At 40.9% G+C, this 115343-nt stretch carries 99 protein-coding genes, 1 tRNA gene and 9 pseudogenes (2 of these 109 running past the window's edge); 58 read left to right on the top strand and 51 right to left on the bottom strand.

Going from position 1 to position 115343, the window contains the following annotated elements; all coding sequences use genetic code 11:
* Nucleotides 1-854 carry the 5' portion of a methionine--tRNA ligase gene (gene metG, locus AC6IZ0_RS12665; protein ID WP_497723208.1) on the bottom strand. Its footprint begins 748 nt before the window's first position, so 854 of the gene's 1602 nt are visible here — the first part of the coding sequence; the start codon lies at nt 852-854; its stop codon lies off the left edge, out of view.
* 458 nt (nt 855-1312) lie between these two features.
* On the opposite strand from metG, the pseudogene AC6IZ0_RS12660 reads away from it, so the two are divergent.
* Both AC6IZ0_RS12660 and AC6IZ0_RS12655 read left to right on the top strand, forming a co-directional pair.
* Nucleotides 1313-1717, top strand: a pseudogene (locus tag AC6IZ0_RS12660) (1-acyl-sn-glycerol-3-phosphate acyltransferase); the annotation flags it as partial.
* A gap of 558 nt (nt 1718-2275) precedes the next feature.
* The gene (locus tag AC6IZ0_RS12655; RefSeq protein ID WP_497723207.1) at nt 2276-3109 is read left to right on the top strand and encodes an alpha/beta fold hydrolase; all 834 of its coding nucleotides are present in this window, start codon (nt 2276-2278) and stop codon (nt 3107-3109) included.
* Nucleotides 3110-3147: 38 nt separating this feature from the next.
* Here the strand turns inward: AC6IZ0_RS12655 and brxL are convergent.
* From brxL to AC6IZ0_RS12620, 7 genes and pseudogenes are all read right to left on the bottom strand, one after another.
* Nucleotides 3148-5165, bottom strand: a pseudogene (gene brxL / locus AC6IZ0_RS12650) (protease Lon-related BREX system protein BrxL).
* Between the two features lie 191 nt (nt 5166-5356).
* Nucleotides 5357-5758: a four helix bundle protein gene (locus AC6IZ0_RS12645; RefSeq protein ID WP_497723204.1), complete on the bottom strand. Its 402-nt coding sequence runs from the start codon at nt 5756-5758 to the stop codon at nt 5357-5359.
* Between the two features lie 110 nt (nt 5759-5868).
* Nucleotides 5869-8457, bottom strand: a complete 2589-nt coding sequence (pglZ, locus tag AC6IZ0_RS12640) for a BREX-1 system phosphatase PglZ type A (RefSeq protein ID WP_497723202.1) — start codon at nt 8455-8457, stop codon at nt 5869-5871.
* Nucleotides 8458-8515: 58 nt separating this feature from the next.
* The gene (locus AC6IZ0_RS12635) at nt 8516-10420 is read right to left on the bottom strand and encodes an AAA family ATPase (RefSeq protein WP_497723201.1); all 1905 of its coding nucleotides are present in this window, start codon (nt 10418-10420) and stop codon (nt 8516-8518) included.
* Nucleotides 10421-10459: 39 nt separating this feature from the next.
* Nucleotides 10460-14095, bottom strand: coding sequence for a BREX-1 system adenine-specific DNA-methyltransferase PglX (pglX, locus tag AC6IZ0_RS12630; RefSeq protein ID WP_497723200.1), 3636 nt, complete (start codon nt 14093-14095; stop codon nt 10460-10462).
* A 233-nt stretch (nt 14096-14328) separates the two neighbouring features.
* Nucleotides 14329-17877, bottom strand: coding sequence for a BREX system P-loop protein BrxC (brxC, locus tag AC6IZ0_RS12625; protein ID WP_497723199.1), 3549 nt, complete (start codon nt 17875-17877; stop codon nt 14329-14331).
* Nucleotides 17867-18463: a DUF1788 domain-containing protein gene (locus tag AC6IZ0_RS12620; RefSeq protein WP_497723198.1), complete on the bottom strand. Its 597-nt coding sequence runs from the start codon at nt 18461-18463 to the stop codon at nt 17867-17869. Before AC6IZ0_RS12620 ends, brxC begins: the two co-directional genes overlap by 11 nt.
* A gap of 291 nt (nt 18464-18754) precedes the next feature.
* On the opposite strand from AC6IZ0_RS12620, the gene AC6IZ0_RS12615 reads away from it, so the two are divergent.
* From AC6IZ0_RS12615 to AC6IZ0_RS12590, 6 genes are all read left to right on the top strand, one after another.
* The gene (locus AC6IZ0_RS12615) at nt 18755-20230 is read left to right on the top strand and encodes a leucyl aminopeptidase (protein WP_497723196.1); all 1476 of its coding nucleotides are present in this window, start codon (nt 18755-18757) and stop codon (nt 20228-20230) included.
* Between the two features lie 197 nt (nt 20231-20427).
* Entirely contained in the window at nt 20428-21450 is a 1023-nt protein-coding gene (plsX, locus tag AC6IZ0_RS12610) for a phosphate acyltransferase PlsX (RefSeq protein ID WP_497723195.1), read from the top strand.
* Nucleotides 21451-21536: 86 nt separating this feature from the next.
* A complete protein-coding gene (locus AC6IZ0_RS12605) occupies nt 21537-22529 on the top strand; it encodes a beta-ketoacyl-ACP synthase III (protein WP_280802124.1) in 993 nt (330 codons plus the stop codon).
* A 63-nt stretch (nt 22530-22592) separates the two neighbouring features.
* The gene (gene fabD, locus AC6IZ0_RS12600) at nt 22593-23474 is read left to right on the top strand and encodes an ACP S-malonyltransferase (protein ID WP_271731375.1); all 882 of its coding nucleotides are present in this window, start codon (nt 22593-22595) and stop codon (nt 23472-23474) included.
* 111 nt (nt 23475-23585) lie between these two features.
* Nucleotides 23586-24221, top strand: coding sequence for a lysophospholipid acyltransferase family protein (locus AC6IZ0_RS12595; protein ID WP_271731376.1), 636 nt, complete (start codon nt 23586-23588; stop codon nt 24219-24221).
* A gap of 87 nt (nt 24222-24308) precedes the next feature.
* A complete protein-coding gene (locus AC6IZ0_RS12590; protein ID WP_271731377.1) occupies nt 24309-24602 on the top strand; it encodes a DUF2288 domain-containing protein in 294 nt (97 codons plus the stop codon).
* Between the two features lie 66 nt (nt 24603-24668).
* Here AC6IZ0_RS12590 and AC6IZ0_RS12585 read toward each other — a convergent pair whose 3' ends face one another.
* The 4 genes from AC6IZ0_RS12585 to AC6IZ0_RS12570 all read right to left on the bottom strand — a co-directional run bounded on the left by AC6IZ0_RS12585 (nt 24669) and on the right by AC6IZ0_RS12570 (nt 26842).
* Nucleotides 24669-25196: a YdcF family protein gene (locus tag AC6IZ0_RS12585; protein WP_497726054.1), complete on the bottom strand. Its 528-nt coding sequence runs from the start codon at nt 25194-25196 to the stop codon at nt 24669-24671.
* Between the two features lie 159 nt (nt 25197-25355).
* Complete coding sequence (locus AC6IZ0_RS12580) at nt 25356-25478, bottom strand: hypothetical protein (protein WP_497723192.1); 123 nt, start codon at nt 25476-25478, stop codon at nt 25356-25358.
* A gap of 149 nt (nt 25479-25627) precedes the next feature.
* A tRNA-Arg gene (locus tag AC6IZ0_RS12575) sits at nt 25628-25701 on the bottom strand.
* 43 nt (nt 25702-25744) lie between these two features.
* Entirely contained in the window at nt 25745-26842 is a 1098-nt protein-coding gene (locus AC6IZ0_RS12570; protein WP_497723191.1) for a tocopherol cyclase family protein, read from the bottom strand.
* A gap of 33 nt (nt 26843-26875) precedes the next feature.
* On the opposite strand from AC6IZ0_RS12570, the gene AC6IZ0_RS12565 reads away from it, so the two are divergent.
* Complete coding sequence (locus tag AC6IZ0_RS12565; RefSeq protein ID WP_271731379.1) at nt 26876-27487, top strand: J domain-containing protein; 612 nt, start codon at nt 26876-26878, stop codon at nt 27485-27487.
* 474 nt (nt 27488-27961) lie between these two features.
* Here AC6IZ0_RS12565 and AC6IZ0_RS12560 read toward each other — a convergent pair.
* Both AC6IZ0_RS12560 and pgeF read right to left on the bottom strand, forming a co-directional pair.
* Nucleotides 27962-28794 (bottom strand): annotated as a pseudogene (locus AC6IZ0_RS12560) (metallophosphoesterase).
* A 46-nt stretch (nt 28795-28840) separates the two neighbouring features.
* Nucleotides 28841-29631, bottom strand: a pseudogene (gene pgeF, locus AC6IZ0_RS12555) (peptidoglycan editing factor PgeF).
* Between the two features lie 130 nt (nt 29632-29761).
* On the opposite strand from pgeF, the gene AC6IZ0_RS12550 reads away from it, so the two are divergent.
* The 3 genes from AC6IZ0_RS12550 (at nt 29762) to AC6IZ0_RS12540 (ending at nt 32194) form a co-directional block, all read left to right on the top strand.
* On the top strand, nt 29762-30547 hold the full coding sequence (locus AC6IZ0_RS12550; RefSeq protein WP_280791467.1) for a biotin--[acetyl-CoA-carboxylase] ligase: 786 nt from the start codon (nt 29762-29764) through the stop codon (nt 30545-30547).
* Nucleotides 30548-30630: 83 nt separating this feature from the next.
* Nucleotides 30631-31143: a hypothetical protein gene (locus AC6IZ0_RS12545; RefSeq protein ID WP_497723190.1), complete on the top strand. Its 513-nt coding sequence runs from the start codon at nt 30631-30633 to the stop codon at nt 31141-31143.
* A gap of 148 nt (nt 31144-31291) precedes the next feature.
* Complete coding sequence (locus AC6IZ0_RS12540; protein ID WP_497723188.1) at nt 31292-32194, top strand: M23 family metallopeptidase; 903 nt, start codon at nt 31292-31294, stop codon at nt 32192-32194.
* Nucleotides 32195-32243: 49 nt separating this feature from the next.
* Here the strand turns inward: AC6IZ0_RS12540 and AC6IZ0_RS12535 are convergent, their stop codons facing one another.
* On the bottom strand, nt 32244-32903 hold the full coding sequence (locus AC6IZ0_RS12535) for a riboflavin synthase (protein WP_497723187.1): 660 nt from the start codon (nt 32901-32903) through the stop codon (nt 32244-32246).
* Nucleotides 32904-33242: 339 nt separating this feature from the next.
* Here AC6IZ0_RS12535 and AC6IZ0_RS12530 point away from each other — a divergent pair, with 339 nt between their 5' ends.
* From AC6IZ0_RS12530 to AC6IZ0_RS12520, 3 genes and pseudogenes are all read left to right on the top strand, one after another.
* Nucleotides 33243-33740: a bifunctional nuclease family protein gene (locus AC6IZ0_RS12530; protein ID WP_271731386.1), complete on the top strand. Its 498-nt coding sequence runs from the start codon at nt 33243-33245 to the stop codon at nt 33738-33740.
* Nucleotides 33741-33813: 73 nt separating this feature from the next.
* A pseudogene (locus AC6IZ0_RS12525) lies at nt 33814-34940 on the top strand (aldo/keto reductase).
* 195 nt (nt 34941-35135) lie between these two features.
* On the top strand, nt 35136-35261 hold the full coding sequence (locus AC6IZ0_RS12520; RefSeq protein WP_271731388.1) for a helix-turn-helix domain-containing protein: 126 nt from the start codon (nt 35136-35138) through the stop codon (nt 35259-35261).
* A gap of 160 nt (nt 35262-35421) precedes the next feature.
* On the opposite strand, the gene AC6IZ0_RS12515 is transcribed toward AC6IZ0_RS12520, so the two are convergent.
* From AC6IZ0_RS12515 to AC6IZ0_RS12505, 3 genes are all read right to left on the bottom strand, one after another.
* A complete protein-coding gene (locus AC6IZ0_RS12515) occupies nt 35422-38466 on the bottom strand; it encodes a type ISP restriction/modification enzyme (protein WP_497723185.1) in 3045 nt (1014 codons plus the stop codon).
* 663 nt (nt 38467-39129) lie between these two features.
* Nucleotides 39130-39333, bottom strand: coding sequence for a hypothetical protein (locus AC6IZ0_RS12510; RefSeq protein WP_271731436.1), 204 nt, complete (start codon nt 39331-39333; stop codon nt 39130-39132).
* A gap of 194 nt (nt 39334-39527) precedes the next feature.
* On the bottom strand, nt 39528-40745 hold the full coding sequence (locus AC6IZ0_RS12505) for an extracellular solute-binding protein (RefSeq protein WP_497723183.1): 1218 nt from the start codon (nt 40743-40745) through the stop codon (nt 39528-39530).
* Between the two features lie 296 nt (nt 40746-41041).
* Between AC6IZ0_RS12505 and AC6IZ0_RS12500 the strand changes: the two genes are divergently transcribed.
* A complete protein-coding gene (locus AC6IZ0_RS12500) occupies nt 41042-41416 on the top strand; it encodes a hypothetical protein (RefSeq protein WP_271731433.1) in 375 nt (124 codons plus the stop codon).
* A 119-nt stretch (nt 41417-41535) separates the two neighbouring features.
* Here AC6IZ0_RS12500 and cobT read toward each other — a convergent pair whose 3' ends face one another.
* Both cobT and AC6IZ0_RS12490 read right to left on the bottom strand, forming a co-directional pair.
* On the bottom strand, nt 41536-42666 hold the full coding sequence (gene cobT, locus AC6IZ0_RS12495) for a nicotinate mononucleotide-dependent phosphoribosyltransferase CobT (RefSeq protein WP_271731431.1): 1131 nt from the start codon (nt 42664-42666) through the stop codon (nt 41536-41538).
* Between the two features lie 4 nt (nt 42667-42670).
* Nucleotides 42671-43396, bottom strand: coding sequence for a DUF2232 domain-containing protein (locus AC6IZ0_RS12490; RefSeq protein ID WP_271731429.1), 726 nt, complete (start codon nt 43394-43396; stop codon nt 42671-42673).
* Between the two features lie 411 nt (nt 43397-43807).
* On the opposite strand from AC6IZ0_RS12490, the gene AC6IZ0_RS12485 reads away from it, so the two are divergent.
* Nucleotides 43808-47617, top strand: a complete 3810-nt coding sequence (locus AC6IZ0_RS12485) for a hypothetical protein (protein ID WP_497723182.1) — start codon at nt 43808-43810, stop codon at nt 47615-47617.
* Nucleotides 47618-47674: 57 nt separating this feature from the next.
* Here AC6IZ0_RS12485 and AC6IZ0_RS12480 read toward each other — a convergent pair whose 3' ends face one another.
* The 4 genes from AC6IZ0_RS12480 to gmd form a co-directional block, all read right to left on the bottom strand.
* Nucleotides 47675-48451, bottom strand: coding sequence for a carbohydrate ABC transporter permease (locus AC6IZ0_RS12480; RefSeq protein WP_271731438.1), 777 nt, complete (start codon nt 48449-48451; stop codon nt 47675-47677).
* A gap of 112 nt (nt 48452-48563) precedes the next feature.
* Entirely contained in the window at nt 48564-49061 is a 498-nt protein-coding gene (locus AC6IZ0_RS12475; protein WP_497726053.1) for a 5-formyltetrahydrofolate cyclo-ligase, read from the bottom strand.
* Nucleotides 49062-49141: 80 nt separating this feature from the next.
* Nucleotides 49142-50086, bottom strand: coding sequence for a GDP-L-fucose synthase family protein (locus AC6IZ0_RS12470; RefSeq protein ID WP_497723180.1), 945 nt, complete (start codon nt 50084-50086; stop codon nt 49142-49144).
* A gap of 25 nt (nt 50087-50111) precedes the next feature.
* Entirely contained in the window at nt 50112-51191 is a 1080-nt protein-coding gene (gene gmd, locus AC6IZ0_RS12465; protein WP_271733321.1) for a GDP-mannose 4,6-dehydratase, read from the bottom strand.
* Nucleotides 51192-51399: 208 nt separating this feature from the next.
* Here gmd and AC6IZ0_RS12460 point away from each other — a divergent pair, with 208 nt between their 5' ends.
* Nucleotides 51400-51522 (top strand): hypothetical protein, encoded by a 123-nt coding sequence (locus AC6IZ0_RS12460; RefSeq protein ID WP_280801480.1) that lies wholly within the window; start codon nt 51400-51402, stop codon nt 51520-51522.
* 165 nt (nt 51523-51687) lie between these two features.
* Here AC6IZ0_RS12460 and AC6IZ0_RS12455 read toward each other — a convergent pair whose 3' ends face one another.
* Nucleotides 51688-52470, bottom strand: a complete 783-nt coding sequence (locus tag AC6IZ0_RS12455; RefSeq protein WP_497726052.1) for an undecaprenyl-phosphate galactose phosphotransferase family protein — start codon at nt 52468-52470, stop codon at nt 51688-51690.
* Nucleotides 52471-52605: 135 nt separating this feature from the next.
* Nucleotides 52606-53751, bottom strand: a complete 1146-nt coding sequence (locus tag AC6IZ0_RS12450) for a glycosyltransferase (RefSeq protein WP_271733322.1) — start codon at nt 53749-53751, stop codon at nt 52606-52608.
* A gap of 171 nt (nt 53752-53922) precedes the next feature.
* Here AC6IZ0_RS12450 and AC6IZ0_RS12445 point away from each other — a divergent pair, with 171 nt between their 5' ends.
* Both AC6IZ0_RS12445 and rfbB read left to right on the top strand, forming a co-directional pair.
* Nucleotides 53923-54861, top strand: coding sequence for an NAD-dependent epimerase/dehydratase family protein (locus tag AC6IZ0_RS12445; protein ID WP_497723178.1), 939 nt, complete (start codon nt 53923-53925; stop codon nt 54859-54861).
* 184 nt (nt 54862-55045) lie between these two features.
* Nucleotides 55046-56116 (top strand): dTDP-glucose 4,6-dehydratase, encoded by a 1071-nt coding sequence (gene rfbB / locus AC6IZ0_RS12440; RefSeq protein WP_497723177.1) that lies wholly within the window; start codon nt 55046-55048, stop codon nt 56114-56116.
* 96 nt (nt 56117-56212) lie between these two features.
* Here rfbB and pgsA read toward each other — a convergent pair whose 3' ends face one another.
* Nucleotides 56213-56731, bottom strand: coding sequence for a CDP-diacylglycerol--glycerol-3-phosphate 3-phosphatidyltransferase (gene pgsA / locus AC6IZ0_RS12435; RefSeq protein WP_497723175.1), 519 nt, complete (start codon nt 56729-56731; stop codon nt 56213-56215).
* Between the two features lie 71 nt (nt 56732-56802).
* Between pgsA and AC6IZ0_RS12430 the strand changes: the two genes are divergently transcribed.
* The 13 genes from AC6IZ0_RS12430 (at nt 56803) to panD (ending at nt 69156) form a co-directional block, all read left to right on the top strand.
* Nucleotides 56803-58212 carry an aspartate ammonia-lyase gene (locus AC6IZ0_RS12430; protein WP_497723174.1) on the top strand — a complete coding sequence of 470 codons (1410 nt, stop codon included), beginning with the start codon at nt 56803-56805 and terminating at the stop codon, nt 58210-58212.
* 104 nt (nt 58213-58316) lie between these two features.
* On the top strand, nt 58317-59288 hold the full coding sequence (locus AC6IZ0_RS12425; protein WP_497723172.1) for an Npun_F2552 family protein: 972 nt from the start codon (nt 58317-58319) through the stop codon (nt 59286-59288).
* Between the two features lie 1212 nt (nt 59289-60500).
* Nucleotides 60501-61292 carry a GUN4 domain-containing protein gene (locus tag AC6IZ0_RS12420; protein ID WP_497723170.1) on the top strand — a complete coding sequence of 264 codons (792 nt, stop codon included), beginning with the start codon at nt 60501-60503 and terminating at the stop codon, nt 61290-61292.
* 333 nt (nt 61293-61625) lie between these two features.
* Entirely contained in the window at nt 61626-61799 is a 174-nt protein-coding gene (locus AC6IZ0_RS12415) for a hypothetical protein (protein ID WP_497723169.1), read from the top strand.
* 174 nt (nt 61800-61973) lie between these two features.
* Nucleotides 61974-63584, top strand: coding sequence for a Ycf46 family AAA ATPase (locus AC6IZ0_RS12410; RefSeq protein WP_497723167.1), 1611 nt, complete (start codon nt 61974-61976; stop codon nt 63582-63584).
* A 94-nt stretch (nt 63585-63678) separates the two neighbouring features.
* Complete coding sequence (locus AC6IZ0_RS12405; RefSeq protein WP_497723165.1) at nt 63679-64053, top strand: DUF1257 domain-containing protein; 375 nt, start codon at nt 63679-63681, stop codon at nt 64051-64053.
* Between the two features lie 131 nt (nt 64054-64184).
* Complete coding sequence (locus AC6IZ0_RS12400; protein ID WP_271733334.1) at nt 64185-64457, top strand: DUF2997 domain-containing protein; 273 nt, start codon at nt 64185-64187, stop codon at nt 64455-64457.
* Between the two features lie 148 nt (nt 64458-64605).
* Nucleotides 64606-65157, top strand: a complete 552-nt coding sequence (locus AC6IZ0_RS12395; RefSeq protein WP_497723164.1) for a nucleotide exchange factor GrpE — start codon at nt 64606-64608, stop codon at nt 65155-65157.
* 242 nt (nt 65158-65399) lie between these two features.
* Nucleotides 65400-65624: a hypothetical protein gene (locus tag AC6IZ0_RS12390; RefSeq protein ID WP_497723163.1), complete on the top strand. Its 225-nt coding sequence runs from the start codon at nt 65400-65402 to the stop codon at nt 65622-65624.
* An 80-nt stretch (nt 65625-65704) separates the two neighbouring features.
* Nucleotides 65705-66985, top strand: coding sequence for an Hsp70 family protein (locus AC6IZ0_RS12385; protein ID WP_497726051.1), 1281 nt, complete (start codon nt 65705-65707; stop codon nt 66983-66985).
* A gap of 341 nt (nt 66986-67326) precedes the next feature.
* Nucleotides 67327-67512, top strand: a complete 186-nt coding sequence (locus tag AC6IZ0_RS12380) for a TLTLP motif-containing protein (RefSeq protein WP_271764440.1) — start codon at nt 67327-67329, stop codon at nt 67510-67512.
* Nucleotides 67513-68129: 617 nt separating this feature from the next.
* A complete protein-coding gene (locus AC6IZ0_RS12375; protein WP_497723161.1) occupies nt 68130-68642 on the top strand; it encodes an inorganic diphosphatase in 513 nt (170 codons plus the stop codon).
* 148 nt (nt 68643-68790) lie between these two features.
* Nucleotides 68791-69156 carry an aspartate 1-decarboxylase gene (gene panD, locus AC6IZ0_RS12370; protein WP_271764439.1) on the top strand — a complete coding sequence of 122 codons (366 nt, stop codon included), beginning with the start codon at nt 68791-68793 and terminating at the stop codon, nt 69154-69156.
* Between the two features lie 66 nt (nt 69157-69222).
* Here the strand turns inward: panD and hemJ are convergent, their stop codons facing one another.
* The 6 genes from hemJ to psbQ all read right to left on the bottom strand — a co-directional run bounded on the left by hemJ (nt 69223) and on the right by psbQ (nt 73890).
* The gene (hemJ, locus tag AC6IZ0_RS12365) at nt 69223-69783 is read right to left on the bottom strand and encodes a protoporphyrinogen oxidase HemJ (RefSeq protein ID WP_280793429.1); all 561 of its coding nucleotides are present in this window, start codon (nt 69781-69783) and stop codon (nt 69223-69225) included.
* A 354-nt stretch (nt 69784-70137) separates the two neighbouring features.
* Entirely contained in the window at nt 70138-70986 is an 849-nt protein-coding gene (locus AC6IZ0_RS12360) for an alpha/beta fold hydrolase (protein ID WP_497723159.1), read from the bottom strand.
* 26 nt (nt 70987-71012) lie between these two features.
* Complete coding sequence (locus AC6IZ0_RS12355) at nt 71013-72107, bottom strand: NAD(P)/FAD-dependent oxidoreductase (protein ID WP_497723158.1); 1095 nt, start codon at nt 72105-72107, stop codon at nt 71013-71015.
* Nucleotides 72108-72248: 141 nt separating this feature from the next.
* On the bottom strand, nt 72249-72500 hold the full coding sequence (locus AC6IZ0_RS12350; RefSeq protein WP_271733343.1) for a LemA family protein: 252 nt from the start codon (nt 72498-72500) through the stop codon (nt 72249-72251).
* Nucleotides 72454-73251, bottom strand: coding sequence for a TPM domain-containing protein (locus tag AC6IZ0_RS12345; RefSeq protein WP_497723156.1), 798 nt, complete (start codon nt 73249-73251; stop codon nt 72454-72456). Before AC6IZ0_RS12345 ends, AC6IZ0_RS12350 begins: the two co-directional genes overlap by 47 nt.
* Before the next feature lie 141 nt (nt 73252-73392).
* Nucleotides 73393-73890 (bottom strand): photosystem II protein PsbQ, encoded by a 498-nt coding sequence (gene psbQ / locus AC6IZ0_RS12340; RefSeq protein ID WP_497726050.1) that lies wholly within the window; start codon nt 73888-73890, stop codon nt 73393-73395.
* Between the two features lie 331 nt (nt 73891-74221).
* On the opposite strand from psbQ, the gene AC6IZ0_RS12335 reads away from it, so the two are divergent.
* Nucleotides 74222-74650: a Tery_1686 family protein gene (locus tag AC6IZ0_RS12335; protein WP_271733347.1), complete on the top strand. Its 429-nt coding sequence runs from the start codon at nt 74222-74224 to the stop codon at nt 74648-74650.
* Here the strand turns inward: AC6IZ0_RS12335 and AC6IZ0_RS12330 are convergent.
* Nucleotides 74647-75081 carry a thiol-disulfide oxidoreductase DCC family protein gene (locus AC6IZ0_RS12330; RefSeq protein WP_497723155.1) on the bottom strand — a complete coding sequence of 145 codons (435 nt, stop codon included), beginning with the start codon at nt 75079-75081 and terminating at the stop codon, nt 74647-74649. The genes AC6IZ0_RS12335 and AC6IZ0_RS12330 overlap by 4 nt on opposite strands.
* A gap of 164 nt (nt 75082-75245) precedes the next feature.
* Between AC6IZ0_RS12330 and AC6IZ0_RS12325 the strand changes: the two are divergent.
* From AC6IZ0_RS12325 to AC6IZ0_RS12305, 5 genes and pseudogenes are all read left to right on the top strand, one after another.
* Nucleotides 75246-75981: pseudogene (locus tag AC6IZ0_RS12325) on the top strand (class I SAM-dependent methyltransferase).
* Between the two features lie 135 nt (nt 75982-76116).
* Nucleotides 76117-76434 carry a hypothetical protein gene (locus AC6IZ0_RS12320; RefSeq protein WP_271733351.1) on the top strand — a complete coding sequence of 106 codons (318 nt, stop codon included), beginning with the start codon at nt 76117-76119 and terminating at the stop codon, nt 76432-76434.
* A 237-nt stretch (nt 76435-76671) separates the two neighbouring features.
* Nucleotides 76672-77841 (top strand): n-acyl-d-glucosamine 2-epimerase, encoded by a 1170-nt coding sequence (locus AC6IZ0_RS12315; RefSeq protein ID WP_271733352.1) that lies wholly within the window; start codon nt 76672-76674, stop codon nt 77839-77841.
* 63 nt (nt 77842-77904) lie between these two features.
* The gene (locus AC6IZ0_RS12310) at nt 77905-79005 is read left to right on the top strand and encodes a phosphotransferase enzyme family protein (protein ID WP_497723154.1); all 1101 of its coding nucleotides are present in this window, start codon (nt 77905-77907) and stop codon (nt 79003-79005) included.
* Nucleotides 79002-79541 carry a DOMON-like domain-containing protein gene (locus tag AC6IZ0_RS12305; RefSeq protein ID WP_497723152.1) on the top strand — a complete coding sequence of 180 codons (540 nt, stop codon included), beginning with the start codon at nt 79002-79004 and terminating at the stop codon, nt 79539-79541. Before AC6IZ0_RS12310 ends, AC6IZ0_RS12305 begins: the two co-directional genes overlap by 4 nt.
* A gap of 122 nt (nt 79542-79663) precedes the next feature.
* Here AC6IZ0_RS12305 and AC6IZ0_RS12300 read toward each other — a convergent pair whose 3' ends face one another.
* Nucleotides 79664-79948: a hypothetical protein gene (locus AC6IZ0_RS12300; protein WP_497723151.1), complete on the bottom strand. Its 285-nt coding sequence runs from the start codon at nt 79946-79948 to the stop codon at nt 79664-79666.
* Nucleotides 79949-79953: 5 nt separating this feature from the next.
* Nucleotides 79954-80133: a hypothetical protein gene (locus AC6IZ0_RS12295; protein WP_497723149.1), complete on the bottom strand. Its 180-nt coding sequence runs from the start codon at nt 80131-80133 to the stop codon at nt 79954-79956.
* A 175-nt stretch (nt 80134-80308) separates the two neighbouring features.
* Between AC6IZ0_RS12295 and AC6IZ0_RS12290 the strand changes: the two genes are divergently transcribed.
* Both AC6IZ0_RS12290 and AC6IZ0_RS12285 read left to right on the top strand, forming a co-directional pair.
* A complete protein-coding gene (locus AC6IZ0_RS12290) occupies nt 80309-80869 on the top strand; it encodes an IS607 family transposase (RefSeq protein WP_497723148.1) in 561 nt (186 codons plus the stop codon).
* A gap of 226 nt (nt 80870-81095) precedes the next feature.
* Nucleotides 81096-82331: an RNA-guided endonuclease InsQ/TnpB family protein gene (locus AC6IZ0_RS12285; protein ID WP_497723146.1), complete on the top strand. Its 1236-nt coding sequence runs from the start codon at nt 81096-81098 to the stop codon at nt 82329-82331.
* A gap of 6 nt (nt 82332-82337) precedes the next feature.
* On the opposite strand, the gene AC6IZ0_RS12280 is transcribed toward AC6IZ0_RS12285, so the two are convergent.
* The gene (locus AC6IZ0_RS12280) at nt 82338-82649 is read right to left on the bottom strand and encodes a hypothetical protein (RefSeq protein WP_497723144.1); all 312 of its coding nucleotides are present in this window, start codon (nt 82647-82649) and stop codon (nt 82338-82340) included.
* Nucleotides 82650-82988: 339 nt separating this feature from the next.
* On the opposite strand from AC6IZ0_RS12280, the pseudogene AC6IZ0_RS12275 reads away from it, so the two are divergent.
* From AC6IZ0_RS12275 to AC6IZ0_RS12265, 3 genes and pseudogenes are all read left to right on the top strand, one after another.
* Nucleotides 82989-84715, top strand: a pseudogene (locus tag AC6IZ0_RS12275) (succinate dehydrogenase/fumarate reductase flavoprotein subunit).
* A 308-nt stretch (nt 84716-85023) separates the two neighbouring features.
* The gene (locus AC6IZ0_RS12270) at nt 85024-85527 is read left to right on the top strand and encodes an SgcJ/EcaC family oxidoreductase (RefSeq protein ID WP_497723143.1); all 504 of its coding nucleotides are present in this window, start codon (nt 85024-85026) and stop codon (nt 85525-85527) included.
* Between the two features lie 317 nt (nt 85528-85844).
* Nucleotides 85845-86459, top strand: coding sequence for a TMEM165/GDT1 family protein (locus tag AC6IZ0_RS12265; protein WP_497723141.1), 615 nt, complete (start codon nt 85845-85847; stop codon nt 86457-86459).
* 19 nt (nt 86460-86478) lie between these two features.
* Here AC6IZ0_RS12265 and AC6IZ0_RS12260 read toward each other — a convergent pair whose 3' ends face one another.
* Nucleotides 86479-87318, bottom strand: a complete 840-nt coding sequence (locus AC6IZ0_RS12260) for a tetratricopeptide repeat protein (protein WP_497723140.1) — start codon at nt 87316-87318, stop codon at nt 86479-86481.
* Between the two features lie 375 nt (nt 87319-87693).
* Between AC6IZ0_RS12260 and patR the strand changes: the two are divergent.
* Nucleotides 87694-88684, top strand: a pseudogene (gene patR, locus AC6IZ0_RS12255) (heterocyst master regulator PatR).
* 133 nt (nt 88685-88817) lie between these two features.
* Here patR and AC6IZ0_RS12250 read toward each other — a convergent pair.
* The 10 genes and pseudogenes from AC6IZ0_RS12250 to AC6IZ0_RS12205 all read right to left on the bottom strand — a co-directional run bounded on the left by AC6IZ0_RS12250 (nt 88818) and on the right by AC6IZ0_RS12205 (nt 99029).
* Nucleotides 88818-89986 (bottom strand): annotated as a pseudogene (locus AC6IZ0_RS12250) (homocysteine biosynthesis protein).
* A gap of 18 nt (nt 89987-90004) precedes the next feature.
* Nucleotides 90005-93106, bottom strand: coding sequence for a type I restriction endonuclease subunit R (locus AC6IZ0_RS12245; RefSeq protein WP_497723139.1), 3102 nt, complete (start codon nt 93104-93106; stop codon nt 90005-90007).
* Nucleotides 93103-94038: a DUF2442 domain-containing protein gene (locus AC6IZ0_RS12240; protein ID WP_497723138.1), complete on the bottom strand. Its 936-nt coding sequence runs from the start codon at nt 94036-94038 to the stop codon at nt 93103-93105. Before AC6IZ0_RS12240 ends, AC6IZ0_RS12245 begins: the two co-directional genes overlap by 4 nt.
* Before the next feature lie 9 nt (nt 94039-94047).
* Nucleotides 94048-94299, bottom strand: a complete 252-nt coding sequence (locus AC6IZ0_RS12235) for a DUF4160 domain-containing protein (RefSeq protein WP_497723136.1) — start codon at nt 94297-94299, stop codon at nt 94048-94050.
* Nucleotides 94299-95549, bottom strand: a complete 1251-nt coding sequence (locus AC6IZ0_RS12230) for a restriction endonuclease subunit S (RefSeq protein WP_497723135.1) — start codon at nt 95547-95549, stop codon at nt 94299-94301. The genes AC6IZ0_RS12235 and AC6IZ0_RS12230 overlap by 1 nt, the downstream gene beginning before the upstream one ends.
* 78 nt (nt 95550-95627) lie before the next feature.
* A complete protein-coding gene (locus tag AC6IZ0_RS12225) occupies nt 95628-95978 on the bottom strand; it encodes a hypothetical protein (protein ID WP_497723133.1) in 351 nt (116 codons plus the stop codon).
* A 73-nt stretch (nt 95979-96051) separates the two neighbouring features.
* Nucleotides 96052-96354: a hypothetical protein gene (locus tag AC6IZ0_RS12220; RefSeq protein WP_497723132.1), complete on the bottom strand. Its 303-nt coding sequence runs from the start codon at nt 96352-96354 to the stop codon at nt 96052-96054.
* Between the two features lie 73 nt (nt 96355-96427).
* Nucleotides 96428-97366, bottom strand: a complete 939-nt coding sequence (locus tag AC6IZ0_RS12215; protein WP_497723130.1) for an RpnC/YadD family protein — start codon at nt 97364-97366, stop codon at nt 96428-96430.
* A gap of 104 nt (nt 97367-97470) precedes the next feature.
* A complete protein-coding gene (locus AC6IZ0_RS12210) occupies nt 97471-97644 on the bottom strand; it encodes a hypothetical protein (RefSeq protein WP_497723128.1) in 174 nt (57 codons plus the stop codon).
* Between the two features lie 56 nt (nt 97645-97700).
* The gene (locus AC6IZ0_RS12205) at nt 97701-99029 is read right to left on the bottom strand and encodes a type I restriction-modification system subunit M (RefSeq protein WP_497723126.1); all 1329 of its coding nucleotides are present in this window, start codon (nt 99027-99029) and stop codon (nt 97701-97703) included.
* A gap of 325 nt (nt 99030-99354) precedes the next feature.
* Between AC6IZ0_RS12205 and pheT the strand changes: the two genes are divergently transcribed.
* Both pheT and AC6IZ0_RS12195 read left to right on the top strand, forming a co-directional pair.
* Nucleotides 99355-101790: a phenylalanine--tRNA ligase subunit beta gene (gene pheT / locus AC6IZ0_RS12200; protein WP_497723124.1), complete on the top strand. Its 2436-nt coding sequence runs from the start codon at nt 99355-99357 to the stop codon at nt 101788-101790.
* Between the two features lie 133 nt (nt 101791-101923).
* A complete protein-coding gene (locus AC6IZ0_RS12195) occupies nt 101924-102193 on the top strand; it encodes a YciI family protein (RefSeq protein WP_271733010.1) in 270 nt (89 codons plus the stop codon).
* A 144-nt stretch (nt 102194-102337) separates the two neighbouring features.
* Here the strand turns inward: AC6IZ0_RS12195 and AC6IZ0_RS12190 are convergent, their stop codons facing one another.
* Entirely contained in the window at nt 102338-102529 is a 192-nt protein-coding gene (locus tag AC6IZ0_RS12190; RefSeq protein ID WP_497723122.1) for a hypothetical protein, read from the bottom strand.
* A gap of 353 nt (nt 102530-102882) precedes the next feature.
* On the opposite strand from AC6IZ0_RS12190, the gene AC6IZ0_RS12185 reads away from it, so the two are divergent.
* The gene (locus AC6IZ0_RS12185) at nt 102883-105411 is read left to right on the top strand and encodes a sugar phosphate nucleotidyltransferase (RefSeq protein WP_497723121.1); all 2529 of its coding nucleotides are present in this window, start codon (nt 102883-102885) and stop codon (nt 105409-105411) included.
* 126 nt (nt 105412-105537) lie between these two features.
* On the opposite strand, the gene AC6IZ0_RS12180 is transcribed toward AC6IZ0_RS12185, so the two are convergent.
* The gene (locus AC6IZ0_RS12180) at nt 105538-106833 is read right to left on the bottom strand and encodes an ABC transporter ATP-binding protein (protein WP_497723120.1); all 1296 of its coding nucleotides are present in this window, start codon (nt 106831-106833) and stop codon (nt 105538-105540) included.
* A 172-nt stretch (nt 106834-107005) separates the two neighbouring features.
* Between AC6IZ0_RS12180 and AC6IZ0_RS12175 the strand changes: the two genes are divergently transcribed.
* From AC6IZ0_RS12175 to AC6IZ0_RS12130, 10 genes are all read left to right on the top strand, one after another.
* Complete coding sequence (locus AC6IZ0_RS12175; protein WP_497723119.1) at nt 107006-107185, top strand: hypothetical protein; 180 nt, start codon at nt 107006-107008, stop codon at nt 107183-107185.
* Nucleotides 107186-107233: 48 nt separating this feature from the next.
* Nucleotides 107234-107779 carry a single-stranded DNA-binding protein gene (locus tag AC6IZ0_RS12170; protein WP_497723118.1) on the top strand — a complete coding sequence of 182 codons (546 nt, stop codon included), beginning with the start codon at nt 107234-107236 and terminating at the stop codon, nt 107777-107779.
* Nucleotides 107780-107838: 59 nt separating this feature from the next.
* Nucleotides 107839-109923 carry an aminodeoxychorismate synthase component I gene (pabB, locus tag AC6IZ0_RS12165; RefSeq protein WP_497723116.1) on the top strand — a complete coding sequence of 695 codons (2085 nt, stop codon included), beginning with the start codon at nt 107839-107841 and terminating at the stop codon, nt 109921-109923.
* A gap of 429 nt (nt 109924-110352) precedes the next feature.
* Entirely contained in the window at nt 110353-110529 is a 177-nt protein-coding gene (locus tag AC6IZ0_RS12160) for a hypothetical protein (RefSeq protein ID WP_497726049.1), read from the top strand.
* Nucleotides 110480-110587, top strand: coding sequence for a WD40 repeat domain-containing protein (locus AC6IZ0_RS12155; protein ID WP_497726048.1), 108 nt, complete (start codon nt 110480-110482; stop codon nt 110585-110587). The genes AC6IZ0_RS12160 and AC6IZ0_RS12155 overlap by 50 nt, the downstream gene beginning before the upstream one ends.
* Before the next feature lie 503 nt (nt 110588-111090).
* Complete coding sequence (locus tag AC6IZ0_RS12150; RefSeq protein WP_497723115.1) at nt 111091-112410, top strand: P-loop NTPase family protein; 1320 nt, start codon at nt 111091-111093, stop codon at nt 112408-112410.
* 60 nt (nt 112411-112470) lie between these two features.
* Entirely contained in the window at nt 112471-113349 is an 879-nt protein-coding gene (locus AC6IZ0_RS12145; protein ID WP_497723114.1) for a hypothetical protein, read from the top strand.
* Nucleotides 113350-113366: 17 nt separating this feature from the next.
* The gene (locus tag AC6IZ0_RS12140) at nt 113367-113636 is read left to right on the top strand and encodes a MerR family transcriptional regulator (protein WP_271762685.1); all 270 of its coding nucleotides are present in this window, start codon (nt 113367-113369) and stop codon (nt 113634-113636) included.
* 43 nt (nt 113637-113679) lie between these two features.
* Nucleotides 113680-113940, top strand: coding sequence for a helix-turn-helix domain-containing protein (locus tag AC6IZ0_RS12135; protein WP_271732997.1), 261 nt, complete (start codon nt 113680-113682; stop codon nt 113938-113940).
* Nucleotides 113937-114857 carry a hypothetical protein gene (locus AC6IZ0_RS12130; RefSeq protein WP_497723112.1) on the top strand — a complete coding sequence of 307 codons (921 nt, stop codon included), beginning with the start codon at nt 113937-113939 and terminating at the stop codon, nt 114855-114857. Before AC6IZ0_RS12135 ends, AC6IZ0_RS12130 begins: the two co-directional genes overlap by 4 nt.
* Here AC6IZ0_RS12130 and AC6IZ0_RS12125 read toward each other — a convergent pair.
* Nucleotides 114823-115343, bottom strand: partial view of a DNA methyltransferase gene (locus AC6IZ0_RS12125; protein WP_271732995.1) — the final stretch only. 568 nt of this gene lie beyond the right edge of the window; the window shows 521 of its 1089 coding nt (coding positions 569-1089); its start codon lies beyond the right edge, outside the window — the gene reads right to left on this strand; the stop codon is at nt 114823-114825. The two genes, AC6IZ0_RS12130 and AC6IZ0_RS12125, sit on opposite strands and share 35 nt — an antisense overlap.

Here is a 115343-nt window from a genome sequence, read left to right as displayed (position 1 = left end):
ATCAGCATAGCTGGCCAATACACTGCATGAAATCGGAGGATATCTTTACCAATTAAGTGCAAATTGATTGGCCACCAAGTTTCTAAGGCATTAGCTAAAGTTGGTTCTGAATTTGCTTCTAGTAGTGCGGTGACATAAGCTAGCAACGCGTCAAACCAAACATAAAGGGTATGCTTGGGATCAACTGGTACAGGAATACCCCATTCCAGATTGACCCGTGAAATAGAAAAGTCTTGTAAACCCTGGCTAACAAAGCTCAAGACTTCATTACGACGACTCCCTGGTTGAATAAAATCTGGTCGAGACTGGTAAAATTCCTCTAGCTGCGTTTGATACTTAGATAGGCGGAAAAAGTAATTTTGCTCGTCCCGCCACTCCACTTCCTTGTTAGTATGAATAGGGCAGCGGTGTCCTTCTAATAGTTCCCGTTCTTCCTTAAATTCTTCACAAGATACACAGTACCAACCTTTCTGTTGTCCTTGGTAGATATCACCTTTTTCCCAGACTCGGTGGAAAAACTCTTTAACTATGGCTTCATGGCGAGAATCTGTAGTCCGACTAAAGCGATCATATTGAATATCTAATAACTGCCATAAGCTGATAAAGCTAGGCACAATTTGATCGCAAAATTCTTGTGGGGCTTTTCCTAAACTTTCTGCTGAACGCTCAATTTTCTGTCCGTGTTCATCTGTACCTGTAATTAGCAGCACCCTATCCCCCAGGAGCCTGTGAAATCGGGCTACTGCGTCCGCTGCTATTGTTGTATAGGCACTTCCCACGTGAGGAACATCATTCACATAATATAGGGGCGTAGTCAATGCAAATGTTTTTTCTGTTTTATCCACTAAATTCATACAGAATAAAAAAAAGAAATTATTAACCTTTTCTATCTTACTTTTACTGGCCAATATCCGCAATCATATAATATTACTACTTGTTTGACAAATGGTAAATTACTATTAGCGAATTCAGAATTGTAACAATTATTTATTAATGTGTATAAATCCATTACCTTGAGTCCTAAAAGATTATTTAGCTAGTAGTAATATTTTCTATCTTTTACTATCAGATTGATTGTCACCGTCACTACATAAATCTAAACTCCAAAAACCTAACTACCTTGATGCATAAAATTTATATACCTAAAGACTACCTTCATATCAAGAATGAAATGTAAAGATTAAGTCAAGCTCATATGCCATATTTTGTAAAAATCATATTAATTATTGATGATTCCCAGCAATCGCCTGGATGTTTCTGGCTATTACCTAGCGGTATCGACGCTATCCAGAGCTAGCATAGCTTTTTTGAGCAGTCAAAGCAGATGGCGGGTGTTTTTCCTCAAGGAACTCAGCCAATGGTGACATTCTCCGCCTCAAGGAGGTAGGTGAATTTCACAGAGGATTTGCTCATTTAGGACTGTGGTCTACTTTATTTGGGAATTTTACCAATTGCGATCGCCCAAGCGCTGACCTGTCAGTCCGCTTCCCTAACAGAAGTAAATACTCATGGTTTACCTCTGGGACTGCAAAGTTTTTTGATCCGTCAGGACTTTTATTTAATTAATCAACCCGGTTTACATCCCTTGGTTATCTATCATAGGGTGGCTGTGTTGATTGGCCGCCCTTATTCGGTGACACCACAACATTAACGAAAATATCATGGCAAACAAGCCAAAAATGTTGTGAATGAACTAACTAAGCATTGCCACAATTAAATTACTATTTTACTAGTTTAAGCTTTTCATTAAAGATTAGATAGGGGGTATTTTTGACAAACCCAGGAAACTAGGCTTAAGCAATTGACGCTGCACAATTAACAAGTTAAAACTTAACACTGTTTACAATGGTCATTTCAACTCTCAAACACAATATAGAAATCCGGTTTGGTTTCTGAATTGATTTGTCTAGGTAGGGAACAGGGAACAGGGAACAGGGAACAGGTAAGAAGAATTGCCGTGTGTACTTGAGTCTTGTTCAAAAATAAAATAGGAGTCCTATATATGCTGATATACACAGGAGTGAAACTCTTTCTTTCCTGTTAATTTCACTTGTCTATCTGTAAATAAACCACCAATTCAATAGTTTTTGATAAATTGATTTTATCTTAACTGTGTCATTTATATTCAATGTGGTCTTACTATCCACGCTATCATTTTATCATAATTTCAAGTGCATGATTGTGCTTCACACTCTTAGTGTGATCACATCTGGAACAAATCGGATATTTACCCGGGTAATTCCATAACAACAAAAAGTTGAATTTAAATTTTACAATGCCAAAAGTTGAGCTAAAGCCGTGTTTTCTCACTCCTAACCGAGTCCAACTAGAGTATCCGTTATTTGTGTATTTACCAGGACTGGATGGAACTGGTGAACTATTGCGATCGCAAACGGTCGGCTTAGAAGTTGGCTTTGATGTGCGGTGTTTAGCGATCCCCAGACAAGACCTCACCACCTGGGATGAGTTAAGCAACAACGTCTTGGACTTAATTAATACCGAATTACAAAAAAGCTCACAAAGACCAGTTTACCTGTGTGGCGAGTCCTTTGGGGGTTGTTTGGCCATGAAAGTAGCAACCCAAGCACCACAATTATTTAAGCGGATTATCTTAATTAACCCAGCATCAGCCTTTCAGCTGCGCCCTTGGTTAACTTGGACATCCCAACTAACTTACTTAGTTCCAGAATCCTTTTATGATGTTGGCACACTAGGGTTATTGCCATTTTTAGCATCCTTACCACGCATTCCCCGCCATTTGCGCCACGAACTGCTCAAAACCATGCGGTCTGTACCCCCAGCCACAGTTACTTGGCGATTGTCTTTACTCAAGGAATTTAACGTCACTCAAGCTGAGTTACGCCAACTAACTCAAGCAGTTTTGCTGATTGCTGGTGCTGGCGATCGCCTTTTGCCATCTGTACAGGAAGCCGAACGCTTAGTAAATATTTTACCTAACACCAAGTTAGCTGTATTACCTGACAGTGGACACGCCTGTTTACTAGAATACAATGTTAATCTCTATAAAATCTTGCGGGATCAGAATTTTGTAGAACACCACATTCAAGCCTCTCAGGAAATACAAAATCAATTACCCACACCCCATTAACCGCTGCGAGGTACCCCTCAATTCTATTTCAATTCTATTTAATCAACTGCTAAGGCTTTAAATACTGCATCTACTGGGTCAGTGTAGAAAGAGGTTTGAAATTTAGCAAACAATTCAGGGGGAACACTAGCAATATCTACAGCACTACCCATTGGTAAAAGAATACGTTTAGCACCGGCATCAAATGCTACTTGTAGGCTACCAGCTAAGTTAGTGACTGGAGTTATTGTACCACCCAGGGTCATCTCCCCAAAGATAGCTAATTGTATTTGTACACTGCGTTTCAGGGTAGCAGAACACAGAGATATGAATAGTGCAAGTCCGCTTTCTTGGGGGATACCAGTACCTTGTAAATCTAATAACTGGAGTAAAAAATCCCAATTACCTGGGTGAATGCTGCTGCTAACCCGTTGAGCATTAGCTTTAAAGTAATTCATAGCAATGTGCAAACTGTCTTTGATTTTAGTAGCATTGGCTACGCCTGTCCGGGTCAGCTTGCCATTACCTGGTACTGCTTGCAGTTCGAGTTTGAAAACGCCGATAATACTACTATCTCCAGTGCTGATCAAGTGCAAATGACCAGGGGTAAGAATATCTTGGCTAATGAGGGTAGATCCTCCCTGTTCTGGTACGGAAACAAAATGCTCATCCATTGTTTCCAGGTCAATGTAACTGAAATGGACATCATAAAATTCCATACCGCCAATTTTCTTTAACTGTTCCTTGACCCGTCGGCGCACTCGCAGTGCATATACTAGAGCATCATGGACATCTTGTTTACTAAATGAACCATCGGGGAAAAGTAATTTTAGTAATCCTGATACAGTTTTACGTACTGCTTGCACGTCCCGTTGTTTGAGGTTATTACCCAAGCGAAAATAGCGGTCAATAGCATCGGCAAAACTGCGTTTACGCATTTCCCGCAACCACTCTGCTAAATAATCAACAATAAAACCATATTGATTGGTAAAATTCTCTGGGCTGAATTTGGGAATTTCCCAACCGGGAATGTAGGCGTGAAAGCGGTCAAAAAAGGCAGTATCAATCATGGCTTCAGGAAATGGCGCCAATAAATGAGAGGTTTTTACCAAAGATTCTACGCTTTGATCAATATTACCCACAAAAACCATAGAAGCATTAGCGGTAATTTCTGCTTTACCCCGTGCAAAGGAACCTGAAGCCATGTAGTCTTTCATGATTTGTACACCATCATTGTCATGAAAGCTGATACCAGCGACCTCATCAAAAGCAACTACATCAAATAAACCGACCAATCCCACGCGCCGGGTGGACATATTATAAAAAAGATTGGCTACTGTGGTTTTACCGCCAGAAACAAGGATGCTGTTGGGAGAAACTTCTTTATAAACGTGGGATTTACCTGTGGAACGGGGCCAAGTTCACAGCAGTTATAATTATTCTCGCAAAGAGGTATTAAACGCGCGAGTAGATGCCATTTTACCTCGTCGCTCACAATAGTTGGTTCTAGTCCGGTTGACCTGATTAACAGGTCAATCCATTCATTGCGGGTAAAAGCTGGACGACCTGTAAACAGTTCATCCATATCTACATGAGGCATTTGAATGGGTTTGAGACTGGCGACAATAAAAGGACTAGGTTTTGTCCCTCCTTCGTACTCCATTTGTAAAATACACCAAATTCCACTGCCTAGGAGTTTAGAATTTAGTTTCACAGTTTCTGGGTCAATTACTACACCTTTAATACCGAGATTGGTTAAGGTACCTTGGTAAATATCATCTTTTTCGTTGAGTGTGACGTTTACTTGGTCAATGATTGTAAAACGTCCTAATTCTCTAATTTTGGATTTGACTAGCTCCGCTTCATCAGGACGAACATAATTTTGAGCTAGGATATTTTTGACACGAGTAACGCCTTCTGCAATAGTAGTTTCTTCATCTGTGGCACAGTACATACCCAATAGATACTCCAGCACATAGACGGGTACATTTGCACCTTCTTTGATGCGCTTTGTCAGGTCTTTCCGTACTACCTTACCAGGATAAATGTTGTTTAGTTTTTGGTTGAGGTCGTCCATGGGGAGAAGGGGGAGCTTACAAGGGTAGGTTTTTTACATTGTCGTGAGGGCAAGACTTGGAAGACAAGGAAGGAAAGTAGACAAGGAAGTTATGCCAAGGCGTGAAAAAATACCCCTTTAAGAGCTATTAAAAGCAATTGATTGAGTATTATTCTTCAACATTGTTCTACATTCCCCATTGAGAACAATACTTAATTGTTACCCATTAACCAACTTTCTGGATGATTAATCATTTTTACTAATCCGCTTAAAACTTGATTGTATGTACTATATAAATCTCTTCCTTCCTCTACGGAAATATATTGACATTTCACTGCAAATTTTAGCCACACTTGGGTTTCTGCTGCTTCCGATTCACAATCATTTAATTTAGCTATAAATGATGCTTGATACCTTCTTTTTCTCCATGCCTCTGCATAATTCGCACATACTGAACGAGAAGAACGACGTATTTGGTCAGTCAGAGAATATCTTTCTTCCGCAGGAAACTGTTTTGATAACTCAAAAATTATCATCGCTGCATTAAACGCTTTTTGATATATTACTAAATCTTCATGGGTTTTAATTCTTCTTTGTTCTTCTTCTTTGTCCATCCTTCCTTGTCTACCTTGTCTTTCTCCATTATAAATCTCTATGTAAAAAACCTACCCCTGTGAGGAAGGGGAGAAGGGTTTGCGATCGCCATAGCTTAGATATTCAGCTATCAAAAATCACCAAAGTCATTGGCAATACCTAAACTAATTATCCATGTTTCTCGCAGCAATTCGCTCTGGTCATCTGCATCTTTGACAATTAAATCAGCCTTAGTGGGAGGACTAGCGGTATTTACAGTCAATCTTAAGTCAATTCCTCGATCGCCTGGATGACGACTTGTAATGTTTAAATCCACTTTGGCTACATCTGTAATCGGGGTGTCGGTTTGAGGGTCATAGAAAGCCACGGTAATTTGACGCGATCGCCATCTGCCCTCTACAGCTTCAGTTTGTACTAATATTAATTTAAATCGATTATTTGTCACCCTGCGCACCGTAGCACTCACCTGTACCCCCACCTTTCTGGGTTGTCCCTCATTTTTTTTAACTGCTCGTTGGTGATGGTAAGTAATTACAGGTACACAAACTTCTTGTAGAGATGCACCACCATGTACAAATTGTGACCCTGCACCTTGAACAGCAAAGCGTAATGACCCACGGGGGACTATGGCAAAAAGATTTTCTGTTGTGTAGGGTAACTTGAAATGCAGTAGGGTACTATCACTTACCGGTTTGGTTGCTAATAAGTAGCGACGTTTACTTGCTAAGAGAGCTTCATCACTGGGGATGGGTCGTTTATCTGCTTCTTGAATGGGACGACGTTGATATAAAAAGCCGTGGTCAGCAGTGATAATCACATTTGTACCATTAAGGGAGTTACAAATTTTTTTGACTAATCTCAATAAATCGTCTATTGCTGTTTGACAATCAGAAAATACTTTGTGTTCACTAGATGCTTGATCTCCAATGGCATCAATGATATTATGATAGATGTAGATTAGGCGATAAGGTTGCACTGCTGCCCTTCCCGCCTCAGTATTCATAGGTAGCAAGTCTTTAGCATTGAGTACTGTTACTGCTACACCGCCATTTTGGCTGAGTACCTTTTCTCTGGCTGCTGTGCCTTTGGTACTCATACCATCCCGCAATACATCATCATTATCTGGTGTTAATTCTAACTTTGAACCTGGTAAAAGTGCTGCCATCCCCCAGCGGGTAACACTGGGTAAAATACCTAAAACCGGTTCTAGGCTGGTTTCGCCCCGGACTTTTGTTTTAATGACTGTTGCTAGTTCTCCGGCGACTTCGTAGCGCAAAGCATCGGAAATAATTACAAAGGCTTTTTCTCTGTCGCTCCGGGCTAAAATTGGTGATACATATCTACGAAAGAATCCCCGCTGTGGCGGAATATCTGTTAGTTCCCAACTGTCACCCAGAGCATCTGACCAGGCTGAACCTAGTTTATCTAAAAACCATTGGGTGTAAAAGTTTTCTATATCTTCAATTAATGCTTTGAGAATATCCCCTTGAGCTTGATCGCTAGCAAAGATAAAATGGCGATATGCTTGGTCAAATTGGTGTAAATCACTGGCGTAAGCTTTGAATAAAGCTGGCGCAGGTTGGCGAAATCCACCTAAATACTGCTGTCGTAACTCCCAAAGTGCGATCGCAGCTTCCAAAGCTTGATAAATTTTCTCATACCGAGGAAACCAAATCAAAGTATAACGGGCTTTTAACCAGTCTTTCCAAGGGGTTACTTCCACTGTTGGTGTTTCTGTTCCGGGAGTGGAGATTTGAGTAAAACCAGTTTGCAGGGTTTTCACACAAGCGCGAATTAACACCAGATCTACAGCTTCAAAACTAGATGCTTCATATAAAATTGCTGGTGATTCATTTTCAATCACATCAAAAATATGCAACTGGTCTGCTATTTCACCACTTAATTTTTGCCATCCAGGGGAATCTTGTTGATCTCGCATCCACTGGTCAATAAAAGCATAAGCTCTTTGTCCTGGGGTGATAACTTTGTTTGCTAACTGTCCAGGAAGCTCACCATGTAAAGATTTAGCGAAATGGGTAATCAGTAAATGTATACATAATTTGTTTAAGCTGGGGTTGGGGGAAGCAAAACCTGTGTGTTCTTGAACAATATCCCAGAAGGCTTGTGGGGAAACAAGTTCTACAATCTCAGACCATAGGGGATTATCAGTTTCTAATAATCCTTGCAATAGTACCTGGCGAATTAAACCACTAGGATCAGGGACTTTTAAATTTGCGAGAACCGATAACATGGCTAAAAATAATCCCCGTTCATCGCTATCAGGAGAAATAGCCATTGCTTGCAGGTCTTCAGCCCGGTTTTTACGGCTGAAGAATTTTAAGTGTTGACGAATGGTTTTTTCTAAACGTCGCTGATGTAGTCCTAAATCAGCATAAATTAAAGCTGCTGAGTCAGCGGAAAAGGTGAAACCGCTTTTTTGGATATCTAACAGCCAATTTTCTTGGGGTTCTGGTTCAGGGAAGGGAGCATACAGCAGAAAGTTTTGATTGGGGTATTCAATCAGTAAGCGATATTTGACGGTGAAGGGAGTATCAGCAAGTTGGAGTTTTTCCACTTCTTCTATTTGCAGTTCGTTGAAGATGCTGGTAAATTGCTGATCGGGGTCGTACCAAAACACTATCCGCCTTTGTGAGTGAGACCAACGGGCGGAATCTTGGAAGATGTTTTCTAGTTGGCTTTGGATACGAGTGGTGTTCATTTAAATAATTGAAGCAGTAGTAAAATATTTCAAATGTAAATTATTTCAAAATTTTCTGTTACTCAACTTCCTCTTCTTCAATTTCTTCTTCATTATCTTCTTCTTGTTCTACTACAGGCAAATTTGTCGGTGCAGGTTTAGATTCTTTTGACTTTAATTGATCCAATATCTTTTTAATTTCTTCTGGTATATCACTAGGCTCAATACAATTTAGAATATCGTTTTTCGATAAATTTAATTTTAAATCTTTACTTACCCATGACATTAAACCTGTCAAAGCTTCTTTCCCCATTCCAAAAATTATTAATTTATCAAATGTTTTATATGTTTCGTAATTTTCTCGCTTCTCCTTGGATTCACTTTTGGCAACTTGAGGATTACGGTACTCATCTAATTTTAACAACAAAGCTGTTTTGTAGATACTATCTTCTAAGTTGTCATCATAACTATATTTACTCATGGATATAGTTTCCTTAAGTAACTCTATTATTTTAATTCTAATTTCCTCCTCACTAGGTATCTTTTTTTGTGGATTAGGATTAGGGTGTTTATTCATCAAAGCCTTAAATATTAACCCAGGAGAAAGTAAATAGCTTTCTATTTCATACCTTTCTAGCTGATGTAGAATTACATTATTTTTATTGGCATATTCAACCAGCTTTTCCCGCCAATTTGAAGGAAGCCCATCGCCATCTCTAATGAAATGAATTTCAACATCACGACCAACAAATTTATTAAGTACTTTATTTATTTGAAAAGGAACTTTATCATCTTTGCCTTTACCCTTTAATAGAGGTACTGTGTTTGCTCCTGAAAAACATCTAGTATCTAAGACTTTATCAAATGTTTCAAGAATAGATGTATTAGAATCTTCAATAAAAACTAATTTGCCACTAACTACTGATTTGCCCAAATCATAGTTACCAACTAGAGTTAATATTTTGTCTTCGACATCAAAGGCATTGGTCAAAGGTTTATTTACTTGTTGTTGTGAAGTAACAGGAATTACTTCTGATGGATCAGCTGCTCTAATAATTGATGGAGAATGAGTAGAAATTATTATTTGAATCCCAAGCTCCTTTTGTATGTCACGTAATGTATTAGCCAAAGAGGTTTGTAAATTGGGGTGTAAATGAGCATCAGGTTCATCAAGCAATACAACTGTAGCTTTATCAGGACAGAAGCGATAAATCGGTGCAAGTATTTGTAAAACCTGCATGAAGCCGCTACCTGAAGAATTAAAATCAAGTGAAATTCTCTGTTCGGCACATAAGTCGCTATAGTATGCAGATATGTTTAAGTCTCTATTTTGATCAAAGGAAATAAGATCTAAATAAAAATTGAAATCTCTTTGTAATCTACGCTTTAAACTATTAAATTTACCTGGGGACTGTTCCATCGTGTCCAGTAATAAATTCCTAATAATTGCACTTACCTGTCCAGAACGGAGCCTATCTTGTATTGCTACTGGAAAAGCTCGTTCTTCTGATGATAGCAGCCCAACAAATCCTGAAATAAATAATGGTGCTTTTAAATGTAATTCTGGATTATTGTTTAAGTCGTGTTCTTGAGAAATACATTTAACATTAAACCCTCCATATAAAGACCTAATTTGTAGTTTGTAAATATTTTTTTTGTTGTCAAAAATATCTATGTTAGTTCCACCAGTCCCTCTTGTTCTCCCTCCTGCAAATTTTTTCGCGTAATATACCTCTTTATAGTCAGATATATTTAGTCCTGGTAGCAATGATAAGCCTACGCCTCTATCTCTTATTTTTAGGTTGTTACTTGTATCTAAGTAAACGAATTGATGTTTATATAAACTGATTAGAGCTAAATTAATTGCTTGCAATACTGTTGTTTTACCTGAACTATTTTCACCCATTAAAACTGTAAAAGGACATAAAAATATTTCGGAATCCTGAAATTTTTTGAACCGTTGAATATGAATTTTGTCTAACATTGTAGAGTCCTATATTAAAGTAAAATAATAAATTTTCAATTATTTATTGTGTTTTAAAAGATCCGTTTTCCATTTTGATGCTTTTTCTAAATCTGCCATTTTTAAATCTGTACCTTCATAAACTAACCCCTTAAACAGGGTGTAATTATATGCTACTCCATCATCGAGGTCAATTTTAATGCGTGTATCTGCTAGGTGTTGGAGTTTGGCTTGGTAGTCCCTTAGTTCTAATTGTTGGTCTTGTAGTTCTTTAAGGCGTTTACTGGCTGCTTTCTTGGTGGTGGTGCTGGCCATGGCGCTGTCTAATTGTTGTTGCGCTCTGGACATTTCCCCATCTAGCTTTACTTGTAATTCTAATACGTAATCCATCCGCAGACGGGCGAGGGTGTCTTGGTTGTAGCGGTGGAGGTAGACTAATGCGCCAAAGGCTCGCTTTTTACCACTGGTGAATAACCAGTAAATGGGGCGTTTTTTGTAGGTTTGGATGTGGTCAGAGATGAACTCTTGGAGGAAGTAGCGCCGGATGCGGTCTATTGGGGTTTCATTATTTCTCTGGGTGAGGGCGTTGGCGATAAAGTTGAGGTTTTCCATGAGGGTGTCGGGACTGTATGCAGCTCGCATAAATTCCACAAACTGGGTAACAATATCTTTATCAAAGTATGCTTGGTCTGTGATGGGTATGATGGCATTACTGCTGGGGGTAAATGTTTGGTGTAGTCCGGGGTCAAAGGGTTGACCAGCGTGGATGAGTCCGGGGCGATCTAGGCTATAGCGTCCCATCATACAGCCGACGGCGTAGGAAATGAGAGAACGGATATCTTTGTTTAGGTCGGCTCTGCGGATGGTAATTTGGTCGTCGGGTACTTCTGGGGTGAGTTCTTCTTGCAGTCCGTAGGCTTCTATCCAGTAGCGGTTATTTTCTTCTTCTAAGTGTTGCAGTTCTCGGAATGCGGTTTCTGCTTGGTTTTGCCAAATGTCAAAGGCTTCGCTGAGGTGTTTGGTGTTGTGGCGTAATAATGGGTGGGTTTGGAAGTCCCAGGAGGTCTCGAAGTTGTCCCAGTCTTGTTTTGATATGTTTTCCATTTGAATAACAGTAGATGTTATTTCAGATTGGCTATATCCATTTGTATAAGGCAAGTTTCTTATATCTCTTACTTGAAAATTAAGTGTAGAATTAAAAATTTCTAATAACTTAAGAGCAACTTTTGAATTTAATAAACCAAGCGTAGGTCTTATTTGATCATTGTTTTTAAAAAAAACTGATGAACCACCAACATCAAATGTTGCATATGTGGGTAGTATTCTAAAACTAGGAATTGATGAAGTGATTAAACCCCAAGTGATACCTTCCCTATACCATAAATACTCAGGTATAACTCTACAAACATGATCTTTACGATAATGAAATATAGCCTCTTTTGACCAATTAACTACTGATTCTAAATTACCAAACCATCTTCTAAAACCACCGCCTTTTGCATAAAATCGCCATTTAACATCTCTGCCGATGTTCTCTGAAAACAACTCCCAATGGTATCGCAAAAACCTATCATTAGATCCAGTTTTATTCTGTCCATCAGAAACAGTTATATCCCTGATTTTTTCATATTTATTAAATAAACAAACCATTTTTTCAGATAACCAATAAGCGATCGCACTTCCCGGAATCTTTGCAAAATCAGCAGGTTTAGTATAATAATTGCTGTTATTGAAAAATCTTTGCTCTAATTCTTCATTACTAGCTACACTTCCCTGTTTATCGAATAATTTTTTAAATACACCTAATCCATCGTAATAAATTTTGTTGCGAATAACAAATGAACAGCTACCAAAATCTGAACCGAAAACACCACGACCATTATGAACTAAACTTTCTAAAAATGTTGTTTCTAAAATTAATTTACGTAATTCTGCAAAACTTGATAAAAACATCCAATTAGGTATTGTTAGCATTGCAATTGAACCATACTCAAGGCAAAAATCAATATTTCTAATAATGTAACAAGCATATAAATCTCCTTTACCATATTGATAGTTTTTATTAACAAACTTTTTAACTACATCATTAAAAGAACCACTACCCATATAAGGTGGATTAGCCACCACAACCCAATACTTATTCCTCAACAACTCAGCTTGAGAAATCAAATTATATAACGGAATAACACTTTCCTGAAAAATAGGATTACTCCCCTGGAGATCATCTAATTGCTTACGCAACTTATCAGCATCAAAATCTGGTGGCGTTATCAAACTACCTAAACTATCCGCATCCTCAAAAGCATTTAGTAAAGGTTCCCAATCTTCAGGATTTAATTCAGCTACTGGAGGTAAAACCTGACTACGAGTAGAGCGCACAGTCATAATATTTAAAGCCGGAGGTTTCCGCAAAATCCGCGAATTAACCGCCCGTGCTTTCATCAAAACTGCAAAACTAGCCAACTGCACCGCCCGCTCATCAATATCTAAACCATATAAGTTATGAGTTAAAATCAGTACGGGAATATCTCTTTCTAAATAACCCTGTTCCTTATAAATTTCTAACAACAAGTCAAAGGCATATACTAAAATATGTCCACTACCACAAGCAGGGTCAATTACCGTTAATTCCTGGGGAGTCTGGGGAAGAATAGGGGAGGTATTGGGAGAGTGCAAAGGTAAAGAGGTTTTTTCAGCTTGATCAAGAAGTTCAAGTAAAGGTTCTTTTTTTGTTTCCCTTGCTGTCTCCACAGAATTAATCACCGATGACTCACCAGCAACATCGCCCAATTTCCCACCCTCTAAAAAATAGGGCATTTTCTCCCGTAAATTTGACTCTGGGTGAGACTCTAACCACAACCGCCCTAGGCTATTCTCTACCATGTACTGGACAATCCACCGGGGGGTAAATAATTGGGTGGCGGCGGGGATGTCTTTAGCCTCAATTTTAGATTTTGCCCCAATTATTTCATCTTTACGATCAGAAATATAAAACTGATATAGCCAACCTACTATTTCAATATCTTGCCAATCTTCCTCAGCAATATCCTTAACAAGTCGCCGTATAATTGAATCTTGATTAAGCAGATTTATAGGTAAACATAAAGCTTGATAATTTTTCTCTTTGTCAAATAACGTGGGAACACTAGCTGATAAAGCTTCACACTGAGCTAACAACATCCGACGATAAATATACCCATCGGGGTTAGGTTCTCGACTAGCAAACTTACGCCACTGGGTGAGTGTTGCTAAATTTAACCCTGGTAACTCTTCCATTTCCGCAATAGAGTAAGCATCCCGCAAAATATCAGGGTCTACTAAATTCGGGTCGCTACTACTCAACACCCGCCCAATGTACCTGTTTACCTCCATAAACCGCAATGCTGCGAAACGGTTAAACCAGGTGTAAGCAATTTCATCAATTAATGATTCCACAGCTTTAGCTAATTTCTCCCCTGGAGTTTTGGCGTTGTCCTGCTGTTGTAGTAATTCATCTAAACGTAATCTTAACTGTTGATATTGGTTAGCTTCTGTAGCGTTAAGGATTTGTCCAGCTACCAATAAACCGCCAGAAACAGGTTGCGGTTCTATGATTTTTTTCTGAGTGATACCGAATTGAGCAGCACGCACTGTTATTTGTTGCTTTAAGTAACCACGCGCCCAATTTGCAAAGTTTTTAACAGTAGTGCGATTCATGACAGTTAAAGTTTTGGCTGAGATAATGCTGAGATAATGCTGAGATAATTTAAAAACCTGTGTTTTTAGTTACTAAGAGGATGTTGTATAAGATTTTAACAGATAATTTTTATTCTGAACTGTCAAGAATCACCGACCTTTTCGCCGGGGGTGGTTTCGACTACGCTCAACCACCGCAACCCTGAGCGACTTTTCAAGTACCCTCTTAGCCTTGCAAGTAACAAATACTTAAATTATTCTAGTCTCACCTTGTGATTCTGCTGAATTTGATGTAATAACTCCTGGCGCAAAGCTTCTACATAATTATTAACATCTTCTGGGGTCTCTAATACTAATTTAGTAGTAACTTTTACCACCTGTACCGCCACAATGGGTTTAGTTTTAACTACTGGTGTGGAGTTATCACCTGGACTTTGTAACTGAGTTTGAATAATTTGCTCTGCTTGCTGGTCTACTTGAGTCAGCAATGATGGTAACATTTCTTGTAACTCTGCTTCATGGGCGATCGCAGAATCAATACTCGTTACCTGAGAACTCGAACTAACAACCTGCTCAATTTGTTGTGTAATACTGCTGAAATCTAACTTCTCAGCAACTTCTGGATGTGCAGAGGTGATATACTCATTTACCTTTTCCCGCAATTCTTTACTCTTAGTCTCCACTTGATAAATTCGTTTACTCAAAACTCCCTGTACTTTGTCTTTCACAGGTTTAAGCAACATCGCCAACTCAGGAATCTTGTCCGTAGGGTCAGGCATTGCTAAAATCTGTTTAACAGACTCTACCCGCTTGAGTAATTCCGGGTCTGTAACATGGCGCAGTTCTGGTTCTAAATCCTGCAAATCCTGTCGCACTTGTTGAAATAATTTAATCTGTCCAGTAAAGAAATATTGCAGCTTCTCCACATCCTCAATATATTCTTCTATTTCATCCCGTTTAGTACGAATACTGCGGAACAAATCCGCCGCACCATCCTTAGTTAATAGCTCTCCCAACAAATCTAAATTTGTCTGCAATAATTGCATAAAAGGTAAACCATGCTTCTGCACCTGAACTAACCATTCTTCCAGTTGTTTACTTCGTGCTGATAAAGCTTTTTTGTAACTTTCAAATAATAGTTGAGGGTCACTGGGTATATTCCCATTTAGTAAGTCACTAGCCAAATCTTTGGTTACTTTTAAACTTGTTGGGTCAATGACATCAGCTAGTCGCACTGTATATGTATCTAAACCTTGACGAGAACGTAATATTTTAACTAAACCTTTTTCTCGCAGATTGACATTACCTTGTGCGTGTCGCAGTTGTACTACACCTTGATTAACCAACTCCGCCATCACTCCTAGGGTATCCAGTTGTGACCACCCGTAAGGACGAACAGCAAATTTATTGATTAATCCTTTAATTGTAACTTGGCGATAGGCGCGAGATTCGTCCTGTAACCAAGTACGCATTTCACTATGAGCAGCTGCATTAACTGGTTGTTCAGCAATGTTTTTTTCTTCGCTATCACGAGTCAACGCATTAGTAACTTGTTCCTCGGTTTCAAACCCACTAGCAACATAATCTAATTTTTGATAAACGTTCTTGACTAAATAGGTTAGTCCTTCTATTAACAAGTTTTTTGCATCCCGGTTACGAATTTCTACTTTAGTTCCATAAGCAAATACATCTGCACCCGCAATTAAATCTTCTAAGGTATTTTTGATATTTTCGCGCCGCTGATGATTTTGATCCCGCCGCGCCATTAAAATTCTTTGGATGTTGGGAGTCAAACTACTACTATTTTTCAGACGCAAATATTCATCTGTTTTCACTAAGGTATTCAGGTCATCAAGCAAGCATTGGTCATCTTGTAATCTGACTAATACCTCAAAACCTCCTCCCGTAATTCCTAGACAAAAATCATCCTCTTGCATAGCGGCGTACTTTTCTGCATAGGGGGTGACAATATGCAAAGTCAAGTCATTTGTTTGCTGTCCAGAGGTCTGTTCATCTAGCTGGCGACTAAATGGATATCTATGACGACCATATTTTAATTCTTTGTCAGTAAAAATTGAGTCCCAAACCAATGTTTGCATCTCTTTGCTCACTTTACCAGCATCAGCTTGGATATTTTTAATTTCTCTACCAATGTCTTGTTCTTCATGGGTGAGGAAAATATATTCATCACCATTGCGCTGAATTAAAGTCTGTCTTTCTAAACGTCCTAATGCAGCTTCTACTTGCTGTCTGAGTAATATTTTATCCTCGTCAATGTGACCTAAACTTAAAGTGGTCAAGTTATCCAAGTTTGCCCTGATTTCTTTGATATACTTGACCATGAATAATGTTTTTAACAGGTCAATATCAAAAGTCTGTAATTGTGGGTTACGTGTAGCCTGATTAATAACTTGGCTGATAGCAGTATCTAAAAATCCTTCAATTGCCATATAAAAGGTGTAGAAGGGAACTAGTACACCTAGAGGCTTTCCTGCTACTGCTTGGGAAGCGACCTGAAAAGCATCAAGTAAAGAACGTTCTCCCGATGCTAAATGTTTACCCGCAGAACCCATGAGGCGAATTTGGGTAAATACTTTCTGCAATAAGGTAAACTGGTAGGGAACAAAGGGATAAGCCGCAGTAAAATCTTTTATACTGCTATATCCTGGCATATCAGCACTATCTTGAGTAAAAGTAATTTGGTTTCTCAGGATGGCGACTTTTTGGTTATATAAAGCCTCTAGTCCTGTTTGTGCTGCATCAGTTTTACCCAGTAACCGCAATTTAATTACTTCGTCTGTGTTCGCAGAGGATAAACTCAGAGGACGGTAAAAACGCCCGATAATTTTAGAAAAATCCTCACCTTTAATCTTGTTTTTAGTAATCTCATCCATTGCTTCTTGGGATGTTACCACTACCCAAGCTTTACCCTGACAGTGTGTACCCAAATCTTCTACTACCGTCTGAAGATTTAACATCAGTTTACTGTCTTCACCAATATATTGTCCCACCTCATCCACCATAAAAATTAACCGGTGTTGGGGACTTTTACCATCTAAATATTGCCTAACTATTTGGGCGAATTTCTCCGGGCTTAAACTATAATTTTGTTCATTGAAATCTAATAGGCGGTTAGCTGCATCTGCACTCATCCCCGTACTCACTTGTAAAGCAGTGGCGATCGCATCCTGATAAAACCCCCAAGCATCGCGATTTTCTGACCATACCAAGCCACTTTCAGCTTGAAAAGCATCTTTAAAAACTTGATATTTACCTTGTTTATCTAACTGGCGTTCAAATTCAGCAATTGCAGGTATTGTACCAAAATAACCCAAATGCTCGTCAAAGACTTTTTGAAAAACTTTAGTAATGCTTTCTTTATCGTGTTTATTATTAGCATCTGCTTTAGAATCAATATTGAAAAGAATTACATCACAAGAACTTTGTGCAGCTTGGGTAATTTTTGCCAGTAATAAGGGGTCAGGAATACGTTCAGCGTTGAAATAGTCTAAAGCCCAACTACTACCCAAATTACGATTTTCTAACAGGTAAGAAAGAATCTTCAAAAAGTGCGATTTACCAGACCCAAAAAAACCAGAAATCCACACCCCCATTTTATCGGTAGGATTACCCAAAGCATCAGTAAAGCGGTCAAAAAAAGTTCGGAAGTGTTTATCTAATTCACGAGTAACAACATACTCCTCTAACTCCTGACGGATATTCTCGTCATCCTGCTGTCCTACTTTGATGACACCATTAATGTTACGGTTAATATCTTTTTGAAATAGTTCACTAATATTCATAAACGTAATTGTGAGGAATTAAAGGAAAAGCACGATAGTAATTGTCATCTTTAAAAGTGTTAAACAGGCGTAGCTCATGGCCATCATAGGAACCAGGAAAAAACATCACCAGGGGGATTTTATCCAGGATAGGATGTAGGTTATTCAGAATCGTATGTGACCTCACAAGGGGCCAACTTGCACCAACTCCCGTCATTAACACCAACTGTTCATCACCCTGTAACTGTTTCTGGATATGGGTAATAACTTGCTCAGGTCTAACAAGTGGTGCAATAGTTTTAGCTAAAGCTGCATTCCCCTTATTCACCTCCAACTCAAAAGCCCTTCCAAGCAACTTTCTTTCTTGCAATATTCCCAGAATAGTCTGGTAGAGATTAACTTCCAGGAAAATAACCCCACTGGGTGGATTGATCAATTGCGACTTTAAACGCTCAATATACTCCTGTACCAGTGGTTCATATTCAGCATTGTAATCAAAGATATAAAAACCAATCTCGTTACCAATACCACGGTTACCTAGAAGGCGCGTGTCTTGTAACTTCGGTAATAGTGCATCAAGGCGTTGGTGGATTGTCAAGGTAGGCATGAGTTTAACCAATACAGCCAGCAAGCATCTGAGATATTATTAAGAAATATCACAACTACTTGACAGTTAGCTTCACTACTTTGATTTAGTGAGTTATTGACAGTTTTATACAGTCTGCCATAAATAAATTATACATTATACATACAATATAAAAACCTCAGTAGTTACTGCTTTTAGACATCAATTAGACGTGAATCTTGGATAAAACACTGTTTGGTATTTTCTACCCAAGGGAAAATAGAATTTTAGGTAATACTGGTACAAGCAGGAAAACCTAGATAAAATCAGAAAATGAAAATTCAACCTAGTGACAAGGCTTTGCTAGATTGGGCAGGGGATAGTTTGGCAATTGGACTATTTGAAGATGCAGTTACGTTGACTGGTGACCTGGCAAAATTAGATCAGCAGTTTGCGGGGGTTTTAAAAGAACTAATTGCCGAAGAAGAATTTACCGCCAAAGCCTACAGCACCATTTCCACCCGTGTTAGTGCTGGTGGCTCTATCCGTAAAGTAATTTTAGTGGGTTTGGGGAAACCAGAAGCCCTGAAATTAGAAACCCTGCGACGTGCGGCTGCTGCTGTGGCCAGGGTGGCGAAAAAGCAAAAAAGCAAAGTTCTCGGCTTGAGTTTTCCTGTGTGGAATAATCAGCCAGCAGCGACTGCTCAAGCTATAACTGAAGGTACGCAACTAGCCCTTTATCAGGACATTCGCTTTAAGTCTGAGCCAGAAGATAAAGGAGCAAAAATTGAGACAGTAGATTTACTGGGACTGAGTGGACAAGAAGCAGCCATTACCCTAGCTAATCATATCGTCTCCGGGGTAATCTTAGCTAGGGAATTGGTAGCAGCACCAGCCAATGAGGTAACACCCATTACCCTAGCAGAAACAGCCCGTGCGATCGCGACTGAACACGGCATAGAGGTAACAATTCTGGAACGGGAAGACTGCGAAAAGTTAGGTATGGGTGCGTTTTTAGGAGTTGCCCAAGCTTCAGACTTGCCACCAAAATTCATTCACCTGACCTACAAACCCGAAGGCACACCGAAACGCAAACTAGCAATTATTGGTAAAGGATTAACCTTTGATTCCGGGGGACTAAATATTAAAGGTGCTGGTAGCGGCATCGAAACTATGAAAATTGATATGGGCGGTGCTGGTGCGACCTTGGGTGCTGCCAAAGCGATCGCCCAAATCAAGCCAGATGTAGAAGTTCACTTCATTTCAGCCGCCACAGAAAACATGATTAGCGGTCACGCCATGCACCCAGGGGACATCCTCAGAGCATCCAACGGCAAAACCATAGAAGTGAATAACACCGACGCTGAAGGGCGTTTGACCTTAGCCGATGCCTTGGTGTATACAGATAAATTGGGAGTAGATGCCATGGTTGATTTAGCCACCCTCACCGGTGCTTGTGTGATTGCCTTGGGTGATGACATTGCCGGCTTATATACGAACGATGATGCTGTAGCTTCCCAACTGCAACAAGCCGCAGAAACCGCAGGGGAAAAACTGTGGCGGATGCCAATGGAAGAAAAATATTTTGAAGGGTTGAAATCCGGGATTGCGGACATGAAAAATACCGGACCGCGTCCTGGGGGTTCCATTACTGCGGCTCTTTTCCTCAAACAGTTCATTAAAGATACCCCTTGGGCCCATTTAGACATTGCTGGCCCAGTGTGGACAGATAAGGAAAACGGTTACAACAGTTCAGGGGCTACAGGCTATGGCGTCCGCACCCTAGTTAATTGGGTATTAGCTCAGTAGGGAGCCACAAGCAGGGTAGAGGCTTTCAGGGGAAGTATTTTGAGTCCTTAATCAGTGCGCCCCAATCCCTGAAAATTTGCCACGTAGCTACTAAAATATGTTGCAATACTAACAGGAAGAATATGGCAGTGAGAAACTCCCGGTTTTTCAGCAAAGCCATCTGGTAAAATTTGTAAGGTTTCTAGTAGCTCTAAGCAATGGGATTGACTGGCGTACGGATAGCAATTGACGCAATGGGGGGGGATCATGCACCCGGAGAAATCGTCACTGGCGCACTGCGGGCAAGTGACGAATTGGGTGTAAAAGTACTATTAGTTGGTGATCCCCAACAAATAGGAGCCGCCCTGCCCCCAAACACTAATTTGGAGCGGGTAGAGATCGTTCCTGCACAGGAAGCGATCGCAATGGATGAGGAGCCTTTGAATGCAGTTAGACGCAAACGCAAAGCTTCTATTAATGTGGCTATGGATTTAGTCAAGCAGCAGCAGGCAGATGCCGTGTTTTCTGCGGGACACTCCGGCGCAGCTATGGCAGCAGCTTTGCTCCGCCTGGGACGATTGCCAGGAATTGACCGCCCAGCCATTGGTACGGTTTTCCCCACAATCAAAGCCGGTAAACCAGTACTCATACTTGATGTTGGCGCCAATGTAGACTGCCGCCCTAAGTTTTTAGAGCAGTTTGCTGTCATGGGGTCAACTTATAGTCAGTATGTCTTAGGTATTACCAATCCCCATGTAGGTTTGTTGAATATCGGCGAAGAAGACACTAAGGGTAATGAGGTCGCCCTGCGCGCCCATGAATTATTACGGGAAAATTCCCAAATTAATTTTATTGGTAATGCTGAAGGGCGTGATGTACTTTCGGGTAACTTCGATGTGATTGTCTGCGATGGCTTTGTGGGTAATGTGTTGTTGAAATTTGCCGAAGCCGTGGGGGAAGTGATTCTGCAAATCTTGCGCGAAGAATTACCCCAAGGATTACATGGTCAAATTGGGACGGCAATTTTAAAACCTAACCTGAAGCGAGTTAAACAGCGCATGGATCATGCAGAACATGGCGGTGCTTTGCTGTTAGGCGTAGCCGGAGTCTGTTTTATTGGCCACGGTAGCTCTCAAGCTCCTTCTATTTTTAACGCCATTCGCATGGCCAAAGAAGCTGTAGATAATCAGGTGCTGCAAAGACTTCAGTCCCAATATGAAATCCTACAGCAGGAAACCTAGAAATTAGTCACAAAACTAGCGAGCAATAGCTGGGAAAAAAATACAAATTTTCATGACTAAAATTCTTATAGCTTGGGAGACTAGGAGTGGAAAAGTTAGGCATAGCAATTACAGGTAGCGGCTCGGCAGTACCAAAAAATCACCTCAGTAACCAGGATCTGACTGAACTGGTGGAGACTTCAGACGAGTGGATTACCACAAGAACCGGAATTCGTCAACGGTGTTTAGCATTGCCATCTGAATCGGTGAGCACCCTCGCGGCTGATGCCGGTAGTCAAGCGATCGCAGCGGCTGGGATAAAGGCAACAGACCTAGATTTGATTCTGCTGGCCACATCCACCCCAGATGATTTATTTGGCAGTGCTTGTCAAATTCAGGCGGCATTAGGAGCAACCAAAGCAGTAGCCTTTGACTTAACGGCTGCTTGCTCTGGGTTTGTCTTTGGGCTAGTCACAGCAGCCCAATATATCAGAACAGGCGTTTATCAAAACGTACTCCTAATTGGGGCTGATATCCTCTCTCGCTGGGTGGATTGGCAAGACCGCAGGACTTGTGTACTGTTCGGTGATGGTGCGGGAGCGGTGGTACTGCAAGCCAATAACAGCGATCGCCTATTAGGATTTTCCCTGAAAAGCGATGGGACCCAAAACCGCTACCTCAATCTTGCTTATACCCCCTCCGCCCAAGAACTCCTGCCCAATGTAAATATCACTCAAGGTACTTACCAGCCGATCACCATGAACGGCAAAGAAGTATACCGCTTTGCTGTGCAAAAAGTCCCTGAAATTATTGATAAAGCTTTATTTCAGGCTCATCTCACTATTGAGCAAATAGACTGGCTGATCTTGCATCAAGCCAATCAACGCATTCTTAATGCCGTTGCCCAACGCCTAAATATTCCAGAAAACAAGGTAATTAGCAATCTGGCTAATTATGGTAATACCTCTGCCGCCTCTATCCCCCTAGCCCTAGATGAAGCAGTGCGCCAAGGCAAAATCAAACCCCACGACATCATTGCCACATCTGGCTTTGGTGCCGGACTCACTTGGGGCGCAGCAATTTTTCAATGGGGAAGATAGTTAAAACTCAAGAGTAAAAAACTACACTTACCCCAATCACCAATGAGCAATGACTAACGACTAATGACTAAAACTGCATGGGTGTTTCCCGGACAAGGTTCTCAAGCCCTGGGAATGGGAATGGATTTATTAGATATACCTACCGCTAAAGATAAATTTGCCGAAGCCGAAGCAATTTTGGGCTGGTCTCTCACACAATTATGTCAGAACGAAGAAGAAAAGTTATCACGGACTCTCTACACACAACCCAGTCTTTATGTAGTAGAAAGTATCCTGGCTGATATCCTTCGAGAACGGGGACATCAACCAGATGTAGTTGCTGGTCACAGTTTAGGCGAATATATCGCCCTTTACATTGCCGGTGTGTTTGAGTGGTCTGCTGGCTTACACCTGGTCAAGCGTCGTGCTGAACTCATGGATAGTGCCGCTGGTGGAATGATGGCTGCTCTGATGAACTTTGACCGTGAACAGTTAGAATTAGTCCTCGCTCAGACACCAGATGCAGTTTTGGCTAATGATAACAGTCCGGCTCAGGTAGTGATATCTGGGAATCCAGAGGCTGTCAAAACAGTAATTTCCCAAGTTAAAGCCAAACGTGCTATACCCTTAAAAACCTCCGGAGCATTTCACTCACCCTTGATGGCTGCTGCGTCCGCCGAGTTCCAAGATATTCTAGAATTAGTAGAATTTCAGCCGGCTGTTATACCCGTACTGTCTAACGTAGATCCGCTTCCATCCACTGATGCCAAAATAATCAAGCAGCGCCTCAGCCAACAAATGACCGGTTCAGTACGCTGGCGAGAAATTTCTTTGGAATTAGCAATACAGGGTATTGAGGAAGTGGTGGAAATTGGACCGGGTAATGTGCTAACTAATTTGATTAAACGCACTACACCGGATTTAATCTTAAAAAATGTTCGTAATGCAGCAGAGTTGCCAGAATAGGGGATAGTAAAGCAGACGTAGATTGCAGAGTCTAGGCTGCTGGGCAAAATTGAGATTTTCTATACCCTATCCCCATTCCCCATTCCCCAATACCCTATATCCCATTTCTCTATGTCTCGAACCCGCGAACCTTTGATCAGTTTGGCACTTTACCACGCTTTTAAGTGGTCTATTGTCAGCCCTATGCTTCATGCTTACTTTCGGGGGAGAATTTATGGGGTGGAAAATGTCCCTAAGTCAGGGCCACTGGTGGTAGTCAGTAATCATGCTAGTTACTTTGATCCCCCCATTGTCTCTAATTGTGTACGTCGTCCAGTGGCTTACATGGCTAAGGAAGAGTTGTTTCAAGTCCCTGTTTTAGCACAAGCAATTAAATTGTATGGTGCTTACCCGGTGAGTCGCGGTACCGCTGACCGCAATTCTATTCGTTCAGCCCTAGAGTACCTTGATAATGGCTGGGCTGTAGGTGTTTTTTTACAAGGTACTCGCACTCCCGATGGGAAGATCACAGATCCTAAACGAGGGGCGGCTCTCTTGGCGGCCAAGGCTAAAGCACCATTTTTACCGGTGAGTTTATGGGGTTCTGAGAAGATATTACAAACAGGCTCCATACCTCTTCCAGTTCCCTTAACTATTAGGATTGGCAAATTAATTGATGCACCCAGTTCTACCAATAAAGACGAATTACAAGCTGTGACAGATAAGTGTGCTACAGCAATTAATCAGTTGCATGATTTAGGACGCTGAGAAATATGCTGCAAAGAGTCAAGTCCAGAAAATCTTAGGGCAAAAATTAGGCTAAAATCGGCCAGAAAAATATCTAAATGGGGAATTATGTCCGATTTAAGAACACAATTAACAGACAATCAGGATGAGGCTGAGTGGGATTGGCTAATTCCTCATGTACAAAGGGATGCGGTGATTTTAGTCACGCCAGGTTTAGACTTGCTGGATGTGGGAGTGGCGATCGCTAGCGATCAGGTTTCATCAGTGCAAGCATGGATTGACGGACAATTAATAGCTAAACCTTCCAATACACAAATGGGGAATTGGAATAGCGATCGCACTAAAAGATTTAAGACTCTGATTATTCAGCCCTATGTTCTAATACAAGAAATCTCAGCATAATTGGACTGGGAAACAAGTTTTGGCAAGATTTAGCTCAAATCTGAATCTCCATCCCTCACCTGTGATTCATTGCTTTCTCATATGTTCTGCACCCGTGTAACCAGTAACCAACCAAACTAAAGCCCTCACCCCATCACGGATAGATTTATCCAAGGGTTCATGGACATTTTTTGAAGGTACTGCTACAGGTTTAAATTGAATACCGCGACTTCCCAAAACTATCTCGCCAACCACACGGGCGCGGCGCATATGAAATTCCGAAGTAACTAAATAAACACTCTTAATACCTTTAGCCTGCAACTCATCTACTAGTGTAGTAAAATTTGTTACAGTATCTACAGCTTCATAGTCCAAGTGCAATCGTTTGGGATCAACTCCAGCCTTGGCAAACACATTCTGAGTTGATCTAGGTGGACTACCACCAGAAATCCAAATGGGTAAACTTGGATGCTCGCGGACAAAATTAGCTGTAAACCGTTCTCGTTCTAAATGTGAGGTAGAACCACCTAAAACTAATACTGCTTGGGGTGGTAAATTCTTAGTTTGCGATTCCTGGTATCCCAACCACATTAATAGAGGTAGGGCGAAAACCATAAACCGAAATGAATGACCTGTAAATAATAAATGATTCTTCAAGGCTCTATACTTTAGTCTGTTGAGTCCAGGATTTTATCTAAAAAAAGACAAATAAGTATGTAGGGTAATTTAAGAAAATCTACCCAAATATCAACTGATGTTTTGGCGTTGCGGAATTCACCTATGAAATTCCCAAGACTGAGTTTTGAACACTCTTACTTTTGCTTCTAAAGCAATTCCTGCAAGAGCCGCAGGAACTCTATGGGTATAAGCTGGGTCGGTACGAGAAACACCATTCATACTTCGATTATGCAATGCCGATTTTTTTACATAATACACAGACAAAGCTGCATTAACAGGACATATCGCAGTTGATACCAGATAATCAAGTGAGTCGGAAAATTAAATACCATTTCCGACTTTCTTCTTATTAAATCATTTACTGAGGACGGGACTGGCCAGGCTCGAACCGGCGACCTAGCGCTTAGGAGGCGCTCGCTCTATCCATCTGAGCTACAGCCCCAACTACAAAGCATATGCAAGCAGATACTATGATAGCAGGATTTTTAGGTAGACTGCCAAGAATTATCCCAAGAACCGCCGCCTATTTCTAAACCGCATAGAGAACTCTGTGCTTTGAGGATTGTTTGAGATTTGCTAGGAGTTAATTTTCGTAACTCCAAACTTAATTTTCCCTGCATGGTATCCCGACAACAGAATAATAAACCATTTGCTGTCGGCGCGCGCAGGGGTGTACCAGGTAAAGGCGTGGTTCCGGTCAATTCAATTTCATAATGTAAGTTTTTGGCGCGCATTTGCCATCTACCCCAGGGCTGAATATCCCATTCTACTTTTGCATTCCAGGGAACGAATTCATAAAACTGGCCATGATGGTGCAAGCCAATCATGGCCACAGATTCCATCCACCACAATACACCACGCTTGCCACCGCCAGCCGTCAAAGCCAAATCGGGTTCGCCATCAAAGTGATTACAATTCAACCAAAACCATTTTTGGGGAAAAGCGCCGCCCCAGTTTTTCTCTGCGTAAGCTGGCGCATTTGTAAATTCATAGATTTTACCGTTCCAATCAATCCTACCACTTGCTAACCCGTGAGCCATCAAGATTTGCCATCCAGGTTCAAAAATCTGTAAAGATGACAGCCAACCGGCGGTTGATTGCTGAAGACTATTTTTATTCCCCCAGTAGTATATCGGCTCAATGTCGTATAGCCAACGGCAATAATTACCAGTAATCGGATCGTAAATCTCTCCTTGATTTAAGGTAGCTGTAGCTTGATAGCCTTCTTGGATATGATGTTTAAACTCGGTGGGGGTGAGATATAAAGGTAGGTTGTTGAGGTGGGTTTTACCCCAATGACCTAATGCGAGAACATCTTGACTACCCCAAAATCCTTTGACATCAGGAAAAGTACGACATATATACTCATCATTGGGTCCGAGCACTTGAGCAGCACCACCACTATAGGGTTGGCCTCCAATGGGGTCTTCTATGGAGTACATGAACGCGAAGGTTTGACCACAATCAGGTAAAGTTAGGCGATAATACCAACCTTCAAAAAAGCGGCGACTACTACCGTCCCAATGGTATCCACTATGAGGGGTTTGGTTTGAGTGCAAAAAATTTAGGGGAATAGTTAACATATATCTATATAAAAGTTGCCTGTTTCTTTCAGTATGAGCGATTACCTCGATATTAATCATGCTTATGAAGTTTTAGGACTAACCCCCGGTGCGTCTCAGGAACAGGTGAAGCAAGCTTACCGTCAGTTGGTGAAGATTTGGCATCCTGATCGCTTTCTTAACCCTGAGGAAAAACAAGGAGCAGAGTCAAAAATCAAACAAATCAATCTAGCTTACAAGCAACTCAAGTCTCAACAGCTAAACACTACCAGTTTACCTTCTGCTTCGCCTCCAAATCTTTCAATTCATCAGGTAAATATATCTGTTCAGCGCTGGGATGCTGAAACTTTTTATAACTGGGGAGTGGAAAATGCCAGTAGAGGAAAATATGAAGAAGCGATCGCAAATTTTACCCAAGCTATTAGCCTCAATCCCACCTACATTGAAGCATACAAGTATCGGGGGTTTGTTTGTTCTCAACTGGGGTTTGAATATAGAGCTACTGCAGATTTAAATAAAGCTGCATCCTTAGAACGGAATGTCAGCGGATACTCTGACTCCACATACTCAAGGTCATCCAGACTGATATTCCAGCGTCAACCCCTGTTATCAAGATGCTGTCAGCAAATCAAAAAACTACTGAGGGTAAACAGGCGTTGGCGATGATTTCAGCCCATAGTCAGGGAAATATTAAGATAATTTACAAAATTATGACAGAAAGTTAATGCTGTTCAAGTTTGGTAAATATCTTACACAAATTGAATAGAGGATGCTAAATTACAAATAAGGTACAAAGGAATTAAAAGTTAACTAAAAAACCTATAAATTGGAGCCTGTACCTCCTGCTCTAATGAACTCGCAATCAGAAATCATTTGTTGCATCCTGTCGTCAAAGTTTTCCACCTTGAGTTAATTGATGTTTTTTGGAGGTTTCGGAAGTTACACCTACAGATGCCTGTTGATAGTAATTAAGGATGATCAATTGTCAGATCAATGGTTGCGAAAATCGTCCACTTTATTTGAGTTAATTCACCCTGTTTTTGAAATTTTATCTAAACACTAGATATCTAATAAGCCGCCATTGGTTACTGATACTTTTCCATCGTAACTTGTGGCGGTTTATGATTAACTAATCAATAACTAGGGACTGATTAAGGTAATTACAGTGACTTCAGGTGGACAAAATAAACGTCCTGGACTATAAGTTCCTAAGCCACGGCTGACATATAATTGATTGTCCAACACTTGATGAAAACCTTTTCCCACTCCCAATATCGGACTACTCTTGAGCAGTTTGCTAGGAACATTGGTTCCCATTGGCGCACTTTTTGAGGAAGTTGTTTTAGGAGCTTTTGATAATGGAAAATCACAGGGCCAATTCCTGGTAGGACAATATGACCTCCGTGGGTATGTCCAGATAGTTGTAAATCTACTCGCCACTGTGACAAAATTTTAGCAGTATCCGGGTTATGGGATAAAACAATCCGGGGTGTACTAGGGTTGAGTTGGTTCATAACTAGTGCAGGGTTAAATTCCCGTGACCAATAATCAGCTAGTCCTACAATTGGTAACTCTTGTCCTAAAGGATAGGCGATTTCATTCCACAGGACATTAACCCCTATGTTATTCAGGGCAGATGTTATTTCTGTTTTTGAGTGCTGGTAATGTATATCATGATTACCGAGGACGGCATAAATACCAGAGCGACTTTGTAAATCTTTAAGTCGTAAGGCTAGTTGGTGAATGGGTGTAGGATCGTCGGTTACATAGTCACCAGTTAATAAAATTATATCGGGTTCAGCCTCGTTACTAGCGGCGATCGCTTGTGCTAACAGTTTTTCAGAAATTCTCACACCATCATAGTGAAAATCTGTCAACTGTACCATTTTTATACCATGTAAAGATTTTGGCAAATCCGCAATCTTAACCGTTACTTCATCTACTCTTAAACGTCCCGTAAACAACCAGTTCATAGTACAACAGAGACTCCTCGTACCAGTGCTTACAGCTTATCAAAGATCACAATATATCTGGGTCTATGGCGCTGACAATTCCCGACCATTGAATTTTTTTCTGTTTCTCCCGACGATAAGAAAAGAAGTATTCTGGAGTTTGGTAAGTACAGTAAGGAGCGATCGCTATTTGTTCGGCGCTCATACCCAAGCTTTCCAGTTGTAAAACATTAACTCGCCGCACATCCAACTTCACCTTTCCAGGGTCGGGGTCTACCAATAACGGTGAATTTGGTAACTCATGCAAAGCATCTATAATTTGCTGTTGCTCTGCATAGGGTGTAATAGTAGCACCAAGTTGGGCAGCCACATGCAGAGAAACTTGATAAACCTCACCGGCGATCGCAGGTCCGATTGCAATGCGTAAATCATCCAGTTTGCTACCTTGCTCTTGCAATCGGGTGATAGCAACGGGAACAATCTTCGCTGCTGTTCCCCGCCAACCCGCGTGTAGTGCAGCTACTTGTCGAGTTTTGACATCAGCAATCAATACAGGTGTACAATCGGCACTAGCTACCCAAACAGCTTGTAGTGGCTGTTGGCTGATCACACCATCTCCTAAAACTAGACCGCCATCCTCGCCCCCCGTCTTCCCCTCAATGTCTTCTGGGGTGAGAACAATATTGCCATGTACCTGTTGGAGGCGATAGGTCATGCTTCTGGGTGCAGTACTTTTGTCAAATCTTCAGGCGATCGCGGCCAAAACTGCTGAGTAAAAAAGCCGTGATGCCAATCTTTAAGAAGACTACAAGTAAGATAGGGTAGTCCTTGCCAATTGTGCCAATGCCAAGTGTGCATCTTGAGCCAAACCTAAACAAAAATCAACATCAGTCAATTAATGCTAACTTGAAGAACGTGATTTGGGTTAACTGCTGTGGGATTTGATAGCTCGCGTGGCGAAGTCATTCGGCAACTCTTAGAAAGTCAGATGGAATCGGAACTCAGGTATACTTATCTACCATCTTCCCTGCATATTTTTGAAAGTGTTCCTTCAACTAATCAGACCCTGTGGCGCTTGCTGAAGGATGGGGCTGATAAAAAATCTGTAGTAATTGCAACTCAGCAAACTTCTGGCAGGGGACAATGGGGTCGTGAGTGGATTTCTCCCACCGGCGGACTATATCTTTCGGTGGGTGTTGTTCCTAAACTAGAAGCTGCCGATAGTTATCGGCTTACCTTAGCCAGTGCTTGGGGGATTGCTGCCCAGTTGCGTCAGTGCGGCATCAGTGTGGGCATTAAATGGCCCAATGACCTAGTCTTGGAGGGTCGAAAGCTCGGCGGCATTTTGACAGAAACAAAAGTCAATAACGGACAGATCACACAAGCAGTAATTGGCGTGGGTATTAACTGGGCTAACCCAGTACCCGAAACTGGGATCAATCTCCAATCCTGGCAGGACTCCCAGCCTCATCAGGCTATCTCTGGTCTAGAAATGCTCACGAAAACAGTTTTGGTAGGAATACAATCCGGTATAGACTGTCTCAGTCAAGAAGGAATAAGTGTACTCTTGTCTAAATATTTAGATTTATTAACAAATATTGGTGAGCAAGTATACATAGATAATCTTTTAGGCACTGTAGTGGGCGTAACGACCCAGGGAAATCTCCACATATCTTTTGACATAAAAGAGCTAAATGACATAAAAATGCCAGAAATTTATCTCGAACCCGGTACAATCAGTTTGGGTTACCGTAAATCTTCTGTTTTGTTTTAGGTTTGTTGAAAATCTCGCTCTTTAGGCTATAAAAAGCACTCAAATCATCTCTTTAGGCTAATTTATAACAACAGAGAGAAGCAATGACGCAGCGCCATAAATCTGCCCAACACCATTCACAGAACTCATTAAGATGCTATCCTTACGCGAAGCTGCTCCACATATGTGCATCTACGCTACCAGCACAAGGCTTTTTTCTGCTAACTAGTGTCAGCCTCTTAGGTGGGGGTTTGGCAATTGCCCAAACAGAAACAAGTATAGATAATATTGTTCCCACGATTGAAAGTTACTCGGTTCGAGCAGTAGTAATACCAAATACTCTCGAAAAAGAGACTGTTTCTTCCGCACCATCCCAACCGGAATCTTCAGTTCCACAAGAACAAGCTGACCTTATACAGAAACTACGTACTAGACAACAGGTTTCTACTCCCAGAGCAAATGTTACCTGGGAGGAACCCAAAGCTGAGGTTTCTACTCCCAGAGCAAATGTGACCTGGGAGGAACCCAAAACTGAGGTTTCTACTCCCAGAGCAAATGTGACCTGGGAGGAACCCAAAACTGAAGTTCCAACCTACAACACCCCAGGGTTTACCTGAAAAACTCCCAGAACTTGCCCAGCCGTCAAATAACTCGGACAGACCAACAGGTGCAACAGCAGGGAAAACAACCGATTATAATAACGCCTATATTGACCCTACCAGTTACACTACCAAGACAACGGCTACTTATCAAGCACCTAACTCCGTGGTCTTAACAGAACGGTCTAGTGGTTGTCAAACTGTTTTACCCTCTGGGCAAAGTATATCAGGGAGTAGTTGCGCTGCACCAAACCGGGAAGCTGCACGCCATCAGAAAACAGCACCAAGCTGGGTGAAAACCAGCCAAAATATTGATTTAGCGCAGGTTCGGGTCCTAAATAATCACAGCAGCAATAGATGGGTTCCATCTCATAGTGCTAATAGTGCTAATAGTGCTAATAGTGCTAACAAAACCGCTTCTCCCTCTCATCGGTTTAGCCCTAACCCTATTACATCGGTGTTAGGCTCTGCCATTGTACCCAGTGGTGAGACTTTACCCCCACCAATGGCCGCAGGGAATATTGCACCCCGCCCTAGTACAGTAGCTTATGAGTTCCCCCTAGCATCAGTATTGCCACAAATTCCCTTTACAGGTTCCGTCGCCTATGGTCATGGGGGTATGATATTTCCCCTTTCTATACCTGCTCGCATTAGTTCGGTATTTGGTTGGAGAAATCATCCCATTACAGGCGATATCCGCTTCCACTCCGGCACAGATTTGGCTGCTCCTATGGGTACACCAGTAGTAGCAGCCGCGGCCGGTACGGTGGAAACTGCCAACTGGTTGGGTGGTTATGGTTTAAGCGTAATTATTAACCATGCTTCTGCTCAACAAACCCTTTATGCTCATATGTCAGAACTATTTGTCCAACCCGGTCAAACTGTGGAACAGGGAACCGTCATTGGCCGAGTTGGTAGCACTGGTAATTCTACAGGGAATCACCTACACTTTGAAGTCCGCCACCTCAAACCACAAGGTTGGGTTGCTGTTGACTCCGGTGTACAATTAGAGATTGCCTTTAATCAGTTGGTACAAGCTTTACAAACAGCTCGGGTTCCTGAAGAATAGGGCACCCCTCTGGGGGAAGTCAAAAGTCAAATTTCTTGACTTTCCCTACTCACAAATAGCCATGTTCTGCTAAAAACTCAGGTGTTATATGGTTTTTGCCGTGGTTTTTGCTAGGAGAAACAAATTTTTCCACGTATTTGCCGAGAATATCCCCTTCTAAATTTACCCAACTACCAGGGACAAGATAGCGGAGATTTGTCTCCTCATAGGTCAGGGGAATGACTGCCACTGTGAACTGATATAATTCGGGATCATATACAGCTACTGTGAGGCTGATACCATTCACAGCAATGCTACCCTTGGGGACAATATACCGCGCGATCGCTTCGGGTGCAGTAAAGGTCATTTCCCAAGAACTGACGGTTTGCTTGGCCTCTACTAATTGACCTATACCATCTACATGACCCATAACAAAGTGACCGCCGACTTTACCACCCACCCGGAGGGAGGCTTCTAAGTTGACATATTTCTGTTGTGTTTGCTCATCTCCCAGGGTGGTGCGGCTGAGAGTCTCCGGCGAAGCAGTGGCGATAAAGCCATTGTGGAAAATTTTTTCCACTGTTAAACACACGCCATCTACAGCAACGCTGTCGCCATAAGCCAAATCCTGCATAATCACAACAGAAGATTGACTTACAAAGGTAATTTGCCAAGAATCCCCCCCTATGGGTTTCATCGTTCCTAAGGCTTGGATTAATCCTGTAAACACGGCTTTTTTCTCAAACTAATTGTATTTATTGCCTAATTTTGCCCAAAATTAACTGTAATTCTGACATGAATGAGGAACACATTAAGTATAATTTCAGACTGTTTTTATTATAAATTTATTAACACATTTGCATCATTCACAAGGCATACTTGGTTAAGAAGGTTATTGTCTAGTTAGATGACTTTGACTTACTCTGGTGTTCACAACAAGTTCGGAGTTTAATAGAAGCAATTATAGAGAACAATGCTTATGTTTATTCCCCAACCCAACTTACCCCAGTCAATGGTATTATTTATTACGGAGCGCCCAATCATTCACAGGATTGTAGAGGCTTAGGCAATGATTGAAATGAGAGTCGCTGGCATAGCATTAGATGCCATAACCCGCAGTCCGATCGTACTTTTGAAAGATTCCTCAGATCGCCGTGCTTTGCCAATTTATATTGGACAGGAACAAGCTAGGGCAATTATGGGGGCGCTTGAAAATCAAAAGCCTCCCAGGCCTTTGACCCACGACTTAATTGTGAATCTTTTACAGTCATGTTCGATGATTCTGGAAAAGGTGATTATTCACTCGTTACAAAAGGACACATTTTATGCAGCCTTAATTGTCCAGCAAGGCGAAATCAAAAAAGAAATTGATGCGCGTCCTAGTGATGCGATCGCCATTGCTCTGCGTACTAATTCCCCAATCTGGGTAATGGAAGAAGTAGTTTCCGATGCTTCTATCCCTGTTGACCGGGATGCAGATGAAGCAGAACAGCAAGCCTTCCGGGAATTTATCTCCAATCTTCGTCCCGAAGATTTGATCAAGCGCTTTGGTAATGGAAACAGCTAAATGAGTAGAGACGTGATTAGTCGCGTCTGTGCTCACTCCGTTACCCACCCCCCTTTCCGCTAACTTTCTTTTCATGCAATACCGACGCTTTGGCAAAACAAACCTACACCTCTCAGTCTTTTCTTTGGGAACAATGCGCTACCTGGCTAATGTCACAAATGCACAGCAGACAATTGTTGCAGCCTTAGCCCAGGGAGTCAATCATATTGAAACAGCTAGAGGTTATGGCAAAAGTGAGGAATATCTTGGTGCAGCTATCAAAGGGGGATTAACAGTACCCCGTTCCCAGGTTTACATCACCACCAAAATACCGCCTACAGTTGATGCTGATAGTATGCGTCGGTATATCAATGAATCACTAGAAAGATTAAATCTAGATTATCTAGATTGCCTAGGAATTCATGGCTTAAATACTTGGGAGCATCTCCAGTGGGTGCTGGCCAACAATGGCTGCATGAAAGGCGTTCAGGAAGCTGTTGATGATGGTCGAGTGCACCATGTTGGTTTTTCCACCCACGGTTCATTAGATATAATTCTGGCAGCCATCAATACAGATTTGTTTGAATTTGTCAATCTACATTATTACTATTTTTTCCAGCGTAATGCACCAGCAATTCAGCTCGCATCTGACAAGGACATGGGGATTTTTATCATTTCTCCAGCTGATAAGGGCGGTCGTCTCTACACGCCACCCCAAACATTAATAGACCTGTGTCAGCCTTATTCACCTTTAGAATTAAACTATCGATTTCTACTCAGTGATCATCGTATTACTACCTTGAGTTTTGGTCGGCCACTTCTGATGAATTAATCAAACCCTTACAGGAGTCCGATAATGTTCAACCGTTAACATTCTCAGAAACTTTAGCTTTCCAACGGTTAGAAGAACACCAGAAAGCTGCTTTGAAAACTGATAAATGTAGCCAGTGTTATGCTTGTTTACCTTGTCCAGAAAATATCAATATTCCGGAAGTTTTACGATTACGCAATCTCGCTGTAGCTTATGATATGAATGACTATGGAAAATATCGTTACGGTATGTTTGAAAATGCTGGTCACTGGTTCCCTGGAATGAAAGCTAACCGTTGTACCGAATGCGGTGAGTGTTTACCGCGCTGTCCAGAAAACCTCAATATTCCTGCTTTATTAGAAGATACTCACGAGAGATTAAGCGGCAAATCTGGGAGAAGATTATGGTGAATGGTCAGGGTATGTTGACTAACAGGGGACGGAGTGGACAAAACAAGCTTTGGCTAAACGGCGGTGATTTCGCCGCGTTGATAGGGGTTAGTAGCTAGTTACTGTTTTATTAACTAATAGTCACAAACACTCACAGTTGCTCAAAATTTCCTCTCATCTTTTCGCTTTGTGACGGAATTACAGTAAAATCACTGTATGCTACTAGGATTCAAAACCCAACTCAAAGTCAACAAGCAACAAGGACTACTACTAGGACAACACGCAGGAGTGGCCAGACAGGTTTGTCAGGACTTCCAGGGTGGCGACTATATCTGTTGTTAAACGCAAAGGGGCGCAAAGTTTGGCGCAAAGGTACGCAAAGGTTTATTGGCGGTCTAGAGTATGATCACATACATGATTTTTTAGTCAGATTTATCTGACTTTAGCTATTAGACGGGGGTTTCTAACCCCCGGTTACTCTGGGTGGCGATCGCCTGTCTCCCTAGTTATCAGACATCTGATTAACTATATTCATGGTTTCCATGCTGACTCTACACACCCGCATTAATAAATCTATGACCTGTTCTTTGTAGTCTGCAAACCGGTAAGTGTTGAATTTTTCCGCAATAGTCGGGTCTTTGGGTTTCTTCTCTTTATATTGATCTAAAATCCATTCCAAGGCGCAACGATTGCCTAACATATATTCCCATGCTATACTGGGTATACCTTGTAATGTGGTTACATCATCTAAGATAATACTCCCCTGGGTTTTATCAGCTTTTAACTTTGGCTTGGGTGTGGTTTGGTTACCTTTTAAGGGAATATCAACCCGACTGAGTTTGTAGGGTGTGACGGTTTCATAATTAATATGTAAATCCATCAGTTGTTTACCCCAGTCCACCCATTGGGGAAAGTTATCATATAAAGGTAAGCGGGGAAAGTCTCGTTTTAGGTTGAGTTCGTATTTTTGGCGGTACTCTGGGTTATGTAGCACCCCATAGGTGTAGTGGAAGATATCTATTTTAGTAATTGTTGTGTCTTGGTAATGGGTGTGAATTTGTTCTAGTCCCCAGTCGGTGATGTTATCTGTGCGGTTTCCTTCTTGGTCGTATCTGTACAGGGGGATACATTGAGTTTGTTCTAAAAAGTGGTAATCACAAGGTTTCTGAGATGCAATTAATTGAAAAGGTTTTGAGAGTGGAGTACCAGAAAAATAAATTATAAGATTCCCGTTTTCAAATGTTTGACCAAATAAAGTAGAATGATTACTAGTTAAAACATCATTTATAATAAAATCATAATAAAAATATTTTTGAGTAAATGGTCTATAAAAAGATAATTTAATTAGGTTTTGTTGAAAATTAACATTTTTATATGATATTAGTTTTTTCTTTAAATCTCTACTCCATTTAATTGTGTAGTCAACAAAGTTATCTATATTTTCTATATTATTGCTTTCCTTGTATTTTTTAACTTCAGAGTTGTAAAAATCAAGGAAAAAGTGAATTTTTTGTGCTAAAGTATTTTGCGCGAAATCGTAAACCCAATCATCTCTGTTACTTTTAATTCCATTTGTATAAAATTCACATATCGAATTTCTCCCTAAATTACTTTTTGTGTTTTTAACACCCTTATCAACCACAGGTAAAAGACTATCAAAATCATTATCAGTTTGATTTATCCAGTTATGCTTTTTATCCGGTGTAATATGTTCAAAGGGAATTTGATTAAACTTGGTATTAGATAAAAATCCTAACTTCTCACCTGCTGTTTCCAACTCAGGACGACGAATATAAAATATTTGACATCTATTAAAATCAGTATCCGTTTTTTTTACCATCAACATAATAGCTACACCAGTTTGAATCCCAAAAACATTATGTGTAGTTCCTGAAAGTTTGGGATTTTTCCTGACATCCCCATGTAAATCTATAACGTAAATGTAATTAAAATCATCACTGACCGACTTTCTAAACCCATCAAATGCACGTCCATCTAGAAAAGAGGAATTAGTGATAAAAGCAATAATCCCATTATTACCCAACCTATCAGAAGCCCATCTAATAAACCGGGTATACATATCATAGGCTTTTGTCTTCTGAGCAGTGCTGTGTTTAACGTAACTCGCCTGAATTAACTTATCTATTGCTGGATAATCTCTATTTTTATTGTTATCATTTTCATTTTGTTGATTAGCATTATAAGGAGGATTGCCAATAATCACCGAAATAGTTCTATCATTCTGTCTTTTAATCCTCGCTGTATTCTCAACAGTCATCGCAAACAAATCCATCTGCTTACCCACAAACAGGGTATTATCTAAAGTATCCACAAAACAGATATTTTCAAACTCCTCATATACCCCCATCTTCTGCTTATAGGTGTACTCAATATTCAAATTCGCAATATAATAAGGTAAAATCGCCACCTCATTACAGTGGATCTCATGCTTATACTTGTACTCTAAGCAATGAGCAGGTAAATAATCAATCAACTCAGTCACAAAGGTTCCCGTACCCGTCGCTGGGTCTAAAATCTCCACATCCCGATCAGCTAACAACTTTCCAAAATGTTTATGTACTAAAAAGTCTGTGCTTTCAATCATAAACCGGACAATTTCGTTAGGAGTATAGACAATTCCTAACCTATCCGCTGCTTTGGGGTTATAAGCTTTATAAAAGTTCTCATACAAAGACTTTAGAAACCTTTGTTTTTCCTGATGATTAGCAATATTAGCCGCTGTGCGCCGAATTACGGCATAATACCTTTCAATACTCCCTAAAGCGTTACGTTTCACACTTCCAGTAAAGAAGGTAGCAATTACCCCTTGTAACTCCCGCGCGACATTGTTTTCTGTGTGAAACTGAGATTCGTTAAAAATATTAATAAAAATATCCTCTGTGAGGATGTGCTGAATCATCATTTCGCGAATATCAATTAAACTGATTTCTGGGTTAATGGACTCCTGACAGATTGACCAAAACTTATTCCTTGCTGTTTCAAATTTACTGTTAGTTTCCCCTTGACTATCAATCAAATCTCTGAGATAATCTAAGATAGTGGGTAAATCTTGCCTAAAACTATCTATAGCTGACCGAAAATCTCTAACTTCCGGTCTGACATAATTAATAAAGTTGGTAATGAGTGTGTCTAGAGCTTCAGCATCTTTCATCGATACCCGCTGGGTTTCTGTAGCGTTTTGAATTAAAACCGCAGTTTGGGAATCTTCAAAGAGGATGTTACTACTAGGATAACCTTTATTTAACTTTTTGTCTATTTCTTCGTCTAAGTTATCATATTGGTCTTTACTTTCCCAGTAACCCCAATCTAATCGCAAAGCATCTTTAACCGTACCATCGGGATAAACTAGTTTACCATTAGGTAATTTAAAATCCAATTCGGGAATTAGTAAAAAGTCTCTGGGTTGGCAATATTCATTTAAGAGGTTTTGAAAAGCCACGCGAATAGAAGTTTCTTTGCGGGAACCGCCAAACTGAATAATTTTGGCTACTTCTGCTTGGTACTGGCTAATCAAAAGTCTGGACATGGGGAAACTAGGGGATATACAAGGGCAGAAATTTAAATATAGAGGATAGCAGACAGTAATTTAGCAGACAGTTTATTAAAATTTATACAAGTGTAAATAACTTTAAGTTAGAATAACTGTAAGTTTGTCATCTACCCTAGGGTAGAGATAAAACCCCCCATGTGATCTATCATCTATTCGTTTATATCCACTATCTGTTGTTAAACGCAAAGAAGTGGGGGATCTTAACCACCTCACAGATCCCGGACTTCTAGTTAAATTATCTTAGATTATGTGTGATGATGTGAGAAGTGGGGGATCTTAACCAAAGTTATCTTAGATTATGTGTGATGATGTGAGAAGTGGGGGATCTTACGCCCCGTCACAGATCCCGGAATAGCGATCGCCTTTAACAGCAGCGCTTCGCTATCGCATCTTGTCAAGATCATCAAATACATGATCTTCGGTGTCAGATTTATCTGACTTTAGCTTTGAGACGGGGGTTTCTAACCCCCGGTTCCGCGTGTAGCATCAAACGGGAATTTTCAACCATTCTGGGTATCGATTCGCTTTCTCATGTGTATTACCAAACCAAAAGCGCCCATCCGGTGGGTCAATATAGCCCAGAAGCAGCAGAGAAAGCCGCCAGAGAGTGGATAAGAAAAGGTAATTGAAGCAGCAAAGTCAAGCGTTCTCGGCTAGTGCTTCTAAATGAAAAGCCAAATTACTCAGGGCCATTTCAATCTCGGAACTGTAAGCAATGCGCCGCCATTTTGGTGTTGTGGCATTGTCCATGGCTGTTGTTTCTATGTATTGAGCAACAACCATGAGTTTTTCCGGATCTGTTGAGGCTGCTGCCAAATTGTTTAAAAATTCTTGAGGTGTCATGGATCTCCAACTAATGTGTGACAGTATGGCAGTTTTATAGCTGCTATCAGAATAACTATTCCACCTCAATCATTCTGTTCATCATACTCATCTTTGCCAGAACCATAATTTCTTGCCAATTAATAGCTACTGGTGGGTTGACGATATCATTGATCATTAACTGGGATATTGGTAACCTCGTCTGGGAACTGATTTTACCCTTGTTTGATTTTGGCAAACAAAGATTCATATTCCTGAATTGCTGATGGAGGTAAGGAACTCAGAAATTCGCTGTTCTCGAAAACTTGACGATTACTCTGTAGTAGGCTTCTAAATGGTTCTTGCAGGTTTGATAGGTCAACATGAGGAGAAATTGGGGAATTACTTCTAGTGATCACAGAAATTTGTTTTGCGATGTCTGGTTGCCAACAAAAATCAATCCACTGTGATAAAAAAGTCTCTTTTTTCACTTTTGTAGGGCATACCCATAAGTCAGCCCAAATTGCTGTTCCTGATTTGGGTATAACTGCGGCAAATTGAGGATAACGTGACAAAACCGGTATTATGTCGCTAGACCAACCAACGGCTAGCCAAGTATCTCCAATAATGAGCGGTTCTAGATAGTTTTGGGAACTGTATAATTTTACCTGTTTATTTAATGCTCTGAGTTCATTTTCTAAGTCTGGTATGGTCTGAATATTTTCTGTGTTGTAGGATTTTCCTAGCTTTTTTAAAACCAGACCGATCACTTCTCTAGATTGATTGAGTAAAGAAATCCGCTGCTGTAGTCCATCTCGCCACAAATCACTCCAATCCTGCGGAGTCCAACCCAAACTTTGCAACTTTTCACGATGATAAATAATTACTGTGCTTCCCCAACGGTACGGAGCCGCCCACACGTTTCCTTGAGGATCTAAGTTACCTTGATCATCGCGTATTACCAATTGCTGCCACTTTTGATCTAAAGCGGACCAATGTTTTAACTGTTTGACTTCTTCTAGTGGTTGAATGAGTTTCTGTTCAATAGCTGCTTTGAGCCAGTAATCTCCCAATGTTACTAAGTCAGATGCAACTGCTGGTTGCGATCGCGAAGCGCTGCTGCTACCAGATCGCATAAATGGTATAAACCGATTCCAAAATCCCTTGCTAGTGGGTTTTGAGGTATCCTCCCAAGCTTGCAATTGTTTGAATAAATCTTCTATTTGTTCAACTGGGGCAAAATTCAACTGTACCTGTTGCTGTAAACTTCGGCGAAACTGAGGAATTATCTGACCGGGGATGGAACCTTTTAATAACTGGATATGCAGTTGTGTTTGATTGCTTGTATCACAACCGACCAGAATCTGGGACAGCGCCACTGCACCCGCAGCCAATAAAAAAGAACGTCGATCTATCGATTGTGGATTTGGAATTTTGGATTCTTGATTACACATATATTAAATAAATATATAGAATATACTCCAAGTGCTGATTTAGAGGTATTGTCGGAATAATATTAGTAAGCTTGAGGCATTAAGTAACTTTAAAGTATTTTTCTCAAAAAAAAAACTGCCCGTAAGTTTATTATCCTCAAAATTATACTTTTAAGAAACTTTAAGTTCTATTGAGGATTAAATACTTACTGATTATACCCTGATCCCTTGTGGAAAAAATTAAATAATTCAAAAGTATAGTTAATATCACCTACAAATTGAATAACATAAGGAAAATATACGGAATAGGATATTAAATGGAGACATTGCAAACGCAAATTATAAATTTGAGTCATAAGCTTGATTCCCTCTACCAGGTGATTGAAGCACTTGATAGTAAAATTGCTCAAGCTTTCTCGGAATGTTCTTTAGCAAACACACAAGCTGGGAAGAATTCTCTAGGGAAGAGTGATGTAGTTCGCTCCCAGTTAAAAGAAGATATGAACTTACATCCAGAGCTTGAGCATAAGGATGTATTGACAGATGGTATGTCTTTAGACCTGAATCGGCAAAGTGCAGATAAGATATTAACACCGGAAATTCAAATACAACGACTAACAGCACAGTTAACGGCAGCATACAATCGCATTGCTGCTTTAGAAGAACAATTAATGAAAATTAGAATTCATTGACTTACGGTGTTGCACCACATAACTCTCGATAAGAGCGTGTGGATAGGCATTCCTACCCATTGCAGGAGAACGAGTCTCAGATAATTTCATCATTGTACAATCGACATTTTTGAAGTGAATTAGCAATTAGAGGTATATTGGTCTAGTTGAGCTTCAATGGCAGTTAAAAGTTGATTTTGCTGCCAATTTTGCCTGAGATGAGCAGCAATACAAGCACCTCCAGCACCTATCCCTTCTTTGACAAAGCCCTGCTCATAAGCTTGGAGTTGCGGATAACGAGAGTTAGCAAAATTTAACTGAGTAGCAAGTAGAGGGGGGATATTTTTGCCTAAGCTCAGGGCTAAGTCAACGGTTTTACCAGTGGGATCTTCTGCTACCCAACGGGTTGTACCTACAACTACTTCTGCTGGTTGCCAGGACAAGTCATAAGCATCAGCGATCGCACTTATTAAAGCATAAACTGCCAGCATTTGTGTACCACCTGCCAGAAGAACGCCACAATGGCGACTAGCTGCGATAGTCATTCCAGCTACCACCACCTGCATGGGATCACCCACTGCGGCCACAAGTTGTAAAGGATCTATGAGGTCAGAGGGGGGAGATGATTCTTTTTGCGCGGGGAGCCTCATCCTTTCCAGTCCGGCTTGTACTACTGCCCACTTTTGTGTATGATTACAAACAGGATGGCTACTGTTGACTTTTTCAGCAGCGTCTATGCCCAAGCCAGTTAAAACTGCTAGAGCGGTTGTAGTACCTCCGACAACACACTCACCTAAAATCACATATCCTTGTTGAACATTAGTAGCCAGGCGTTCTCCCCAGAGTAGCCCTTGCTGGAGCAAATGGTGTACCGTTGTAATTTTCATAGCAGCACCTTTACTTAAACAGTTAGCCGGGTAGCCACCCAGATCAATAACTGGTACTGCGGGAGGCTGAGGTAAGCCAGCATTAAACAAATAAATTGGAATATTGAGCGCCTCAACAACAGCACGAGAAATGATTACAGGTGAAGCGCCTGCGGTCAGCGGTGGTAGGGGATAGAGAGGTTTTCGTCCTGGTCCGTAATATAAAAACTCAGCATCAGCACAAGCTGTATACTTTCGAGCTTCTGGAGTACTACCAGCCGCTGAAATACCCGGAATGAGGCCAGTGTCAGTAAAACCTAAAACACAGGCAAACAGGGGTAAACCACCCCTATACTTAGTAATCCATTTTTGACCCTGTTGGATTTGGGTATAAATACGAATCAATTACTTAACCTTCATAATCCATAATCACCTGCACCCATTGTGGCGGACGCGGAATCGGATTTCCAATAGCGCCCAATAATAGCCATGCTGCCAGGTGTACCATAAACAGGTAAATAAAATTATTGAAGACAATCAAAGCGACTGCTCCCACTTGCACCACAAACAAACTAGGGCTAGCTAATAATTGTAGCCTCAAAAATACCCACTCTATCAGTTCTGTTACCTGGTTAATCACATAAACCCACAGGTCATCACCCGATAACACAGACAGCAACCACAACCGAAAAAACACCCCTAATGTACCCAAAAGAGTACCCAAGGTAATAGACACAATCCAGGGAACACGACGATACCATGTTGCCCCTAAAAGCACACCCATAAAGGCAAAGGGCATAACAAATAATAGACTACGAACAGGCCCCATGAGAACTGATAGCAGCAAACCAGAAGTAACAGCAGCCATCCAGGCGGCTCTTTTGCCCCAACGCAGGTAAACTAGAGCGATGGGTACAGGAAAGAATATCCGTAATACCGGGCCCAAAGGAAAGTAGAAATTAATCAACCAAATCAAACTAGCAGCACTGGCTAAAAATGCTGTTTCTACCATTCGTAAAGGCGCGTCAACTTTTAGTCTAGGTCGCCTCAAATGCTCTGGTTCTAATTGTTTGTTAATGGAGTCGGGAAATTCCGGGGCTGGGTTTTCATCTGGTAGAGAATTTGAAATACTCATGGTGAAAAAAGTTTGAACGACTTTGACCTCAGTGTTCCGCTATAGTCAATACTGCGTATTTAGACGCTGGTTCCTCAGTCCATGAGCAAAAAATATCATGCGCTGACAGTTCTTGTTTATTGGTATGGGAAGGAAACAAGGGATAGATATTCCAGCCTATTTAAAAATCGGATAGGACTCCTATAGGTTAGAATTACAGGACTTACGTAACTGGCATAATACCGATCTGTTAAACCTACCCAAATTTACCTGAATCCAGAGTTAGCCGGACAAAAGACGACCAAGGACATTTGATGATGATAAATCCTTCTTTTAGACTAGTATATTTTAGTAGGTTTTGTCAAACGGTTACCACCTGGTGAAATGTGGTAATTCTCATGTAAGTAACAATTCTAGCCAAGGTAATTGAAAGTGACTTCCCGCGCAGATGAAATCCAAAAATTAATTGCAGACATTGACAACTTAATTAACAGCCGTGTTCAGCCTGACTTAACGCTTCTACCTGATCAAGGATCGGAAACCAGAGAGGTTTTAGAAAAACTTCGTACCTTCCTTGTCCAGGAAAAAGAACGTGAGACTTTAAATAATCATAACCAAAACCAGTTGAGGGTGGCGGAGGAAAAGTCACGTTTGTCAGAGAAATTTCTCACTCAGGTTGATGGTAATCAGTCTAGCCAAAGGACAGAGCCAAACCAAGCTGACCGGGAACAAGGTAATTTGCTATTAAATCAATTAAAGGGCGAATTATCAACATTAATACAGCCATTACAAGCGGAATTAGCTGCAATGATGCAAGAGCGGAAAATTCTGGCACAAGAAATTAGACAGCTCGAGCAAAGGAAACTGCACAACTACTCTTTAAGCCAGCAGTATGCTCAACAGGAGCAGATGATTTCCGAATTTTTGCAGTTACTTATGAGCCGAATTGTATCTAATTTAATACCAAATATCCTAGAAAATTACAGTAAGGAGTCCAGTTCAAATAGTACTAATAATGACAAAAACACACCCGCATTCTCTAGGAGTCAACCTTTATTACAAACATCAGAACAGACCCAACGGTTAACACACCTGACCAGGGAACTGGATCAACGTCTATTATCCCTTGATGCGACTGTAAATTTCGTCTTTGAGGCGCTACAACGCAATATCAACACTTATCACCAGTCTTTAAATCAAGGGTTGGGGAGAATGCACAGTACAGGTGTGCAGGGCGAGCAGTTGATGACCAACTTTGTGAAAAACTTAACGCAGCAATTGCAGCAACAAGCCGCAATGAATCTGTTATCTGTCCCAGAGTTACAAAAAAATCAATCCGTATCTCCAGCACCATCATTATCAACTCAGGTAAATAATATTGCGCCAGCAGCAGTAGAAGATGATCATCTATCATCTAGTAACCTTGTAGATAGCTTAGAATCACCTGGTGATCAAGTCGATGAACTTTATGCCAGTTTATGGGGTAATGATAATTTAACTATATCGAGGGGTGATGTAGAAGATTTACCACCGTCGAATATTGCACAAAATATACCTGAATATCAAAGTAATCCCTTAGAAGCAGATGGGAGAGGGACTACTCTTGAATCTCCAATGGAACCAGTGCAAAAGTTATTAGATTCTTCCTTGCAAGAAGCAGATGCAGAATTAGAGTTATGGCAAGAACCGTCTTTTGAGGAAGATACCAACCCAGAACAACCTACTGATTTATCTGGCTTGTGGCCAACAGAAGAGGGATTCACTAGTACTGTTTCGATACAGCCAAGCAGTGCTGATACTAGCCCAGTGAGTGAATTATTGACTAATTTAGATGGTGAACAAGATGAGTTAGAAGTTTCTTCTGGCTTGGAAACAGCAGAGGTTGAGGATGATAGTCAGCAGTCTTCACTAGTGCTGCATGAGCAGGAACAGGAACATTTAGATCACGATATTTCCACAGCGCCCACAGACAACTTATCCATGGTTACGCCACGCCAGCTATCACCCGGGGAAAACCAGTCTGTTAATCCGGATCAGATGAGTCTGAGTCAAGATCTGACCCAAGAATTTGATCAGGATTTAGCCGACCTGAGTGAAATGCTAGAGCCAGATTTCAACTTGAGTCTAATTTTCGCAGCTTTGGAAGATAGTATAAACCAGCCGCCAAACAATTTTGCAACTGCAACTGAGGCTGACTCTGATGTGGATGTATTCCAGATTAATCCCATCTCTTCGCCGCAAACCGAAGCTGAGTTCGATTTTAGCCCCACAACAGAAACACAAGAGCAAGTCAGTACTGAGCACAGAGCCTCTTTAATTGGCAGTCCTAAGTTTGTGAAGAATAAAGATGTGGCGCTAAATATACAGGAATCGATTTGGTATCTAGGTATTGATCTGGGTACTACTGGAATTTCTGCGGCTTTGTTGAATCTTTCCACTGCTGTGGTTTATCCTATCTGCTGGTCAGCAGACAAGCAACGGGGGGTTAGTTCTTTTCAAGAGTCGTTTCGTTTACCAGCAGAGGTTTATCTACCCACAGGTTCTGTACCTCCAGCGGAAACGCAAAGCCCAGAGGTTCAAAATTTTTTGGCGCAAGCTAATCAAGAGCAGAAGCATAATTTTTATTCAGTACAGTTGAAGCCATATTTGCAGGTAGCTATCCCATATCAGAATGAACAAGAAACATGGGAACCTATATTGCAGTTCAACAAGTTTTCTGCGGGTCCTTTAATTTGGGTTGTGCGATCGCTCTCCAAGTTACTGTTAACCTTAAAATCAGATGGCCATAGTACCACTCAAGGTTTAACCGCTAGTGCTGTGGGTTTAAATCAGGAAACATTCCATGAGATTATTAATAAAATTGCTGGTGTCATTTGCACCTGTCCATCTAGCTGCTCAGAAACATATCGGTTTAATGTGCGGGAAGCTGTACTCTCTAGTAAATTAGTCCCACATCCACAGCAAGTATTTTTTCTGGAGGAAGCCATTGCTAGTCTACTGGGTAGACTAGATGGCGCTCATGGTGAAACAGTGCTTACTGATTACCAGGGGTTAAATCCAGCCAGACCTGATGATCATCCTATGGTTGGTTACACCTTGGTGATTAATATTGGCGCGACTACAACCGAAATGGCCCTGGTTAATTTACCAGAGAACCTAGAGCAATTAGTACACGGTGATTTCATGCTCCATAGTTTTGCTTATGCTAGCAATGCCATTGAGCAAGATATTATCTGTCAGTTACTGCTTCCCCCCAGATATCGAAAAACACGCCAGAATTATGAGGAAGACAGTACAACAACCGCTAACAACTTTTGGCAATGGCAACCTACCTTTGCTGACAAGGTAAGTTTTACTAGCAGTTTGGGACTAGCAGAATTAGATTTACCACAAGTGGGGAAACCGGATATTAAGGCTCGGATTCGTCTCCAGCAGAAGTTACAAAGTTCTTTGTTAGGACAGGCGGTACTAGATGCAGCCTTGGCTTTAAAGCTAATTTTACAACAGCAGGATTCTTTTGCGCTGGAATTAGCAGATCAACGGTGGGTATTACAGCGAAGCGACTTAGAAAATCATGTGTTGATTCCCTTTGTGCGACGTTTAAACCAAGAGTTGAAAAAGTTGTTAGCAGTTAGCGGTCTACCGGCGACAGCAATTAATCAGGCTATTTTAACTGGGGGGATGGCTTCTTTAGAAATTGTGAATACGTGGCTACAGCAAGAACTACCTGACGCTAAGATTATTCAAGATTTATATCTGGGTAAAAACGGCACTCCCAATTGTAGTCGGGTAGCCTATGGTTTAGCGATGTTACCTTTGCATCCCCAGGTTTTAGAACAATCCCGGCAAGTATACAGTGACTATTTCCTGTTCACGAAGTTACTGCAATATTGTTCTCATAGAATTTTATCTTTTGACGAAATTCTCCAGCTATTTGAGGGTGATGGTATTAATACGACTATTTGCCAGGAACGCTTATTGGCTTTCTTGGAAGGTGAGTTACCTCCGGGTTTAATACCTGCAACTCCAGATTCTGCCTGGATAAGTGAAAGTACTGGAAATAATTCTCTCTACCAGTCTATTGCAGCGGCACCACTGTTTAAAAAACGCGTAAATATCACTTATCGTGTGAATTTGCCACAGTTGCAAGTTTTACAACCCTATCTAGATGCTATCAAAGCCAGTAATCAGCAAACAATGGAGGAGCATTACACCGTCAATTTCAGTTTAAAGCTGATATGAACCTGCCCGTACTAGTAAGTAATGGTAGCTCTGACTGGCTATAAAATCAGAGGATTTTTACCCTTTGACACCAGTGCTAGTTTCTGTTGGTACGATGTAGCGCTGTAAAAATGAAAATAATAGCAGTATGGGCGCAACGGATATGATGGAACCAGCAGCTACTAAGCGCCAGTCTAAAGAAAATGTCCCGGCTAATTTGGCGACTCCCAAGGGAAGGGTATATAAGCCTTCATCTTGAATGACTATTAGTGGCCAAAGAAAGTCACTCCAAGAGCCGATAAATACAAAAATCGACAGGGTAACTAATGCTGGGCGAATTGCTGGTAACATTATATGCCACCATAAGCCTACCTCAGAACTACCATCCATGCGGGCAGCTTCTTCTAGTTCTTTGGGCACACCCATAAAGGCTTGTCGCAGTAAAAAAATGCCAAAAGCTGAGGCTAAACTGGGAAAAATGATGCCTAAGTAAGTGTTTCTTAAACCCAGTTGCACTGTCAATATGTATAGGGGAATCATGACGATTTGAAAGGGAATCATGATTGTAGAGACGATAGCAATAAAAATAGAGTTTCGCCCCACAAATGATAGTCTAGCTAAGGGGTAAGCGGCTAGGGAACAAAACAGTAGATTCAAGGCTACTGTGAGCAGTGCTACTAAGGTGCTATTATAGAGGTATTGTGCAAAAGGTAGCGATCGCCACACAGTCAAGAAGTTATTGATTGTGGGTTGACTGGGTAACAACTGGGGGGGAGACTGTAAAATATTTTCTGTGGGAGACTTTAAGGCTGTGCTGATCAGCCACAGCAGGGGAAACAGAGTTACTAGTGCCATGGCTCCTAATAACCCGTAGATTAAAATCAGTTTTAGTCGTGAGTTGGGGATGTTCAAAATCGTCAATTGATAATTCTTGATGGAGAGCACATTTTTAGGGGACGAAATTGGTTTAACTGCAATGGTTTTCACTAATCACAGCTTGTAATGGTTTATCCCAAATCTCCACAGGTAATTGAGGTAAATAGGCAAAATCAAAGACAATACCGATAGTAGACTTACTTACCCATGCTGGAGAACTGAGTAAACGATCATAATAACCCCCACCATAACCTAAGCGATATCCTTGATAGTCGCAAGCCACACTAGGGACAAGTATCAAATCAACGGCTTCAGGGTCTACAATTGGCGCTTGGGGATGGGGTTCTGTAATCCCATAAGCGCCAATATTAACAGCATCGAGGGGCGTGCAAAAATGCCAGGTGAGGGACTTACCAACACACCGGGGAAATCCCCAACGATACTGAGAATCGGCAAATAATGGACTGAGGTCAGGTTCTTGACGAACACTGAAATAAGCTAGTATTGTTTTAGCTTGAGTAAATAGAGCAGACTTTTGTAGTTGCCTACAGATGCGATCGCTTTTTTCTCTCCATTCTTCCACAGACATGGACTGGCGTTTTTGAAGTAAAACACGGCGTAACTCAGCTTTATCTAACAAAACTCAAATAACTCACCTCAGCACCATAGTTATACAGCATTTTGCCGATACCACTCAATGGTATTTTGTAGCCCTTGTCTAAAGCTCACCTGAGCAGTAAAGTTAAAAGCCTCCTGAGCGCGTTGAGTATCCAAACAGCGCCGGGGTTGACCATTAGGTTTATCTGTTTCCCACACTATTTCACCATCAAACTGCATCAACTCACAGATCAGAGTAATTAAATCGTAGATAGAGATTTCCGCACCCGTTCCTAGATTAACTGGCTCAGAGTCATTATAAAACTGAGTCCCCATGACAATACCCCGCGCCGCATCTTCCGAATAGAGAAACTCACGGGTAGGGCTACCATCACCCCAAACGGGGAGTTGTGTTTCCCCCTTGATTTGGGCTTCATGGACTTTGCGAATTAAAGCCGGAATCACGTGGGAACTACTGGGGTCAAAATTATCTTCAGGTCCATATAAATTTACTGGTAACAAGTAAATCCCATTAAAACCGTACTGCTGGCGGTAAGATTGCAATTGCACTAACAGTGCTTTCTTAGCAATTCCATAGGGGGCGTTAGTTTCTTCTGGGTAGCCATTCCATAGGTCATCTTCTCGGAATGGCACTGGTGTAAATTTAGGATAAGCGCAAATAGTACCCACACAAACAAATTTTTTCACTCCAGCTGCATAAGCACTGTGAATCAGCTGAGTCCCCATGATTAAGTTGTCGTAAAATAACTCCGCGGGTTTTTCGCGGTTCAGACCAATACCACCCACATGAGCGGCTAAATGGATGACAATATCTTGTTGGTCAACTGCACGTTGGCAATTTTCCAGCAGACGTAAATCATGGTCACGCGATCGCGGTATGCTAATTTTAGCAATGTCAGCCCCTGCTTGACATAACTGATTAACTACTTGACGGCCAAGGAAGCCTGCGCCACCAGTTACGAGAATCCGTTGATTTTTCAGTTCTAATGCAGTCATAATTTATACTTTTACTTGGGATAGATTAGAAATGGAGAGCGCCCAGTTCTTGACGAATAGTAGCAATATCATCGGCAATATTCGCACCATTACCATTTGGCGAAGTCAAACCCAATGCTTGTAAATCTGCTTCCACCATCAGAGCGACTAGTTCTGTAAAAGTTACCGAAGGCTCCCAACCAAGCTTTTGTTTAGCCTTCGTGGGGTCACCAATTAACAAGTCTACTTCTGCGGGACGAAGATAGCGTTGGTCAAACTCGACATAATCTTCCCAGTTCAGGTTCACATAACTAAAAGCCTCCTGCAAAAATTGCCGTACAGAGTAAGTCTCCCCAGTAGCAATTACGTAATCATCGGGTTGATCATGCTGCAACATCATCCACATCGCCCGTACGTAATCCTTCGCATATCCCCAATCTCGTTTGGAGTCAAGATTACCCATATAAATCTTTTTCTGTTTACCTGCGACAATTTTAGCCACCGCTCTGGTAATTTTGCGAGTCACAAAGGTTTCGCCCCGACGGGGTGATTCATGGTTAAAAAGTATGCCATTGCAGGCAAATAAATTATAGGACTCGCGGTAATTTACAGTTTGCCAGTGGGCGTAAACTTTAGCACAAGCATAAGGACTGCGTGGGTAAAAAGGAGTGGTTTCGCTTTGGGGTACTGCTTGCACTAAACCAAACATTTCTGAGGAACCAGCTTGATAGAAACGCACCTGAATTCCTGTACGTTGCTGGTAGTCCCGGATGGCTTCTAATAATCGCAGTGTTCCCATTCCTACCGCATCAACAGTATATTCCGGTGAGTCAAAGCTGACTCGGACATGGGATTGAGCGCCCAAGTTATAAATTTCTATCGGTTGGACTTGTTCTATAATCCGGCGTAGGGTTGTACCATCGGTTAAGTCGCCGTAGTGGAGAAACAACCGTACTCCTGGTTTATGTGGATCTTCGTAAATATGATCAATGCGGTCTGTATTAAAGGTAGAAGTCCGGCGAATAATACCATGGACTTCATAACCTTGATCAAGCAGAAACTCACTCAGATATGAACCATCTTGACCAGTAATACCAGTAATTAAAGCCCGTTTGGTTTGTGTCATGCTCTTTTGTCCCTATTGAAATGGTTAAACGCGGATTCAGAAAATCCAGTTGTGGCTAGATAATCTCAGGGTAAAACTATTGATGTTAACAATATGTCTAAGGCTTGCTTTGCATAGCTTACGCAAGCGGTAGCTATCGTTGTTGATATGTCAGTCATTTCACAAGTCACCCCGAATTAGTTTAACTCAAAAGTAACCTAATTATTTTGTGTACATTATTTATGCTTGGCAAAGAATTAGTATCACTTTAATCAATGGGATATCTTACACCATCTTACCCAGACTAACCTATGGTGTACATACTAGTTATGCAATTACCGGTAAATACTGAAAAACCTCACCCAGAGAAATACGGAAATTTCTCTGTTTCATAAGGATGATTAAGGTTGTCTTACCCAACACCTAAGGGAGGTTTTGATGGTTTCCTAGGAGAAACTACCCCAGGAATTTCCCGATACAGTGGGAGTGATTCTATGGCTTACGCAAGCGGTAGCTGTCAGTATGCGCCTTTATTTTTAGGTAAAATAACCACATCAATTGTTTTAAATATTATCCATAAATCTAGCCAGAAATTTCTAAATTTGACATAATGCAGGTCTATTTGGACTCTTCGCGGGTAAGGAATGTCATTACGCCCAGAAACTTGCCACAATCCCGTAATTCCGGGGCGGATTGTTAAAATATGATCAATGTGACAACCATATTTAGCAAGTTCGGAGCCTACTAAGGGACGAGGACCGACAACACTCATGTCTCCCTTGAGAACGTTCCAAAACTGAGGTAATTCGTCCAAGCTGGTGATTCGTAAAAATTGACCAATTTTGGTAATTCGGGGGTCTTTTTTCAGCTTAAAATTGCTCTGGAATTCTTCTCGCAAGTGAGGTGATGTTGCCATGATTTCCGTGAGCATTTCGTCTGCATTGCTGACCATCGTCCGAAATTTAATACAATTGAAGGTCTTGTAGTTTTTGCCTACCCGTTTCTGGATATAAAAAATCGGGCCTTCTGAGCTAACAGCAATCAGCAGGGACAAAATTAAATAAAGTGGGAAGAACAAAATCAATACCAACAGTGAAAACACTATATCAAACAATCTTTTAGCGAACTCTCCGTTTAAACCCTGTAAAGACAAACTTCTGGGTTTGAGTTTAGGCGTCTTGGTTTTTTGTCCCCGGTCCATAAAAGTACGCATAGACGTACTAGTGCTTTGCTGTTGGGCTTTACCATTCCTGAAGCCTAGATATCGCTTACCGGAGAGGAGTGAGCTCTGGCCAGTCATCATACTCCTTAATAATCCACACCACACATAGTCTCAATCTTACAGCTAAAATGAAACATTTCTGGGCATCAAGTGCCAATAAGCACTACCAAGCCAGAAATTAACTTTGGCTGTTCACTTATGGATTAGGCCATGCTACGCTATTGGAATGTTTTTTTCTTGGTGACATTGCTCTATAAATTTGAGATAGCGCTGGGCAAAAACTTGTGATGAAAATTGGGCAGCGTGCGATCGCATATACTCAAGATTGAATGAAGTTTGATAAATTTCAAATTTTTCTACTGCCTCCATTAAGGCTGCTGTTGTTTGTGTGCTGAAAAATATGCCCGTTGCTGTATCGGTACAAGCGCGCAGATCGCGCACCGTTTCTAAAGCACCTCCAGCACCGTAAGCAATGACTGGAGTACCACAAGCTTGTGCTTCTACTAAGGCAATGCCAAAATCTTCACAAGCTGCATACACAAATGCCTTAGCTTTAGCCATATATTTTTTTACCACATCATCGGGTTGCCATCCAAGTATTTGGATGTTGGAACTGGCTATTTCGCGAATTTTTGGTATTTCCGATCCTGTCCCAATAATTACCAATGGGAGTTGTAATTGATTAAAAGCTTTGACGATTAAGGATACCTGCTTGTAACTGACTAACCGGGAAACTGTGAGATAAAAATCTTCTTTTTGGGTCACCAATGGGAATTTATCAATATTTACCGGTGGATAAATAACCGTTGCTGCTCGCCGATAGCAGCGCCAAATGCGACGAGCTGTATGGTGGGAATTGGCGATAAAGTAATCTACGCGATTGGCACTCAAGACATCCCACTGGCGTAAACTATGTAGTAAATATCGAGTTACCCATCCAGGTAAACCCTGTCCCAACTTGCTGTGGTGCAGATAATCAAATGTCAAATCCCAAGCATAGCGCATGGGAGTATGACAGTAACAGATATGCAACTGATCGGGAGTTGTGAGAACTCCTTTCGCCACTGCGTGGGATGAGGAAAGAATAACATCATAATCCCGTAAATCCAGTTGTTCAATTGCCAACGGTAAGAAAGGTAAGTACTTTTGCACACCATTTTGAGCATAAGGCCATTGCTGGAGAAAGCTTGTGCCAATCTGCCGTTTGTATAAATAACTGTGAGGATTGGTTGACTCAAAATCAATCAGAGCATATACATCAGCGTCTATATGTTTGAGAATTTCCTGGACTACTATTTCTGAACCCCCAGTGGCTTTAGGTGTGAGCCACTCATGAACTAAAGCATATTTTAAAGACACGGACTAACTCTCACAGGTAAAAAACAGACAAAAATAGTTGTCAGATATAGGTAATGGTTTTTTCTTTATAGGTTCCACAGGGATACGGCCACCTGATAACCTCAAGTTAGGGACTAGGTAATAGTGACTTCAGCCTCTTGACAACAAGTATTTTTTTTCAGGTGGGATTTTATGCGAATTTTAATCATGGGTGGTACTAGGTTCATTGGTGTTTATCTGACTCAACTGTTGGTAGAACAAGGGCATGAGGTGGTACTGTTTAATCGTGGGAATCGTCCTTTACCTTCTTTACCGGGAGTAGGACAAATTATAGGCGATCGCACTGACCCCAACCAACTAAAAGAAAAATTATCATCGGAGGAATTCGATGTGATTTTTGATAATAACGGTCGGGAACTTACGGATACTCAACCTTTAGCAGAAATCTATCAAGGACGGGTACAACACTTTGTATATATGAGTTCTGCGGGGGTATATCTCAAATCTGACCAATTACCGCACATAGAAGGGGATGCAGTAGATCCGAAAAGTCGCCACCGGGGTAAGCATGAAACAGAATCTTACCTAACTCAACAAAATTTACCTTTTACTGCGATTCGCCCAACTTATATTTACGGACCGGGTAACTATAATCCTTTAGAAAGCTGGTTTTTTGATAGAATTTTACGCGATCGCCCCCTTCCCATTCCTGGTAATGGCTTGCATATTACCCAGTTAGGTCATGTCAAAGATTTAGCTCAGTCCATGTTACAGGTCATGGGTAATCAACAAGCCATAAAACAAATTTATAATATTTCCGGCGATCGCTTTGTGACCTTTGATGGTTTAGCCCGTGCTTGTGCTGTAGCAGCGGGTAAATCACCTGATGCCATTAAAATAGTACATTATGACCCGAAAAAATTCGATTTTGGCAAGCGCAAAGCTTTCCCCATGCGAGTACAGCATTTCTTTGCATCAGTGAATAAAGCTATGAGAGAATTAGCTTGGCAACCTGAATATGATTTAATTTCTGGGTTAGCTGATTCTCTAGAAAAGGATTATCTCAAATCTAGACAAGATCAAGCTGAAATTGATTTCTCCTTAGATGAAGAAATTTTGCAGGCTGTCTAGGGTTTAGCCGGGACTATAGCAATTCTATTTCAAAATTTCTCCAGGTCGTTAGTCGTTTAGGTATCTAAGGGAAGAGGGAAGTTTATAAATGATTTAGGACTGCTATAGTTTAGGTGGTGGTTAAGATAAGTTTTAACCACTACGGGGCGAATAAAAGATTAATAAATCAACTATTTGAGAAGATATGCAAACTGTATTGGTGACCGGCGGAGCGGGTTTTATTGGTGCTAATTTCGTGTTAGAAGCGACGAGATTAGGATGGGCTAAAGTCATTAATTTAGATAAATTAACCTACGCAAGTAATTTAGGAACTTTAGCAGCAATACAAGATGATCCCAACTATCTTTTTGTGCGCGGAGATATTAGTAATTGTGAATTAGTTAGTTTTTTATTAGAAAAATATCAGCCAGAAGCGATTATTAATTTTGCGGCTGAAAGTCATGTTGACCGTTCTATTTTAAGTCCAGAGTCTTTTATTCAAACTAATGTAGTTGGTACATTTCAGCTATTAGAAACAAGTCGGATATATTGGGATAAATTGTCACCACTAAGACAGCAACAGTTTCGCTTTTTGCACATATCTACAGATGAGGTTTACGGCTCACTAAGTCCCCAAGAACCAGCTTTTAAAGAAGATACCCCCTATGCGCCTAATAGTCCTTATGCAGCATCGAAAGCAGCATCTGACCATTTTGTGAGGGCTTATTATCATACCTATGGATTACCAACTTTAACCACAAATTGCTCTAATAATTATGGTCCGCGTCAGTTTCCTGAAAAGCTGATTCCTTTGACTATCCTGAATGGGATGGAAGGTCAACCATTACCTATATATGGGGATGGTCAAAATATTCGAGATTGGCTTTATGTTATCGACCATTGTCAAGCCATTAAACTGGTTCTAGAACAGGGAAAACTTGGTGAAACTTATAATGTTGGTGGAATGAACGAACAAACAAACTTACAAGTTGTGGCGAAAATTTGTGCAATTCTAGATGAATTAGCCCCTAAATCTGATTTTTCCCACTCTGATTTAATTACTTTTGTCAAAGACCGTCCGGGACATGACAGGAGATATGCAATTAATTGTAGTAAAATTATTGATGAATTAGGTTGGCAACCTCAAGAGAACTTTGATAGTGGTTTATTGAAAACTGTCAAATGGTATCTGAATAACACCGATTGGATTAATCAGGTACGCTCAGGAGAATATCAATCCTGGATAAAACAAAACTATGAAAAGAGGACAGCCTAACTAAGAATCATATCAAATCTAAAACCACCAGACAACCAACGATGTTCTTTCTGATAAAATTTAGAGCCTTTCTCATATCACTAATGGGATGCTATCTTACAAACTGTTTTGATTCCTAGATGGAATCAGATAAATGACCCCAGATATTAAAGTCAAAACTACAGAAACCCAAAAAGCAATCAAACAAGGAGTTTTCCAAGCTGTGGATAAAGGTGCAATTAACAGTGATATAGCAATTATTTGACTGACGGTTTTAAGTTTACCCCAAATATTCGCCCCTGTGATTGTAGTTTGATTGACCCGCCAACCAGCGATCGCCAATTCCCGTGCTAAAATCACAAACACCCCCCAAGCGGGAATAGTTTCTAATTCCACTAAGACTAACAAGGGCGCAAGTACGAGTAATTTATCCACTAAAGGGTCGAGAAATTTACCTAAATCAGTAATTTGGTTGAGTTTGCGCGCCAAATAGCCATCCAACCAATCAGTTAACGCTGCGACCAAGAATATGGTCAAACAGACCCATCTAGCTTGGGGTGTAGGATTATATAAGCCGTAAAGTAAAAACGGTATTCCCAAAAGTCGAGAAAAGGTAATTAAGTTGGGTAAATTCATATAGCACCAAATTAGGTTTTTAGTGTATTTGCATGGCATGATCTGTATTTTGACATGATCCACAGAACACTATGACTGAAAATAAAGATTTTCGCATTGAACGCGATTCCATGGGCGATCGCCAAATTGCAAGTAGCGCTTATTACGGTATTCAAACACTCCGAGCAGTAGAAAACTTCGATATTAGCAGCATTAGACCCTTATCTACTTATGTAGATGCTTGTTTAATTATCAAAAAAGCTACCGCTATCGTCAACGGAGAATTGGGTTGTATTCCCTCAGATATCAGTCAAGCAATTGTCCAAGCTGCTGATGAAATATTGGACGGGAAGTTACGAGATCAGTTTGTAGTAGATGTTTATCAAGCTGGTGCGGGGACTTCTCACCACATGAATGTCAATGAAGTTTTAGCAAATCGAGCTTTAGAAATTCTTGGGGAAGAAAAGGGCAATTATCAGCGGGTGAGTCCCAATGACCATGTAAACTATGGACAGTCTACCAATGATGTGATTCCTACGGCAATTCGGATTGGGGGACTATTAGCCCTCACCCACACATTACACCCCGCTCTATCAAAAGCGATCGCCGCATTAGAAACCAAAGCTGTAGAATTTCAAGATATCGTCAAATCAGGGAGAACCCACTTACAAGATGCAGTCCCTGTGCGTTTGGGTGATAATTTCGGCGGTTGGGCGCAGATATTATCAGACCACCAGAACCGCATCTATATAGCTTCTGGGGATTTAATGGTCTTGGGTTTGGGTGGTAGTGCTGCTGGTACTGGAATGAATACTCATCCCCAGTATCGCACCCGTGTGGTAGAAGTGATTTCCCAGTTGATGGAATCACCATTGGAACCAGCACCCCATTTAATGGCCGCAATGCAGAGTATGGCACCTTTTGTGAATGTTTCCGGTGCTTTACGCAATTTAGCCCAGGATTTAGTCAAAATCTCCCATGATTTGCGGTTAATGGACTCAGGCCCCAAAACTGGTTTTAAAGAAATTCAATTACCCCCAGTACAACCGGGTTCCTCAATTATGCCGGGTAAATATAACCCAGTTATGGCAGAGATGACATCTATGGTATGTTTTCAGGTAATGGGTTACGATCATGCGATCGCCTTAGCTGCTCAAGCAGGACAATTAGAATTGAATGTAATGATGCCCCTCATCGCCTATAATCTGATTCACAGTATCGAAATTCTCGGTAATACCATCGCCGCTCTCACCCAACGCTGCATTGAGGGAATTACTGCCAACAGGGAACGTTGTTTAACTTATGCTGAAGGTAGTTTAGCATTAGTCACCGCACTAAATAGCCACATTGGTTATTTAAATGCGGCTGCTGTAGCCAAAGAATCTTTAGAAACCGGTAAATCTCTCAGGCAAATTGTTTTAGAAAGAGGGTTAATGAGTGAAGGGGAATTAGCAAAAGTGTTAGATTTGGAACAAATGAGCGCCATTGTGCCTCTAACATAAAATTCAAACACCTTACCTCACTTTTGACTCGCTTCCAGGTCTCCCCTCTCCTTACCAAGAAGAGGGGTATATAATTGTACTTATATCAATCCTATATATTATCCATGCAGACTCAAAAACCATCCGTTAGTTTGATTCAGGCTACTTCCTATGAACAAGAGGCTTTACGGGCATCTTTAGCTACCCTGCTGCAACCTTTGGGGGGGATGTCTGCCTTTGTGAAACCAGGGGATAGAGTGTTACTCAAACCGAATCTTCTCACACGGGCCCGTCCCCATAAAGAGTGTACAACCCGCCGGGAACTGGTTTATGAAGTTGCCCAGATGGTCATAGACGCTGGTGGTCAGCCCTTTTTAGGGGACAGTCCGGCTTTTGGAAGCGCCAAAGGAGTAGCACAAGCCAATGGCTATCTCCCGCTTTTAGAAGAACTGAATATTCCTATTATTGAGTTTCACGGTAAGCGTTACCAAACTGTCAGTGAAGATTTTAATCATCTGCGGCTATGTAAAGAGGCTATGGAAGCAGATGTAGTCATTAACTTACCCAAAGTCAAATCACATATGCAGTTGACTTTAACTATGGGGGTAAAAAATCTGTTTGGTTGTGTTCCGGGTAAAATGAAAGCTTGGTGGCACATGGAAGCGGGGAAAGATACTCACCGATTTGGTGAAATGTTAGTAGAGACAGCCAGGGCAATTAATCCCAACCTAACCATTTTAGATGGTATCATCGGTCATGAAGGTAATGGACCTAGTGGGGGAGAACCCCGTGATTTGGGTATTTTAGCAGCAGCATCAGATGTATTTGCTTTAGATCGGTCAATGGTGGAAATTCTCAAGGTATCACCGGAACAAGTACCTACGGTTGCAGCTTCTCAAAGATTGGGCGTTTGTCCTGAACTTACCGAAATTGATTTTCCCCATTTACATCCAGATTTACTGACAATAACAGATTGGCAACTACCAGATCAGTTAATGCCAATTGATTTTGCCATGCCTCGGGTGATTAAGTCTACGTTTAAACATTTTTATATTAAGTTCCTCAAGGAGCCGATGAGTATTTATGGTAAAGGTTAGATTCTTAATTCTTGTTGTATGTTTAGGTGAAAACATGAAATTAGCTTGACATCTCCCCGGAAACACAGGGGATTCTAAACTGATGTTGCTACCCAGGCCAAAGCCATGCTACGCAACGTTTACGATATGATTTACTTAATCCCTTAGAGGATGTTTGATAAGTTTTCAACAGGTAATTTTTATCTTAGGGAACAGGGAACACACCGAACAGGGAACACACAAAAAACAATCAAATCCAGTCCCCTCCCCTTACAAGGGGAGGGTTAGGGATGGGTCAAATAATTTCGATACACTAATCATGACTTGACAAACATCCTCTTAGGGGTTCTCACGCTCCCACTATGTTTTGATAGGGGCGATCGCCATCGCTCAACCCGAGAAAGTATGTATAAGTGAAATATTGTCACATACTGCTTACCCTAGCAACTCTCAGATTGCGGGTATGAACTACCTCTAGTTGCAGCATAGCCAGACTGACACCCTGTTTATAGTTCTGTATTAAAAAGTACCGCTACATTGGCAAAACTTTAAACCCATTTTTCATTTTTTTGGTGATCAAACTCTACCTAGTTAGCAGAGTTTAACATTTACTAACTCAGATAGGGTTTTTGGGGTGATGTTCAGAGTAATTAAGATTTATTCAAGTATTTCTCATAATACTTGGGTGATACTATAATTAGGACATGGGGTTAAGGCCGTTGATTGGTAGAGCGTAAAATCCTATCCTCTTGTGGGTGGAGATGTCAGCGGTCGCCAGATATTCTGGTGCAATAAGAACACCTATCAACAGGGACGAAATTGCTCAAACACCATCCCCAAAATCCGCGATTCCTCAGCACTGGGAGTCACATAAACTTATGATCTCTATTGTCGTTAAGATAGAGATACAGTTTTTTTGTGAATTTACCAGTATGGGAAAGATCCTTGTGATTGGGTTGCAAACCGCAGCGCCTTTACTGTATAGCGAACTTCTGCAAGTAGCTTATGCCAAAGTTAACTATTAGTTGCATTTATATATTTATATTACTGGCGATACTTAGCCGCATATCATCTCCGGTAAATAAAACTGAATAAAAAATGTTTGCTCATAGTCACAACTGTCAAACTGCATAAGTTGATCAATATGCATAAGTTTCTGACATCTGTCGTCCCACCGTCTCACTAAGTCCAATCTTTTGGACACAGCAATACATCAAGGCTAGAGATAGAGCAATGACGAATAATCGGCAAGAACCTGGTGAATACGATGCTGTACTTGGTGGACAACATCCAGCGCCACAGTTCGCAGCAGTTTTAGGTGGTATGGAAGGGGTGATATTACGCTTTAGTAATCCTAATCCCCAGGTGAGAATCCTAGGAATTGCACAAGCTTTCAATTATGGCGAACTGGGTTTAGATTTCTTAATTCAGGCTTTAAATGATGAGTCACCAAAGGTACAATATGCAGCTTATTCGTTGTTGCAGTCTCGCACAGAAGCCAAGGCCAAAGAGGCGTTAAGAATATTTGAGGACGGAATAGAGTTATACTCAGTTGTAGGGGCAGACTATACTCACCTGCGTGACTTACTCGCAAAACAGAAGTGGAAAGCAGCTGATGAGGAAACAAAGCGGGTAATGTTAGCTGTTGCAGAACGGGAAGAGGAAGGCTGGTTAAATATTCAAAGTATTGATGACTTTCCCTGTGGAGACCTTGGTACCATTGACCAGTTGTGGTTAAAGTACAGCGATGGGCTGTTTGGTTTTTCTGTTCAAAAGCAGATTTATGAAAGTTTGGGGGGAACTCAAGAGTGGGACTATGAAGTTTGGAAAGCTTTCGGGGACAGGGTAGGATGGAGGAAGAGTAACCACTGCCTGCAATGCACTGAGATTAATTGTGATAGGAGAAATCAAACTGTACAAATGCCTAATTTTTTAGCTCTTTGGTGTTGTGTGGAGTCTTGTTTTGTAGGTGGTCGAGACTTGTTTATTTCTCTGATTTCTAAACTGTCCGATTGTAGCATATGAGGGTGACACAAAAATGTAAACTTTCATTGTGAATTGGCGGTCATGCTCTGTCTGACTGTACTAGCTATACCGAAAATTAGCAATTGCCATCCGCTCAAGGTTTAGCTATGATATAGCTTGCGATCGCCCTATGGCTGCGCCACGCCAGCTATCGCGCAGATCCCAAGGTAATCGCTCAACAAGAGCCGCCATAAACGCTCTAGGAAAGGTCAAAAATCAGAAATTTATTCTCACTTCGCCATATAGGAACTGGGGATAAATAGACTGGGCGTTTATTATCCAGCGGGAGTATGATATTTTTAATACAGCAATAAGTAAACCCAGTGTTGAGGAATGATGAATAATCCACAGGAACCGGAAGAACATGATACTGTGCTTAATATTCCAAGTCAAGCGCCGGAGTTACCAGCCCTTTTAAATGCTATTCCCAGCCTGAGATGTCGCTATTCTTATCCTCACCCACAAGGCTTGAATCATCGAGGCGAAAATCTAGCCAATGGTGTTTGACCATTAGCTAACTTTATAAAGCTTTTTGTCGGGTAGTTATTAGGATAGGAATCGAAATAAATAGCTGAACCATAAAGATCGGTGGTGGTTTAGCGACAGGATAGCCCAACTTATAACTGCTCATATCTCCTAGACAAATTTCATACATTAATAATTCATTTGCCATTTATACTAATGAGTAACAATGCTGTGAGCACCGCAAGTCCCCATGAAAAACTAGTCCAGCAATTAGACTTAATGCTTCGCGCCCGCTATCCACTACTTTATATAGTCGGAGCCGAAGAAGAACCCATAGAAGAAGTACTACAACAAGTCACGCAACTATCCCAGTCACAGCGTCAGTTATTATTCTGGGACATAGTTACCGGTTGGAATGACAACGGAAACGATAAAGGATCCGTCATGAGTGCATTAGCCAGAATAGCCAAAGCACCAGAAAACACAACTACTATATTTGTATTGCGTGATATACATTTTATCCTCAAAAGCCCGGAGATGGAAAGACATGCTCCCGTGATTCGCGCGCTCAAAAATCTGACTCGACAACTCAACCGCACCCGTCAGACCCTCATCCTCACCAGTCATACATTAACCATTCCTCCAGAATTACAAGAAGAAATCACAGTTATTGATTTTCCTTTACCAAAGATTGCAGAGATTGATTACTTGATTCACCAACTAGTGGTTCCTGAGAAACTCAATTTAAGCGGACTAGGAAAAGAGCAACTCATCAAAGCCTGTGAAGGATTAAGTCGCGCTAGAATTCGGCGAGTTTTAGCAGCAGCTTTAGCCGCCAAAGGACAAGTAAACGAATCAGATATTGACGGAGTTTTAGAAGCCAAGAAACAAGCAGTTCGCCAAACAGGAATATTAGAATTTTACACAGCCCATGAATCATTAAAGAATGTTGGGGGATTGGAAAATCTTAAACAGTGGGTGCGGATGCGTCAAGATGCGTTTACCGAAGAAGCTCGACGGTATGGAATACCTAACCCCAAAGGAATTTTACTTGTAGGAATACAAGGAACTGGTAAATCATTATCAGCCAAAACCATCGCCCATGAATGGCGTTTACCTCTCTTACGCTTAGATGTAGGTAGACTATTTGGGGGAATAGTGGGAGAAAGTGAGAATCGCATTCGCAAAATGATTCAATTAGCAGAAGCTATTTCTCCGTGTGTATTATGGATGGATGAAATAGATAAAGCATTTGGTAATATCAATAGTAGTGCTGATGGTGATTCTGGCACCTCTCGCCGGGTATTTGGGACATTAATTACTTGGATGCAAGAAAAAACAAGTCCAGTCTTTATGGTAGCTACGGCCAATAATGTGCAAATTCTCCCAGCTGAGTTATTAAGGAAAGGGCGCTTTGATGAAATATTCTTTTTAAATTTACCTACAGAACAAGAACGTCATGATATTTTCAAAGTCCACCTGCAAAAAATTCGTCCCTCCCAACTGCGAGACTTTGATTTACCCAAACTTGCTGAACATACAGAAAACTTTAGCGGTGCTGAAATTCAGCAAGTGATTATTGATGGAATGCATCGAGCTTTTGGTAATCTGGTAAATGGTAATCGGCGTGATTTTAACACAGATGATATTTTAGCCGCTATATCAGAAACCGTACCTTTAGCAGCCATAGCCAAAGAACAAATCGCTAGTTTAAAACGCTGGGCTGCGGAAGCAGGAGCCAGAACAGCTTCTATAGATACCCAATTAGTTGAGGAGTTAAAAAACTATTCTCAGCAACAAGGCTTAACTCCCCTAGAAGTAGATTAAAAGAAAGGGGAATAGGTGAATATTCTCTCCTGCGAAAATATCATAATCATAACATGACTATTCCGCTAGAAGCAATTACATTGAGGAGTTTTATATGTCTCATTTTACGACTATCCAAATCCAAATCAAAGAGGGGGAAATTCTGCATCAAGTACTACGAGAGTTAGGTTATACGGTAGAAAAAAACACCAATGTACGGGGTTACATGGGTGATAGCACAGCAGCCAAATATGTCATCCCCCAAGAAAATGGTTATGATTTAGGCTTTCGTCCACAGGGAGAAAATTATGAATTAGTTGCAGATTTTTGGGGTGCAGAAATTGATGAACAGGAGTTTGTCAATCATATTAGTCAAAAATATGCCCACAAAATCTTGATGAAGACAATTGAAACTGAGGGATTTAATATAGAAACAGAAGAAATATTAGAAGATGGTACGATCAGGGTTGTAGTAGGTAGATGGGTTTAAGGGTGAACATCTATGTTTTCCCTGTGTATATTACATCCCCCTGGTGAAGGAGGGAAATAAAATTTATACTCGCCCTTTCTCCTATTCATCAAGAGAGGGTTGGGTTGAGGTTTTATCAGCGTTATCAAAAAATGAACTGCTCCCAGTTTAAAAGTATTATTGCTTATAATGAGGATAAAGGAAGAAGCATCATGGCAGAATATCAAAAAGTTGAATATCACATTGGTAAAGATGGTAAGATTGTCGAAAAGGTTTTAAATGCAACCGGATCTAGTTGTGTAGAAACGACACGAGGTTTAGAAAAATCCTTGGGAGCAATAGAATCTCAGGAACTTTTACCTGAATATTACGAACCAGATGGGTTAATCAATATATGTGAAAATCAATCCTTGCAGCAGTGGTGATAACATCATATCATTCCTATCGAAATCGCAGCAGCACACAAATATCTTGGAAATAAGATTTACCTTTTCATGCATAAGAAAAGTGAGTTAGACAGTATGATTTTACCTTTTAAACGATTTTTATTTCAAATATATGTCAATAAATAATATGCTAGAACAAATAAATCATCTTGCTTTTGGTATACTTATGGTAGTGGCGATTTATCTGGTTTTGTCGTCACTATTTTTAGAAAAATATCAAGCTCTACCTATTATCAATCAACCTGTAATTTCTCCAGACACAGAGAGAAAAATCCAAGATTTAGAAATTCAATGTCAACGACTCAGAGAAGAGTTAAAACAACAAGCTCAACAATTACAAAGTGATTTTCAGTGTGAGACTTTTACCCAACTGCAAACCTTACTCAGCAACTATCCTACAGTCAAGAAAATGGCTCTAGCACAACCTGAATTACCTGCTAAAAACATACTGTCCCTATTCACATCTTTAGAGCAACTTATTTCTAGTTGGGGTTATACCCCCATTGGTGAAACTTGGGAACAGGTAAACTATCATCCCCAATTACATCAAGCTGATAGTGATGAGATCCTAGAAGGAGAATTAGTATATATTCGTTTTATTGGTTATCAAAAAGGTGATAATATTCTCTATCCAGCTAAGGTTAGTCGCACTCTTCCAGGTAGATATAATAAATGTTAAAATCTTTCATATCGTAGGCTGGGGTTACTAACTTAAAACTTCAGCAATCACAGATAAATCTATACTTAAATATCCCGGTATACTACGGCATTTTTAAAACTGCCGTATTAGATAATTATTGTCAAATAATACCACCTTTTCAGGTGCAATTTTACCATTGCTAGAAGCAAAAATGAAAAATTTCATAACCTCATGGTTTTGTTGATTTACGTTGAAACCAAAGCTACTTTCAATCTTGAATTATGACAACTGTTGCAATTGATTTTGGTACAAGTAATACTGTGGTCAGTATTTTAGAACCTGATACTCAATTACCTAAAAGTTTACGTTTTCCTAATCTATCCCGTTTATTTATTGGTGCTTCTGCTCACGGTGAAAGATTAGAAATTCCAGTTATTCCCAGCGTACTCTTTATTAAATCACATAACCAGGTGATCTTAGGTGAAGGGTCCGCAGTCAAAGACTAGGACTTTCTCAAAGTTACCCTCCTGAGCGATTATTTAAAAAATTTAAACGTGATTTAGCTGGAGATTATCAATCACCCCCGATACATATCGAGGGAAGAGATTATGATTCTAGATCAATATGTGAGTTATTTATTCAAAGTATTTGGAGAGAAATTAAAAAACAAAATATTAAACCAAATCATTTAGTTTTTACTGTTCCTGTTGGTGCTTTTGAACGTTATTTAGATTGGTTTCGAGACTTGGGAGCAAAGTTAAATGTTCCTGAGGTTTCAATTATAGATGAATCTACGGCTGCTGGTTTGGGATATGCTATCAAACATCCTGGTGTGTTGATGTTAGTGGTGGACTTTGGCGGAGGAACTCTAGATTTAAGTTTACTCAAAACAGTTCCTCATTCTAGTCCCAATGGTAATTTACGCGCTGAGGTTTTAGCTAAATCTGAAGCTTATGTAGGTGGAGAAGATATTGATATTTGGATAGTAGAAGATTATTTACGTTCTCAGAATTTAAGACGGGAACAATTAGGCAAAATTGCTTATCAAAATTTGTTAGAAATTGCCGAAAAGCTAAAAATTCAATTATCCAAAAATCAATCTGTTAGTGAAACATGGTTTGATGATGAATCTTTTATGTCTTATGAATTGAGAATGAATCGTGAAAAATTAGAGGAGATTTTAGAAAATAGACAATTTTTACAACAGTTGCGGGAAGCTTTAGATGATGTGTTAGGAATTGCTTTCAAAAAAGGTATTCATAAAAATGATATTGATGAAGTCTTATTAGTAGGAGGAAGTTGTTTAATTCCGGCAGTCAGACAACTAATTATATCTTATTTCGGTAAGAATAAGGTAAAACTTAATAAGCCCTTTGATGCTGTGTGTCATGGTGCTTTAACTGTGAGTAAATTTACACAGGTTGATGATTTCTTGCATCATAGTTACGCTATTCGTTTATGGGATGCTTACAGTAGAACATATACTTATCATCGCTTATTTACACAAGGTACAAAATATCCTTGTGAATCTAAAGCATGGTTAAATTTACAAGTTGCAAATAATGGACAAATGGAGGTGCATTTGGATATTGGTGAATTAGGCGATATGACGCAAACAGAAATCGCTTTTGATGCGTCAGGAAGAATGACAAGCAGTATTGTCCAACACCAAGAAACTTATCGTTCTTTAGATAGTCAGCATCAAAAGGTTTGTGTAGCTAAACTTAACCCCCCCGGAGAAGCAGGTTTTGATAGGATATCTGTGTTATTTTACGTAGATTCTCATCGGACTTTATTAGCTACTGTGAAGGATTTATTGACCGGTGAGATATTGGTTGATAGGGGAGAAGTATATAAGTTGAGGTAATGTCATGATCATTAGTAGTAACTGCTAAATATCCTCTAAAATCGCTATGGCGCAAGCAGATGGCTGCTTATCCATTTCATTTGATTGATCACTAATTGGCTTAACCTACTCTTAACATAAAAGCCAACATTACAGTCAGCGGCGCTACTAAAGTCAGGAATACAACACTTGTGTAGAAAATTGTATCAAAAATACCAGCTAATAAAGCACTAATATGAAAGTTGCCAAACTGTCAAAATTTTTCCCTGCTACATAATTGACCTGAAAAAAATAGTTAGAATAACATCAATACTCTCTTTTAGAGGGTTAACCTACCACAAAAGTGACAAATTTCAATTTGTATGAATGCAACTAGCCAGTCTGCCAGCCCTACCGATACATATTCCCATCGTTTGGCAGACATTGTGGGAACTGCGATCGCTCTAGTGACTCTAACACTACCTGTGTTTGTCATTGCCCACTATTCAACTGATGCTTCAAATAACCAGCAACCCCCAACCTATACACCACCAAGAAGTGGAAATTAAAAAATACTTACAACAAAGGGATCACAGCCAGTTAGCTCGAGAAAGGAGAAAACAGATTGTGAGCTAAGATTTTAAATGTGTAGACAGAGCAGCCTGATGGAGTTGGCGACGGCGGGAATCGCTCTTTCTGTGAGCAGATATCTTGATGTTTTCCTAGAGATGTATACATAGTTTGACATCCTTCCTCTGGCCGCAGCGTTTCCTGTATGCGTCGGATGACTCCCGCTCACAAAGTTTTAGCGGTAAGATGAATTGTACCGCAGAGACTTTGGTAGCATACTAATAGGGGCAATTCACCAATTGCCCCCATTAAAGCTGGGTAGTTGTGACAATCAAGCAAAATTACTGGGTTAAGTCAGAAGACAGAACATTACAGTACTGTGAAACACACAGGAATTCAAGCTTGTGGCAGCGACGTGAAATACCAGGTGTTACTTGTACCAAAAAGCGGTTTTCTGTGTAGGCGCAGCCTTCCCGCAGGGTAGCAAGAATCTCCCCTTCTGAGGTTAGTGGGGGAGTGTCAAATACATCGCATCAGTTGTGGATACTTGACAAATGTGTACAAGCAGCCAAACTGAATGCTAATTTAATTTACCGTTATCAGAGGAGTTTTTTTTGTGGACTTATCCCGTATTCCTGCTCAACCAAAACCGGGTATACTCAATGTTTTAATTGAAATCCCCGGCGGGAGTAAAAATAAATACGAGTTTGACAAAGATTTACAAGCCTTTGCCCTGGACAGAGTGCTTTATTCTTCCGTACGATATCCTTATGACTACGGTTTTGTACCTAACACCTTAGCTGATGACGGCGATCCTCTCGATGGTATGGTGATTATGGATGAACCTACCTTTCCAGGCTGTGTGATTGCCGCACGACCAATTGGGATGTTAGAAATGATCGACGGCGGCGATCGCGATGAGAAAATTCTTTGTGTTCCTGACAAAGATCCGCGCTACGCTCATGTAAAATCTCTCAAAGACCTAGCACCACACCGATTAGAAGAAATTGCCGAATTTTTCCGCAGTTATAAAAATTTGGAAAAGAAGGTTACAGAAATTCTCGGTTGGCAAGATGTTGACAAAGTTGCACCCTTAGTAGAGAAATTTATTAGGGCTCCTAAAGCATAATACAAAAGCTCACAGTTATCAGTTATGAGTTATGAGTTATGAGTTTTGGTTTTTAACTCCTAACTCTAACTGTCCATTACCTTTGTCAAGACACAAACAGCCTTGGCCAGTTGTGAACGGCAAAAAATGCTCTAAAAATCTGAAAAAAATGCAGCGTACTCTCCTTTTGGCAAAAATTCATAACTGTACCCTCACAGGGGCAAATATCAACTACGTGGGTAGTATCAGCATCGACCAAGTATTGTTGGACAAAGCTGGAATTTTACCCTATGAGCAAGTGCAAGTAGTGAATAATGCTAATGGTGAGCGTTTTATTACTTATACAATACCAGCCCCAGCTAATTCCGGCGTGATTGAACTCAATGGCGCTGCGGCACGTCTAGGAATTTCAGGCGATCGCGTGATTATTATGGCTTATGGCCAGTTTACCCCAGAAGAGTTACAAAATTACGCTCCTAAGGTAGTCCTGGTGGACGAAAACAACCGACCATTAGAAGTGAGACAGTATGTCTAGTCCTGGGTAAGTACTTATAGAAAACAATTAACGCTCTCCTGTGCATCCATCAGGAGAGCTAGGAGGTTAGTTTTGTGCCATCAGCTTTTCTTTATCCCGGCGGCGTTTTTTAGCGTAAAGCTGAATTGTCACCGCCATCAAGATGATCAAGCCAAAAACCACCCAAACTGTAATATCTGTTGGTAGATTATTTTTAAACACAGCCAATAAGACAATCACCAGTAACATCACGGTCGGTGCTTCATTTAAAGCCCGCAACTGCTGACCACTCCAGCGACACTCATCGGCGGCCAACTGTTTCATTAGACGACTACAGTAATAATGATAACCAATTAGAAGACAAACAAATAGTAGCTTAATGTGCAACCAACCCTGTTTTAAAACTTCGGGTTCAGTGCTTAATAAACCTATAGCCATTGCTACGGTTACCAACATTCCCGGAGTGGTAATGATATTGTAGAGCCGTTTTTCCATAATCTCATACTGAGTTTTCAGTATGGTTTTTGCTGGTTCTGGTTCTTGGTTGGCTTCTACATGGTAGATAAATAGACGTACTAGATAGAATAATCCCGCAAACCAAACTACAATGCCAATCAAATGAAATGCTTTAAACCACGAGTAAGCCATGAACTCAAATCTCCATCAATTTTATTGTTAATAAAAATTGGATAAATGCAGTCTTAAATAATATTATCAAAAGCGAGAAAATCATTGTTCACTAGCCTTGACCATACTTAAACTTAGACAAAAAAAATGATTTTTGATTGAATTACACAGGAGCTACTAAATAAACACAGAGCCACATATCAAACGCCTAAAATATGTTTTTGGAGACATTTCGACTGACTCTTGTAATTTATTCTCTATAGTTATTCCCATAACTTACCCAATCACTGAAACAGATAAGTTGAGATTTTGAATTGTTGAAGTATTTTCCTTTATCTATAATATCGATTTTTCCCAGATTTAGCTATTTTCTGACTAGGTATTTATCCGCCGGACAAAAGGTAAAAGGTCTTCTAAAATCTCTTTGTGGTAGTGTTCTTGAGGGTAATGTCCGACATTGTTAATTTTTATTAATTCGGCATGAGGTACAGAATGAGCAAATTTTTCTGCTACATCTATGGATAGCCAAGGGTCGATCATTCCCCACTGAATCAGAATGGGTTGTTCCCATTGCTGAAAGCCAGATTCTATTTCCGACATTGCTTTGTCTAGTTGTAAGTTGCGAATAGTGGCCAGCAGACTTCTCCCCGCAGTGGAAGCTTTTAAAAATGGTTTGCGATAAATATCTAAATCTTGATCTTCGATGCGGTAACGACTACCGCCTTCTAGTGTGCGATCAACCAACAGAGGGTCTTGGGTCAGCATTTCACCAGCCAATGGTAAACCCAGTTGTTTGATTTTCCAAGGTAATTTGGCAGTGGTGGAAATTGGTGTGTTTAAAACAGCTATGTTAGCAATTTGTTCTGGATGGCGCAAGGCATATTGTAACCCTACAGAGCCTAAAAATCCCTGAACAACTAAAGAAAAACGTTCCAATTGTAAGGCTTTGATGAATCCTTCTAAGGCGGTGATAAATTTATCAGGTGTGTAGGCAAAATCCCATTTTTCTGGCTGGGCGGAAAAGCCATAACCAATCCAATCAGGGGCGATCGCTCTGGTTCCTTGACTGGCTAAAGCCGGCATAATGTTCCGCCAACTGTAACTCTGTGATACTAAACCGTGTAGTAACACCACAGGCAGTAAATCTGTTTTGCCAATGGGTTCAGATTCCCGATAAAACCATTGTAGAGAATCTACGGTAATTTTATGTTCTTTTAAAGACACGTTATGTTCCTAAGAAAATCTCAAAACTATTTTTTATTTTCAATAGAAATAATCATCTCACGAATTGCGTCAGCTGTGGCCGGTGCTAGTAAAACCCCATTGCGGTAGTGTCCAGTAGCTAAGAGGACGTTACTAAAGCCTAGTAGTTTGTCAATCACTGGTGCGGGACGATTTTCAGGACGGGGACGTAAACCCGACCAGGTGCGAATAATTTCGGCTGTGGCTAAATCTGGGCAAAAGGCGATCGCTTGCTGCCAAACTTGATCTAACAATTCTTGATTAGGTGGGATTTGCTCATCATGACTAGGAAACTCTACCGTCGCACCCACCCAATAATTACCGTTCCCCACAGGGACAATATGTACATCATTCCCAGTCACAACCGGCTGAAACTCAGGATTATTGCCTAATGGTCGTTCTAGACGTACTTGTAACGCTTGTCCTAGTACCGGACGAATATTTACCCTCTGGTTTAGTTGTGCTGTGAGTGATGTAGAACCTAGTCCCGCTGCTACGACTATGCAATCAGCATTAATTTTACCCTCTGTAGTGGCAAGTGCATGACAGTTATTACCTTGTTCAATACCCAAAACATCCACACCAAATTTAAACCCTACCCCATTGTATTGGGAAGCCTCAACCAAAGCTAAGGTCAAAGCCCTGGGATTTAGTTGACGGTCTTGGGGAGAATACACCGCAGCGGTAACTTGAGGGTGATTCACTTGAGGACAAAAAGTTTTGAGTTTGGCTGTGTCCCAAATTTCTAACTTCCAGCCTTGAGAGTGGCGGATTTCCGCCAGTTTTTCCCACTCTGGTAAATTTTCTTCTGCCCCTAAAAGCTTGATCATCCCTTGGCGGTTAAAAGGAATTTTACGACCTGTTAGAGCTTCTAATTCGGGAATTAAGGTTTCGTAGCGTTGGATGCTTGTTTGTCGCCTTTGCCAAGCTTGACCTTTGATTTTATGGCTAATCACACCCATTAAAACCCCTAGTGCCGCACCTGTGGAAGCTTGGGCGGGTGGTTGACGGTCAATGACTGTAATGTTAAGACTCTTAATTAGGCTGAGTTCATAGGCGATCGCCGCTCCCACAATACCACAACCGATAATCACTATATCCATGTTTTTAGAGGAATTTATCTTGGTATTTCTTGTTTCTATTGTGCGATCGCCTCTGGTGCTGCGCTGGGCGCAATCGCCTGAGCAATAATCTGTGGTGATGATCTTTTGATTAATTATACAAGAGTGGGGAAGTCTGGCTATTTAGCGGAAAAATTCGCGCTTTTCAAAGCCAAACATATTCGCTACCAAGGAGTTAGGAAAACTTTGGACTTTTTGATTATAAGCTTGTACAGCTTGATTATAACGCCTGCGTTCCACAGCCAGGCGTAGTAGCGCGAGGCTAACTCCAGCACATCTGGGGCAATTTCTTCGGGAATTCTCTTTTCTGGATTGTTCATCATAGTATCTACCAACTACCACCAGCGCCACCGCCACCGCTACTACCGCCGCCAAAACCATCACCACCCCCACTACTACCGTCCCCGCTACTACCGTCGCCAAAACTATTACCACCGCCGCCGCTACTGCCGGAGGTAAGATAAATCACATATCCGAACAATAAAAATATTCCCACCAGTCCGAAGCTACGTAACATCACCCATATGAAAGGAGGTTCATTCTCAGTCACCCCTGCTCTAGGTACAATGCCCACTGTATCAGGTTCAGAGGCTAAAACGACTACCAGCGCCTTTGTTCCCGCTAGGATACCACCTTCAAAATCCCCTTGTTTAAATTTGGGGATAATCTCGGTATCAATAATATTTCCCACTCTAGCATCGGGTAAAATCTCCTCTACACCGTAGCCAGTTTCAATTTCTACCCGGCGATCGCCTACTGAGATTAAGAATAATACACCATTATCTTCTCCTGCTTTGCCAATTCGCCAGTAGTTAAATAATTCGGTGGCAAAGTCTTTAGGAGAAGCTGCTGATAAAGTGCTTGGTACTGTGACTACAGCCATTTCTGTACCCCTGTTCACCTCTAAATCAGAAATCATCTGATTAATTTGGGCTTGTGTATCCTCACTGAGGATAACCGCCATATCAGTTACCCAATCACTAGATTCCTGGCGGGGATTGGGGACTTCTTGAACTGTCACTGCTAGGCTAGGTAGAGGCGCAAAAATTACAGATAAACCCACAGATAAATTAAATATTATCACGCAAATATAATGGGGTTTATTCTCGTTAAAATTAAATTGCATTGGTTTGGCCTCGATATGGCAAAGGTCTAGAGATTATCTAGTTCACATCAGTGAATATCCCAAGACCGGACAGCAGGTAGAGAGAAAAACAACAAACGGATTACCCTCTACCCATTGTATTCTAGCTAGTGCCTAATGTACTTATGATTTCCCACTGGTATCAGGAAGCAGTTGCAGGAATTGGTCAATATCTCCCAAAGCTGCTTGGTAGTTATTCAAAGCCGGCTGTGTATTACCCTGTCCAGCAGCTTCATCAATTTTAACTAAGTGGTTCAGCAAATCTCGGTTTTTTTCCCGTGCTGTGGGTTGGGACGAAGGCAGGAGATTGGGAATAATATAAGTCATGCTCAACCTAGCTTCTGTCATCGGACCATGTATAAAATTACCTACATTAATCCAATCCTTTTTTTCAATCAGGGTTTTTAGTTCTGCAGCGCGATCGCGCACAGCCTGAATTTTGGGAACATATTCCTGAATTCTCTCTAGTTGAGTTGCTGAGTAGGTTGGAGGTGCAACTGTGCCACTAAGACCACCACAGCTAATAAGTAATGTGGCTAATAATACTAAAATCAGCGAAAAAATCGAGCGTTGACGCGCCATAAACTGAATTGAATTTGTTTTGTATGTGCCGACTAACAGTGTAATTTTAGATCGTTGGGGTGATTTATCGTTCTACTTCACAAGGTATTTTCCTGAAAAATCTAGTTATGGGGGTTGGTATTTTGGCTTTATTCCATAATTACTGAGTACTTTCAGGAAAATTAAGTATAATTACTCAAGATAACCCTGAGCAGTCTCCCAAGACTTAATCAGCAGTTGTTAATCTCCAGAATTGTCAAGAAAGGGAAATTTTAAATTTGCTAAGTATCAAAGGTACTGATAAGCTCCAAACACTAATATAATCAGCCTTCTGGCGGTTTTTCTGTCCTAACATTCCCCATAGTTCCGTAAAATATAGGAGTGTTTTTTCGTGAACGCATCTGAACAAGCAACAAACCTTGAACTCGCCAGCAAGATTGCTACCGTAGTGAATTTGTTTAAATTGGAGTTTCCTGATGCTAAATCAGATCTCAAACCTTGGAAGAATGACCCAGATACCAGGGAGTTGGTAGATCCAGATTCTATAGACATCGGTTTTCACTTTCCGGGAATCAGCAAATCTTGGCGCAGTCGCAGTATCTTAATTCAAATCCGCTTTTACCAAGATCCCATAAGTGACTCACGGCGTGCCATTGGTTTAGAAGTTGCAGGTTTTGACCACCGTGGTGAGGCGTGGCGACTGTCTACAGTAGAAAACTGGAGTTTTGTCGGTATGTGTGAACCTGCTCCAGAAGTCGGTGACAAACTCAAGCAGATTTGTCGGCACATTTTAGAGGTGTTTAATAAACCTAGTGATTAAGACTCATTAATCAGGGGTCTTGGTGTTTTACACTTACCATCGACACAATAGGCTGATTGATAGGTACTCTCACGCTTGCCAAAAAGAGTATAACGGTGGTCGCGGATTTGTTCATAAAAGCGATCGCCCACCCACTTCATCCCAGGTAAACCCCGGTAAGCATCTACAAATACTCTTCCCATAGGTAATAACCTCCCAATCTCTTCAGCAGCGTCACTACCTTGCCAACGTCTTTGCGGTGTATCGCCATCAATTAAAATTAAAATCATCCCCAGTTGACAATCTTGGGGGGTAATTCCCCACGGTGCTAGTGTTTGTTCATCTTGCATGGGAACGTAGCGAAACAGCCTTCCTTGGTCTAGGGTTTCTAGTAATTGCACTAGGGTAACACAGAGATTACAGTTTCCATCGTAGATAACGTAGTAATTCATAAAATTGACTTCTTTGGATGGAGGTAGATAGGTAGTGAGGAAAATAAGTACAAAGACTGAGGCAAAAGTGTTACTTTTTAAGTGGAAATAAAACCAACATCTCCCCATTCCTCAATTAGGTACACTAGAATTTAATTCTAAATCATCTAGGAATACCAAAGAGAATGTCTAAAAAGCGTAATTCACCATTACCCAGTAATCTCTTTCCCTCCCAAACTCCCTATCAGTCAGAGAACTGGGAGGAGAGAGTCGCCCAGGTAGGGTATCGCTTTAACCGACAGTATCAAAAGCAAGACTTGGAATTACCAGCAGAAATACAGGAAATGCCCATATATCAAGAATGGGTAGCGGGGATTTTGTCAGGGAGAATTGTTTCTCCTTTTTGGGAAATTGCTCAACCGAAAAAAAACCAGCAATGTTTAGATATTGGCTGTGGTGTCAGCTTCTTAATCTATCCTTGGCGGGATTGGTCAGCATATTTTTATGGTCAAGAAATCAGCACTGTGGCGCGGGATACCCTCAATTCCCGTGTCTCCCCAATTGAATTCTAAGCTGTTCAAAGGTGTAGAGTTGGGGCCAGCCCATCAATTAAACTACTCGCCCAACCAATTTGATTTGGCGATCGCTACAGGTTTTAGCTGCTACTTTCCCCTAAAATATTGGGATGCTGTGTTACTAGCAGTCAAGGGGGTGTTAAAACCAGAGGGACATTTTGTATTTGACATCCTCAACCCAGAACACCCTTTAGCAGAAGATTGGGCAGTTTTGGAAACATATTTGGGGGCTGAAGTATTTCTAGAACCGATAGCCGATTGGGAAAAAATCATCAAAGCTACTGGTGCCAAAATAGTGAAGCAGCAATCAGGAGAATTATTTGATTTATATAAAGTCAAGTTTTGATACTTTTCTAACTTTCAGAACTCCATACTGTATAACCTTAGGCTGAGGACTTAAGTATTGATCTTGAGAAGAATGAGGTCAGGTAGTAATCCACTGTGGATTATGCAGATGAACTCAATACAGGAGTTTTTTTTTATGGCTGATGCAATCCAAAACGTTGACCTAGATAGCACCATCTCCGCATTGCAAACAGACCTGACATCTATCCCTACAGACCAAGCCATGGCTATCATCAATACTTGGCAGCAACAACTCTCAGGAACTGACCTAGCTGAAGACTTGGGTGAACTGAAAGAGGCGCTCCTCAGTGGCGATGCGGCATCCATTGCGGATATTCTGGTTGACTTAGGTGAAGATACTCAAAGCGCAGCAGCTAACGCTACCGGTAACATAGCCGATAAAGTGCAGCGACTCGGAGAAATGCTTTGTCAAGCTGGTAATTCTTTGGGCTAGTTGTAAATCTTTTCCATTTCATCTAGGATAGCAGACATAATGGGCATGAGCAACTGTGTCTCTACCCACAGTACCCACTGTATACAAGCAAACAACCTAATAAGTTGTATCCCTGAGTACATTGTGAACTGGCAAGTCTTAACTGATAATTGTTAAGGAACCTCACCCCCCTTTGATTTCCGGTCAAAGTCTCCCCTGGGGTGGGGTTCTTTTTCAGGTTCATACAACAGTAAATATATGGGCTACAACGGCAAAACCCTGGCGGAACTTTATCAAAATACACTCCTCAATGACGTACTGCCATTTTGGGAAACATATTCCCTGGACTGGGAGCATGGCGGCTATTTCACCTGTTTAGACCGCAGTGGTCAGGTTTATGACACAGATAAATTTATCTGGTTACAAAATCGTCAGGTGTGGACTTTCTCCATGCTATGCAACCAGCTAGAAAAACGGGAAACCTGGTTAGCAATTGCCAAAAATGGGGCGGATTTTCTGGCTCAACATGGCAGAGATACTGATGGTAATTGGTACTTTGCCCTTACCCGTGCAGGTCAGCCACTGATAGAACCCTATAATATATTTTCTGATTGCTTTGCCGCCATGGCATTTAGTCAATACGCCTTAGCTTCTGGCGCAGACTGGGCTAAAGATGTGGCGCTGCAAGCCTATAACAATGTTTTGCGCCGTCAGGATAATCCTAAAGGCAAATATAACAAGACCCATCCGGGTACACGCCCCATGAAGTCCTTGGCTGTACCCATGATTTTAGCTAATCTCACTTTAGAAATGGCATGGCTGCTACCCAGTGAAACCCTTGAGAATGTCCTAGCTACCACTGTTAAAGAAGTGATGACGGGTTTTCTTGACCAGGAACGGGGACTGATGTATGAGAATGTCACCCCTAACGGTTCTCACATTGATTCCTTTGAGGGGCGGTTAATTAATCCCGGTCATGGCATTGAGGCTATGTGGTTTATTATGGATATCGCTAGCCGGAAAAATGATACTGATACTATTAATCAAGCTGTTGATGTGGTGCTAAATATCCTCAATTTTGCCTGGGATAATGAACACGGCGGATTATATTACTTTATGGATGCAGAGGGTCATCCCCCCCAGCAATTGGAATGGGATCAAAAACTATGGTGGGTGCATTTAGAATCTTTAGTTGCATTAGCCATGGGCTATCGCTTGACGGGGCGTGAGTCTTGTTGGCAATGGTACCAGAAAATGCATGATTATACTTGGTCACACTTTGCTGATCCTGAAGGTGGGGAGTGGTTCGGTTATCTCAATCGTCGTGGGGAAGTGTTGTTAAATCTCAAGGGCGGTAAGTGGAAGGGGTGTTTCCATGTACCCCGTGCATTGTATCTTTGTTGGCAACAGTTTGCAGCGCTCAGTTAACTGGGATTTTTCCCAGTATAGCCTCTGTGCAAGGTCTGTGGGGAGTGGTACAGGTAAAAGAAGATGACAAAAGAGATTAATTTAATTGCTGTTGCGGATAAATTCACACATCAAGGTCAGGTTGTAGCCATTCAGTCTTTGGGGAATGGTAATATTAATGAAACTTTTCTGGTAACTCTCAATTGTGCCAAGCTACAGCATTTTGTGTTGCAACGCATTAATACCCAGGTGTTTCGGCAGCCGGAATTGGTAATGCAGAATATGCGTATTGTCACAGATCATGTTGGCGATCGCCTTAAAGATAGCCCAGTTAATCGCCCCTGGAAGTTTCCCCGGGTTTTATCAACTGAAGATAGTCAAGACCTGTGGTTAGATGAGAATGGCCGCTGTTGGCGAGCTATTAGCTTTGTGGAAAATGCCCAATGCTTCGACACCCTGGAAGATAGTTACCGCGCCTCAGAAGTCGGCTATGCTTTGGGGATGTTCCATCATCTCATCAGTGACCTACCGCCAACAACACTAGCGGATACTTTACCAGGGTTTCATATTACACCACTTTATCTACAACAGTATGAGGAGATCCTGGCAAAAACTCACCCACACCTATCACCAGAAGTCAATTATTGTTTACAATTCGTTAGCGATCGCACCAGTTTTACAGATATTTTAGAAACTGCCATCAGCAAGGGTAAACTACCATTACGCCTGATCCACGGCGACCCTAAAATCAATAATGTGTTGTTTGATCGAGCGACTCACAAAGCAGTCAGCCTGATAGACCTGGATACCGTCAAACCGGGATTAATACATTATGATATTGGTGACTGCGTGCGATCGGGTTGCAATCCCCTGGGAGAAGAAACCCAGTATTGGGAACAAGTTTATTTTAATACAGAACTATGTCAGTTAATTCTACAGGGTTATCTGGCCGTGGCTCAAGATTTTCTCACAGAGAATGACTACACCTACATTTATGATGCCATTAGGTTGATTACCTTTGAGTTGGGATTGAGGTTTTTTACTGACTATTTAGCTGGGAATATTTATTTTAAAGTCAAATATCCAGAACACAATTTGGCTAGGGCTTTAGTTCAATTTAAGCTGACTGAAAGCATCGAATCTCAACAAACCACAATTAGCCAAATTATCCGAGATTTGAGATGAGAAATCAGACATTTTCCTTACTACCCTTTCCCTCACAGCAATTCTTACCCAATATACAGATTATAGGTAATATCCACCGATATGCAAATCAACTTACCCTGAATTACCAAGTTATCGGTGACTTACAACAGCTTGTGATTCCTCCGTTATCAGATACACCAACCCGTCACCATGAACTATGGAAAAATACTTGTTTTGAGTTTTTCTTGGGTATTAAAGGTAATCCACAGTATTGGGAGTTCAACCTTTCCCCTACTGGACATTGGAACATTTATCACTTTGATGGATACCGTCAAGGGATGAGAGAGGAAACAGCTTTTGATCTTCTTCCCTTTACTACCCAGTACCAAGGAGATAGTTTAACCCTGGTTGTGGATCTTGATTTGGGTCAAATCATCGTCATAGAACAGGAAATAGAAGCAGCAATTACTACTGTGATAGAAGATAAAAATAGTAATATTACTTACTGGGGATTAACTCATAGTGGGGTAGAGCCTGACTTTCATCGGCGAGATAGCTTTATGATTGATTTGTAACTATTCATCACCAACGGGGAAAACTAACTCAAACTTAGTTCCTTGTAGCTGTGGGTAAGGGTATGTAGTCACATAATTTGTGATGATTTTTTGTAAAATTTCTGCATAACTTAAAGCTGCTGCTAGCTGTTCCCAGCTAGGAGTTCGAGAAAATTTAATTCCCCGTTCTTTAGCTGCTTGGCACACCCATTATAGGAGCCATACTGTTGTAGAAGTTGATCTTTATCTAGTAAATTGGGTGCAAAAGGTAAAGCAGCTATGGGGGGTTCATTGCTCTGGTAAACTTCCTGGTCTAGTTCATTTATGGCCACTTGCGCAACTGTGTAAATGGCGGCGGAATTGTGCAAGTCTCGTTGGTAATTGTCCTTGAGAACCTCTAACAGTTGATTGAGGCGTTTTTTACCCATGATTTTTATGACTCATTATCTAAAAGAGATTTTCCGATTGAACGGGGGTCTTGAGACATTTGTGGTTTGTCGTCCGGTTCCTCAGTGATAAAAGGAGAGAAGGATACAGCAGATGGTAATTTTACTGTTTCCTGGGTCTTTTCTTCCCGCCACCATAGTACAATTGATTTAATTGCTTGCACCAATTTGAAGAACCTGCTGGGAAAAGATAAATAACTCCAGTGTGCTTGTTCTGGATTCTCAATATCTGAGACAGAATCAAAGGCTGTAGAAAGTTGGTCTACAATAATTTAATGAATTTATAGTCATTTATGTACATTTGTAGTATAATATTATTATGAATGTACGATCATTAAATGAATGAAACTATCTGATTATGCAAAAAAGGTAGGGATAAGTTATAGAACTGCGTGGCGTTGGTACAAATCCGGCGTAATCACAGGTTATCAACAACCTACAGGAACCATAATTATTAATCTACCTGAAACTAACCAAAACCCTAACAAAGTTGTAGCTATCTACTGCCGTGTTTCTGATAATGGTTCAAAAGACAACTTAGAAAGACAAGCTGAAAGGTTAACCCAATATGCTACAGCTAGGGGGTACACAATATATAAAGTTGTTAAAGAAATCGGCAGTGGGTTAAATGACAACCGCAAACAGTTGTCAAAGCTTCTAAAAGACGATAAGTATAATATTCTTCTGGCCGAACACCCTGATAGAGTAGCAAGGTTTGGTTTGAACTATTTAAGAGGATGTTTGGAAAGTATTAAACAGGTAATTTTTATCTTAGGGAACAGGGAACAGGGAACAGGGAATGGGGAATGGGGAATGGGGAATGGGGAATGGGGAATGAGGAATGGGGAATGGGGAACCGAAACAATCAAATCCAATCCCCTCCCCTTACAAGGGGAGGGTTAGGGTGGGGTCAAACAATAGTTGATACACTAATCATACCTTTTAAAACATCCTCTAAAGATTCTTCTTAATAAACTAGGTAAAGACTTGGAAATTGTTAATCAAGCTACTGAAGGTAGAGATGAACTAATGCAAGATATAGTATCGATAATATACTCGTTTAGTGCAAGGATGTATGGGTTAAGAAGAGCAAAGAGAAAGACAGAACGTATCACTCAGGAGTTACAAAATGAATCTGATTGAGCGTCATGTTATTAAACCAAGTCACCCAGCATACAAAGAAATAGATGAACTTTGCTTTAAATCGAAGAACCTATACAATGCTGTTAACTTCATAGTTAGACAGGAATACATTCATAACAACAAGCATATTAATTATGCGGGAGCCTATCACCTAATCAAAGAATCTGTTGATTATAAAGCTTTGCCAGCAAAGGTAAGTTGTCAAATCATTAAATTAGTTGATAGATGCTGGCTTTCATATTTTGCAGCTATTAGTTCTTTTACGACCAACCCTGATAAGTTCAAAGGTCGGCCTAGACTACCTGGATATAAACATAAAACAAAAGGTCGTTGTGTGGTCATTTACCCGGCACAGGGTATTAGCAAAAAAGGGTTAAAAAAAGGGTTATTACAACCTTCAGGTACAAATATATCTATTTCAACTGCTATTCAAAGTAAAGTTAAAGAACTTAGATTAGTACCTAGAAGTGGATTCTATGTAGTAGAGGCTGTTTATGAAAAGAATGAAGTAGTCACAGTTAGGAATCAATATATTGCAGCTATCGATTTGGGGCTTAATAACCTGGCCACCATAGCTGCAAACAAAAAAGGCTTTCAGCCGTTGATTATTAATGGTCGCCCATTAAAGTCAACCAATCAATTCTTTAATAAACAAAAAGCCCAACTCCAATCGAAGCTTCAAACTCAAGACCCCAATAGATACACCTCCAACAAAATATCCAATCTTCTCACCAAAAGAGATAGTAAAGTTGATACCTATCTACACCAAGCTAGTAGAACCATTATTAATTACCTTCGACAAAATCAGATTGATACTTTGGTGATTGGTAACAACAAACAGTGGAAGCAAGATATTAATATTGGTAAGCGTAACAATCAAAATTTTGTTCAGATACCGCACTATAAATTTATCCAGCAGTTGGTTTATAAAGCTAACTTAGCTGGCGTTAAAGTTATTATCAACGAAGAAAGTTATACCTCTAAGGCTAGTTTTCTTGACCTTGATAATATCCCCGAATACCAAAAAGGGGCAGAACGTGTATTTAGTGGTAGAAGAGTAGCTCGTGGGTTGTATAAAGCTTCTAATGGAAGGTTAATAAACGCTGATTTAAATGGGGCGTACAACATATTAAGAAAAGCAGTCCTGAACGCTTTTGCAGACGGGATAGAGGGGTTAGGAGTAACTCCAATCAGGTTTACCCCTGGTAAAGTGACTTTGTAGATTTGTCTATAATTTCACAAACTCTAAATATCGGCTCATGGAGCCAATTTCATTTTCCATTTCTACCACAGTCTGGCGGTAAACTTCGGCAACTTCTGTTTTTTCCTGTTTCAGTTGGTTAATTAGAACTTGCATCCGTTGTTTATGTTCTTTATTTCTGCGGAGCAACTGGGAACGACTACGATTTGTGAAAACTAGACAAGCTCGCATTTCTTGATACAAGATATCAACTTCATTGTTGTTAAGTCCCTCAATGGTTTTGGGAAACTCTGTGGCGGAACGAAACCGTGCAGATGATTGATTCTTTTTTTGCTGCATAGGATTATTTAATGTTTGCTTTTACCTACTTGGGGTTAAAAGCATGAGCAGATATGGGAACTTCCACTTGATTCGTTGAAAGTAAATTTACATAAGTATATCAATATAACTGTTAAATTATATATCACAATATGACTGTATTCTGAACCCCAATGTTTTGATTTATCAATGCTTACCCTAATATCTATCTGAAGATAGATGACATAGATCACATATCAGTATTATTATTTTTTGCCTTTAGCGATGGATGGAATGCTCACCCCGCTGTTGCTCAGTGAAATAGGGAAATGAATTGCTCTACTAACATAGAACAACAAGTGATTGCACAAAGGGTTAATTATGCTCGAACATGATGTGATTATAGTCGGTGGTGGATTAGCCGGATGTCGTGCTGCGGTGGAAATTGCCCGTACTGACCCTAGTTTAAATGTGGCTCTGGTGGCTAAAACTCACCCGATACGTTCCCACTCGGTAGCAGCTCAAGGGGGAATGGCGGCCTCACTCAAAAATGTTGATTCAGGAGATAGTTGGGAAGCACACGCTTTTGATACTGTCAAGGGGTCTGACTATTTAGCAGACCAGGACGCGGTAGCAATTCTCGCCCAAGAAGCGCCAGATGTGGTGATTGACTTGGAACACATGGGTGTTTTATTCTCGCGGTTACCTGATGGTCGGATTGCTCAACGGGCTTTTGGCGGACATTCCCATAATCGCACTTGTTACGCTGCGGATAAAACTGGTCACGCGATTCTCCATGAGTTGGTGAACAATTTGCGGCGTTATGGTGTGCAAGTTTATCAAGAGTGGTATGTGATGCGCCTGATTTTAGAATCAGGTGAGGTGAAGGGTGTGGTGATGTTTCACTTGCTAGATGGACATATAGAAGTATTACGAGCTAAGGCGGTAATGTTTGCGACTGGTGGTTATGGTCGCGTTTATAATACCACTTCTAATGATTATGCTTCTACGGGTGACGGTTTGGCTATGACTGCTTTGGCTGGGTTACCTTTGGAAGATATGGAATTTGTGCAATTTCATCCCACTGGTTTGTATCCGGTCGGGGTACTGATTTCTGAAGCTGTGCGGGGAGAAGGGGCTTATTTGATTAATAGTGATGGCGATCGCTTTATGAAAAATTACGCACCTAGCCGCATGGAACTCGCCCCCCGTGATATTACCTCACGGGCGATCGCCTATGAAATTCGCGCTGGTCGTGGTATTCATCCTGATGGTAGTGCTGGTGGTCCGTTTGTTTATCTTGACCTGCGACACATGGGTAAAGAAAAAATTATGAGTCGTGTCCCCTTCTGTTGGGAAGAAGCACACCGTTTAGTAGGTGTGGATGCTGTAACTCAACCTATACCCATTCGTCCCACTAATCACTATTGTATGGGTGGTATCCCTGTGAATACAGATGGTCAAGTCCGCAGCAGTGGTGATCATTTAGTAGAAGGATTTTTTGCTGCTGGTGAAACCGCTTGTGTATCTGTCCATGGTGCTAACCGTCTGGGTAGTAACTCGCTGCTAGAATGTGTAGTTTATGGTAAGCGTACCGGGGCGCGATCGCTGAATATGTCCAGAAACGGCGGTTACCCAATGTAGATGAGCAAAGTTACATTCAACAAGCTCACGCAGAAATACAAACCTTAATAGAACAACCAGGAAAATATCGAATTAACCAAGTGCGTCAGGCTTTCCAGGATTGCATGACTGAGCATTGTGGTGTGTTTCGCACCGCCGAATTAATGGGCGCAGGTTGGGATAAAATAACACAATTGCAACAGCAATATTCTGAGATTTATTTAGATGATCAGGGTACTTGCTGGAATACAGAACTAGTAGAAGCCTTAGAACTAAAAAGTTTAATAGTAGTAGGAAAAACAATTTTAGCCTCAGCTATAAATCGCCAAGAAAGTCGCGGTGCACATTTCCGCGAAGACTATCCCCAGCGGGATGATGTCAACTTTCTGCAACACACCATGGCTTATTATTCTCCATCGGGTATTGATATTCAATATCGCCCAGTGGTGATTAATATGTTTGAACCAAAGGAGCGCAAATATTAGGAAGTTTTCGCACTCGAAACCTCATTACTAATTTGACAACACCTGGTAAAAGACCTTTTGAGGTTAAGCTTCCCCGGTTCAGAAAACCGGGGAGTGTGAATACTAAATTGTAGTAATATTAAGAAATCAATATTTATTTTAATATTAATAGTTTATTCTTCTATAATTCCCGTTGATATGGGAATATTCACCCTGATAACCTCAAACTAATGGGAAGCATACACCGCTATCATATTCACTCTTAAACCGCTCACAAGAGGGAGTATTCACAGTTTACAGTCCCGTCAAGATCCAAACAAAATTTATTTATGGCAACAAAATTTCTTCCCTATGCACTAGCATCAATTGTTGGTGCTGCACTTGCTAGTATAACGGTTTTACAAATCACTCCTCTCCAAGCCCAAACTCAATGTCCCGAGGTAACTAGACCAGAAATTGCCGAACTGTTTGACCGATGGAACGGGTCTTTACAGACAGGTGACCCAAATAAAGTCACTCTCAACTATGCGAGAAATGCTATTTTGTTGCCTACAGTTTCTAACAAAGTGCGACGAAATCATGAAGAAATTCAGGACTATTTTGTAACTTTCTTACAAAAGCAGCCCGTAGGGCGTATTAATTACAGCAGTATTCGCCTGTATTGTGGTGTAGCTATTGATTCAGGAACATATACATTTAAACTTACCAGTAATGGTCAGACTCAGGAAGTTCCAGCCAGATACACCTTTGTTTATAATAAAGTTGGCGATCAATGGCTCATAGCAGAACATCACTCTTCAGCTATGCCAGAAACAGTTAGCAGTGCTCAATAGTAGGCACAGCTTCTAAAAACATCCAGTGGAGTTAAGCAAGAATAAATATTGCTTGACTCCTACCATGAATAGGTGTATAATTAAGTCTATAGAGAAGGGGAGTAGCTTTAAAATAAAGTCACTTTATTTTAAACATCTGAGTCAACACACTGGTGATGAACCTGGTTCAGATGACAAATGATAATATGATAAATATTTGATTTGGCAGCGAGACCTTCACTGAGTTTACACAAAAAATTGTGTGTAGCTCTCAGTGAAGTTTTGCCACTCTCATTGAAGCTCCACACAGGTAAAAAATCCTTCAGGAGTTAAAGAGAGTGTTAACAGCATTTACAGCAGGTTTGTTACTAATTACAGTTTCCGAGTTAGGGGATAAAACATTTTTTATAGGCGTAATTTTAGCGATGAAATACTCGCGTAAGCTGGTATTAATCGGTGTAGCCGGCGCACTAGCCGCCATGACAATTTTGTCTGTCATATTCGGGAGGTTTGTATCTTTCTTACCAGAAATTTACCTCAAGTATGCGGAAATAGCATTATTTCTAGGATTCGGGATCAAACTGCTCTATGAAGCTAGTAAAATGCCTGAGTCAGGCTCCGAGATAGAAGTAATCAATGAGGCCAAAGAGGCAGTATATAAGGCAGATTTACAAAGAAAGTCAAAAAGCCCCTTAGCAATTTTCATAGAAGCCTTCACCCTGACATTTATAGCAGAATGGGGCGATCGCACCCAAATAGCCACAATTGCCCTAGCAGCCAGATATAACCCTGTGGGAGTAGCTGCGGGTGCAGTGTTAGGGCATATAATTTGCACTGCGATCGCCGTGATTGGAGGTAAACTGATTGCCGGACGTATTTCGGAACGTCAACTCACTTTTACTGGCGGATGTCTATTTCTGATTTTTGGCATCCTGGCTGCTATCAGAGTGTAATTTATCACTGTAAATCTAGTTACTCTCCTGGTTTTGTGGGCGATGGAGTAGGCGCAGAAGTGGGGGGAGCCATAGCCCTATTAACTTGATCTTTGTACTGAGCAGGTGCTAAAGCCAGGGCGTTATCAAATAAAGGTTGAGCTTCATCTGGTTTACCCTGTTCTCTGAGGAGCAATGCTTTTGCTAAAACGGGACGAAAATCTTGAGGATCATTCTTAATTGCTTGCTCATAGATAGAGGTAGCTTCCCCATAGCGTTTCTGGGAAACGTGAACAGTACCTAATAGAACCTGTACAGCTCCCCTATCCAAACTTCCCGTTTGGGTTGTCTTTCCAGAAAGAGTGTCTTCGAGCAAACTCACAGCCTCATCAGGACGTTGCTGTTTGAGCAACAGAGCCACCAAACCCCGTAAAGCGTTCAACTCACCGGGGTTAGTGGTTAAAACTGAGCGGTAAGCTTGGGCTGATCCTTCCTGGTCGCCTATTTGCTGCTTGGCTTCGGCTAATAGCACCCCATATTGAGACCGTTCTGGATTAAGTTGAGTGAGTTTTTCTAGAGGTTCAATGACTGCTTTAATATCACCTTGATTTAAAGCCAGAAGTTGTAGCCTCACCTGCAATAAACCATTGAGCGCAGTTTGATTTTCTGGCTCCCGTTGTAAAACCAACTCATAACTTTTTGCTTGGTCTTGCAACTGTGATAATTGCTCAGATGAGGCTGTGCTGACAGGGGTATTTTCAGTTGAGGGCGGGGGATTTTTCAAGGATCCAATAATCGGAATTAGGGAAGCACCTAGAAAGGAAATAGTTCCCAAGGCTAAAACAATCTTAATTTTCCAAGTATTGCGCGGTTGAGACACAGTTTAGTTTTACTCCAAGATTCAAACGACATGATCATTTACATAAATCACAAGGCGAAAAATTTCCAAAAGCTTGCGGAATACCGCCAATGGCCTGTGAATTTTATAACAATTAACTATTCACATTGCTAAAAAAAGTGATGACTTTAGGAGGATCCGTCAGAAATTTACTTATGATATGCTTCCCAAACCAGTGTAAAGGCTCCCAGTTATATTTGTGTTAATACATTAATGTAGCTTCCTTCCCATTGTATGGCTCGCCCTGGTGTAGGTTTGTGAACAGCTAATATATTTTCATTAACCGCACAAACCCTGTTTTTAGTTGCCTTCGTTAAATCCCATAATTGGGATGTGTCTCCGCCGCAAGGAGTTTTTATGAATTCCCACCTGATGTCCCTCACCTGAATCTTCTAACTTTTCTACCAACCATCAAGCTGCTAATGGTCATACAGTAGCAGTCCAGGCCTCTGACCTGGAAAATTCCCATTTTCAACCTAGTGACACCAGCTCAAATGAAACTGAGCTTCATCGGGTGCAACCAATCCCACCACCCAGTGAAACAATGCAATACCGAGCCATCGGGTTAGTCCGGGGTCGTTACCTTGCTAGCAGCGAACAATTTACTCAAGGTACCCTGATAACCACAGATGGCGTGCAACTCAACGCTGTTCTCCTGGGACGGATTATGAGCTTAGTCAAAAATCACCTAGATTTAGAGAAAGATCATTTGTGGGTAGTTTACCCACGCACCCGCCAAGAAAACGACACCTTACACCTGCAAATTGTGGGGGTTTGGGATCCAGAAAATTTGGCTAAACAGCCCACAGAACAGGACAAGCAAGATTCCGTCATCCAAGATTTACACAAAACCGATGATGAGCTACCCAAAAACCAAGAAGAATCTACAAGTGAAGTGCTATCTTCCTCCGAAATGGCTGATGGTACTTTTTCCGTGCGTGGTGAGGTAGTTTACCAGTCTTTTGACGCTAAAAGTTTAGTGGTCAAAATTAAGCAAGCTCCCCGGAAAACTGGTGATAAACCCAAATATTTTAAGTTGAAACTGCGGGGTGTGTTGACCACCAAAGCCGTGAGCAAGTTCTGGGACTTTCAAGCCAAGCGGGAAGGTGACGTATTGGTAGTAGAAAAAGCTAAGGCGATCGCGGATCTACCCAAAAAACGCAAACCGCCCTTTAAAGGTAGTCCCCGTGCTGGTGGTGGTGCGAGAAAGCCATTTCCCCGCAGACGTAATGGGGAAACCCCAAAACCAATCAAGAAAACAGCCGGCGAACCATTGGCGGTATCTAAACCGATACCGAAAGCGCCTGCTCCTAAGCCCATTAAACGGGCGAAACCAGTTCAGGAGTGATATTCTAGGATTTTCATGTCAAGTAAATTTGGCAATTTGCTGATATCTCCTGGTTAAAAACTCTTGCTCATAAGTATCACGAGTCGTAAAGACGGGGAAAGGGGGGAAGATGAACACTTCCCCATTCCCCATGCTAAAAATCTGTCCAGCGATCTTGGGGTAAAAATGATCTGTCCATGGGAATTTGAGCCACTGGTTCTGTGAGGGTAAAAGTACCTGCACCAATCCATGCTTTTAATTCCGTGGCGATCGCCCTAGAAAATAATATACTAGCTAGGGGAGCAACCCTGACATTTTTACCGTCAATGGTGATCCGCCCTGACTTGAGTTGGGCGTAACTCACCAGTCCAAAGGTAGGACGAACTCGCCGAGGAATGGAAAAATCCACGATGGGCGCTACTAAGTCTTTATCCTGGACGGCACAATATTTAACTACTTCTTCATTTAATACCGGGAGGGGAACACCTACACCCAACATTAATGAAGGACCATAGCTTTTAAAGTAACAACCCCGCACCCAATGGGGATTCATTTGTTTAGCATCGCCGATCAAGGCTACAGTGGCAGCCGGTCCAATGGGTGTATGATTGGGTAGGCGTTTTTGTAAGGGGAAGTGTTGAGTTCCTTCCCATGCAACATAGCCAATACCACCACCTAAGAATATCCTGGTACCAATGCCAACTAGTTGTAAATCAGGGTCGTTGAGTAAGGGGGAAATTGCACCGGGGTTAGAGTAAACCGCATTTCCTAAACTCGGTTGTAAAGGACCTAGATAAGTAAATAGTGGGCGATCGCCCCCATTAACGCCGACAATAAAATTTTGGTAGAGATTGCGCGGATTGAATAAATAGAACTGATTGATGGTGTCACGGGTAATGGTAGTTTCAAAGCTGTCCCTGGGTAACAATCTGTTACTTGTCCCAAAGCTCTGATCTGTACAGGTTTCCCTGCGATCAAATTTTCCATCACATGGCCACCGCCATGCTCTCGGACTTCTTCCCCATCCATGGTATCTACGGGACAACTTGCACCCAAGTATAAATCTACTGCCCCAAACCCTGCGTAGGCTGGTACGCCATCTATCCAACAGCGGCGAATTTTAATCGGGGGGTCAGTTTGTCCCAGGTTAATAATCGCACCACTGGACTCCATCGGCTCAAATGTACCCGTGGTAATGACATCAACTTCTTTGGCTACTTGAGTAATACCAACTTCAGCAACTCGTGCTTTTAGTTCTTCTACAGTCAATACTACTGCACTTTGGTGGCTGATTTTGTCGTTAATTTCGGCTATTGTTCGCATTTTTGAGCCAATTATACCCTAAGATTGATAAAGTAACTCGGCTTGTTCTAAAACTGTGATGGTGGCTTTTGCTTGTTTGTCTGGTGGATAGCCATACTTTTTGAGTGATATTTTAATCTTTACTCGTAAATTAGCCTGCACATTTTCCTTAACTGTCCAATCAATGGTTAAATTAGCACGAATGGCTGTAACTAATTCCCGGGCGATCGCTTTGAGGGTATGATCTCCTAAAATCATCACCGCACTGTCATTAACTTCCAAAGCATCATAAAAAGCTATTTCATCCTCAGTTAATCCTAAGTCTTGACCCTGTTTTTGTGCCTCCTTCATGGCTTTTGCTAGTAAAATCAGTTCATTGATGACTTGGGCGGTTTCAATGGCACGATTTTGATATTTTTTGATGGTATTTTGTAACATTTCTCGGAAAGAACGAGATTTAATCAGATTTTTACGAGAACTGATTTTAATTTGCTCATTAATTAATTTTTGTAAAGTTTCTACCGCCAGGTTTTTGTGGGGTAAACCCCGCACTTCTTCGAGAAATTCATCAGAGAAAATGCTGATATTTACCTGATTTAATCCAGTAGATGTAAAAATATCTATTACCTGGTCACTGGCGATCGCTTTGGAGACAATTTGACGCACCGCCGCATCTATATCTTCTGGACTTTTACCCTTAACTGTGGTATACTTGACCATAGCTGCTTTGATAGCTTGGCAAAATCCCACCTCATCCCGAATTGCGATCGCCTCATCCGTACTGCTCACCAAGGCAAAGGCTTTAGATAACTCACTCACAGCCTTAATGTAACCTTGTTTACCCTCTTCTAACCCCAGAATATGATTCAGGGCGGCGGGAATCATCGATACTCGTTCTGTGGGTTTACCTGTAAAGAACTTCTGGTAATCAAAACCCTCATACATGGCTTTGACAATTGCCCATTTTTCCTGCATCACAGCCAAGGCGATACTGGTATCGATTGCTGTTTCCCCTCTATCCCTTTCGGTGTAATCTCTGAGCGCGTCTTTGAGTTGTTCCGCAATACCCAGGTAATCAACTACTAACCCCCCTGGTTTATCTTCAAAGACACGATTTACCCTGGCTATAGCCTGCATTAAATTGTGTCCCTGCATGGGTTTATCTACATAAAGAGTATGCAAACAAGGTGCATCAAAACCAGTTAACCACATATCCCGGACAATCACTAATTTAAAAGCATCATCGGCTTTTTTGAAGCGTTTAGCTAAGTCTTTGCGGGCTTTTTTAGTGCGGATGTGGGGCTGCATTTTCTGGTCATCCGCAGCAGAACCAGTCATAATAACTTTTAACACCCCTTGGCGATCATCTTCACTGTGCCATTCTGGTTTTAGTTGGATCATAGCGTTGTACAAGTCTACACAAATACGGCGACTCATACAAACAATCATCCCCTTACCCTCTCTAAGTTCTGGTGCTGCGGTGCGATTCTCAAAATGTGTGATGATATCTTGAGCAATTTGATTAATACGTTTTTCAGCACCCACTAAAGCCTCTAATCTCGCCCATTTACTTTTGAGTTTTTCTTTAGTGATGAGTTCTTCATCTTCTGTAACTTCCTCAAAATCTGAGTCGATTTTGGGGCGTTCTAAAGGGTCTAAATCTAATTTGGCTAATCGTCCCTCATAATAAATTTTGACTGTGGCCTCATCTTCCACAGCCCGTTGAATGTCGTAAATATCTATATAATTACCAAATAAAGCAGTGGTATTTTTATCAGTTTGGGCAATGGGTGTACCCGTAAAACCTACAAAAGCCGCGTTAGGTATAGCATCTCTTAAATATTTGGCATAACCGTATTTAATATAATTCTCATCATCCCTTTGCACAACTTTAGCTTTTAAGCCGTATTGGCTTCTATGGGCTTCATCAGCAATTAAAACAATATTGCGCCGGGGGGAAAGTTCCGGGTACTCATTACCTGTTTCTGGGGCAAACTTTTGGATAGTAGTAAATATAATTCCCCCCGCTGCTACTTTTAATAGTTCTGTTAAACTTTCTCTATTTGCTGCTTGTTTGGGTGTTTGGCGCAGTAAATCAATGCAGGATGAGAAAGTAGTAAATAATTGGTCATCTAAATCATTTCTATCAGTTAAAATAACTAAGGTGGGATTTTCCATTTCTGGTTGTTGAATCAACTTCCCACTATAAAAAGCCATGGTGAGACTTTTACCGCTCCCTTGGGTATGCCAAACTACCCCCACTTTTCTATCTCCATCTGGGCGAGTGGCGGCGATAGTCGCAGTAATAGCTTTATTCACAGCGTGGTATTGGTGATACCCAGCCATTTTTTTAATAATCTTGTCTTCGTTGACTTCAAAAACAATAAAGTATTGGATAATATCTAAAATAGTAGTATGATGAAAAATACCTTTAATAATAGTTTCTAATTCTGCTTCTTGTTTTGTGACAATATTTTCCCCATCTAGGGAACGCCAAGGCATAAACCGCTCCCAATTTGCGGTTAATGTTCCCACTTTAGCGTAAGTACCATCGGATATTACCAGAATTTCGTTATAGGGAAATAAACAGGGGATATCATGTTTATAGGTTTGCAGTTGGTTAAATGCACCTCTTAAAGTAGCGTTTTCATCGGCGGGGTTTTTGAGTTCCATCACGGCGATGGGTAAACCGTTGATAAAAATTACCACATCGGGGGTACGCGCCGTTTTACCTGTTTCTTGAACCCGAAATTGATTAACTACTAACCAATCATTCTGATTAGTTTGTTCAAAATCAATGATTTTAACTTTTTTGTGTTGAGTCCGTCCCCCTTGTTGATATTCAACATCTACCCCATCTGTGAGATATCGATGAAACCGGCGGTTATTTTCATTAAGTATTGCTGTTTCGCACCGGGTAATTTTTTTGATTGCGTCTTGGATAGCGTCAAAGGGAATATGGGGGTTTATGGTTTGTAATGCATTTTGTAAGCGGTTAATCAGGACAACATCATCATATTCTTGGCGATCGCTCTGGGTTGCGCCAGTGGCGATTTCCGCACCGTTTAAGTAGGTGTAGCCAAGTTCTGATAACCAGTCAATGGTGGCTTGTTCAACAATAGATTCTCTTAAGTTATTCATTTTGTCTTAGAATAGAAAAATTGCGAATTTTTTTTAAAACAATTCTTTATATTTTTTACATTTTCTATGATTTCACGAGAAATTTTAATCTTTTGTGGAATATATGTAGGGAATTTTAATCTAGGAGAAACTTTGAGGGATAAACCTATTTCTTTTCCTTTACTAGCATTAGTTATTGCTATCAACGATTCACAAAAATTATAACTAATACCTTTGTTTATGAAAGTTTTTAATTGATTAATTTCTATAGTAGATATATCCTCTGTCATCCCCATGGTATTTAGTAGATTTAATGCTGCGAACATCTTTTGTAAGACCTCTCTGCCAAAAGGAAGAGGAGAAATTAAATTAAACTCTCTGCCAAAAGGAAGAGGAGAAATTAAATTAATTATATAACTATCTTTGTATGTTTGTTCTACAGAGATATTTTCAATATGAATATTTTCAATATATTGGATTGCTTGTTTAGATTTCTTCGCTTGAAAAATTGGTTTTGGTTCAATTGTAGATAAAGCTGTATATAATAGTAAATCTTTAGTATATTTTAAAATCTTAATTGCTTCGTTAATAGGCATACCAACATCAAGTATATTATAATTATATACTCTTATTTGAATTATATCCCAATCTTCATTATTTGAATCAAGATTCATGTCTAAATCATCAAATGTAGATTGATTGCTAAGATTTTGCTCTGTAATTTTATTATATAGAACATCGGGATCTAAATCAGCTTCATTAGGCCATTGAATAGTCCCTAAATCTGGGTTAACTATAACCTGAGAAAAATAATCATATTCTTCAAGAGGCTCAAAAATTCCAGTAAATTTAATAATTTTTTTTAGTTCAATTTCTCCTTGTACTCCATCTTCAAAACTAAGATAAAGCCTATAGCCAGGTAATGCCCGAACTTCTATAATATCTTGAAGCATATATTAATTCTATCCTATTTTATTCAGAGGTTGATTAATTCGAGCTAGTTCCCAATTCTTTCTAAGTTCGTCCTGATGTAATTTTGCCCAATCTATTACTAGCATTTCTGTATATCTTGAAAGCTCTCCTTTCCAAATTCTGGGACAATCTATAGTAATTATTGCTTTTTGTCCTGAATCACGAACATGAAAATGTGGTGGGGGATGATCATTGTAATACATTGTAATAATTACACCTGATAAACGACTAATTTCTGGCATTAGGATACCCCATGAAGTATCTTTTCTGCTTCTTTGACCCGGATTTCTCCTGACATCAATTTGGGTAATAGGGTGTCTCGGATAGTGGCGAGTGTATGAGATTCCTTAGCATTAGAATAAATCTGATCAGCAAAACTCAAAGTGTATCTTTCAAAAAAATCTAATATATTAGTTGGTGGTATCAGGATGTTACTCATATATGCCATATGGCGGTTTAAACCAGGAACAGCAGAATCACCATCTAAAGATGCTAAATCCAAAAAGGATAAATAATGAAAGAAATATTGCATACTCATAACTGTTGCTTTTGGTATTATGTAAAATGTAGTGTCAATTGGATAAAAACTTGTATGTGAATATTTTACGATTCCTGGATTTCCTTTACGTCCCACAATAACACCAGGACTGTTGACAAGTGCTTCATCATGCCAGCCAATTTGTCCATTAGAACCATATACAGGAATATTACCATTTTTTCTACTTTCTTTTTTTAAGGTTTTACCATAAGCAAATTCACAAACATCTCCTAATGTCCCAACCCTCCACCCCTTGGGAATTAAACCCAAAGAAGACTCTTCAAACTCATCAGGGAATAAATCCGCTGTTGCTGCGTCCATACCTGGGGGTTGTTTCCCTTCCATCTTGGCGCGTACTGGGTCAAAGTCCACAAACCATGACTTAAAAATTGCCCTAGCTATGGCTTCTAGGGTTTCGTTCATCTGTTTATTCAGTTCGATTTTATCATCTAGTGTACCCAGAATATGTGCGATCGCTTTTTGTTCTGGTAGGGGGGGGAGAACTAAATTAATTTTGCGTAGTTCACTCTGTTTAATGCCTAATACAGTCGTTCCTGTAGCTCTTTCATGAAGTTGATTTTGAACAATAGATGATTGCATTAAAAATTTTAAATAATTATTGTTCAAAATTTTTGGATTACCACGAAGAGTTATTAATCTTTGAGCAAGAGCAACTTTTCTATTATCTAATTGTGCGATTTCTCCAAGCGGTGCTTCAGTTGTCATCACAATATCACCTGGTTGGGGAAGTCCGCGACGCATCCAAGAATCATAATCTTTTATTGCAATATATTCTTGTATGTTATTAATTCGTCCATCTTTGACAATTTTTGCCGTAATTAATGGTATGCCAAAAGATGTCTTTTCAGGTGTTTTACCTCTATAATCAATGATTGCTTCCATGCAATCTTCTAACTTCTTTTGTTGCCAATTGCTAGGAAGATTTTTACTCATACCCCACTCCCCATAAATTACGTCTAATCTCCCTCTCCAAATATACCAACTTATTAAACCGTGCCATAATTTACATCATCACTCATCCTCAAATTCCACATTTACCACTTCTAAGTCAGCTTCCAAATGTTCACTAGTCGGTAAATGAGATTTAACAAGCTGTGCAAATTCTTCTAAAGAACTAACACTAATCGCTGATACAAATATTTGTTCTAAAAAAGATGTATCATCAACTTTATTAATGCTTGCAACCAGATTCTCTGGAATGTCACCAAACCGCACTTGTACCAGTTTGATAATATCTTGTTTCCGAGTTTTTTCTATAGTCCGTTTTTCAATGTTGGTTAACAATGGCATTTTTAGGTTCTCCTGATAATTAGTTAATTTTTCCTTAAAACTTAATTGCAAATCTCCAGATAAAGCCATCATTAAATCAATGACCTTATGTAAACTATATTATCAATTGTTGGGTTACGCTGTCGCTTAACCCAACCTACATCTATTAATCTGCTGCTGGTAAATGAGAGTTAACAAGCTGTGCAAATTCTTCTAAAGAACTAACACTAATTGTTGATATGAGAAGTTGTTTCAAAATATTTATATCCTGAATTTTGCCAATATCTTCTATTACATCTTCGGGTAAATTACCAAAACGGCTAATCAGTAAATCAGAAATATTTTGTTTCCGAGTTTTTTCTATAGCGCGTTGTTCAATGTTGGTTAACAATGGCATTTTTAGGTTCTCCTGATAATTAGTTAATTTTTCCTCAAAACTTAATTGCAAATCTCCAGATAAAGCCATCATTATATCAATGACCTTATGTAAACTATATTATCAATTGTTGGGTTACGCCCTCGCTTAACCCAACCTACATCTATTAATCTGCTGCTGGTAAATGAGAGTTAACAAGCTGTGCAAATTCTTCTAAAGAACTAACACTAATTGTTGATATGAGAAGTTGTTTCAAAATATTTATATCCTGAATTTTGCCAATATCTTCTATTACATCTTCGGGTAAATTACCAAAACGGCTAATCAGTAAATCAGAAATATCTTGTTTCCGAGTTTTTTCTATACTCCGTTGTTCAATGTTCGTTAACAATGGCATTTTTAGTTTCTCCTGATAATTAGTTAATTTTTCCTCAAAACTTAATTGCAAATCTTGAGATAAAGCCATCATTAAATCAATGACCTTATACAAATCAACAATCTCTTTACGGTTATAACCTCTTTCATAGAGTAATCTAGCTAACTTCCATTTCCACTCTTCCCTAGCTGACAGATTGCTATTAGTGGCTTTAGTCTTTAAATGTGCCATTACCACTATAGCAAAAATATTATTACTTCGCTCTAACTCCTCCCATTGATAATTTAGCAGCTTAACACTAGAAAAATTAAAGATTAGTTGACTACTCCCTAAACCATATCGGTAAGAATTAGGTTGCCAATTTTTCGTTTCATCCCCTAGTATAGCTAAACTAATCACTGGTTTTTGATATAAATCAAAAACCCGATAGTTATAGATAAACATTCGTTGCGAAAATTCTTTATCATATTGACTTTGTACTTCTACATGAATTAATACCCAAACTTCTTGATTATCTAACAACCACACCTGAAATAATTTATCAGCATGGCGGGTTTTACTCTCCGCATATGCGCTAATCTGCTCCAATTCTTTATCAAGAGAAACGGGGGTTTTAGTCCAATCTATTTCTTGATTTATTTCTGGATAAAAGAAGGCGAGAAAGGAATCAAAATAATCTCCTATTACTTCTTTCCAGGTTTCATCATAGTTAGCTGTAATTTCGGTCATATTGATGACAATATTCTCAATAATCTTCTCATAAGAATTTTCTCATACTTTGTGTAAGTACCCTGGGAAAATTTTCACAGGTGGGTAATTGTACAAAAACCTCATCATATACTTGTATATCCTAACCCCCGGAGATTCTCCCGAATTATCGCCTCTAACTTCCCACTTTCGGCAAATTGTTGATCTAATTTGGCGGTTAAACGTGACATTGTTTCTGTGAACGGTTCATCATCATCTTCTACTTCCTCAGCGCCTACATAGCGCCCCGGTGTTAACACATAACCATGTTCCTTAATTTCCTCAAAACTCGCACTTTTACAAAAACCAGGAATATCTACATATTCTTCTTTACCGCTAAAGCGCCAATTATGATATGATATGTTTGGGCAATGCGTTGGATTTCTTGTTCTGTTAAATCTCGATGTACCCGGTCAATTAAAACCCCCAACTTCCGCGCATCAATAAATAAAGTCTCCCCTGTGCGATTGCGGAACTTACCCCCGGATTTCTTGCGAGTCAAAAACCATAAACAAGCGGGAATTTGAGTATTATAAAATAATTGCCCCGGCAGTGCCACCATACAATCAATTAAATCAGCTGCAATTAAAGCCTCTCTAATCTCCCCTTCCCCCGATTGATGAGAACTCATCGATCCATTAGCTAATACAAACCCCGCACAACCATCAGGCGCTAAATGACTAATAATATGTTGAATCCAAGCATAGTTAGCATTACCAACCGAGGGAGTACCATAAATCCAGCGTCCATCTTCTTGTAAATTTTCCCCACCCCAATCACTCATATTAAAAGGAGGATTTGCTAGAATATAATCTGCTCTTAAATTCTTGTGTAAATCATTGCGGAAAGTATCAGCATTTTCTGAGCCAATATTCCCCTCAATCCCCCGGATAGCTAAATTCATTTTGCACAGCTTCCAGGTAGTGGGGTTAGACTCTTGGCCATAAATAGAAATATCCCCAACTTTACCCCCGTGAGACTCGACAAACTTCTCAGATTGAACAAACATTCCCCCGGAACCACAGCAAGGATCATAAACTCGTCCTTTATAGGGTTCGAGCATTTCTACTAATAACTGCACCACACATCGTGGGGTGTAGAACTGTCCCCCATTCTTCTTTTCCGCACTAGCAAACTGTCCTAAGAAATACTCGTAAACTCTCCCTAAAATATCCTGAGAGCGACTTTCCGCATCGCCTAACCCAATGGTGCTAACTAAATCTATTAATTCCCCCAGTAATCGTTTATCTAGGGAGGGTTTACCATATTCTTTCGGTAATACACCTTTGAGAGAGGGATTTTCCTTTTCTATGGCTTCCATCCCTTGATCAATTAATTGCCCAATCAGTGGGTTTTTAGCGTTACCCTGGAAATGTAACCATCGTGCAGGTATGGGAACATAAAATACATTTTCCGCCTTGTATTCGTCCCGAGCTTCGGGGTCGGCGTATTCATCCTGTGCTAATTTATCGTAGAGTTCATTAAAAGCATCAGAGATGTACTTAAGAAAAATCAAGCCCAAGACAACGTGTTTATACTCAGCAGCATCTAAGTGACCCCGCAATTTATCCGCAGCTTGCCATAATTTCTCTTCAAAGCCCAAGTTAGTGCTACCAGCTTTAGATTTAGTTTGTTTCTTGACCACTTAGTCCCTCACCCTTCACCTGCTGTTGTCCTGGTTCTGATTGATTAAATCATACCATCAACTTAGTCAGTGATTTTACGTTGATTTTAGTAATACTTATGATTGTAAATCATTCAAGTAGTCAACTCAGGGGGAGTGTCAACAAAAATCCTTGCTCAAGTCGCCATAAAACTGGGACGCTCTCACCCCAAATTTTCGGTAGGATGATTCAAGATGCAAAAGAGGCTAGGTAAAAACTAGATATTAGTATTCTCCCTCTTTGGTAGAGACACCTTAATTCCGTCTCTACAGCACTCGACAATATTTCAACAAGTAAGCACACTCCATGCGTATTTCTCTAAATTGGCTGCGGGAACTGGTAGAAATTAAACTGAGTCCAGAAGAATTAGCACAAACCCTAACAATGGCTGGGTTTGAAGTCGAAGAGATAGAAGATCGCCAAACTTGGGCTAATGGCGTGGTTGTGGGTAAAGTGCTTGAGCGTCAACCCCACCCCAACGCTGATAAATTAAGTGTTTGTCAAGTGGATATCGGCGCATCTGAGACTTTAAATATTGTCTGTGGTGCGCCTAATGTCAAGGCGGGTATTTACGTACCAGTGGCTACTACTGGTACTTATTTACCAAATATCGATTTAAAAATTAAGCCGGCAAAGTTGCGCGGTGTCCCTTCTCAAGGTATGATTTGTTCTTTAAAAGAACTGGGCTTACCTAGTGATGTGGATGGAATCCATATTTTCCCCCAGGAAAATCTACCTTTGGGTAGTGATGTGCGTCCGTTATTAGGTCTAGATGATGTAATTTTAGACGTTACTGCTACTGCTAACCGTGCTGATGCTCTGTGTATGGTAGGGATAGCCAGGGAAGTGGCGGCTTTGACTGGCGGTAAGTTAAGTATACCTCAACCTGAGACTACATCAGTATCCAGGGGTGCTAGTAATTTAAAATTAAAAGTTGCTGATACCCAGGCTTGCCCTGCTTATATTGGTACTGTAGTTGCACAACTGAAAATTGCCCCTTCTCCTGATTGGTTGCAACAGCGTTTACGGGCGGCTGGGGTAAGACCTATAAATAATGTTGTGGATATTACTAACTATGTTTTATGGGAATGGGGACAACCACTACACGCCTTTGACAAAGACCGTTTACAATCTGTTGGGGGCGGTGAGGGTCTGACTGTTGGTGTTCGCTTTGCTACTGCTGGGGAATCTTTGAAAACCCTGGATGGGGTAACGCGCAAATTGTCAAGCCAAAATTTGTTAATTACTGTTAACAATACACCGGTTGCGCTGGCGGGTGTGATGGGTGGAGAGGAAACAGAAGTCTATGACGGTACTCACAGTATTGTTTTAGAAGCTGCTTTGTTTGATTCTGTGGTTATTCGTCGTTCTGCTCGGAGTGTGGGGTTAAGAAGTGAGGCTTCGGGAAGATATGAACGGGGTGTTAATAGGGCTGAGTTAGAAATAGCTTGTAACCGTGCTTTATCTCTGATGAGTGAATTAGCTGGTGGGGTGATTGTCCAACAGGAAATTGCTGACACTGACCCAGACCCATCTACTTGGAGTCGTTCTATATCTCTACGTCTTGACCGAGTTAATCAGGTGCTCGGTCCTGTGGATTTGGGAGAGGATACCGGAGAAATTACCGCCGCTGATGTGGAACGCATTCTGTCTGCTTTGGGATGTAACCTAACTTCTACGGGTGAACAAACTTGGAGGGTGACAGTACCGCCCTATCGTTACCGTGATTTAGAACGGGAAATTGATTTGATTGAGGAGTTAGCCCGTCTCTATGGCTATGACAATTTTTGTGATACTCTGCCAGAAAAGTCGGAGGCTGGTTATTTACCCGTAGATCAAGAGTTAATCCGGAAGTTACGCGCTATTCTCAGGGCGGAAGGATTAACTGAAGTGATGCATTATTCTTTGGTCAAACCAGGGGATGATAGACAAATTGTTTTAAGTAATCCCTTGTTTGGGGAATATTCGGCACTGCGAACTGATTTGATATCGGGTTTGATTGATGCTTTTCAATACAATTTAGAGCAAGGAAATGGTTCTCTGAATGGTTTTGACATGGGGCGCATTTTCTGGGAAGAAGAAGATGGTTTGGAAGAAACCGATGCGATCGCTGGTATTATGGGAGGGGACAGGTTTTTGGGTAAGTGGTCAAAAGGCGGTCGTGAACAACCTATGACCTGGTTTGATGCCAAAGGTATTTTGGAAAGTGTTTTTAATGCACTCAATTTAAAGGTAGAGTATCAACCAGATTGTCGCGATCAGCGTTTACACCCAGGACGCACTGCTTCTTTGTGGGTGGGTGGTAACAGACTGGGTATATTTGGGCAACTTCATCCCCAATTACGACAAGACCGGGGTTTACCTGATTCTGTCTATGTGTTCCAGCTAGATGTTAATGTGTTGTTGGATGCCATTGATCAAGATGAAATTCTCATTCCCACTTTTGTGGCTTATTCTACCTATCCAGCGAGCGATCGCGATATTGCATTCTACGCACCTGTAAACGTCTCGGTGGCAGAAATTGAAAAATCCATTCACAAAGCCGCAAAGGGACTACTGGAATCTGTAGAATTGTTTGATGAATATCGTGGTGAGAATGTCCCCCCAGGACAACGCAGTTTAGCTTTTCGTCTAGTATATCGAGGGAGCGATCGCACTCTTACTGATACTGAAGTTGAGCCTGTACATAATAAGGTTCGTGAAGCTTTAGTGGAGAAATTTGGCGTTAGTCTCAGAAGTTAATTAACAGTGATTGGAGGTTTTGACCATCAAAATCTCCAATCTTGAAATTCAAGAATTGCCCATCTTAACTGTCTCAGATATATAGTAGAATCTTGGGAAAGAAGTATATTTTCAAGATAAAAAAACAGTAATTATGCCGAAATACATCATGTGGGGAACTTACTGCGAAAACGTTTTGGAAAAACGGGACCCCTATCGTCAAGACCACTTAGATGGGTTAGCAAAACAAAAAGCATCAGGTTTACTGATTACTCTCGGTCCGACCAAGGATACTACTAAAGTGTTTGGAATTTACGAAGCTGAAGACGAAGCAACTGTGCGCCAATTAGTGGAAAATGACCCCTACTGGAAAAATGGCATCTGGACTGAATATTTTGTGAAAGAGTGGATTCAAGCCTTTTGAATAATTATAGGGTGCGTTGACGAACGCGTAACGCACCGAGAAATTTTCTGTTACGGCTAGTCTAATTCACTCACTCTAACTCTCACAGCTTCGGATACCTATTGAACATTTACCTCAACTGGACTGGCTTGATTAGTGAGTTTATTAGCCTTTTAAAGCTTTTCTAAAATTGTGCCGATATGACTTGTTGGCAATAAATAAAGCTGGCCATAACAATGATAAACTCAGGCGATTAGATAAAGTTTGACTGAAATTAGTTCGTTCAAACCCATTCCATAACTTCCAAACACCACCCACATAAACCACTATTAAGCCAAAAATAATTAACTTGATCATTGTCATCGACTCCGTTATTGACACTTAGATTATGTAATTTATGATACTTACATGACGTAACTTCATATTTTACAGCTAGTTAACATTGATCAAAATGAAGTACCTAATGCCACCATAAAACATAGAGACAAAAAAAAACAACCGAAAGTCAAAACATCCCAAATTTTCCTTGTCCCTTTTGATTTGATGGCTTCCTGATGAAGAGATCATAAATATGCCTATTTCTCACTAGATGCATCTTAGGTCAGTTACTTAAATGCCAATATCCATAGGAGACTAAAGAAAGAACATACAATCAATATACTCTCACGGGTGTGTAAGCAGCAAAAACTGCAAATAGCTAAGGAGAATTTATGCGTGCAGTACTGATGGCAGGCGGTTCGGGTACTCGGCTTCGCCCGTTAACTTGTGATCTGCCTAAACCAATGGTGCCTATTCTGAATCGGCCCATTGCCGAACATATCATCAATCTACTAAAGCGACATCAAATCACAGAAGTTATTGCTACATTGCATTATCTACCAGATGTCTTGCGAGACTACTTTCAAGATGGCAGCGATTTTGGCGTGCAGATGACCTATGCTGTGGAAGAAGACCAACCCCTAGGAACCGCAGGCTGTGTCAAGAATATTGCCGAACTGCTGGATGAAACATTTTTAGTGATTAGCGGTGATAGTATCACAGATTTTGACTTAACAGCGGCGATCGCATTCCACAAGCAAAAACAATCAAAAGCCACCTTAGTTTTAACCCGAGTTCCCAACCCCGCAGAATTTGGAGTGGTAATTACGGACGAGGAAAGTAAAATTAGGCGCTTTTTAGAAAAACCTTCTAGCAGTGAGATTTTTTCTGATACGGTCAACACAGGTATTTACATTCTGGAACCAGAAGTATTAGATTATCTACCATCTCATACAGAATGCGACTTTTCCAAAGACTTATTTCCCTTAATGCTGGAAAAAAGTCAAGCCCTGTATGGTTACATTGCTAAAGGTTACTGGTGCGACGTTGGTCATTTAGATGCCTATCGTCAAGCTCAATATGACGCCTTAGATCGTAAAGTAAAACTTGACTTTGCTTATCCAGAAATTTTACCAAACTTGTGGGTAGGGCAAAATACCTTTATCCCCTCCACAGCCATAATTGAAACTCCCGCCCTAATTGGTGATAATTGCCGCATTGGGGCCAGAGTGCAAATTGAAGCAGGAACCATCATCGGAGATAATGTCACCATTGGCGCTGATGCCAATCTGAAACGACCGATTTTATGGAATGGGTCAATTATCGGAGATGAAGCACATCTGAGCGCTTGCGTGATTTCTCGCGGTACCCGTGTTGATCGGCGCGCTCATGTCTTAGAAGCGGCTGTAGTGGGTTCCCTGTCTACTATAGGGGAAGAAGCACAAATCAGCCCTAATGTCAGGGTTTGGCCCAGCAAAAAGATTGAATCAGGTGCAGTGCTCAATATTAACTTGATTTGGGGTAACACTGCTCAAAGAAACTTATTTGGGCAGCGTGGTGTACAAGGATTAGCTAATATTGACATCACCCCAGAATTTGCTGTGAAGTTGGGATCTGCTTACGGTTCTACCCTGAAACCCGGTTCTAAGGTGACAGTTTCCCGTGATCAACGCAACATTTCTCGCATGGTTACCCGGTCATTAATTGCTGGTTTGATGTCTGTAGGTATTGATATTCAAAATCTCGATGCTACAGCTATTCCCATAGCACGGACAGTTATACCCACAATGTCCGTCGCCGGTGGGGTTCATGTACGGGTACACCCAGATCGCCCTGATTATATCCTGATTGAATTTATGGATGCTAAGGGGATTAATATTACCAAAGCTCTGGAGAAGAAAGTTGAAGGAGCTTATTTTAAGGAAGATATGCGGCGATCGCAAATTCATGAAGTTGGCGATGTAGCCTATACCAGTCAAGTAATTGAACGCTATTGCACAGCCTTTGAGAAGCTGTTAAACGTTGATACCCTGCGCAACAGTCGAGCAAAAGTAGTAATTGACTATGTTTATGCTGTATCTGGGGCGGTTTTACCACTCATGTTAGATAAATTTGGCGCTGATGCAGTGGTACTGAATGCGAGTGTGAATAAATCGGCCATGTCAGTTACCGACCGCGAAACACTGCTGACTCAGCTGGGTCATGTAGTGGAGGCGCTCAAAGCCAACTTTGGTGTGCAAGTCTCAGCTAATGGGGAACAGTTGATTTTAGTTGATGAATCAGGCTTTCCCATTCGGGGGGAAATTTTAACAGCACTGATGGTAGACATGATATTAACATCTAACCCCAGAGGCACGGTAGTTGTACCTGTTCATGCTTCTAGTGCTGTGGAACAAGTCGCCCGTCGTCACGATGGCAGGGTAATTCGCACTAAGGCTAATCCTACAGCTTTGATGGAGGCTTGTCAAAAAAATTCTAATGTCGTCTTAGGCGGTAGTGGCGAAACTGGTTTTATTTTCCCCCATTTACATCCGGGTTTTGATTCCATGTTCTGCATCGCTAAGTTAATTGAGATGCTGACTATTCAAGAGCGATCGCTGGCTACGGCGCGTTCAGAATTACCCCGTGTGGTTCATAAAGCTTATACAGTCCGTTGTCCTTGGAGTGCTAAAGGAGCGCTGATGCGTTATTTAGTGGAAACACACCCAGCCCAAAACCTAGAGTTAATTGATGGGGTGAAAATTTGCCAACCCTACGATGATAGTTGGCTATTAGTTTTACCAGACGCCAGCGAGCCTTTAGTACATTTGTATGCCAACAGTAATGATCGCGATTGGGTAGATGAAACACTCAGAAACTACCGCACCCGTGTTCAGACCTTCGTGGAAAGACAACAAGAATACCAACCAGCAGAGGTGTAAATATTGATAGGATAGCGTGGCGATAGCCATACAATAGTGGTTATTTAGAAGTCATTCTTAGACCACTGGGAAGCTCGGAAGTTAAGTGTAGACTTGGTTAGTTTTGAGTAGGTTTAACAAAGCGGATTAGCCGGGGTAACCTATCGCTAACTCAGTTTGAGGATCAAAAAAGTGCAGTTTTTCTGGATTTAACGAGAACCATAATTCCTCACCAACCTTGACTAACCTATCCGGTGGAACTCGCACCTGTAGATAGTTGTCTGTATACTCAATTTGAGATTCAGGTGGGGAAATTCTCACAGACACAAAAGAATCATTGCCCAGATTTTCTACCAAGTCTACTTTGACGGGTAAATTTTTGGTCGCTGGTACACTCAAAATTAAGTGTTCCGGGCGAATACCTAAAATGATGGTTTGCTGATCATATTTCCGCAGGGGTGTCGCCCAAACGTCTGGGAGAGTGAGGCGAAAATGGTTATGGGTAATTAATAACGGAGCATGGAACCTCACCGGAATAAAATTCATGGGCGGGGAACCAATGAATTCAGCCACAAAGCGGTTAGCAGGATGGTTATAAAGTTCTAATGGGGATGCGACTTGCTGAATTTGACCTTGATTCATAATGGCAATGCGATCGCCCATAGTCATAGCCTCGGTTTGGTCATGGGTGACGTAAATGGTGGTGGTTCCTAGTTGGCGTTGCAATTTGACAATTTGGGCGCGGGTTTGGGCCCGCAATTTAGCATCCAAGTTAGAAAGGGGTTCATCCATTAAAAACACTTGGGGGTCACGGGCGATGGCTCTTCCTAAAGCTACCCGTTGTCTTTGACCCCCCGATAGCTGTTTGGGTAAACGATTCAGCAAGGTTTCCATTTGTAATAATTGGGCAACATTTAGCACCTGGTGATCTACCTGCCTTTCTTGAGCAGAAATGTAACGTAGTCCTTTAGGTAACTTTCTGGTGATTCCCACAAGGAGATTTGTCGCCCATGTTGGGAGTGAGGAGTTTTGACTTTCCCCATTTCCTAATGGGCGGCGACGGAGTCCAAAAGCAATGTTGTCATAGACAGTCATGTGGGGGTAGAGGGCGTAATTTTGAAACACCATGGCAATGTCTCTTTCTTTGGGTGGTAGGTGATTAATTAAGCGATCGCCCACCCAAATATTCCCTGCTGTCATCGCTTCTAGTCCGGCAATTAACCGGAGTAGAGTGCTTTTACCACAACCTGAAGGACCCACCAGCACCATAAATTCACCATCGGCGATGGTCAAATTAATTCGCCGTAAGACATTGATAACTTCTGCCGGTTCTGGGGTAGCATTTTTTTTATTCCTATGACTAGGAAAGGTTTGGGATGCTACACTTTCCCCTTTCCGCTGGGGAAACGTTTTATAAATATTTTCTAAAACAACTTGCGCCACGAGTATCTGAAGTAACGGTAATTATATGGCTGACTCCGCACAGGGGAAGATATGGCTTACCCCACGCTACGCTATCAGCACCCATGATATATGTTACCTGTGACTAGGAAAAGTAAAAAAACTGTAACCAACAAAGCAGACTACCCTAGATTTATGAGAGTATTTTTTGCCCATGAAGTGGTATGATTGTACTACTCATGCAGAATTTAATGCTCGTTCTAGTCAGGCGAAGGTAGGGAATGGTATCGCAAGTACTATTCAAAGCGATCGCTTGGCTTTTATGCTAGAAAAGACTCAAAGCTCAAAGTGTATGTCAGGAATTCATTTAGGCAAATTAAATATAGTTAGCTAATTAAAATCTTATTGCTTGATCAAAAACTTGTCCAATTAGGAGGATTAAATGAATAGCTGCGTTTTAATGGCGGAAATCATTCAAGAACCACAATTACGCTATACAGCCGATAACTTAGCAATCACGGAAATGCTGGTACAGTTCCCCAATTCTCAGCGTGCGGAAGACGAGTTAGTTACCCTAAAGGTAGTGGGCTGGGGGAATATGGCTACAGAAATTCAGCAAAAGTACCACCAAGGCGATCGGGTGATTTTAGCAGGACGCTTAGGGATGCACACTGTTGAGCGTCAAGAAGGGTTTAAAGAAAAACGGGCTGAATTAACAGTACAACAGATTCAACCTCTAGGAAGTAATTTTACATCATCCACAACGCTAAATTCGTCCGTCACCTCAACACCCCTACAAACAGCATCCCCTGTTGTTTCACCTTCACGCAACGAAGTTGAATTACCTCCAGTCAGCGCCCCGACTCCCGTTGGCGCTGCACCTCAGCGGAACAACTTCCCATCCACACAGCCAGTCCAAAATTTTGAACGCACTGCTTATACCCCTGTGAACGAGCAAGAACAAGATCCCGATGACATTCCTTTCTAAGTCGGGGATGGGAACTGGGTCAAAAGAACCGTTGAGTAATGAGCAAGGGGAAACATGAAGTGCGATCACTGATTATTGATAACTACGACTCCTATACATTTAATCTCTATCAGATGCTCGCTCAGGTGAATGGAGAACTTCCCCTGGTAATTCGCAATGATCAGATTGATTGGAAGGATGTAATCAAACTCACATTTGACAATGTTGTGATTTCCCCAGGTCCGGGTCGTCCAGAAAATGTCTCGGACTTTGGTAGCTGCGGCCAAGTGATTCAAAATCTCCAAAATCTTGATGTACCCCTGCTGGGTGTTTGTCTTGGTCACCAGGGACTAGCTCATGTATACGGCGGTACTGTAACTCATGCACCGGAGGTTATGCATGGGCAATCTAGTAAAATATATCACAATAGTTCTGCTCTATTTGAGGGAATTCCCCAGGGCTTCTCTGTGGTACGCTACCATTCCTTAATGGTTGCCCAAGACTTACCCAACTGTTTAGAAAGAGTCGCTTGGACAGAAGCCGGATTGATCATGGGGCTGCGTCATCGGTATTTACCATTTTGGGGTGTGCAATTTCATCCCGAATCAATCTGCACTGAATACGGCTGGAAGATTTTAGAAAACTTCCGTAATTTTACTAAGAACTTCTCCCCGAACCGAGAGAGAGAAACTAAGTATCAAGACAGTGCCAAAAAATTGACTCGACAAAATCCTATTATTCCTTGCCAGTACCAAGTTTATAGTCAAAAACTGGATATCTATCCAGATCCAGAACAGGTGTTTGTACATCTGTATGGCCAAGCCACACAAGCGATCGGTAAAGATACTCACGCCTTTTGGCTTGATAGTAGCTTAGTTGAGCCTGGTCTTTCTCGCTTCTCTTTTATGGGAGGAAGTGGCGGTTTAAATAGCTTGTTGGTTGAATACCGCACGGAAACTAGAGAATTAACTATTACCCAATCTGGTCAAAAGACACAGATAAATGTCAGTATTTTTGACTATCTTCAAAGTCAAATTAATGAGCGTAGTTATCAGTCTGATGAGCTACCCTTTGACTTCAATTGTGGGTTTGTGGGCTACTTTGGTTATGAAATCAAGGCAGAATGTGGTTCTGAGTTAGTTCATTGTGGACCCCTTCCCGATGCTATGTTTCTGTTAGCTGATCAAATCATTGTGTTTGACCACCAAGAACAAACTACCTATCTGGTATGTCTGGCCAAACAGCATCAAACTACAGCAGCAAAGGAGTGGTTAGAGTCAACAGAAAAACAACTGCGCACACTCCCAGACCTTCCACCTATTGTACCGCCCCTTAGTCATACCCCCATCAATTTCCGTCTGAGTCGTTCTCACCAGACCTACATAAATGATATTTACCAATGTCTGCACAAAATTAAGGACGGGGAAAGCTATCAAATTTGTTTGACTAATAAACTTTACACAGATGCTGCTCCCGATCCATTATGCTTTTATCGTACCTTACGCCGAGTTAATCCGGCTCCTTACTCGGCATTTATGCGCTTTGGCGAAGTCGCTATTGCTTGTTCATCTCCAGAACGATTTTTACGTATTGACCGCGCTAGGTGGGTAGAAACTAAGCCGATTAAAGGAACTTTAGGCCGTGGTCAGACTCCAGAGGAAGATAAAATACTGCGGGAAAAACTGCTCAATAGTGAAAAAGACCGCGCCGAAAACTTAATGATTGTGGATTTGTTACGCAATGATTTAGGTTTGGTATGTGAAGTGGGTAGTATCCAGGTGACAAAGTTGATGGATGTGGAAACTTACGCCACAGTACATCAACTTGTGAGTACGATTCGGGGTTATTTACGCGCGGATATGACTGCTACTGATTGTATTAGAATGGCGTTTCCCGGTGGTTCGATGACGGGTGCGCCGAAAATTAGAACTATGAAGATTATCGATGAGTTAGAATCTGAAGCGCGTGGAGTTTATTCCGGTGCTATTGGGTTTTTAGCTCTCAATGGTGCAGCAGATTTAAATATTGTCATTCGTACCGCAGTGTTGACTCCTAGAGGGACTTCTATTGGGATTGGCGGTGGTATTGTGGCTTTATCTGAACCGGAAGCTGAGTTTGAGGAGGCTGTTCTCAAAGGTAAGGCGTTAATTCAGGCTTTATCGTAATTAGGACTTACGCATTGATGTCCCCAGCGAGTGGGGACTCCTCCATTCTAAACACATACCCTGTAAGAAGTCTAGAGGCACTTTCCAATAGCGATAGCGTGGCGTTAGCCAGGTTCAATAAACTTAACCTCCCAAATGGACTTAAGCATACTAACAAAACTCCTGAAACCCTTATATAGCAAGCGACTGAGGTTAATCGGCACTCGCTAGATTGACGATGTCAATACATCAGAATCACTATTTCAGCTTTTTTGATTGAACTTCGGTAATAGTTAACTAGTGCATTACAACAGCATTTAGGCGATCGCGCTACTGTAAGCCATTCCATATACTCCCATCCCTTTGTAAGGGGAGGGGTTGGGGGTGGGGTCAAACCTCATCAAACTATTTGCAAAGGGCGAAGCGCTACTGTAAGGCGATCGCCATTTCATAGTTGGTTTAGTAGCCTTCAGCCCGGATGTTAAAACCTTAGCTTCTTCTGAGAGGAGGGATACAACCATCAAACTGTGGGATGTAGCAACCCGGCGGTCAATTGCCACTTTCACGGGACATTCAGATTGGGCACTTCCATGGGGTTCGTTCAATAGCATTCAGCCCAGATGGTAAAACCATGCTCTCTGGAAGTAAAGACGGTACTATCAAGATTTGGCAAAGGCGTAATTAATTCACAGCTGAGTAAGTCGGTGGGGAAATTTGTAAGAGCAAAAATTGTTAAATATAACACATTCTATACTATAGTTTCTTCTTTCTTTGTTACGGGGAAACTAGATCCTCAGTTTAGTTAGTGTCACAGTAAAAGCATCTGTTGTAAGCAGATTGTGCAATATACAGGAAACTTACCCAGCTATCATAAACATTGAACACAGTACCACGCAAATAATTTTGTATTCTGAAAAATCCATCTTTAGGCAGATGACAAAATTACGTCAATGTACATCTGGGATCCAGGTATAAATAAAATATTTATTTACATATGCTGTAAAAGCAAATGTGATATTATCAGTCTAATTTGATTCAATATATACTTTGTGAGCTTTCTCACAACAGCCTCGTACTTTTAAAACATCCTCTAACAGGGAGATCACAAACTATCTGGTAGTTGCTGTTCTATTGAGTACGGTTGCGGGAAAACTTAGCTATAGAGTCACCCTATGGAAGACACAATTTATGTCGTTTACCCTTAATATTGATAACGCTGCGACACCAAGAGCTAGCCAAATTACTAGAATTATTCAAAAGCGTCGCCCACTATCTCAAAAAATTGAAACTGTAGAGACTAATCTCAAGACTCTTTCTACTACCTTACGCCAACTTGAAAGGCAACGTGACCAGTTGCTCGGTAGAGTTGGTGATATTGGTACAGTTGGAAGCCTTAGAAAAATTGATTTTTCTGCGATTCAAAAAAGTATTGATATCGAGCTAACGACTCTCAACAGTCTTAAATCTCGATTTTCGCGTAATACTCTCAACATAGGAGTTGTAGGACGAGCCAGACAGGGTAAGAGCCGTCTTCTCCAAAGTTTGACAGGGCTATCAACGGCTGAAATACCAGACGGTGATGATCAACACTGTACAGGAGTTCGTAGTAACGTCCATCATAATTCAGAGATCAAAGAAACTTATGCCCAAGTTTGGTTTCACACTGAGCGTTCTTTCTTAGATGAAGTGATTGCTCCTTATTATGAACAACTTCACTTAGGTTCTAGACCACGTTCAATTCAAGATTTTGCTGATATTCCTTTACCAGAGCTTCCTAAAGAATTGGCGGAAAAAAGACAGGCTGCGGCTAAGTATGACCATCTTTGTAGGTATCATCAAAACATTGACAAATATCGTAATGCTTTATCAGAATCTTCTCCGCGTCGCATTTCACGGCATGAAATTAGGGAATATGTTGCTCAAGACACGCTAGAAAGAAAACGAATTTACTTTAATTACCTTGCAGTTAGGGAGGTTAAAATTGTTTGTTCTTTTCCCAATGTAGATGTTGGTCAAATCGCTTTAATTGATATGCCGGGGTTAGGAGACACTGGGATTGGTGATGAAGAGCGTATGATCAAAACATTAGGACAAGATATTGATTTAGTTCTGTTTGTCCGTATGCCTAAATCCACTGGAGATTTTTGGTCTAAAGAGGATGTTGAACTCTATGACATGGCTAATAGTGCTTTGATTGACCTTCCTATCAAAGAATGGTCTTTCATGGTACTTAACCACATTGGAGGAAGTGCTGACAATCGAAGAAATTGTGAAAGCCTAGCTGCTACAATTACGGAAAAGCACATTGATGTTCAAGATATTATAATTGCAGACTGTGCTAATTCTGAAGAAGCGCAAATTGAAATTTTAGATCGAGTTTTGCATTATCTAGGGCAAAAAATAGAGATATTAGATCGGCAATATGCTTCTGCTTGTCAGGACAGACTAATTCAGCTTCAGAAAACTGTTGTTATCGAACTGGACAAAGCTAAGGATGCTTGGAGGTAAGCATCAAAAGATGACTGGTTTCCTAAATTTCTCGAACTTTTTGGCAAGTTTTGGAACGATTTGACAAGAGAACTTGAACGTTTGAGTTCATCCATGATCTCCGAACGAGATAGTGATGATAAAAATTTTCAATCAGCTGTCGATGCTGCTATTGCTGCTTGTCGTTCTGAGCCAGGTATTCCCACATCTAACGAAATTGAACAAAAATGCTATGCTGCTGGGGCATATATGACTGCCTATGCTGAATCTTTGCATGAAGTCCGTACTCATCTTTCAAAACAATTCTTGTCTCTAGATATCGCGTTAAAGGAATCTCTGGAGGAAGCAAAATTTCGTGTAGTGGAAGTTTTAGTCAATCACGGTAGATTAGGGAAAATAGCAGAGGGACGCGGAAGCGACTTTTTAAAGCAATTAGCCGAAAAAATTCCCGAAAATTTAACTGGATTAAAGCTTGGTTTTCAAACACTTGCAACATTTGACCTCCAGTATCGCGGACTCGTTCAACATAGAATTAGAAGGCATTTAGATGTCTTAACTCCTAATAGAACTACCTACAGGCTGGACGGAGGTTTTTGGGATAAATGGATGGATGTAAAAACAGGACGAGTGAACTCAACTCCTCCCGCAGAAAAAATTGTATATAATCTGTGTAAGGCTCAAGCTGAAGCAGTTAACAATTGTGAGAAAGAACTTAAAAGCCTTTTAAAAGAGCCAAGCCAAGCAGGTTTCGCCATTGTTGAAGAATTTATTGACCGAGTATTGCGTGCTGAAAACGTTCGTACTGAATGGCAAATTTTTTTACAGGAAGTCGCTGCTGATGTTTGGATCGATGAGTTTGGTACAACATTGGAGCGCACTCAACTCAGACGAGATTGGATACAGAAAATAGGAGAGGTCGAAAACGCAAAACAGCTAGATGCCTTAAACTTTTTGCGATAGGCTATTGCGTTGTTTATATGAACAAGCAAGAAGCATCTGACTATCTGGGTGTAAGTGTCCGGGCGCTGGAGCGTTATGTGCAGCAGGGACGAATCAGCGTTAAATACGAGAAGGGTAAGACTTGTCCCACAGCTAACTTTGAACAAGCTGAACTGGAAGCTTTTCGAGAGGAGTTAAACCAGCCCACTGTTAAGCCAGCTTTTGAATCTCGCCAAACTGCGACAGACCAACAGCAGGAAACAGGTATTGCAGTCCAATTATCCTGTTTTGGGATTATCCGAAAATAGGTTTATTGTACTGACATACATATAGTGCTAAAGCCAAAGCCCTATGAAATCTATCTCCAGCCATGAGTATGAAATATTCCGGCGCTGTATGATTGCAGCACGCAAGGAAGCACAACTTACTCAGGAATCTCTCGCTAAATCTCTTGAAAAACCCCAATCTTTTGTTGCTAAATATGAGAATGGGGAGCGGCGCTTGGATGTCGTTGAGTTTATCATAGTTACTCGGGTAATTGGCGTGGATCCTTGTGCCATTCTGAGGAAGGTTGAACAACAAATATCTAAAGCATCTTGTGAAGAAAAATGATGAACACACAAGATGTAATCAAACTTGCTGCTGAGTATTTAGCTAATTTATCGGGGCATACATTTGATGTTTTAAACATATCTAAACCTATGACAGTTAATGCAGCAGTCAATTTAGCTAAAGTGATCTCGAAGCTTTCACCATTACTGGGAAATCTAATCGAATTTAACACTGTTGAGTTTTTAAATAAGCAGGATGATTTTGCTGAATTTGGAACATGGCAGAGGCAAGATCCGGGATTCCCTGATGCTATCTTTGTGGGAAACATTCAACCAATACCAGGATTAGAGATTAAAGCATGGTTTCCATTGGCAACAGAGATAACAGCGCGATTCAAAGATAGCCAGAATCACTTTCAATTTGATCAAACTCACGTTGCGATATTGGCATGGCTACCTGAGAAGATTATTTACGGAAAACCTCGTATTTTAGATGTGTGTGTTGTATCTGGCTTGTCAGTAGCTCTAGCTAGAGACACTCATTACCATAATCCGCCAGACTATCTTGTTTTGGAGCCAGAGGATACAACCCAAAGGACGGCAAATTTACAGCAAACGAACACTAATGGCTATAAATTTCAAGGTTCTGACAGTGAATTTTTAGAGGCTCAGAAAATAGTTGACTCATGGGGATATGAAGCCAAAATTTACAAGCCGACTAAGGAATATCAGCACCTTCTACGGGAATTACTAATACGATATAAATACAGGCTAGACACTAACTTTGCTAAAATAGACAGAATTATGCACCCCGGCATTGAGGAATTCAAGAAACGTGTTTACAGGGTTGAAGTTTGTGGTATGCCAGTTAAACAATGGAACAGGATTTTATCAAGCCACCAAGAAGTCACTATAAAAAAATCATTGCAGGAGTATCTAGGGATTAAAGAAGAGAGCATTGATGAACTTCTGGATTAAATCGCTCGACTCCATAATAGAAATAATCTGGATCAATTTCACACGAGTAGGCTTTGCGCCTGAGTTTCCGGGCTGCTAAAGACGCACTAAACAGTCCCCCGAAGGGTTCCCAGACTACATCATATTCATCACTTGATGATTCAATAATCATGGTCATCAAATCGAGAGGCTTTTGGTTAAGATGCAATGCCTTTCCAGATGTTGTTTTAACTCTTTCATCACCTCGTAGGGGTTGGCGTTCCCATACATTGGTAAAACCATGAGGACATCTAAACTTTGATCGCATTTTACTCCATTGTGCTCCTGTCAATGGTTGATTACCATCTAGAGAAAAATAAGGTTTTCCTTCAGAGCTACCATGCTCATTCGCATAATTTACTAGCCTTTCAAACATCTCTGGAGGGGGAAAGTACCATAAATGTCCTTGATCAAAATATTTCCTAGTGGCTGCATCTACCACACCACAAGCATCGTTTGCTCTTCGTA

The sequence above is a fragment of the Anabaenopsis sp. NIES-4685 genome, from assembly GCF_059725405.1.
Note: the sequence above shows the minus strand (reverse complement) of the source record. Positions and strands in the feature narration are given on the sequence as shown.

What these genes read in the sequence shown, in the direction of transcription:
- AC6IZ0_RS12655 (WP_497723207.1), top strand. Translation starts at nt 2,276, where the DNA reads ATGCCAAAAGTTGAGCTAAAGCCGTGTTTTCTCACTCCTAACCGAGTC.
- AC6IZ0_RS12645 (WP_497723204.1), bottom strand. Translation starts at nt 5,758, where the DNA reads ATGGACAAAGAAGAAGAACAAAGAAGAATTAAAACCCATGAAGATTTA.
- pglZ (WP_497723202.1), bottom strand. Translation starts at nt 8,457, where the DNA reads ATGAACACCACTCGTATCCAAAGCCAACTAGAAAACATCTTCCAAGAT.
- AC6IZ0_RS12635 (WP_497723201.1), bottom strand. Translation starts at nt 10,420, where the DNA reads ATGTTAGACAAAATTCATATTCAACGGTTCAAAAAATTTCAGGATTCC.
- pglX (WP_497723200.1), bottom strand. Translation starts at nt 14,095, where the DNA reads ATGAATCGCACTACTGTTAAAAACTTTGCAAATTGGGCGCGTGGTTAC.
- brxC (WP_497723199.1), bottom strand. Translation starts at nt 17,877, where the DNA reads ATGAATATTAGTGAACTATTTCAAAAAGATATTAACCGTAACATTAAT.
- AC6IZ0_RS12620 (WP_497723198.1), bottom strand. Translation starts at nt 18,463, where the DNA reads ATGCCTACCTTGACAATCCACCAACGCCTTGATGCACTATTACCGAAG.
- AC6IZ0_RS12615 (WP_497723196.1), top strand. Translation starts at nt 18,755, where the DNA reads ATGAAAATTCAACCTAGTGACAAGGCTTTGCTAGATTGGGCAGGGGAT.
- plsX (WP_497723195.1), top strand. Translation starts at nt 20,428, where the DNA reads ATGGGATTGACTGGCGTACGGATAGCAATTGACGCAATGGGGGGGGAT.
- fabD (WP_271731375.1), top strand. Translation starts at nt 22,593, where the DNA reads ATGACTAAAACTGCATGGGTGTTTCCCGGACAAGGTTCTCAAGCCCTG.
- AC6IZ0_RS12595 (WP_271731376.1), top strand. Translation starts at nt 23,586, where the DNA reads ATGTCTCGAACCCGCGAACCTTTGATCAGTTTGGCACTTTACCACGCT.
- AC6IZ0_RS12590 (WP_271731377.1), top strand. Translation starts at nt 24,309, where the DNA reads ATGTCCGATTTAAGAACACAATTAACAGACAATCAGGATGAGGCTGAG.
- AC6IZ0_RS12585 (WP_497726054.1), bottom strand. Translation starts at nt 25,196, where the DNA reads ATGGTTTTCGCCCTACCTCTATTAATGTGGTTGGGATACCAGGAATCG.
- AC6IZ0_RS12580 (WP_497723192.1), bottom strand. Translation starts at nt 25,478, where the DNA reads ATGAATGGTGTTTCTCGTACCGACCCAGCTTATACCCATAGAGTTCCT.
- AC6IZ0_RS12570 (WP_497723191.1), bottom strand. Translation starts at nt 26,842, where the DNA reads ATGTTAACTATTCCCCTAAATTTTTTGCACTCAAACCAAACCCCTCAT.
- AC6IZ0_RS12565 (WP_271731379.1), top strand. Translation starts at nt 26,876, where the DNA reads ATGAGCGATTACCTCGATATTAATCATGCTTATGAAGTTTTAGGACTA.
- AC6IZ0_RS12550 (WP_280791467.1), top strand. Translation starts at nt 29,762, where the DNA reads ATGGAATCGGAACTCAGGTATACTTATCTACCATCTTCCCTGCATATT.
- AC6IZ0_RS12545 (WP_497723190.1), top strand. Translation starts at nt 30,631, where the DNA reads ATGACGCAGCGCCATAAATCTGCCCAACACCATTCACAGAACTCATTA.
- AC6IZ0_RS12530 (WP_271731386.1), top strand. Translation starts at nt 33,243, where the DNA reads ATGATTGAAATGAGAGTCGCTGGCATAGCATTAGATGCCATAACCCGC.
- AC6IZ0_RS12520 (WP_271731388.1), top strand. Translation starts at nt 35,136, where the DNA reads ATGCTACTAGGATTCAAAACCCAACTCAAAGTCAACAAGCAACAAGGA.
- AC6IZ0_RS12515 (WP_497723185.1), bottom strand. Translation starts at nt 38,466, where the DNA reads ATGTCCAGACTTTTGATTAGCCAGTACCAAGCAGAAGTAGCCAAAATT.
- AC6IZ0_RS12510 (WP_271731436.1), bottom strand. Translation starts at nt 39,333, where the DNA reads ATGACACCTCAAGAATTTTTAAACAATTTGGCAGCAGCCTCAACAGAT.
- AC6IZ0_RS12505 (WP_497723183.1), bottom strand. Translation starts at nt 40,745, where the DNA reads ATGTGTAATCAAGAATCCAAAATTCCAAATCCACAATCGATAGATCGA.
- AC6IZ0_RS12500 (WP_271731433.1), top strand. Translation starts at nt 41,042, where the DNA reads ATGGAGACATTGCAAACGCAAATTATAAATTTGAGTCATAAGCTTGAT.
- AC6IZ0_RS12490 (WP_271731429.1), bottom strand. Translation starts at nt 43,396, where the DNA reads ATGAGTATTTCAAATTCTCTACCAGATGAAAACCCAGCCCCGGAATTT.
- AC6IZ0_RS12480 (WP_271731438.1), bottom strand. Translation starts at nt 48,451, where the DNA reads ATGGCACTAGTAACTCTGTTTCCCCTGCTGTGGCTGATCAGCACAGCC.
- AC6IZ0_RS12475 (WP_497726053.1), bottom strand. Translation starts at nt 49,061, where the DNA reads ATGTCTGTGGAAGAATGGAGAGAAAAAAGCGATCGCATCTGTAGGCAA.
- AC6IZ0_RS12470 (WP_497723180.1), bottom strand. Translation starts at nt 50,086, where the DNA reads ATGACTGCATTAGAACTGAAAAATCAACGGATTCTCGTAACTGGTGGC.
- gmd (WP_271733321.1), bottom strand. Translation starts at nt 51,191, where the DNA reads ATGACACAAACCAAACGGGCTTTAATTACTGGTATTACTGGTCAAGAT.
- AC6IZ0_RS12455 (WP_497726052.1), bottom strand. Translation starts at nt 52,470, where the DNA reads ATGACTGGCCAGAGCTCACTCCTCTCCGGTAAGCGATATCTAGGCTTC.
- AC6IZ0_RS12445 (WP_497723178.1), top strand. Translation starts at nt 53,923, where the DNA reads ATGCGAATTTTAATCATGGGTGGTACTAGGTTCATTGGTGTTTATCTG.
- rfbB (WP_497723177.1), top strand. Translation starts at nt 55,046, where the DNA reads ATGCAAACTGTATTGGTGACCGGCGGAGCGGGTTTTATTGGTGCTAAT.
- pgsA (WP_497723175.1), bottom strand. Translation starts at nt 56,731, where the DNA reads ATGAATTTACCCAACTTAATTACCTTTTCTCGACTTTTGGGAATACCG.
- AC6IZ0_RS12430 (WP_497723174.1), top strand. Translation starts at nt 56,803, where the DNA reads ATGACTGAAAATAAAGATTTTCGCATTGAACGCGATTCCATGGGCGAT.
- AC6IZ0_RS12425 (WP_497723172.1), top strand. Translation starts at nt 58,317, where the DNA reads ATGCAGACTCAAAAACCATCCGTTAGTTTGATTCAGGCTACTTCCTAT.
- AC6IZ0_RS12420 (WP_497723170.1), top strand. Translation starts at nt 60,501, where the DNA reads ATGACGAATAATCGGCAAGAACCTGGTGAATACGATGCTGTACTTGGT.
- AC6IZ0_RS12415 (WP_497723169.1), top strand. Translation starts at nt 61,626, where the DNA reads ATGATGAATAATCCACAGGAACCGGAAGAACATGATACTGTGCTTAAT.
- AC6IZ0_RS12410 (WP_497723167.1), top strand. Translation starts at nt 61,974, where the DNA reads ATGAGTAACAATGCTGTGAGCACCGCAAGTCCCCATGAAAAACTAGTC.
- AC6IZ0_RS12405 (WP_497723165.1), top strand. Translation starts at nt 63,679, where the DNA reads ATGTCTCATTTTACGACTATCCAAATCCAAATCAAAGAGGGGGAAATT.
- AC6IZ0_RS12400 (WP_271733334.1), top strand. Translation starts at nt 64,185, where the DNA reads ATGAACTGCTCCCAGTTTAAAAGTATTATTGCTTATAATGAGGATAAA.
- AC6IZ0_RS12395 (WP_497723164.1), top strand. Translation starts at nt 64,606, where the DNA reads ATGCTAGAACAAATAAATCATCTTGCTTTTGGTATACTTATGGTAGTG.
- AC6IZ0_RS12390 (WP_497723163.1), top strand. Translation starts at nt 65,400, where the DNA reads ATGACAACTGTTGCAATTGATTTTGGTACAAGTAATACTGTGGTCAGT.
- AC6IZ0_RS12380 (WP_271764440.1), top strand. Translation starts at nt 67,327, where the DNA reads ATGAATGCAACTAGCCAGTCTGCCAGCCCTACCGATACATATTCCCAT.
- panD (WP_271764439.1), top strand. Translation starts at nt 68,791, where the DNA reads ATGCAGCGTACTCTCCTTTTGGCAAAAATTCATAACTGTACCCTCACA.
- hemJ (WP_280793429.1), bottom strand. Translation starts at nt 69,783, where the DNA reads ATGGCTTACTCGTGGTTTAAAGCATTTCATTTGATTGGCATTGTAGTT.
- AC6IZ0_RS12355 (WP_497723158.1), bottom strand. Translation starts at nt 72,107, where the DNA reads ATGGATATAGTGATTATCGGTTGTGGTATTGTGGGAGCGGCGATCGCC.
- AC6IZ0_RS12345 (WP_497723156.1), bottom strand. Translation starts at nt 73,251, where the DNA reads ATGCAATTTAATTTTAACGAGAATAAACCCCATTATATTTGCGTGATA.
- AC6IZ0_RS12330 (WP_497723155.1), bottom strand. Translation starts at nt 75,081, where the DNA reads ATGAATTACTACGTTATCTACGATGGAAACTGTAATCTCTGTGTTACC.
- AC6IZ0_RS12320 (WP_271733351.1), top strand. Translation starts at nt 76,117, where the DNA reads ATGGCTGATGCAATCCAAAACGTTGACCTAGATAGCACCATCTCCGCA.
- AC6IZ0_RS12315 (WP_271733352.1), top strand. Translation starts at nt 76,672, where the DNA reads ATGGGCTACAACGGCAAAACCCTGGCGGAACTTTATCAAAATACACTC.
- AC6IZ0_RS12310 (WP_497723154.1), top strand. Translation starts at nt 77,905, where the DNA reads ATGACAAAAGAGATTAATTTAATTGCTGTTGCGGATAAATTCACACAT.
- AC6IZ0_RS12305 (WP_497723152.1), top strand. Translation starts at nt 79,002, where the DNA reads ATGAGAAATCAGACATTTTCCTTACTACCCTTTCCCTCACAGCAATTC.
- AC6IZ0_RS12300 (WP_497723151.1), bottom strand. Translation starts at nt 79,948, where the DNA reads ATGGGTAAAAAACGCCTCAATCAACTGTTAGAGGTTCTCAAGGACAAT.
- AC6IZ0_RS12290 (WP_497723148.1), top strand. Translation starts at nt 80,309, where the DNA reads ATGAAACTATCTGATTATGCAAAAAAGGTAGGGATAAGTTATAGAACT.
- AC6IZ0_RS12285 (WP_497723146.1), top strand. Translation starts at nt 81,096, where the DNA reads ATGAATCTGATTGAGCGTCATGTTATTAAACCAAGTCACCCAGCATAC.
- AC6IZ0_RS12280 (WP_497723144.1), bottom strand. Translation starts at nt 82,649, where the DNA reads ATGCAGCAAAAAAAGAATCAATCATCTGCACGGTTTCGTTCCGCCACA.
- AC6IZ0_RS12270 (WP_497723143.1), top strand. Translation starts at nt 85,024, where the DNA reads ATGGCAACAAAATTTCTTCCCTATGCACTAGCATCAATTGTTGGTGCT.
- AC6IZ0_RS12245 (WP_497723139.1), bottom strand. Translation starts at nt 93,106, where the DNA reads ATGAATAACTTAAGAGAATCTATTGTTGAACAAGCCACCATTGACTGG.
- AC6IZ0_RS12240 (WP_497723138.1), bottom strand. Translation starts at nt 94,038, where the DNA reads ATGCTTCAAGATATTATAGAAGTTCGGGCATTACCTGGCTATAGGCTT.
- AC6IZ0_RS12235 (WP_497723136.1), bottom strand. Translation starts at nt 94,299, where the DNA reads ATGCCAGAAATTAGTCGTTTATCAGGTGTAATTATTACAATGTATTAC.
- AC6IZ0_RS12230 (WP_497723135.1), bottom strand. Translation starts at nt 95,549, where the DNA reads ATGAGTAAAAATCTTCCTAGCAATTGGCAACAAAAGAAGTTAGAAGAT.
- AC6IZ0_RS12225 (WP_497723133.1), bottom strand. Translation starts at nt 95,978, where the DNA reads ATGATGGCTTTATCTGGAGATTTGCAATTAAGTTTTAAGGAAAAATTA.
- AC6IZ0_RS12220 (WP_497723132.1), bottom strand. Translation starts at nt 96,354, where the DNA reads ATGATGGCTTTATCTGGAGATTTGCAATTAAGTTTTGAGGAAAAATTA.
- AC6IZ0_RS12215 (WP_497723130.1), bottom strand. Translation starts at nt 97,366, where the DNA reads ATGACCGAAATTACAGCTAACTATGATGAAACCTGGAAAGAAGTAATA.
- pheT (WP_497723124.1), top strand. Translation starts at nt 99,355, where the DNA reads ATGCGTATTTCTCTAAATTGGCTGCGGGAACTGGTAGAAATTAAACTG.
- AC6IZ0_RS12195 (WP_271733010.1), top strand. Translation starts at nt 101,924, where the DNA reads ATGCCGAAATACATCATGTGGGGAACTTACTGCGAAAACGTTTTGGAA.
- AC6IZ0_RS12190 (WP_497723122.1), bottom strand. Translation starts at nt 102,529, where the DNA reads ATGATCAAGTTAATTATTTTTGGCTTAATAGTGGTTTATGTGGGTGGT.
- AC6IZ0_RS12185 (WP_497723121.1), top strand. Translation starts at nt 102,883, where the DNA reads ATGCGTGCAGTACTGATGGCAGGCGGTTCGGGTACTCGGCTTCGCCCG.
- AC6IZ0_RS12175 (WP_497723119.1), top strand. Translation starts at nt 107,006, where the DNA reads ATGAAGTGGTATGATTGTACTACTCATGCAGAATTTAATGCTCGTTCT.
- AC6IZ0_RS12170 (WP_497723118.1), top strand. Translation starts at nt 107,234, where the DNA reads ATGAATAGCTGCGTTTTAATGGCGGAAATCATTCAAGAACCACAATTA.
- AC6IZ0_RS12150 (WP_497723115.1), top strand. Translation starts at nt 111,091, where the DNA reads ATGTCGTTTACCCTTAATATTGATAACGCTGCGACACCAAGAGCTAGC.
- AC6IZ0_RS12140 (WP_271762685.1), top strand. Translation starts at nt 113,367, where the DNA reads ATGAACAAGCAAGAAGCATCTGACTATCTGGGTGTAAGTGTCCGGGCG.
- AC6IZ0_RS12135 (WP_271732997.1), top strand. Translation starts at nt 113,680, where the DNA reads ATGAAATCTATCTCCAGCCATGAGTATGAAATATTCCGGCGCTGTATG.
- AC6IZ0_RS12130 (WP_497723112.1), top strand. Translation starts at nt 113,937, where the DNA reads ATGATGAACACACAAGATGTAATCAAACTTGCTGCTGAGTATTTAGCT.